105 protein-coding genes, 1 tRNA gene and 1 pseudogene (2 of these 107 cut by a window edge) are annotated in these 115,343 nt (G+C 50.0%); 41 read left to right on the plus strand and 66 right to left on the minus strand.

Translation table 11 applies throughout. From position 1 onward, the window contains the following. Positions 1-1,133, plus strand: the 3' portion of a protein-coding gene (gene ggt, locus Q1A54_RS09655) for a gamma-glutamyltransferase (protein WP_299987905.1). The gene continues 457 nt to the left of window position 1, outside the view; only the last 1,133 of its 1,590 coding nucleotides appear in the window; its start codon lies beyond the left edge, outside the window; its stop codon occupies positions 1,131-1,133. A 132-nt stretch (positions 1,134-1,265) separates the two neighbouring features. Here ggt and Q1A54_RS09660 read toward each other — a convergent pair whose 3' ends face one another. The 3 genes from Q1A54_RS09660 to Q1A54_RS09670 all read right to left on the minus strand — a co-directional run bounded on the left by Q1A54_RS09660 (position 1,266) and on the right by Q1A54_RS09670 (position 6,899). Then, positions 1,266-1,652, minus strand: coding sequence for a hypothetical protein (locus tag Q1A54_RS09660; RefSeq protein ID WP_196118215.1), 387 nt, complete (start codon positions 1,650-1,652; stop codon positions 1,266-1,268). Positions 1,653-1,807: 155 nt separating this feature from the next. Continuing rightward, positions 1,808-5,545, minus strand: coding sequence for a choice-of-anchor J domain-containing protein (locus Q1A54_RS09665; protein WP_299987097.1), 3,738 nt, complete (start codon positions 5,543-5,545; stop codon positions 1,808-1,810). 193 nt (positions 5,546-5,738) lie between these two features. Then, positions 5,739-6,899: an aminotransferase class I/II-fold pyridoxal phosphate-dependent enzyme gene (locus tag Q1A54_RS09670; RefSeq protein WP_299987099.1), complete on the minus strand. Its 1,161-nt coding sequence runs from the start codon at positions 6,897-6,899 to the stop codon at positions 5,739-5,741. Positions 6,900-7,165: 266 nt separating this feature from the next. On the opposite strand from Q1A54_RS09670, the gene Q1A54_RS09675 reads away from it, so the two are divergent. Further along, complete coding sequence (locus tag Q1A54_RS09675; protein ID WP_299987101.1) at positions 7,166-8,194, plus strand: hypothetical protein; 1,029 nt, start codon at positions 7,166-7,168, stop codon at positions 8,192-8,194. Between the two features lie 214 nt (positions 8,195-8,408). Continuing rightward, the gene (lysS, locus tag Q1A54_RS09680; protein ID WP_196118206.1) at positions 8,409-9,935 is read left to right on the plus strand and encodes a lysine--tRNA ligase; all 1,527 of its coding nucleotides are present in this window, start codon (positions 8,409-8,411) and stop codon (positions 9,933-9,935) included. Between the two features lie 75 nt (positions 9,936-10,010). On the opposite strand, the gene Q1A54_RS09685 is transcribed toward lysS, so the two are convergent. The 3 genes from Q1A54_RS09685 to Q1A54_RS09695 form a co-directional block, all read right to left on the minus strand. Then, the gene (locus Q1A54_RS09685; protein ID WP_196118204.1) at positions 10,011-10,490 is read right to left on the minus strand and encodes a YtxH domain-containing protein; all 480 of its coding nucleotides are present in this window, start codon (positions 10,488-10,490) and stop codon (positions 10,011-10,013) included. 238 nt (positions 10,491-10,728) lie between these two features. Further along, on the minus strand, positions 10,729-11,076 hold the full coding sequence (locus Q1A54_RS09690; RefSeq protein WP_299987104.1) for a YtxH domain-containing protein: 348 nt from the start codon (positions 11,074-11,076) through the stop codon (positions 10,729-10,731). Between the two features lie 180 nt (positions 11,077-11,256). Beyond that, positions 11,257-11,658 carry a CsbD family protein gene (locus Q1A54_RS09695; protein ID WP_007653235.1) on the minus strand — a complete coding sequence of 134 codons (402 nt, stop codon included), beginning with the start codon at positions 11,656-11,658 and terminating at the stop codon, positions 11,257-11,259. 201 nt (positions 11,659-11,859) lie between these two features. On the opposite strand from Q1A54_RS09695, the gene Q1A54_RS09700 reads away from it, so the two are divergent. Next, the gene (locus Q1A54_RS09700; protein ID WP_196118200.1) at positions 11,860-12,090 is read left to right on the plus strand and encodes a Kazal-type serine protease inhibitor; all 231 of its coding nucleotides are present in this window, start codon (positions 11,860-11,862) and stop codon (positions 12,088-12,090) included. A gap of 17 nt (positions 12,091-12,107) precedes the next feature. After that, positions 12,108-12,479, plus strand: a complete 372-nt coding sequence (locus tag Q1A54_RS09705; RefSeq protein WP_299987106.1) for a cupin domain-containing protein — start codon at positions 12,108-12,110, stop codon at positions 12,477-12,479. Between the two features lie 189 nt (positions 12,480-12,668). Here the strand turns inward: Q1A54_RS09705 and Q1A54_RS09710 are convergent, their stop codons facing one another. The 9 genes from Q1A54_RS09710 to Q1A54_RS09750 form a co-directional block, all read right to left on the minus strand. Then, on the minus strand, positions 12,669-13,487 hold the full coding sequence (locus Q1A54_RS09710) for an enoyl-ACP reductase (protein ID WP_196118195.1): 819 nt from the start codon (positions 13,485-13,487) through the stop codon (positions 12,669-12,671). Between the two features lie 200 nt (positions 13,488-13,687). After that, positions 13,688-15,367, minus strand: a complete 1,680-nt coding sequence (recN, locus tag Q1A54_RS09715) for a DNA repair protein RecN (RefSeq protein ID WP_299987108.1) — start codon at positions 15,365-15,367, stop codon at positions 13,688-13,690. Positions 15,368-15,442: 75 nt separating this feature from the next. After that, positions 15,443-15,673 (minus strand): hypothetical protein, encoded by a 231-nt coding sequence (locus Q1A54_RS09720; RefSeq protein ID WP_007653225.1) that lies wholly within the window; start codon positions 15,671-15,673, stop codon positions 15,443-15,445. Between the two features lie 68 nt (positions 15,674-15,741). Beyond that, complete coding sequence (locus tag Q1A54_RS09725; RefSeq protein WP_299987110.1) at positions 15,742-16,647, minus strand: DUF4835 family protein; 906 nt, start codon at positions 16,645-16,647, stop codon at positions 15,742-15,744. Beyond that, entirely contained in the window at positions 16,640-17,299 is a 660-nt protein-coding gene (coaBC, locus tag Q1A54_RS09730; protein WP_299987112.1) for a bifunctional phosphopantothenoylcysteine decarboxylase/phosphopantothenate--cysteine ligase CoaBC, read from the minus strand. The genes Q1A54_RS09725 and coaBC overlap by 8 nt, the downstream gene beginning before the upstream one ends. Further along, positions 17,283-17,780 carry a flavoprotein gene (locus tag Q1A54_RS09735; RefSeq protein WP_299987114.1) on the minus strand — a complete coding sequence of 166 codons (498 nt, stop codon included), beginning with the start codon at positions 17,778-17,780 and terminating at the stop codon, positions 17,283-17,285. Before Q1A54_RS09735 ends, coaBC begins: the two co-directional genes overlap by 17 nt. Positions 17,781-17,848: 68 nt before the next feature. After that, the gene (locus Q1A54_RS09740; RefSeq protein WP_007653213.1) at positions 17,849-18,175 is read right to left on the minus strand and encodes a DNA-directed RNA polymerase subunit omega; all 327 of its coding nucleotides are present in this window, start codon (positions 18,173-18,175) and stop codon (positions 17,849-17,851) included. Positions 18,176-18,186: 11 nt separating this feature from the next. Next, a complete protein-coding gene (bamD, locus tag Q1A54_RS09745; protein ID WP_299987117.1) occupies positions 18,187-19,011 on the minus strand; it encodes an outer membrane protein assembly factor BamD in 825 nt (274 codons plus the stop codon). Positions 19,012-19,066: 55 nt separating this feature from the next. Beyond that, entirely contained in the window at positions 19,067-20,914 is a 1,848-nt protein-coding gene (locus tag Q1A54_RS09750) for an OstA-like protein (protein ID WP_299987119.1), read from the minus strand. A gap of 121 nt (positions 20,915-21,035) precedes the next feature. On the opposite strand from Q1A54_RS09750, the gene tilS reads away from it, so the two are divergent. Together tilS and mdh are read left to right on the plus strand one after the other, a co-directional pair. Continuing rightward, on the plus strand, positions 21,036-22,367 hold the full coding sequence (gene tilS, locus Q1A54_RS09755) for a tRNA lysidine(34) synthetase TilS (protein WP_299987121.1): 1,332 nt from the start codon (positions 21,036-21,038) through the stop codon (positions 22,365-22,367). Positions 22,368-22,594: 227 nt separating this feature from the next. Beyond that, the gene (gene mdh / locus Q1A54_RS09760; RefSeq protein ID WP_196118179.1) at positions 22,595-23,536 is read left to right on the plus strand and encodes a malate dehydrogenase; all 942 of its coding nucleotides are present in this window, start codon (positions 22,595-22,597) and stop codon (positions 23,534-23,536) included. An 83-nt stretch (positions 23,537-23,619) separates the two neighbouring features. Here mdh and Q1A54_RS09765 read toward each other — a convergent pair whose 3' ends face one another. The 3 genes from Q1A54_RS09765 to mutL all read right to left on the minus strand — a co-directional run bounded on the left by Q1A54_RS09765 (position 23,620) and on the right by mutL (position 27,322). Then, on the minus strand, positions 23,620-24,537 hold the full coding sequence (locus Q1A54_RS09765) for a rhomboid family intramembrane serine protease (RefSeq protein ID WP_299987124.1): 918 nt from the start codon (positions 24,535-24,537) through the stop codon (positions 23,620-23,622). Between the two features lie 69 nt (positions 24,538-24,606). After that, complete coding sequence (locus Q1A54_RS09770; protein ID WP_230392155.1) at positions 24,607-25,368, minus strand: rhomboid family intramembrane serine protease; 762 nt, start codon at positions 25,366-25,368, stop codon at positions 24,607-24,609. Between the two features lie 130 nt (positions 25,369-25,498). Further along, a complete protein-coding gene (gene mutL, locus Q1A54_RS09775) occupies positions 25,499-27,322 on the minus strand; it encodes a DNA mismatch repair endonuclease MutL (protein ID WP_299987127.1) in 1,824 nt (607 codons plus the stop codon). Between the two features lie 422 nt (positions 27,323-27,744). Between mutL and Q1A54_RS09780 the strand changes: the two genes are divergently transcribed. The 3 genes from Q1A54_RS09780 to serA all read left to right on the plus strand — a co-directional run bounded on the left by Q1A54_RS09780 (position 27,745) and on the right by serA (position 34,223). Then, on the plus strand, positions 27,745-30,636 hold the full coding sequence (locus Q1A54_RS09780; RefSeq protein WP_299987129.1) for a glycoside hydrolase family 3 N-terminal domain-containing protein: 2,892 nt from the start codon (positions 27,745-27,747) through the stop codon (positions 30,634-30,636). 70 nt (positions 30,637-30,706) lie between these two features. After that, positions 30,707-31,855 carry an N-acetyl-alpha-D-glucosaminyl L-malate synthase BshA gene (gene bshA, locus Q1A54_RS09785; protein WP_299987131.1) on the plus strand — a complete coding sequence of 383 codons (1,149 nt, stop codon included), beginning with the start codon at positions 30,707-30,709 and terminating at the stop codon, positions 31,853-31,855. A 475-nt stretch (positions 31,856-32,330) separates the two neighbouring features. Further along, the gene (serA, locus tag Q1A54_RS09790; protein ID WP_299987133.1) at positions 32,331-34,223 is read left to right on the plus strand and encodes a phosphoglycerate dehydrogenase; all 1,893 of its coding nucleotides are present in this window, start codon (positions 32,331-32,333) and stop codon (positions 34,221-34,223) included. On the opposite strand, the gene Q1A54_RS09795 is transcribed toward serA, so the two are convergent. Beyond that, positions 34,220-34,753 carry a hypothetical protein gene (locus Q1A54_RS09795; RefSeq protein ID WP_299987135.1) on the minus strand — a complete coding sequence of 178 codons (534 nt, stop codon included), beginning with the start codon at positions 34,751-34,753 and terminating at the stop codon, positions 34,220-34,222. The two genes, serA and Q1A54_RS09795, sit on opposite strands and share 4 nt — an antisense overlap. Positions 34,754-34,909: 156 nt before the next feature. Between Q1A54_RS09795 and Q1A54_RS09800 the strand changes: the two genes are divergently transcribed. Further along, positions 34,910-35,257 carry an iron-sulfur cluster assembly accessory protein gene (locus Q1A54_RS09800; protein WP_076422951.1) on the plus strand — a complete coding sequence of 116 codons (348 nt, stop codon included), beginning with the start codon at positions 34,910-34,912 and terminating at the stop codon, positions 35,255-35,257. Between the two features lie 68 nt (positions 35,258-35,325). On the opposite strand, the gene Q1A54_RS09805 is transcribed toward Q1A54_RS09800, so the two are convergent. From Q1A54_RS09805 to Q1A54_RS09860, 12 genes are all read right to left on the minus strand, one after another. Then, positions 35,326-35,805 carry a hypothetical protein gene (locus Q1A54_RS09805; RefSeq protein WP_299987137.1) on the minus strand — a complete coding sequence of 160 codons (480 nt, stop codon included), beginning with the start codon at positions 35,803-35,805 and terminating at the stop codon, positions 35,326-35,328. Positions 35,806-35,815: 10 nt separating this feature from the next. Next, entirely contained in the window at positions 35,816-36,709 is an 894-nt protein-coding gene (locus tag Q1A54_RS09810; protein WP_299987139.1) for a ChaN family lipoprotein, read from the minus strand. Between the two features lie 90 nt (positions 36,710-36,799). Then, positions 36,800-38,137, minus strand: coding sequence for an ABC transporter permease (locus Q1A54_RS09815; protein ID WP_299987141.1), 1,338 nt, complete (start codon positions 38,135-38,137; stop codon positions 36,800-36,802). After that, positions 38,130-39,041 (minus strand): ATP-binding cassette domain-containing protein, encoded by a 912-nt coding sequence (locus tag Q1A54_RS09820; protein ID WP_299987142.1) that lies wholly within the window; start codon positions 39,039-39,041, stop codon positions 38,130-38,132. Before Q1A54_RS09820 ends, Q1A54_RS09815 begins: the two co-directional genes overlap by 8 nt. A 197-nt stretch (positions 39,042-39,238) precedes the next feature. Beyond that, on the minus strand, positions 39,239-40,387 hold the full coding sequence (dnaJ, locus tag Q1A54_RS09825; RefSeq protein ID WP_196118145.1) for a molecular chaperone DnaJ: 1,149 nt from the start codon (positions 40,385-40,387) through the stop codon (positions 39,239-39,241). 3 nt (positions 40,388-40,390) lie between these two features. Then, positions 40,391-40,957 (minus strand): nucleotide exchange factor GrpE, encoded by a 567-nt coding sequence (locus Q1A54_RS09830; RefSeq protein ID WP_007653169.1) that lies wholly within the window; start codon positions 40,955-40,957, stop codon positions 40,391-40,393. Positions 40,958-41,123: 166 nt separating this feature from the next. Beyond that, positions 41,124-42,116 carry a GTPase ObgE gene (obgE, locus tag Q1A54_RS09835; RefSeq protein WP_299987145.1) on the minus strand — a complete coding sequence of 331 codons (993 nt, stop codon included), beginning with the start codon at positions 42,114-42,116 and terminating at the stop codon, positions 41,124-41,126. 113 nt (positions 42,117-42,229) lie between these two features. Continuing rightward, on the minus strand, positions 42,230-42,820 hold the full coding sequence (locus Q1A54_RS09840; protein WP_196118123.1) for an adenylate kinase: 591 nt from the start codon (positions 42,818-42,820) through the stop codon (positions 42,230-42,232). A 115-nt stretch (positions 42,821-42,935) separates the two neighbouring features. Next, the gene (gene hpt, locus Q1A54_RS09845; protein WP_299987149.1) at positions 42,936-43,478 is read right to left on the minus strand and encodes a hypoxanthine phosphoribosyltransferase; all 543 of its coding nucleotides are present in this window, start codon (positions 43,476-43,478) and stop codon (positions 42,936-42,938) included. 98 nt (positions 43,479-43,576) lie between these two features. Next, positions 43,577-45,823, minus strand: a complete 2,247-nt coding sequence (locus tag Q1A54_RS09850) for a sodium-translocating pyrophosphatase (protein ID WP_299987152.1) — start codon at positions 45,821-45,823, stop codon at positions 43,577-43,579. A 274-nt stretch (positions 45,824-46,097) separates the two neighbouring features. Beyond that, a complete protein-coding gene (locus Q1A54_RS09855; protein ID WP_299987155.1) occupies positions 46,098-47,021 on the minus strand; it encodes a hypothetical protein in 924 nt (307 codons plus the stop codon). Between the two features lie 31 nt (positions 47,022-47,052). Beyond that, positions 47,053-47,967 (minus strand): M20/M25/M40 family metallo-hydrolase, encoded by a 915-nt coding sequence (locus Q1A54_RS09860; protein WP_196118116.1) that lies wholly within the window; start codon positions 47,965-47,967, stop codon positions 47,053-47,055. A 111-nt stretch (positions 47,968-48,078) separates the two neighbouring features. Here Q1A54_RS09860 and Q1A54_RS09865 point away from each other — a divergent pair, with 111 nt between their 5' ends. Next, positions 48,079-49,323, plus strand: coding sequence for a tetratricopeptide repeat protein (locus tag Q1A54_RS09865; RefSeq protein ID WP_196118114.1), 1,245 nt, complete (start codon positions 48,079-48,081; stop codon positions 49,321-49,323). A gap of 79 nt (positions 49,324-49,402) precedes the next feature. Here the strand turns inward: Q1A54_RS09865 and Q1A54_RS09870 are convergent, their stop codons facing one another. Together Q1A54_RS09870 and Q1A54_RS09875 are read right to left on the minus strand one after the other, a co-directional pair. After that, a complete protein-coding gene (locus Q1A54_RS09870; protein ID WP_196118112.1) occupies positions 49,403-50,368 on the minus strand; it encodes a UDP-glucuronic acid decarboxylase family protein in 966 nt (321 codons plus the stop codon). Between the two features lie 2 nt (positions 50,369-50,370). Further along, complete coding sequence (locus tag Q1A54_RS09875; RefSeq protein WP_299987162.1) at positions 50,371-51,723, minus strand: UDP-glucose/GDP-mannose dehydrogenase family protein; 1,353 nt, start codon at positions 51,721-51,723, stop codon at positions 50,371-50,373. Positions 51,724-52,316: 593 nt separating this feature from the next. Here Q1A54_RS09875 and Q1A54_RS09880 point away from each other — a divergent pair. Both Q1A54_RS09880 and Q1A54_RS09885 read left to right on the plus strand, forming a co-directional pair. Then, positions 52,317-53,216, plus strand: coding sequence for an alpha/beta fold hydrolase (locus Q1A54_RS09880; protein ID WP_299987165.1), 900 nt, complete (start codon positions 52,317-52,319; stop codon positions 53,214-53,216). 17 nt (positions 53,217-53,233) lie between these two features. After that, the gene (locus tag Q1A54_RS09885; protein WP_299987168.1) at positions 53,234-53,479 is read left to right on the plus strand and encodes a hypothetical protein; all 246 of its coding nucleotides are present in this window, start codon (positions 53,234-53,236) and stop codon (positions 53,477-53,479) included. A gap of 79 nt (positions 53,480-53,558) precedes the next feature. On the opposite strand, the gene Q1A54_RS09890 is transcribed toward Q1A54_RS09885, so the two are convergent. Further along, positions 53,559-54,962, minus strand: coding sequence for an FAD-linked oxidase C-terminal domain-containing protein (locus Q1A54_RS09890; protein WP_299987172.1), 1,404 nt, complete (start codon positions 54,960-54,962; stop codon positions 53,559-53,561). A gap of 72 nt (positions 54,963-55,034) precedes the next feature. On the opposite strand from Q1A54_RS09890, the gene Q1A54_RS09895 reads away from it, so the two are divergent. From Q1A54_RS09895 to Q1A54_RS09910, 4 genes are all read left to right on the plus strand, one after another. After that, positions 55,035-55,673, plus strand: coding sequence for a C40 family peptidase (locus Q1A54_RS09895; RefSeq protein ID WP_299987175.1), 639 nt, complete (start codon positions 55,035-55,037; stop codon positions 55,671-55,673). Between the two features lie 260 nt (positions 55,674-55,933). Next, positions 55,934-59,107: a TonB-dependent receptor gene (locus Q1A54_RS09900; protein WP_299987178.1), complete on the plus strand. Its 3,174-nt coding sequence runs from the start codon at positions 55,934-55,936 to the stop codon at positions 59,105-59,107. Between the two features lie 237 nt (positions 59,108-59,344). Continuing rightward, positions 59,345-62,614, plus strand: a complete 3,270-nt coding sequence (locus Q1A54_RS09905; protein ID WP_230392340.1) for a TonB-dependent receptor — start codon at positions 59,345-59,347, stop codon at positions 62,612-62,614. 117 nt (positions 62,615-62,731) lie between these two features. Beyond that, positions 62,732-62,805: transfer RNA gene (locus Q1A54_RS09910), tRNA-Ala, on the plus strand. A gap of 261 nt (positions 62,806-63,066) precedes the next feature. Here the strand turns inward: Q1A54_RS09910 and Q1A54_RS09915 are convergent. Then, positions 63,067-64,794 (minus strand): hypothetical protein, encoded by a 1,728-nt coding sequence (locus tag Q1A54_RS09915; RefSeq protein WP_299987185.1) that lies wholly within the window; start codon positions 64,792-64,794, stop codon positions 63,067-63,069. 192 nt (positions 64,795-64,986) lie between these two features. Here Q1A54_RS09915 and Q1A54_RS09920 point away from each other — a divergent pair, with 192 nt between their 5' ends. Beyond that, positions 64,987-65,139: a hypothetical protein gene (locus Q1A54_RS09920; RefSeq protein ID WP_299987188.1), complete on the plus strand. Its 153-nt coding sequence runs from the start codon at positions 64,987-64,989 to the stop codon at positions 65,137-65,139. A gap of 76 nt (positions 65,140-65,215) precedes the next feature. Beyond that, positions 65,216-65,656, plus strand: coding sequence for a DUF2267 domain-containing protein (locus Q1A54_RS09925; RefSeq protein WP_230392341.1), 441 nt, complete (start codon positions 65,216-65,218; stop codon positions 65,654-65,656). 67 nt (positions 65,657-65,723) lie between these two features. Here the strand turns inward: Q1A54_RS09925 and cysK are convergent, their stop codons facing one another. The 7 genes from cysK to Q1A54_RS09960 form a co-directional block, all read right to left on the minus strand. Further along, positions 65,724-66,641, minus strand: coding sequence for a cysteine synthase A (gene cysK, locus Q1A54_RS09930; RefSeq protein WP_196121104.1), 918 nt, complete (start codon positions 66,639-66,641; stop codon positions 65,724-65,726). Between the two features lie 14 nt (positions 66,642-66,655). Next, positions 66,656-67,498, minus strand: coding sequence for a serine acetyltransferase (locus Q1A54_RS09935; RefSeq protein WP_299987194.1), 843 nt, complete (start codon positions 67,496-67,498; stop codon positions 66,656-66,658). A gap of 200 nt (positions 67,499-67,698) precedes the next feature. Continuing rightward, on the minus strand, positions 67,699-68,865 hold the full coding sequence (locus tag Q1A54_RS09940; protein WP_299987197.1) for an MFS transporter: 1,167 nt from the start codon (positions 68,863-68,865) through the stop codon (positions 67,699-67,701). 182 nt (positions 68,866-69,047) lie between these two features. After that, positions 69,048-69,281, minus strand: a complete 234-nt coding sequence (locus Q1A54_RS09945; RefSeq protein WP_299987200.1) for a hypothetical protein — start codon at positions 69,279-69,281, stop codon at positions 69,048-69,050. A gap of 261 nt (positions 69,282-69,542) precedes the next feature. Further along, positions 69,543-70,043: a hypothetical protein gene (locus Q1A54_RS09950; RefSeq protein WP_299987203.1), complete on the minus strand. Its 501-nt coding sequence runs from the start codon at positions 70,041-70,043 to the stop codon at positions 69,543-69,545. A gap of 232 nt (positions 70,044-70,275) precedes the next feature. After that, on the minus strand, positions 70,276-70,770 hold the full coding sequence (locus Q1A54_RS09955) for a hypothetical protein (RefSeq protein WP_299987206.1): 495 nt from the start codon (positions 70,768-70,770) through the stop codon (positions 70,276-70,278). Between the two features lie 4 nt (positions 70,771-70,774). Next, positions 70,775-71,269, minus strand: coding sequence for a hypothetical protein (locus Q1A54_RS09960; RefSeq protein WP_299987209.1), 495 nt, complete (start codon positions 71,267-71,269; stop codon positions 70,775-70,777). A 128-nt stretch (positions 71,270-71,397) separates the two neighbouring features. Between Q1A54_RS09960 and Q1A54_RS09965 the strand changes: the two genes are divergently transcribed. Next, complete coding sequence (locus Q1A54_RS09965) at positions 71,398-73,371, plus strand: peptidylprolyl isomerase (RefSeq protein ID WP_299987211.1); 1,974 nt, start codon at positions 71,398-71,400, stop codon at positions 73,369-73,371. A 73-nt stretch (positions 73,372-73,444) separates the two neighbouring features. On the opposite strand, the gene Q1A54_RS09970 is transcribed toward Q1A54_RS09965, so the two are convergent. Further along, the gene (locus Q1A54_RS09970) at positions 73,445-74,104 is read right to left on the minus strand and encodes a thioredoxin family protein (RefSeq protein WP_299987214.1); all 660 of its coding nucleotides are present in this window, start codon (positions 74,102-74,104) and stop codon (positions 73,445-73,447) included. Positions 74,105-74,320: 216 nt separating this feature from the next. Between Q1A54_RS09970 and Q1A54_RS09975 the strand changes: the two genes are divergently transcribed. After that, positions 74,321-75,286, plus strand: coding sequence for an NAD-dependent epimerase/dehydratase family protein (locus Q1A54_RS09975; RefSeq protein ID WP_299987217.1), 966 nt, complete (start codon positions 74,321-74,323; stop codon positions 75,284-75,286). Between the two features lie 24 nt (positions 75,287-75,310). Here the strand turns inward: Q1A54_RS09975 and Q1A54_RS09980 are convergent, their stop codons facing one another. Beyond that, on the minus strand, positions 75,311-76,240 hold the full coding sequence (locus Q1A54_RS09980; RefSeq protein WP_299987220.1) for a DUF1684 domain-containing protein: 930 nt from the start codon (positions 76,238-76,240) through the stop codon (positions 75,311-75,313). 87 nt (positions 76,241-76,327) lie between these two features. After that, positions 76,328-77,353 carry an AraC family transcriptional regulator gene (locus Q1A54_RS09985; protein WP_299987223.1) on the minus strand — a complete coding sequence of 342 codons (1,026 nt, stop codon included), beginning with the start codon at positions 77,351-77,353 and terminating at the stop codon, positions 76,328-76,330. Between the two features lie 132 nt (positions 77,354-77,485). On the opposite strand from Q1A54_RS09985, the gene Q1A54_RS09990 reads away from it, so the two are divergent. The 6 genes from Q1A54_RS09990 to Q1A54_RS10015 all read left to right on the plus strand — a co-directional run bounded on the left by Q1A54_RS09990 (position 77,486) and on the right by Q1A54_RS10015 (position 82,106). Continuing rightward, positions 77,486-77,740 carry an autorepressor SdpR family transcription factor gene (locus tag Q1A54_RS09990; protein ID WP_007652068.1) on the plus strand — a complete coding sequence of 85 codons (255 nt, stop codon included), beginning with the start codon at positions 77,486-77,488 and terminating at the stop codon, positions 77,738-77,740. Positions 77,741-77,744: 4 nt separating this feature from the next. Next, positions 77,745-78,410: an SdpI family protein gene (locus Q1A54_RS09995; protein ID WP_299987228.1), complete on the plus strand. Its 666-nt coding sequence runs from the start codon at positions 77,745-77,747 to the stop codon at positions 78,408-78,410. Between the two features lie 50 nt (positions 78,411-78,460). After that, positions 78,461-79,876, plus strand: coding sequence for an alpha/beta fold hydrolase (locus tag Q1A54_RS10000; RefSeq protein ID WP_299987231.1), 1,416 nt, complete (start codon positions 78,461-78,463; stop codon positions 79,874-79,876). Between the two features lie 6 nt (positions 79,877-79,882). After that, entirely contained in the window at positions 79,883-80,323 is a 441-nt protein-coding gene (locus Q1A54_RS10005; protein WP_299987234.1) for a GNAT family N-acetyltransferase, read from the plus strand. A gap of 75 nt (positions 80,324-80,398) precedes the next feature. After that, the gene (locus Q1A54_RS10010; protein ID WP_299987237.1) at positions 80,399-81,436 is read left to right on the plus strand and encodes a serine hydrolase domain-containing protein; all 1,038 of its coding nucleotides are present in this window, start codon (positions 80,399-80,401) and stop codon (positions 81,434-81,436) included. Between the two features lie 79 nt (positions 81,437-81,515). Continuing rightward, positions 81,516-82,106 carry an NAD(P)H-dependent oxidoreductase gene (locus tag Q1A54_RS10015; protein ID WP_299987240.1) on the plus strand — a complete coding sequence of 197 codons (591 nt, stop codon included), beginning with the start codon at positions 81,516-81,518 and terminating at the stop codon, positions 82,104-82,106. A gap of 39 nt (positions 82,107-82,145) precedes the next feature. On the opposite strand, the gene Q1A54_RS10020 is transcribed toward Q1A54_RS10015, so the two are convergent. Beyond that, a complete protein-coding gene (locus tag Q1A54_RS10020; RefSeq protein WP_299987243.1) occupies positions 82,146-82,475 on the minus strand; it encodes a hypothetical protein in 330 nt (109 codons plus the stop codon). A gap of 428 nt (positions 82,476-82,903) precedes the next feature. Beyond that, positions 82,904-83,125 (minus strand): membrane protein insertion efficiency factor YidD, encoded by a 222-nt coding sequence (gene yidD, locus Q1A54_RS10025; protein ID WP_299987246.1) that lies wholly within the window; start codon positions 83,123-83,125, stop codon positions 82,904-82,906. A 96-nt stretch (positions 83,126-83,221) separates the two neighbouring features. Between yidD and Q1A54_RS10030 the strand changes: the two genes are divergently transcribed. The 3 genes from Q1A54_RS10030 (at position 83,222) to Q1A54_RS10040 (ending at position 89,181) form a co-directional block, all read left to right on the plus strand. Continuing rightward, positions 83,222-85,552 carry a S46 family peptidase gene (locus tag Q1A54_RS10030; protein WP_299987249.1) on the plus strand — a complete coding sequence of 777 codons (2,331 nt, stop codon included), beginning with the start codon at positions 83,222-83,224 and terminating at the stop codon, positions 85,550-85,552. 755 nt (positions 85,553-86,307) lie between these two features. Further along, positions 86,308-86,961, plus strand: a complete 654-nt coding sequence (locus Q1A54_RS10035; protein ID WP_299987252.1) for a hypothetical protein — start codon at positions 86,308-86,310, stop codon at positions 86,959-86,961. Positions 86,962-86,967: 6 nt separating this feature from the next. After that, positions 86,968-89,181 (plus strand): hypothetical protein, encoded by a 2,214-nt coding sequence (locus Q1A54_RS10040; RefSeq protein WP_299987256.1) that lies wholly within the window; start codon positions 86,968-86,970, stop codon positions 89,179-89,181. Here Q1A54_RS10040 and sigZ read toward each other — a convergent pair. The 5 genes from sigZ to Q1A54_RS10065 all read right to left on the minus strand — a co-directional run bounded on the left by sigZ (position 89,178) and on the right by Q1A54_RS10065 (position 93,467). Then, on the minus strand, positions 89,178-89,810 hold the full coding sequence (gene sigZ / locus Q1A54_RS10045; RefSeq protein ID WP_299987258.1) for an RNA polymerase sigma factor SigZ: 633 nt from the start codon (positions 89,808-89,810) through the stop codon (positions 89,178-89,180). The genes Q1A54_RS10040 and sigZ overlap by 4 nt on opposite strands. Positions 89,811-89,979: 169 nt before the next feature. Continuing rightward, complete coding sequence (locus tag Q1A54_RS10050; RefSeq protein WP_299987260.1) at positions 89,980-90,402, minus strand: ArsI/CadI family heavy metal resistance metalloenzyme; 423 nt, start codon at positions 90,400-90,402, stop codon at positions 89,980-89,982. A 178-nt stretch (positions 90,403-90,580) separates the two neighbouring features. Then, the gene (locus Q1A54_RS10055; RefSeq protein ID WP_040574144.1) at positions 90,581-90,949 is read right to left on the minus strand and encodes a hypothetical protein; all 369 of its coding nucleotides are present in this window, start codon (positions 90,947-90,949) and stop codon (positions 90,581-90,583) included. Positions 90,950-91,164: 215 nt separating this feature from the next. Next, positions 91,165-91,944: a TIGR03915 family putative DNA repair protein gene (locus tag Q1A54_RS10060; protein ID WP_299987265.1), complete on the minus strand. Its 780-nt coding sequence runs from the start codon at positions 91,942-91,944 to the stop codon at positions 91,165-91,167. A 257-nt stretch (positions 91,945-92,201) separates the two neighbouring features. Further along, the gene (locus tag Q1A54_RS10065; protein WP_007656299.1) at positions 92,202-93,467 is read right to left on the minus strand and encodes a putative DNA modification/repair radical SAM protein; all 1,266 of its coding nucleotides are present in this window, start codon (positions 93,465-93,467) and stop codon (positions 92,202-92,204) included. Positions 93,468-93,751: 284 nt separating this feature from the next. Between Q1A54_RS10065 and Q1A54_RS10070 the strand changes: the two genes are divergently transcribed. From Q1A54_RS10070 to Q1A54_RS10095, 6 genes are all read left to right on the plus strand, one after another. Then, complete coding sequence (locus Q1A54_RS10070) at positions 93,752-95,596, plus strand: hypothetical protein (protein WP_299987270.1); 1,845 nt, start codon at positions 93,752-93,754, stop codon at positions 95,594-95,596. A 64-nt stretch (positions 95,597-95,660) separates the two neighbouring features. Beyond that, positions 95,661-96,275, plus strand: coding sequence for a DNA starvation/stationary phase protection protein (locus tag Q1A54_RS10075; RefSeq protein ID WP_299987273.1), 615 nt, complete (start codon positions 95,661-95,663; stop codon positions 96,273-96,275). Between the two features lie 223 nt (positions 96,276-96,498). Then, positions 96,499-97,350, plus strand: a complete 852-nt coding sequence (locus tag Q1A54_RS10080) for a S1-like domain-containing RNA-binding protein (protein WP_299987278.1) — start codon at positions 96,499-96,501, stop codon at positions 97,348-97,350. 145 nt (positions 97,351-97,495) lie between these two features. Further along, a complete protein-coding gene (locus Q1A54_RS10085) occupies positions 97,496-98,161 on the plus strand; it encodes an oxidoreductase (RefSeq protein WP_299987281.1) in 666 nt (221 codons plus the stop codon). A gap of 50 nt (positions 98,162-98,211) precedes the next feature. Then, positions 98,212-98,982 (plus strand): methyltransferase domain-containing protein, encoded by a 771-nt coding sequence (locus Q1A54_RS10090; protein WP_299987284.1) that lies wholly within the window; start codon positions 98,212-98,214, stop codon positions 98,980-98,982. 124 nt (positions 98,983-99,106) lie between these two features. Then, entirely contained in the window at positions 99,107-99,607 is a 501-nt protein-coding gene (locus Q1A54_RS10095; RefSeq protein WP_196117457.1) for a hypothetical protein, read from the plus strand. A gap of 120 nt (positions 99,608-99,727) precedes the next feature. Here the strand turns inward: Q1A54_RS10095 and Q1A54_RS10100 are convergent, their stop codons facing one another. The 7 genes from Q1A54_RS10100 to cmk form a co-directional block, all read right to left on the minus strand. Continuing rightward, the gene (locus tag Q1A54_RS10100) at positions 99,728-100,669 is read right to left on the minus strand and encodes a succinylglutamate desuccinylase/aspartoacylase family protein (protein WP_196117455.1); all 942 of its coding nucleotides are present in this window, start codon (positions 100,667-100,669) and stop codon (positions 99,728-99,730) included. Position 100,670: 1 nt separating this feature from the next. Beyond that, entirely contained in the window at positions 100,671-101,573 is a 903-nt protein-coding gene (gene rimK, locus Q1A54_RS10105; RefSeq protein WP_007656282.1) for a 30S ribosomal protein S6--L-glutamate ligase, read from the minus strand. Positions 101,574-101,578: 5 nt separating this feature from the next. Next, on the minus strand, positions 101,579-102,064 hold the full coding sequence (locus tag Q1A54_RS10110) for a RimK/LysX family protein (RefSeq protein ID WP_299987290.1): 486 nt from the start codon (positions 102,062-102,064) through the stop codon (positions 101,579-101,581). A gap of 58 nt (positions 102,065-102,122) precedes the next feature. Then, positions 102,123-102,962, minus strand: coding sequence for an alpha/beta hydrolase (locus tag Q1A54_RS10115; RefSeq protein ID WP_299987293.1), 840 nt, complete (start codon positions 102,960-102,962; stop codon positions 102,123-102,125). Positions 102,963-103,076: 114 nt separating this feature from the next. Next, positions 103,077-103,619 (minus strand): DUF502 domain-containing protein, encoded by a 543-nt coding sequence (locus tag Q1A54_RS10120; protein ID WP_007656277.1) that lies wholly within the window; start codon positions 103,617-103,619, stop codon positions 103,077-103,079. An 87-nt stretch (positions 103,620-103,706) separates the two neighbouring features. After that, on the minus strand, positions 103,707-104,591 hold the full coding sequence (locus Q1A54_RS10125; RefSeq protein ID WP_299987296.1) for a 4-hydroxy-3-methylbut-2-enyl diphosphate reductase: 885 nt from the start codon (positions 104,589-104,591) through the stop codon (positions 103,707-103,709). A gap of 12 nt (positions 104,592-104,603) precedes the next feature. Beyond that, positions 104,604-105,305, minus strand: coding sequence for a (d)CMP kinase (gene cmk / locus Q1A54_RS10130; protein WP_299987299.1), 702 nt, complete (start codon positions 105,303-105,305; stop codon positions 104,604-104,606). Between the two features lie 259 nt (positions 105,306-105,564). On the opposite strand from cmk, the gene ade reads away from it, so the two are divergent. Together ade and Q1A54_RS10140 are read left to right on the plus strand one after the other, a co-directional pair. Beyond that, positions 105,565-107,199, plus strand: a complete 1,635-nt coding sequence (ade, locus tag Q1A54_RS10135; protein WP_299987302.1) for an adenine deaminase — start codon at positions 105,565-105,567, stop codon at positions 107,197-107,199. Between the two features lie 20 nt (positions 107,200-107,219). Further along, on the plus strand, positions 107,220-108,095 hold the full coding sequence (locus tag Q1A54_RS10140; RefSeq protein WP_230392118.1) for a sulfite exporter TauE/SafE family protein: 876 nt from the start codon (positions 107,220-107,222) through the stop codon (positions 108,093-108,095). A 162-nt stretch (positions 108,096-108,257) separates the two neighbouring features. Here the strand turns inward: Q1A54_RS10140 and Q1A54_RS10145 are convergent, their stop codons facing one another. Together Q1A54_RS10145 and Q1A54_RS10150 are read right to left on the minus strand one after the other, a co-directional pair. Continuing rightward, the gene (locus Q1A54_RS10145) at positions 108,258-108,695 is read right to left on the minus strand and encodes a response regulator (protein ID WP_040574137.1); all 438 of its coding nucleotides are present in this window, start codon (positions 108,693-108,695) and stop codon (positions 108,258-108,260) included. Between the two features lie 175 nt (positions 108,696-108,870). Continuing rightward, a pseudogene (locus tag Q1A54_RS10150) lies at positions 108,871-109,854 on the minus strand (pyridoxal-phosphate dependent enzyme); the annotation flags it as partial. Positions 109,855-110,078: 224 nt separating this feature from the next. Between Q1A54_RS10150 and sucD the strand changes: the two are divergent. After that, positions 110,079-110,972, plus strand: coding sequence for a succinate--CoA ligase subunit alpha (gene sucD / locus Q1A54_RS10155; protein WP_007659826.1), 894 nt, complete (start codon positions 110,079-110,081; stop codon positions 110,970-110,972). A gap of 82 nt (positions 110,973-111,054) precedes the next feature. On the opposite strand, the gene Q1A54_RS10160 is transcribed toward sucD, so the two are convergent. After that, on the minus strand, positions 111,055-112,002 hold the full coding sequence (locus Q1A54_RS10160) for a hydrogen peroxide-inducible genes activator (protein ID WP_299987307.1): 948 nt from the start codon (positions 112,000-112,002) through the stop codon (positions 111,055-111,057). 202 nt (positions 112,003-112,204) lie between these two features. Here Q1A54_RS10160 and Q1A54_RS10165 point away from each other — a divergent pair, with 202 nt between their 5' ends. Beyond that, the gene (locus Q1A54_RS10165; protein WP_196117441.1) at positions 112,205-112,678 is read left to right on the plus strand and encodes a Dps family protein; all 474 of its coding nucleotides are present in this window, start codon (positions 112,205-112,207) and stop codon (positions 112,676-112,678) included. 92 nt (positions 112,679-112,770) lie between these two features. Here the strand turns inward: Q1A54_RS10165 and rny are convergent, their stop codons facing one another. The 4 genes from rny to pheT form a co-directional block, all read right to left on the minus strand. Beyond that, the gene (gene rny / locus Q1A54_RS10170) at positions 112,771-114,336 is read right to left on the minus strand and encodes a ribonuclease Y (RefSeq protein WP_299987311.1); all 1,566 of its coding nucleotides are present in this window, start codon (positions 114,334-114,336) and stop codon (positions 112,771-112,773) included. 119 nt (positions 114,337-114,455) lie between these two features. Next, a complete protein-coding gene (locus tag Q1A54_RS10175) occupies positions 114,456-114,740 on the minus strand; it encodes a cell division protein ZapA (protein WP_007659821.1) in 285 nt (94 codons plus the stop codon). Between the two features lie 90 nt (positions 114,741-114,830). Next, a complete protein-coding gene (locus Q1A54_RS10180; protein WP_299987314.1) occupies positions 114,831-115,127 on the minus strand; it encodes a hypothetical protein in 297 nt (98 codons plus the stop codon). 2 nt (positions 115,128-115,129) lie between these two features. Continuing rightward, a protein-coding gene (pheT, locus tag Q1A54_RS10185) for a phenylalanine--tRNA ligase subunit beta (RefSeq protein WP_299987317.1) crosses the window boundary here: on the minus strand, positions 115,130-115,343 show its 3' portion. Its footprint extends 2,204 nt past the window's final position; only the last 214 of its 2,418 coding nucleotides appear in the window; its start codon lies off the right edge, out of view — the gene reads right to left on this strand; it ends in the stop codon at positions 115,130-115,132.

Consider the following 115,343-nt stretch of genomic DNA (forward strand, 5'->3'; position numbering starts at 1 on the left):
ACAAGCATACCCCCTACCTCACCCGTGCACAGGCCTGGCAGCCTGGTGACACGCTCTACCACCTCGACCTGGCCCGTACGCTGGAGCGCATCCGCGACCGTGGCCGTGAGGGCTTCTACGCCGGTGAGACAGCCGACCTGATTGTGAAAGAGATGCAGCGCGGCGGCGGACTGGTTTCACACCAGGACCTGCGCGACTATAATGCCGTTTGGCGTACGCCTATTACAGGGCAGTACAAGAACCTGAAAGTTACCTCCATGTCGCCTCCATCGAGCGGAGGTATAGCCCTGATGCAGCTGCTGACCATGGTAGAGCCTTACGACTTAAAAGGTTACGGCTGGCAGCAGCCCCAGACCATACAGGTAATGACCGAAGCCAAGCGTCGGGTATATGCAGACCGTGCCACTTACCTCGGCGATCCGGATTTTTATAAAGTGCCTAGCAGCGGCCTGTTGGATCGCAGCTACCTGCAGGAGCGCATGCAGAACGTGAGTATGGAGCGTGCCACGCCTTCGTCAGAAGTAAAAGCTGGCGAGCTGCCCATATACGAATCAGATCAGACAACCCACTTTAGCATCGTAGACCAGTTTGGCAATGCCGCTTCCATAACCACAACCATCAACGGTGGTTACGGCTCCATGGTCGTGGTAGAAGGTGCAGGCTTTCTGCTCAACAACGAAATGGACGACTTCAGCGCGAAACCAGGCGTACCTAATATGTTTGGCCTGATCGGTGGTGAAGCGAACTCCGTACAGCCCGGCAAACGCATGCTTAGCGCTATGACACCTACCATACTGGAAAAAGACGGCAAGCTATTCATGGTGGTAGGCACACCGGGCGGTTCTACCATTATTACTTCTGTTTTCCAGACGATCTTGAACGTGGTGGAGCACGGCATGACCATGCAGGAAGCCGTAGCTGCTCCTCGCTTCCACCACCAGTGGCTGCCTGACGAGATACAGCACGAGCCGGATGCCATCTCTCCTGAGGTAAGAGCTGCGCTGGAGAGCAAGGGCTATAAGCTGAAGCAAAGAGGCAAGTACGGTGCCGTGGAAGGTATATTGGTTCTACCAAACGGCAAACTGGAAGGTGGCGCCGACCCACGCGGTGATGACACAGCCGTTGGTTTTTAAACAGGTATAGCCAGCTATCTGCTTGGAAAGAAAAATTATTTGTATAACTCTCAACTTACAGAAGTCACAAAAAAAGAAGAAGCCCGCAGGTATAGCACCTGCGGGCTTCTTCTTTTTCATACAAGGTATACGCTAGCCATTCCTGCGTTTCTCGATGAAGCCCCCAATATAAGTGGCCATCGCGGCTATACCTGTGGTACTCATCAGGCCAAAGATCAGTTTGCGGCGATTTAAGGTGGCAGGGTCAAATTTTGTTTCTGTCTCCACATCCGGCACGGCAGCTTGCAGGAACGAACGCAGCGTTTGAACCAGCAAGAGACCGGTGATCCCCACTGCTACGTGCGCCATTTTTTGGTCACCTTTCTCCAGGTTTTTACTCAGCAGCAGTAGTCCGCTTCCGGCTATGGCAGGTATAAGTGCTGTCTTCGGACGTTTCTCGTTCATAAAATAGCTACTCAGGCCAGAGCCAATGAGGGTAGCAGCATGCACATTGTTTATAATTTGCGGTTTGTCTGTCATAGTCATTTCTTTTGGTTCGTCTACTTCATACCGATTGCTCCACGACTTGGTTCTACCTGTATAAACGACTTCGCCTGAAGAACTGCTATACCTGTACACAAAAAAAGCAGCCTCCCACAATGCAGGAGGCCGCTTTCAAATGCTATACCTGAGGTTTAGTTCTTCACCAGGCGCGACTGGTATACCTTGTCGCGTACCTGAATCTGCACAAAGTACATGCCGTTGCGCAGGCCAGGCAGACGCTGGTTAAGCGCTGCTGTTACGCTATCCAGACTTCCATCTAGCTTAACCACCTGAATACCTTCTGGTGAAATTACGGTCATCGTTGCTTTCTCAACTGAAGAAACATCTTCCGGCAGCACAATGGTGACAGCACCTTTTGTTGGATTCGGGTACATGCGGAACTCCTGGTTCTTGCGACGAGCCAGGCCAGTTGGCATATCGTTGTCGCGGATAGATAGTGTGAAAGAAGTATTCTCACCTTCCATCAGCTTAGCACTGTAAGCCGACAAAGCGAATGTCACTGTTTCTACTTCTTCCACTGCTGCATCATCGTTCACGGTAACCGTAAACGTAGCGCTGGTCGCACCTTCTGGGAACACCACGATGATCTTGCCATCGGATGTCACCGCTGGAGTAGTCGTGTAGTCACCAGCCGTGCCATACGTTACATTAGCACCGTTGGTCACAGTAAGTGTTACTTCCTCACCCTGCACAGTCGCCTGGTCAAGGTTAAGGGTAATGGTCTTTGTGCCGGCATCCTCGTTTACTTCCAGCGTTGTTTCAGCGAAACTCACTGCCGACTTGTCATTGTCTTCAATTGTCAGCTCGAAGCTGTGCTCCGACGTCATACCCAAACCTGTGCTGGCAGCGTCAATGGTGAAAGACACGCTTTCGGAAAGCTCTACGAGGTTATCATCCACAATTTCCACTTCAAAGGAAGCAGTGGTTGCGTTGGCAGGGATCGTTACAATGATCTTACCATTATCAACGCCTGTTACAGTATAGTCAGCTGCAGAGGCAGTTGCTTCGTCAGCGATCATCACCGTTACGGTATGCTCTGTTGTCTGTGCTTCTGACAAAGTAAGACTCACATTAAACTTACCCGCATCTTCTGTTTTAGTAACTGAAGGCTCAGTAAAAGTAACAACTGGTGTAGCGCTAAACGTGAACCGAGCCGAAACTGGCACGTGATCCGAAGTTGTTGTTCTAAAGCTTGAAATACTGTTCAGGAACTGATTCTCAATGGCGATTGACTCGTCGATGTATTCGTCCGTCAAAGACTTCGACACAATGATGTGATCGAGGAAACTCTGATACGAGCCACCTGCATAGGTGAAGGCGCCTGTAGTGCTCAGGTCGTAAGTCAGAGCCTTGAAATCTTCGTCGTTTACAAAAGTTTCCAGTGAAGATGGCAGGTTGTTTACAACTGATACGTCCACGTCATCGTTCATGTCGCCTAGCAGCACCAGGTTCATGTTTGGATACTGCGCATCAAGACTGTCTTTCAGCACCTGCACGTCATACTTGCGCATGTTGTAACGGCTCACATCCGCACCAGAGTTGGCACGTGTGTGCAGGTTTACCAGATTGATACGCTGAGAAACACCATTCACCGTAGCCTCTACTTCTACCATATAAGGCAGGCGGCCGCTGGCCCAAAAACTGTCGCTAGTGCCCGGATAGTTCTCTAGTTGTCTTCCGTCAAGGATTTCCTTATACAGTGTATTTAAGAGCACTTTCTGGCTTTTGATCTGCACTGTTTCATTCTTATACACCAGGTATAGTTTCTGCGGATCCAAGGTAGAGCCGGAGCTTTCCTTTTGAGAGTAAGAATACACATCAGACTTCACGAAGCTGTAGCCTTCCAGTTCATTGATGAGCTGCTCCATCTTCTCGTCGTTAGAGATTTCCTGAAGCGCAATGATGTCAGCGTCTAAGGTCTCAAGTACTTTTTTTGTGTTGCTGTACTGCAGGTCCAGGTTGCTTGGGCCACCACTCGTGGAACCGAACCAGGCCACGTTCCAGGACACAATATCCAGTGTGCTGGTCTTCGGCAAAGAGCTACCAGTCAGCATACCTTTCTTGACAGAGAAGTCACCACTTGTGAAAGTAATGGCGCTTGTTGTGCGCAGCTTGGTGCTGGCAGGCTTAAAGCGAACATACACCTTGTTTGAAGCGGCAGCTTCTTCAGCAGAGTAAGTGATGGAAGAAGCAAAAGTTTCGTTGTCTTTTGAAAGCTCAAAGTCTTCCTCTACACTCAGTGTCATACCTTCGTAACCTGGTGCAGAGAAACTGAAGTTTTGTGCTTCAGAAGCATTTGGCGTTGCCACCATGCCGAAATCGTAGTTGAAGTCGCTGGCTAACAGGGCGCGATTCATGTTCTCTACCGCCACATCATCCACCGTCCAGCGAGCTGCACCGTCAGCCTTAGCTTCTGCTGTGTAAACAAAAGCCACGTACACATTTTCGCCATTGTAAGCGCTCAAATCAACAAAAGACTGTTTCCAGTAATCAGAAGCAAGCTCAGGGAAGTCACCGTTCAATTCAGTCCAGGTAGCAGTGCCTGGGGCGCTAGTTCCATCGTAGTCAGTGGATACCATCAGTTTCAGGCCTGGTCCTTTGAAGGCAGTTCTGGTCCAGAAAGTAAGGGCAGCGATATTGAAGTCGCTCAGATCCAGCGAAGGCGAGATCAACCAGTCTTCGTTTTCGCGGGCACTGCCGCTAAAGCCGTTGATCTGCACACCGTTGTTACGTGGGTTTTCTGTCGTCTCTCTACCAAAAGTAGTACAGCCCCATACCTGATCACCAGTTACATTAACTGCAGTCCAGCCACCCGGCAACGTTGTAGCGCAGTTGTTGAAGTTCTGAACGTATGGGCTGAAAACTTCAGCAGAAAGTGCCACAGTACCGTAGTCAACACCGTTGCTGCTGTGTGTGATCGTACTCGTGAAGTTACCAACAGCGCTGGTAGCTACTTTTACATATACTGTACGCGGCTCTTCTAGCTGACTAGGCGAGTAAACCAAACGCTGGCTATACTCACCATCTTCCGTCTTGGAAACACTGAAAGCACCATCTACAGCTACTACAACCTCGTTGGTGAGTTCGTGGCCAGTCAAGGTATAAGTAAGAATGTCAGCAACCTGATTGATACCCACCGTACCGAAAACCAGCGAAGAAGTGCTTACTTGTACTGGCTGCGGAGCCGGGTTTGTCTCTTCAATAACTATGTTATCAATGGCAACACCATCACGTGAACCGCCTACGCCAGTTTCCACATTTTCGTAAGTCACCCAGCGCAGCTGCACAATGTCTTTATTCTCGGCTCCAGCCGGCAGCATGGCTTTAAACGAAGTGATATCGTTATCCTCTAAGTCTTTGCTGGTATAGTCTGTGCTAGCTACTTCAATCCAGTCACCTGATTCACCAACACGGTACTGCAAGGTAACACCAACAGATCGGGGATGGTTATTAATCAATTCTACATCATAGGATACTTGTATACTGGATTTTCCTACTGTATTGATAGCAGTCGCAATCTGGTCAGATCCGTTGGCTGCATTGGCTGACAGCTGTACATAAAGTCTGTTTCCGCCGCCTGCCGTGTAATTATACACGTTTGCACCGCCCGACTGCTTTGTGTCTTTAACTGAAATAGGAGCATCAGCTGATGGAGTAGACGCTAAAGCTGCCGCTTTGGAGTTGTTGTACCCATTTAACCAGGCCGCAATGCCGGCTGGCAGCTCTGTCGTACTGCCCATACTACTAAAGTCGGTACTAAATGGAAGTGTTTGAGGAGTTGGATTGCTTTGCCCCTGCACTTCATTGCCAGCCCAAAGGCCACAGCAAAGCAGCACAAAAGCAGAAGCTTTGTGTAAATGTTTAAACATAAGTATAAGATTGATTTGAGATTGATTCTGACAGGAGATGATCATGCAATGTACTGATGCACATTGGCTTTAGGCTACAGCATGTAGAGTATAAAACCATCCTACAAATGTAAGCACTTGCATTTAATGTAAGGTTATGAAATCGTTATAAATAATGGCGCATCCCTATATAGTTCTATGAAATATTGCGTCACTACAGTTGTTTTAGCGCTTGCTCTATATCCTTAATTAAATAGTCCGCATCTTCTAGCCCGATATAAAAACGCACCAGGTTAAAGTCTAGCTTGCCTTTGTAATTCGAGCTTTTATCATAATAAGCCGCTGCCGGATAAATCAGGGACTCGTGTCCGCCCCAGGAAGCAGCCATGAGGAAGTGCTGCAAGCTGTTGCAGAAGTTTTCTACCTTACCAATATCATTTGTTTTAAGCGCAATTGTAAACTGGCCTGTGTTATTGCGCAACTGCTTTTTGGCCAACTCATACTGCGGATTCGAAGGGTGGAAAGGATAATAGATCTTTTCGACCTGCTCCTGCTTTTCGATCCAGGCTATCACTTTTCGGGTAGTTTCGGCAACCCGCTCCATACGCACAGGAAGCGTCCGTAGGCCACGCAGGAGTAGCCAAGCATCGTGCGGCGAAAGTATGGCTCCCAGCGTCATAAATTCCCGCTCAAATATCTTATTGATCAGATCACGACTGCCACAGATCACACCACCCATTGTGTCGGAGTGACCTCCGATGTACTTGGTGCAGGAGTGTACGACCAGATCCACACCCATCTGCAGCGGATTTTGATTGAGCGGCGAGGCAAAGCTGTTATCAATGATGGTACTACATCCATGTGCTTTGGCAAGTGCTGCGACGGCAGCTATATCCTGCTGCTCAAAGGTGAAGGAGTTGGGACTTTCCATATACAGCAGCCTCGTGTTGGGACGCATGGCTTTTCGATAATTCTCTGTGTCTGTGCCATCCACCATGGTTACCTCTACCCCAAACCGTGGCAGGAAGCGGTTCATCAACACGTTGGTCCAGCCGTAAGGTTTCTCGATGCACACCACATGGTCACTTGCCTTGAGCTGGGAGAGCACAGCCGCTGAAACGGCCGCTATACCACTCCCAAACGCAATGGCATGCTCCGCTCCTTCCAGTGCCGCCATCTTTTTCTCGAACATAGTCACAGTGGGGTTGTTGCCACGGGTATAGAGGTAAGACTCTGCCTCGTTCAGGAGCATGCACCGCATATCATCAACCGTTTTGCTGGCAAAATTGCTTGTCTGCAGGATGGGTGGCGCCACTGCATTGTAATACAATTCCCGGTCTTCCCCCAATTCGTTCAGGATATAAGATAGCTCCATGGTACAAAGATTTGGTCCCCCTCTTGTACTCTTATTTTGAGCTCCGGGTTATTGCTGTGATCTCTCACAAATCCTTGAATTTAAAAGGCTTACTTTAAGCCATTTTGCACCTGAAAATGAGGCTTTTACAGCAACTTATTAAGCGACGGAAAACTTTTTCACATCATCTAAATAAGTATCTGATAATCAATTAATTAAATTAACATAAACCTTGAATTTATAGCTAAAAATTGCAACTGTTAGCAGGCCAAAAATGTTGTAAATACATGAAAGAGAAAGAAGAAGAAAACATCATATCCATGTATCCGGAAGAGCAGAAACAGCTCGACAAGGAATGGTATAAATCTATTCCGGCGCAGGTGTTTCTGAATTACTTTTTTGCGATCAATTACCACCTGAACCACTACGAAGGTATGGGTCTGCAGCAGTTGGCATTCTTTAGAGAAGTACCTGCCGAGCTCGCCGAAGAAGATGTGGAAGCAGTCAAAAAACTTTTGCTGAACAGCTGGAATACAGAGTATGCTTTGCGTGCTACGGCAGAGTTAGGTGACGAGAGCTATATCCGAAATGCCCTGCACTGGACTTTTCCACAGGCTTACTATACCGTGTTTGCGAGCTTGCAGGCATTCCTGCATACCCGCCAGATCAAGACCAGCAACGAGACCCTGGTAATGCGCGAAGCAGGTCGCCTGATCGTGAAGAATGCCTATCCGCAGGCGATGAGCTTCTACGCATCCGGGCACTACGATGACTTCCGCATCAACCGTTTGCCACTGGCACACTATAAGCCGGGCTTGCAGATTGCCGGTAAAGAGCTCGAAGCGCAGTCGCAGGTCGGTCAGTTTCTGCGCACAACCCGCCGCATGAAGGCCAAAGCTGTGCGACAACAGGTACAGGGCAATGCAGCAACGGCTATTCGCAGCAATCGCACGGACGAAGTGCTTCAGAAATTTGGTCCGCAGCATTGGCAGCAACTGACCTGGCGCATGGGTTATACCACGCTGTTTGACCTGCTGGCCAGACTACGCATCTCCAATTCACACCGCGAGATAGAACGCTTCGTGCAGGCCGAGATCGATTTCAGGCTGTTCCACGAGTCGCTGCTCGAGATAGTGAGCTACCTCAATGGCATACATGAGTGCTATGTGGCGCAGGCCATGAGTCTGCAGCAGTATGAGGCCTTTGTGCAGGAACTGCCAGCCTATCTGCAAAACTCCTTTGTGGCAGCCAGACTGCAGGACAAAGTAAAACCGCTTTTACAGGACGACGAGCAGCAACTCCGCACAGCTGCGTAAGTCCGATTTGTTCTACTACATATATGGGAGCCCCGGCAAGTTTTGCTTGCCAGGGCTTTTTTTATAAGAATTTTCAGCGTTCAGAAGGATACACTGGATTGAGCTGTCTTTGGTAACTAACCTTTAACAATCAGTAATTAACCTTTTAAAAGCTGCCGATTATTTAGCAATTTTGCAGTTTATATATAATAGTCACATTTAGTACTAAAATCGCATGCAACTCAGCGAACAGGAACTACGCAGACGCCACGAGCGCGAAGAGCTGGAGAAAATGGGCATCAACCCATATCCATCCGAAACATTTGAAGTGACGGCCACGGCCAAAGAGATAAAGGAGAATTTCGATAAGGAGAAGAACAACTACCAGGAAGTAACCCTGGCTGGTCGTTTGATGAGCCGCCGTGTGATGGGCAAAGCCTCGTTTGCTGAGCTGATGGACAGCACGGGCCGTATCCAGATCTATGTGTCGCGTGATGACATCGCACCAGGTGAGAACAAGGACATGTACAACACCGTGTTCAAGAAAATGCTCGACATCGGTGACTTCATCGGCATTAAAGGCTATGCTTTCGTGACGCAGGTGGGTGAGATCTCGGTGCACGTGACGGAGCTGAAGGTGCTGACAAAGTCCCTTCGTCCGCTGCCGATCGTGAAGCGTGAGATCGACGAGAACGGCAACGAGATCGTGCACGATGGCTTCACTGATCCAGAATTGCGTTACCGTCAGCGTTACGTAGACCTGATCGTAAACCCAGATGTGCGCGAGACTTTTAAGAAGCGTACGCAGCTGGTAAGCACCATGCGTAATTTCCTTGCAGAGAAAGGTTACCTCGAAGTAGAAACCCCTATTCTGCAGCCTATACATGGTGGCGCAGCAGCCCGTCCGTTCAAGACGCACCACAACACGCTGGACATGACGCTATACCTGCGCATTGCCAACGAGCTATACCTGAAGCGCCTTATCGTGGGTGGTTTCGATGGTGTGTTTGAGTTCGCCAAAGACTTCCGCAACGAAGGTATGAGCCGTTTCCACAACCCGGAGTTTACGGTGATGGAGCTGTACGTTACCTACAAGGACTACAACTGGATGATGGACTTGGTAGAGGAGATGGTAGAAAAAGTCGCCCTTGCTCTGCACGGTAAAACAGAAGTACAAGTTGGCGAGAACCTTATCAACTTTGCCCGCCCTTGGAAGCGCTACACCATGTACGAAGCCATTGAGCACTTCACCAAGATTGATATCTCGAACATGGAAGAGCCGGAGCTTCGCCAGGCGGCACAGCAACTGGGCATCCATGTAGACCCAACAATGGGCAAGGCAAAAATCATTGATGAGATATTTGGTGAAACGGCAGAGCCGAACCTGATACAGCCAACCTTCATCACAGATTACCCGGTAGAGATGAGCCCACTGGCCAAGAAGCATCGCGACAAGCCAGGTCTGGTAGAGCGTTTCGAGGCGATTTGTAACGGCAAAGAGATCTGTAACGCTTTCTCGGAACTGAACGACCCGGTTGACCAGCGTGCCCGTTTCGAAGAGCAGCTGGAACTGGCAAAACGTGGTGACGTGGAGGCCATGGCCCTGGACGAAGACTTCCTGCGTGCCCTGGAGTACGGTATGCCGCCAACCGCTGGCTTGGGTGTAGGTATAGATCGCCTGACTATGATTATGACAAACTCTAATTCTATTCAGGACGTGCTCTTCTTCCCACAGATGAAGCCGGAGAGAAGAGAAGAATAAGGTTTAATTTTCAATAAAACAGAAATGGCCCGCTAAGGTATAGCGGGCCATTTCTGTTTTATGCTTATTTTCTTCCTACAGCTTTTCCTCGCCTGAGATTCTATCCTTTATTTTGTCCGTGGCATCTTTCAGGCTTTCTTCTTTTCCGACCCAGGAGTCAATTTTGGTCTTACCAGCACCTAACTTCTCGTTGATGCCGCGGCCTACCCAGGCGGCGGAGTCTGACAGGCGGCGACGGGTAATGCGGCCACTGTCGGGTGCCATGAGTATACCTGCCAGCACTCCTACGCTGGCGCCGGCGAGCAAGCCCATGGCGACCCCCAAGGTCCCGCTGCTCTCTTCATGTGAGCTGGATGACGATGACCTGCGACTACCGCTGCTATACGCTGTACGTTGCTGCATATTCGGCTGGTGCTTCGGCTCCCGCACAGAGGAGTGCGTTACATTTCCGCTCGTTTCCCTACCCACATGACTATAGGTAGACGATGATCTTGGGTTGTTGCTGTATGTACTCTTTGCCTCTCCCAGGCTGCTGTAATCCATTTTCGTTCTCATAGTTTGCTTTGGTTTTATTGTGAATTCGATTGCGCGAAATATTATACTCTCTAAAATAATAACGGGAGTAAAGTCCTAAGGTTAGCGCTGTTCAAATCAGCAACATCCAAAAACAAAGGCCTGTTCCGATATGGAACAGGCCTTTCGCCTTCACAAAGCTTGCTTCTACCTCAGCGGGCACACGTGCCCCAGGAACAAGCTAAGTTCGAGTATACATTTTGAATGGGCTATGCCCGGGCTATACGTTTGTTACGGTAGAGCCACCAGCACTTGTGCTGCCAGATGTGCCAGTAGTAGAGCCAGTTGAACCGGTTGAGCCCGTTGATGAGGACGAATTGCCACCAGTGTTACCACCTTCTTTGTTAGCGTTGCCCATTTTGCTCATGGCTTCGTTGCTCATGTTTTTGATTTCGTCAAGGCCAGTCTGCAGGTTCTTCTCAAGATCTTTGCTCAGTTTGTTAGCCCACTTCTTGATACCGGTTCTGGTGTGCTCACCTGTGTCTGGAGCCATCAATAAGCCTGCAATTACACCAGCGCTAGCGCCTGCCAACAGTGCAAGCATGATCTTTCCGCTATTATCTTTCATAGTTCTGTTTATTATAAATTGTTGGATTTGGTTTCTTTAATATTAGCTATTGCCCTAATAACGACGAAGCTATGTATTAAGTTATAACTATACTACAGTTTTGTGTTGTAGTGCATCTAAATAACGAAAAAAAGCTCAGCAAAACATTTTGCTGAGCTTTAAATTATGCTTCGTATTCTCTTACAAGTCTCTGATCACCTTCATGATCTCATTTTTGGTTTTGCCAAGCTTCTGCTGCAAACGTCCAAATAATTCGTCTTCCTGCCCTTCCACATAGGTCAGGTCATCATCGGTCAGGTCAGCGTAGTTCTTCTTCAACTGCCCCTTCACATCATCCCAGGATCCGCGCATTATCAGGCTGCTTCCATCGTCAGTCACCTTGTTGCGTTCTAGCTTATCCATAAAGTTCTTGACAGTGCGCTCCACATCATCGCTTACTTTGGTGAGCGTTTTTTTCAGGCTATCGCGCGTGTCCAGACCATTGTTTGGGGCAAGTAGTACACCGGCTACTACACCGGCTCCAATACCAGCCAGTGTGGCCAGCAGAATTTTTCCTTTTTCGTCGTTCATGTTGTTTATCATTTTCAGGTGCTGTTTATTTGATAAGGCGTAGCTCCTTCAGAATAGAAACCATGGTCCTTATACCTGTATCTCGTTTAATTTACGTTCCAATACATACGGGTTGCTGCATACTTAGTTTGCAAGCCCTTATTTTTGCATACCGGCGTTTCTATCCTCTTTCTATTCAGTAGCACGTATAAAACAACATTAAAATAAGACCTTATGAAAAAGACAGCCCTGGCATTAGCCTTCCTGGCTATGGGAACCCTTTACTCCTGCAAAAACAGCGAAATTCCTTGCATTGACCAATCCAAGATCAACCCTGACCAGATGTGCACCATGCAGTATGACCCCGTGTGCGGCTGCGACGGAAAAACCTACGGCAATGCCTGTGAGGCTGACCGTGCCGGCGTGACTTCTTATACCAAAGGCGAGTGCCCTGACAAATCCTAAGCTATACCTGCCAGCCTATGTCTGAGAAAAAATACTTCAAACAAACCAAGCCTTTCCAGGTACCTACCACCGACGGTAAGCTGATAGAAGAGCATTTCGGCAAAGCCTCTACCCATACCAGCGCTTTCAGCGTCGCACATATGGTAGCCCCGCCACACTGGGGGGAGCCGCATCAGACGCCGGAGTTCGACGAGATCACGATCGTGCTGCGCGGCCGCAAGCTGATTGAAATTGACGGGGAGGAAGTGGTAGTGGAAGCCGGCGAATCCATCCTGATCAAAGCAGGTGCCCGCATTCGTTACTCCAATCCTTACGATGAGGAGACTGAATACTGGTCAGTGTGCGTACCTGCCTTTGATTTCACCAAAGTGAATCGGGAGGATGCATAATGCCGAGGTGTGGCGACGGGGCGCCTCAGGTGCTCCACAAGTATACCGCCGCCTGACGATATAAACTATCTCTTCAGATTCTTCAGAAATGTATATCAAAAAAGCCCCTGACGCACTTAGCACCAGGGGCTTTTTATATTTCAGAGCCTGTCAGATCTATTTTAAATCTCCAGACTTTCAAATCTGCAATTAAGACTGCTTATTGATCATCTCCACCACATCTTCAGAGATGCCCATGGTAGAGAAGCCGCCGTCGTGCATCAGGTTCTGCATGGTCACCATACGGGTCAGATCTGAGAACAGGCTGATGCAGTAGTCAGCGCAAGACTCGGCTGAGGCGTTACCTAGTGGCGACATCTTGTCAGCATAATCATAGAAGGCATCAAAGCCACCTACACCTGTACCAGCGGTGGTTTTGGTTGGCGACTGCGACACTGTATTCACACGTACCTTATTCAGTTTGCCCAAGCGGTAGCCATAGTTACGCGCAATAGACTCAAGCACGGCCTTTGCCTGCGACATGTCTGTGTAGTCAGGGAATACGCGCTGCGCCGCGATATACGATAGCGCTACAATAGAGCCCCACTCGTTCATGGCGTTCTGCTTCTCGGCCACGTGCATCACTTTATGGAAAGATAGCGCCGAAATATCCAGCGTCTTCAGGAACCAGTCGTAATTCAGATCACCGTAAGACTTGCCTTTGCGGATGTTTGGGCTCATGCCGATAGAGTGCAGCACAAAGTCAATCTTGCCGCCCAGGATTTCCTGCGCTTTGGTAAAAAGGTTTTCAAGATCCTCTACAGAAGTGGCATCAGCAGGTATAACCTGTGCGTTGCAGGCTTCTGCCAGTTTGTTGATCTCACCCATACGCATAGCCAGTGGTGCGTTGGTCAACACGAACTCAGCGCCCTCTTCTTTGGCACGCATCGCAACTTTCCAGGCGATAGACTTCTCGTCAAGCGCTCCGAAAATGATTCCTTTCTTTCCTTTAAGCAGATTGTAAGACATGTATTTGTCAGGTTAATGTTTCACATTTTTAGGATTTCTGCCAGCCAGGTATAGCCAGCGGAAATCAGGCAGCAATATAGCAATAACTAGGTATAACTCAAGTTAAGATCGGCCATCATTCACACAAGCCCGCTTCTCCATTAGCCACCTCTCCTTTTTAGGTATGCGGCCCTGAGCAAAGGAGTGACATTGAGTGTATTTTACAGCGAAAGCAACTCTTTGGCACTCTTGTATGCGCTTGCACTTGGGTTCGCACCTGCTATCATATGCGCTATTTCATCTACACGCTCTTTATCGCTCAGTTTTTTCACACGGCTGATCGTACGGTCCTCGGTATCGTGCTTGTACACGAAGTAATGGGAGTTACCCTGCGCTGCTATTTGCGGCAAGTGCGAAATGGCAATGATCTGGTGCTTTTGCGCCATCTGCTGCATCATCCTGCCAACTTTCACGGCTACCTCACCTGATATACCTGTGTCGATTTCATCGAATACAATTGTCGGAAGGGCCGTCTTGTCTGCCAGCATGTACTTAATGCTGAGCATCAGTCGGGAGAATTCACCACCTGAGGCGGCTTTTACCAATGACTGCGGCTGCGCACCTTTGTTGGCACTGAACAGGATACTGATCTCGTCGGTGCCAGTGGCGGTTGGTGCGGCGGCTTTGTGCTGAATGACGATGCGGGCGTTTGGCATACCTAGTTCGGCCAGCAAGGTATAGAGTTCTCGCTCAAACTGGCCAAACGAAGCCTTGCGGCGCTCTGAAAGCACGGCAGCTTTCTCCAGCATTTCCTTCTCAGCATCTTTCATGGCTTTCTCAGTGGTGGAAAGGGCATTGTCGAGGTTCAGTACGCTGCCTACTTTGCCTTCCAGTTCACGCTGTATCTCCAGCAGTTCCGCAATGGTCTGTACCTGGTGCTTGCGCTGCAAGGTATAGATGGTGTTGAGTCGCTCCTGCACCTCCGTTGTACGGGCCGGATCGGCTTCGGTGCGGCGCTCAGCATCTTCGAGTTCGCCTGCCACGTCATTAAGCTCGATCATACAGCTCTCGGTGCGGGTGCGTAGCTCATCATACTTTGGTGAGAAAGCCGCCAATTGCCCGATCAGCTGCACCGTGTCCTTCAGGGCAGAGGTGATATTAAACTCCGACTCCGTCAGGTACTGCACTGCCTGCGTCAGCTTTAGCTTGATGTCTTCGGCATTCTCCAACTCCTTCAGCTCTGTCTCCAACTGCTCCTGCTCGTCCTCCTGCAAGTTGATTTCCTCCAGTTCGTTGAGCAGGAAGGTGTTGTAGTCCAGCTCCTTCTGCGCCTGTGCCAGTTGGTCGGTCAGTTTCTTATAATCGCTTTCGAGCTTCTTATACTTGCGGTACGTCTCGTTATAATCTTTCAGGTATGACAGGTTACCTGCATAGATGTCGAGTGAAGTGTTACCGGCATAGATGTCGAGGATATTAAGCTGAAAGCTTGTGTCGCCCAACTGCAGTGTGTCGTGCTGCGAGTGGATGTCCATCAGGTTTTCCCCTATCTTGCGCAGCACATCCAGCGTTACCGGTGTGTCGTTCACAAAGGCACGGGATTTTCCGCTCGGGCTAATTTCGCGACGTAGGATGCAGTGCTCGTCAAAGTCCAGGTCTTCAGCTACAAACACCTCTTTGAGGTTATACTGCGAGATATCAAACACCCCCTCGATTACGCACTTCTGCTCCTGGTTGAAGAGCAATTTAGAGTCGGCGCGGTTTCCGAGCAGCAAGCCTATCGCTCCCAGCATAATGGACTTACCGGCACCGGTTTCACCTGTTATAATATTGAGCACCGGCGATGGATTCATTTCCAACTGCTCTATCAGTGCGTAGTTTTTTATTTTAAGATCAATCAGCATATATAAGGATGCAAGATGCTAGTCACAAGGTATAAGATTTAATACCCGGACTTAGTTCGATAATTCGGGTGTATTTTAATATGGTGCTTCGATGTCGTAAATCACTTCCTCTACCTCAGGCACAGGTATGGTATGCTTATGCCTGCGACCGTCCAGCAACTCCAGTTCCTGGACTGACACATGCTGCAGTACCCCCTGTACGACCACACGGTTTCTCAACACCACTTGCACCGTCTGTTGTTGCAGAAGATCGGGCAGGTGATCGGCCAATTGGTTTCGATAGATTCTGATCTGGCGTTTGCCCATAGGTGATTGCGCAGGTATAGCCCTCCGCCCCGTGAAGATACGCGCTTTCTGTGAAATTTGGAAAAGGCTTAGCGCTGGAGTAACACTTCGTACTTAGTGTTGTTGGTAGGGTCTACCTGTGTGAGCAAGGTATAGGCGGCTTGTTTATCAGCTGGAGCGGCCGTCTTGAAAATATTTACCAGTTCATCTGACTTGGCTTCAAAGAAAGAGCGAATCAGAGCCGCACCGGGCTTTTGTTGCGATATTTTCTGAATGTTTCTTAGCACTTCGAGCGTAGTCTTACGAGCCTTCTCCGGGTCCTGCACCATCAGGTCCATCCCTTGGCGGTGCATGGCGTAGATGCCTTCGCGGAAAGGTATAAACACCGGATCCTGTATGTTGTCGATCATCCAGTAACGGTTGCGGTTCCCTTCAAACGGACGCCAGCCCGGGAAAATAGAGTTCTGCGAGGCTGCCAGGTTCAGAATGCCACGAGCCCGGTCAAAAGAAGGCGAGCCGCCCAGTCTGGCGAAGCTGTCATTGTCCATCCCGATGATCATATAGGCATAGTAAGCCAGCATGGCCGACAGATTGCCGGTAAAGTTGTTTTCGGCAAAGTCGAGCGGTTGGGCCTCGTTAAACTGGAAAAGCCAGTCGCGGTCGATGAACGAGAAAAGCGTGGATTCGTAACCGGTGCCATAGGCCGGACGCACAGATACAATCTGTACATTGGCGCGGAAAGTGCCTACCTCCGGCATCTCGGTTAGGTTGATAAGCATGCGGCACTTGATGCGCTCATCTACCCTGTAAGACTGATTAGTCCAGCGGCGGTTGTTCATAAACTCGAAAATGCGGTTTTGCATTTCGGTGAACAGTTGCCGGTTGGCAAAAGCTACCTGTTCGCTGTTGACCACGACATCGCACTGCAGCTCCTGGGCACGGGCTCCCAAGGCTACTCCCATCACACACAGCAAAACAAACAGTCGCTTAAGCATAAAGTCTCTCCCAAATCAGGTTCACGATATCCTGTGCCACTTCGCTTTTGTGCTTCAACTCAAAAGCCGTGGTCGTATCTTTCTCAATAATAGTGATTTTATTTGTATCGTGCTTAAAACCAGCGCCCGGATCATTGAGGGAATTCAGCACAATCATGTTCAGGTTTTTCTTCTGCAGCTTCTCGCGGGCGTTGCTATCTTCGTTATCCGTCTCCAGGGCAAATCCCACGGCAAACTGATCTTGCCGCTTTTCTTTGCCGAGCGCCGCTGCAATATCAACGTTCTTAACGAGCTCAATCGTCAGTTCGGCACCGGCTTTTTTTATTTTGCGGTCAGCTACGACCTTGGGTTTGTAATCGGCTACGGCAGCGGCAAATACCCAGATATCAGCCGCAGGAGCCTGCTGCTTAACAGCTGCATACATTTCATCGGCAGTCGTGACAGGTATAACCGTGATGGCATCATGCTGCGCCTGCAGGTTGGTTGGCCCTGCCACCAGCTGTACCTGAGCACCGCGGCTGGCAAAACACTTGGCTAGCGCATAGCCCATTTTACCTGTTGAGTGGTTGCCTATAAAACGCACCGGATCAATTGGTTCGTATGTCGGGCCGGCAGTCAGGACGACGGTTTTGCCCTTAAACAGTTTTTCCAATGCCTGTGAAGTGATTTTCTAGTACGCGAATAATTTCCTCTGGCTCTGCCACACGCCCCTGCCCCACCAGTCCACTGGCCAGTTCGCCATACCCGGCCTCAATGATGAAGTTGCCATAGCCGCGCAGCTTCGTAAAGTTGGCCTGCACGGCTGGGTGCTGGTACATGTCTAGGTCCATGGCCGGGGCCACAAACACCGGGCAGCGTGCCGACAGGTAGGTAGCTGACAAGAGGTTATCGCAGAATCCGTTGGCAAACTTGGCTACCGTGTTGGCACTGGCAGGTGCTACCACCATGGCATCGGCCCAAAGGCCCAGTTCCACGTGGTTATTCCACACACCTTGCTCGTTGAGCACAAACTCAGTCAACACAGGCCGCTTGGAGAGGGTAGCTAATGTGAGCGGGGTTATAAAGGCAGAAGCAGAAGTGGTCAGGATGACCTGCACTTCTGCTTCTGCTTTCACGAGTAAGCGAACCAGCATGGCTGCCTTATACGCAGCTATACTTCCGCAAACCCCCAATACTATTTTCCGATTCCGGAGCATGCGCCTTACAGCGATATTTCGTCAGTCTCTTCGTCTGGTGTGCGCACGTATACTTTACCTTCCAGAAACTCCTCAATAGCAAGGCTGGTAGGCTTTGGCAGGCGCTCGTAGTATTTAGAAATTTCGATCTGCTCACGGTTTTCGAACACCTCTTCCAAGTTGTCCACTGTGGTGGCAAACTCGGCCAGCTTAGAGTTCAACTCTTCTTTCAGCTTCACAGAGATTTGGTTGGCTCTTTTAGAGATAACCGAAACAGACTTGTACACATTGCCGGTCTGCTCTGCAAAGTCGGCCATGTTACGGGTAACGATTGATGATGGAACGATTGCCATATATACTTGCTTTATGAATTGCTTGGGTTGTTTTTCTTTAATTTCTCGAGCTCCGATTGCGCGTTGGCGAATACTTGCTCAGCACTACGCAGGTAACTGCTGTCGGGATACTGGTCGATGAAGGCCTGGTAAAAATCAATGGCTTCCATGAAACGCTCCTGCTGCTTGTCCGGCACGCTTTCCAGCGCAAAGCGGTATTGTGCATCCACTCTCAGGTATGCTGCCTGCTCACTATAGGGCGAAGACGGGTTTTCGCGCAAAAAGTTAGTAAATGCCACCACTGCAGACTTGTAATAGCGCAGCTTGTAATACAGGCGGGCACTTTCAAAAGCTTTCAGATCCAGCTTGGCACTCAGATCATCAAACATCTTATTGGCCTCTGCTGAGAACTGGCTGCTTGGGTAGCGTACCAGGAATTCCTGGATCGACTCCATAGCCGTGATGGTGCTGGTCTGGTCCTGCTCGAAGTCCGGTGAGTCGTTGTAAAGTGACTTAGCCTGCAGGAACATGGCCTCCTCTGCCATCTCACTACGCGGGTAGGTTTCGTAGAAGGTGCGGAACTGGAAGGCACTCAGCATGTACTCCCGCTGCTGGTAATGTGTGTTGGCGTAGTAGAAACGGGCTCTCTCAGCCTCTTCTCTACCTGTCATCAACGGCATCACCTGCTCGAGCAGTTGGTTTGCACGGTAGTAGTCCCCTTTCTCGTAGTACTCGAGTGCGGCTTTGTATTTCAGATCAACGTCGTTGCTTTTTAACAGCTTCTGAAAGTTGCTGCAGCTGGTTGTAAAAACCAACAGGCACAACATTACGACGGTATGCAGGATTCCTCTGTTCATGAACGGGCAAAATTATACAATATCCCTGTGATTTACAAGCGTGAATATAGCGTGTTTACTTGCGGGCCGGCGACTGCTTGGCAGCTCCTGCAGCAGGCTTTTTAGCTGGCGTCTGGCCTGACTTGTTGCCAGCTGCTTTGCCTTTGGCAGGAACAGCAGCTTTAGTAGGCACATCCGGCGCTTTCACCGGTTCGCGCGGAGCCAGTACCTCTTTTTTATCTGGTCTGAGTTCTTCGAGCCAGGCAAATCCTTCAAGCCTCCGGTCACTAGCCTGCAACTCGTGCGGCGGTATGAACTTTGCGTCCGGATTTACAAGAAACGAAATAGATTTCAGTTTATTTTCCGCAAAGTTCAAAACCATGTCGCTACACACAGCCCGGTTCATACCTGTTAGCACCGAATCACCTTCCAAGGCGAAGTAAATACTCTCACCATTGCCGTTCACATTTACACGTCGCATACGCCCGTCCCGGAAGTGCGCCACCATGTTACGGCCCTTCACCTGGTTATAATTCTGGAGTGAGTCTTCAGAAGTAATAAAGGAGTTGCTGAAAATGTACATCTTATCGATGGTCTTGTTTCGCATGTGGATGCGGATGGTATCGCCCACAATCTGGCTCTGCTCGCTCCACAGTGTCGGGTTGCGGTGCATGTACATCAGCGAGTCGGTACGGTTGTAGCTCAGTGAGTCGCAGGTGCCCTGCAGGTCTGATTTGAAGATCTTGACGTTATTGAAAGCAAACAGCATACTTGGCTGTCCGTCGGCCTTAGCCTCCCGTGAAATGAGCGAATCAGCCGCCATATACAAGGTATCACCGTCCATAATGGATTCCATCACCGGACTGCCCCATACCTTGGCTACCCCCTGATCGCGCCAGTAGCGGCCCACCTGGCCACGTATGGTCACGTCGTCTTTGAGCGAGCGCATGGTCATGTTCACCTTCGCCTCCCCATAGCCGCGGGCTTCGTCATAATACAGATCATCTCCCCCCAAACGGTATTCCGGCGTTACGATGTAGGCGTTACGTCCGAAACGGGATACCTTGGTAATAGTATTATAAGTACCCTGCTCTGCGTATAAATCGCCATTCTGACCTTTGATGAAAGTTGGGCCCTGGAAGTACACCACTTTACTCTCTGTGTTGTAGCGCATGTTCTGCGCCGTGATCTCGTAGTCGGCTGAGAACACTTTTACATTTTGCTGAAAGGTAAAGACTTTGGTATTGGTGTCGTAAGTACCGCGCTGGCTCTGCAGGCGGTTTTCGGGGTCTACAATGGTTCCGCCCTCGGTATAGACTGCCGTGCGGTTTTCCAGGTTATAATCAAGCGTAGGCGTGGTCAGTGTCATACGCGGATCCTGCATGGTCACACCGCCGCTCATTCTGGCAGTGCGTTTTGCACCATCGTAGATGGCCTTGGTACCGGTCATGGTTACCGTATCTGCCTGGTTGATGCGCACGTTGCCGAATGCCTCCAGTATCTCACTGTCACGGTATTGGTAAACGGAGTCGGCATACAGAAACGTCTCTTTTTGCTTAAAGATCACATTCCCAATCAGCTTATTCACGCGTCTCCCATTGATCGTAGTACCAATCAGGTCATCAGCACTCTCCAGTTGCACACGATCCTGCTGCTGAGGACCTTGCTGGACCGGCGTCTGACCCGGACGCGCAGGCTCCTGTTGCTGGTTCATGCGGGGCTGTGGCGGGGCCTGCTGTGGCTGGTTCATGCGGGGCTGCGGTGGCTGTTGCTGCGGCACAATTTTAGGCGGCTGTGGCGGCTTTACCTGCTGCGTAGCCTGCCGCACAGTTACCGGTGGTTTCTGCTGCTGCTGCTCCTGCGCCAAAACTGTCAGCGACAATAGCGTAAACAGAATAGAATAAACTAATTTTGTGATGTTCATGCTTTATGGACAAAAGACAATGGCCTGCCAAGTGTGACGTCTCGTTTCAACGTTTCTTATACCTGCGGCATCTGCCTGTTCTTAACTTCAAAATTATAAAAAATATACCAGCCGCTGCCTTATGCTACAGAAAGTTTCCGGTTTCATACAATCACACAACCTTTGCGAGCCCGACAGCAGAATACTGGCGGCTGTCAGCAGCGGCATCGACTCCATCGTGCTTTGCGAAGTACTGCACCAGCTCAAGTATACCTTTGCCATTGCGCACTGCAATTTTGGTCTTCGTGCCGAAGATGCTGAGGCTGACCAGCTCTTTGCCAAAAAGCTGGCCAAAAAGTACGACGTGCCCTTCTTTACTGAAAATTTCGACACCCGCGCCTTCGCCGCGCAGGAGAAACTCTCGATCCAGATGGCAGCCCGCACCCTGCGCTATACCTGGTTTGAACAGGTACGGCAACAGGAAGGTTACGACTACATCGCCACGGCCCACCATAGCAACGACCTGACAGAGACCATATTGCTCCACCTGACCAAGGGCACAGGTATAGCCGGCCTGCATGGTATACCAGCCAAAAACGGCCACATCATCCGACCAATGCTTACCGTTACCAAAGACGATATCTTCGATTTCGTGACGGAGCAACGGCTGATCTGGCGCGAAGACACCTCGAACGAGACGACCAAGTACCAGCGCAACAAAATCAGGCATGAGGTAATTCCGGTGCTCAAGGAAATCAACCCGAACCTCGAGGAAACCATGCAGCACACAGCCGAGCGAGTGAGCCAGGCCGAAGCCATCGTACACGCATACATCGACAACCTGCGCCAGCAAAGTATAAAAGAAGCCGACGACGCCGTATACCTGTCGCTGGTACCGCTGCAGAACGCGACAGGCCTGCCGGTGGTGCTGCACGAATTGCTGCGCCCCTTCAACTTCAGCTATACCGTGGTGCTGGAGCTGGTAGAGGCGCTGGAAGGTCTATCGGGCAAACAGTTTGACTCGCCGAGCCATACCCTGATAAAAGACCGCGACCAGCTTGTGATCACCCCGCGTAACCTGAGCCGCTTTGGGAGTGTGACCATAGCAGAAGACCAGACCGAAGTGGACGAGGAGCACGTGCAACTAAGCCTACGCTACGTACCCGCTAGTGCGTATAAGCTCAACACCAAACCGCATGTGGCTGCCCTGGATGCTGGCTTGCTTAAATTCCCGCTGAAACTGAGACCTTGGCAGGAAGGCGACTGGTTTGTGCCGCTGGGTATGAACGGCAAGAAAAAAATCAGTGATTTTCTGATCGACAAGAAGATTCCGGCCAACCTTAAAGCAAAAACGCTGGTATTGGTATCTGACCAGTCTATCGTCTGGATAGCCGGCCAACGACTTGACAACCGCTTTAAAGTGACGGAGAAGACAGAACAAGTGCTGGAAATTTCTTTAAAACGTACATCGTAGTACGTATCAAGTAGCAGAATTTTGGTGTAGACGTTTAGAGTGAGGCGCCTCTTAGCAGGTCTCTGTTTCAGGAAGACAGTCACTTTATTTTTGTCTGAAGCCTTGAATATGAAAAATCGTGCAATGTGTGTCGTGATACTTGCTACTAAACACGCTTTTAATAATAGATTTTTCTAATTTTACGGAAGTAAACCGAATCTCAAACCATAATTAAAGTATATCCTACAATGAAAGTAACCGTAGTTGGAGCTGGTAACGTGGGTGCAACGTGCGCCGATGTATTGGCTTACCGCGAAATCGCGAACGAAGTAGTTTTAGTGGATATTAAAGAAGGTTTTGCTGAGGGCAAAGCGCTTGATATCTGGCAGAAAGCCCCCATCAACCTGTACGACACGCGCACTGTTGGCGTAACCAACGATTACAGCAAGACTGCTGGTTCTGACGTGGTAGTGATCACATCTGGTCTGCCACGCAAGCCGGGTATGACGCGTGACGACCTTATCTCTACCAACGCTGGCATTGTTCAGTCAGTAACAGAGAATATCGTAAAGCACTCGCCTGACGCGATCATCATCGTGGTTTCTAACCCACTTGACGTGATGACTTACGCAGCGCACATTACTTCTAAACTGCCACGCACCCGCGTAATGGGTATGGCTGGTATCCTGGATACAGCGCGTTACCGTGCATTCCTGGCTGAGGCTCTGAACGTATCTCCAAAAGACATCCAGGCTGTACTGATGGGTGGTCACGGCGACACGATGGTTCCACTTCCACGCTACACAACGGTTGGCGGTATCCCGGTAACTGAGTTGATCGACGAAGAAACTTTGAATGCTATTGTTGACCGCACTAAGAATGGTGGTGGTGAACTGGTTAAGCTGATGGGTACTTCTGCCTGGTATGCACCGGGTTCAGCTGCTGCTCAGATGGTGGAGGCAATCGTGCGCGACCAGCGCCGTGTGTTCCCTGTTTGCGTGAAGCTGGAAGGTGAGTACGGCATCGATGGCGTATACCTGGGCGTTCCGGTAATCCTGGGCAAAAACGGTATCGAGAAGATTATCGAACTGCAACTGAACGACGACGAGAAGCAACTGCTGGAGACGTCACGCGGTCACGTGAAAGAAGTAATGGACGCGCTGGATAATATCAACGCTGCCAAAGCTTAATCGCTATACCTACTTATTGATACAAAAAGCGCCGCTTCTGCAAAGGAGCGGCGCTTTTGTTTATTATATCTTTTGTGCGATAATCAATCTTTCTGACTCGCCTGAAACAGCTTCTGCTTCTCTTCTTTCGAAAGGCTCTCGTAACCCGAAACCGAAATTTTATCCAGAATCAGGTCGATCTCCATCTGGCTTGGCTTGCCGGCATAACCAGTGTGGTAACCGGAGTTGTTACGGGCTCCATTATTCCCCACAGTCGCTTTCTGCCGATGCGTTACTTTCAGTTTCGGCCGGCGCTTAAACAGACCGGTAAAGAAATCCATGGTGCCGTGCAAGGGACGCCCCATGTCGCGACCGCGCTGCAGTTGTTTGATGAACAGCCAGCCAAACAGCGCACCACCTAAGTGGGCAATGTTACCACCGGCATTGTCGCCAATAGCTCCGGAAATAGAAAGAATCACCAGAAAAGCAGCGATATACTTGATTCTAACCGGACCGATGATGATCAGGTTAAAGGTATAGTTCGGTATGAGTGTTGCGGCCGCTACAACCACCGCCAGCACACTGGCTGAGGCACCGATCATCACGGCATAAGCAGCACGGTCGGCAAAGTATGGAATCAGGTTATAGCTCAGCATATACAGGATACCGCCGGCTATACCTCCTAATATGTAGAGGCTCAACAATTTCTTCTCGCCGAGGTATTCCCTTATCAATTGCCCGAACCAGTAGAGGTTGAGCATATTAAAGATGATGTGTAGGAAACCTTCGTGCGTAAAGAAATATGAAATGATCGTCCAGGGGCGGGTGATGAAAACGAGCGGGTCAGAGGGCAGTGCGATAAAACGCATCAAGCCACTGTAAGCCCAGCTGCTACTGGTCAGGAACAACACCGTCCGGAGCGTGATCAGCACCACAAAAACAATGACGTTGATGAGGATAAGCTGCTTCAGGGTGTTGTTCGGCTGCCGGAAAGAGTCTTTTATGTCTTGGATAATACTCATTATACCTGTTAGCTGAAAAGAGCGGGAAGGCTTTTGTGCCTTACTATCTTATACTTATTGTTTTTACTATTACGTATCCTGATAATCGTTGCGTTGCCACATTTTTATAAGAATATACGCAAATAACATACCACCGAGGTGAGCAAAGTGCGCCACATTGTCGCCGGGTATACGGTTAAAGCCCGCATACAGCTCGTAGCCCCCATACAGGAGCACAAAATATTTGGCTTTTATAGGTATGGGCAGAAAGAGCAGGAAAAGCTCCAGATTTGGGAATAGCATCCCAAACGCCATCAATATTCCAAACACTGCACCTGATGCTCCCAGCATAGGCATGTTAAAAGTTTGATTGAAGACGGCACGTACAGCTTTCTTACTTTCTGCGATATACCCTTCATTATCTGGATTGCGCTGGTACTCAATAGCAAAGCGCTTCTCATAACCACCTGAGTAGTGAGACTCCATAAAGTTGTAAAAGCCTGTTGGTGTCGGGTTTTCAATGTACTGCACCGCCTCGGTTTCAATCGTATTCAATTCGTACGCCCGAACACCGGAGTAGAGCATGCTGGCTCCCAGACCTGTGATCAGGTAAAAGGCCAGGAAGCGCTGTGAGCCCCAGAAACGCTCCAACAAGGGCCCGAATATGAACAAGCTGAACATGTTGCTGAACAAGTGTGCCCAGCCGCCATGCAGGAACATGTGAGTGAAAATCTGAACCGGCTGAAAGTAATCAGAGGCAAAATGGTGCAGCGCAAACTGTCGGTAGTCGAACACACCATTTGCCTGCAGTATAAATACGACCACATTGATGATCAGGAGATTTCTGACCATGGGGGTTATATTGAACATCTTATCTTCTCGTTTATCGTGCTGGCTGCTATACTGTTGGCTGTACCTGAGCTTTCCAAAACCTCAAGACGAAAACAACAATTTAACAATCAACCATTTAACAATTTAAAACCTACCCCTTCAGGAAAAGCTCATGCAGCTGACCGAGCTCCATAATGACCAGCGTCTTCTGTCCGCCGGGGGTGTAGTTGGGTACTTCGCAGCCAAACAGCTTGTCTACGAGTGAGTTCATCTCAAGGTCTGACATGCGCGGCTGCAGTTTGGAGGCCAGTCGTTTGGCCATGGCCCGGGCCAGGTTCTCCCGCTTATCCAACTTGAGCGTAGCCAGATTGTTTTTGTACTGCTCAATCAGCTCCTCAAGTAGCTCTTTTTCGTTGGCTGCCTGCACATCGGCAGGTATGGCGTTCAGGATAATGGTGTTGCCACCGAAGTCCTCAAACTGGAAGCCCAGCTCCTGAAACTCGGCCCGTAGCTCCTTTACCAGTGCTGAATCAGCCGGTGACAGCTCGATTGTCTGCGGAAAAAGAAGCGCCTGCGAGGTCACCATCTTCTTCTGCAGCGAGGCCATGTACTTTTCGTATAGAATCCGCTCCTGTGCCGCCTGTTGGTCAATGATCATCACACCAGACTTTACCTGCACCAACAAGTACTTGTGATGTACCTGCAATGTTTTGCTAGAGGTGGTTATGGGCGCGGCAAAAGTATCATCTAGCAAACCCATACCGGATGGCGACGTGATTCGCTCCTCCTCTTGTGCAATTTTTGTATCGCGCAGTGGTTCATAGAGCTGCTCCCAGCCATTAACGCTTGCCTTTTTAGGTGAGGCCGGCACTTTGAAGCCTGGGAACGTGCCTTCTTTCTCAAAACCCTCTCCCCCATGCGGCATCCGGATCGGCTGCAGCGGCGCAAAGTTCACGTCACTCTGGAAATCGAGCGAAGGGGCAATATTGTGCGTCCCCAGCGATTTCTTCACAGCGGCATGCACTATGGCATATACCGTTTTCTCGTCCTCGAACTTGATCTCAGTCTTAGTCGGGTGCACATTGATGTCGATGCGCTCGGGTTCAATGTCGATGAAGAGCACATAGAACGGATGGCTGTCTTTCGGCAATAGCCCTTCGTAGGCCGTCATCACAGCATGGTTGAGGTAACCACTCTTGATGAAACGGTTGTTCACGAAGAAGAATTGCTCACCACGGGTTTTCTTGGCAAACTCCGGCTTGCCGATGTAGCCACGCACGCTCATAAAGGGCGTTTCTTCTTCGCAGCTGGCCATTTGCTCTTTGTAGTTGTTACCAAACACGCCTACAATGCGCTGACTCAGCTTTCCGGCCGCCAGGCTGAAAATCTCCACCTCGTTGTGGTGCAGTGTAAAGGCTACTTCCGGATAAGCCAGGGCCACTCGTTGAAACTCATCGAGTATATGCCGCATTTCCACCGCATTCGTTTTCAAAAAATTGCGGCGGGCGGGCACGTTATAGAAAAGATTTTTGACGGCAATGGATGTTCCGGCTGATACCGCGGCTGGCTCCTGTGAGGCCACCGTCGAGCCTTCCACCAACAAGCGGGTACCTGTTTCGGCGCCGTGCGGCTTGGTTTTGAGCTCTACCTGCGCTACCGCCCCGATCGAGGCCATGGCCTCACCCCGGAAGCCCATCGTTCGGATTCGGAAAAGGTCTTCAGTGGATTTAATCTTGGAAGTGGCGTGTCGCTCGAAGCACATGCGGGCGTCGGTTTCCGACATACCGATACCGTTGTCCACTACCTGCACCAACTGCTTGCCGGCCTCCTTCACGATCAGTTGCACGCTTGTGGCACGGGCGTCAATGGCATTCTCCAGCAGTTCTTTAACCACCGATGAAGGCCGCTGCACCACTTCACCAGCGGCTATCTGGTTAGCTAGGTAATCGGGCAATAAGTGTATAATATCGGACATCCGCTATTTCTAATTCAATTTAGGGTATCTTCCAGGCAAAATCTTGCGTTTTTAATAAAAACGGTCGGATTTTTGAATATACTATTTTGTCAAAACAGAACTTATTCAGAACAAATTTTATTACTAATTTACAGACCAGTTGCGAAATGGGTCGAAAATTAGAAAAGAGTCTGGATTCTGATTTTAACAAGAGACCGACGTATGGCTTGTGGCTCTCGAAGCGTTAGCACCTACAGAGACCATCCGCTATACCGCCTGTCAGGGGCAGAAAGACTGGAAATAATTTTTCTCGTTTTTTGAACCGCCTTCTGCAAAAATAGGCTTAATTTCGACTTGTTCCAATATAATAATACCAGTACAGGATGTTGAAGAGTTTTAGCTTAGGATTACTTATACTTATCTTTCTCGGAATGGGACCGCTTATGTCACTGACACCGTCAGACAACATTATTGTGGCTTCAAAGGAGCAAAGTTGGGTAGACAGTGTCTTCACATCCATGAGTCCGAATCAGCGTATCGGCCAGCTGTTTATGGTGGCCGCCTACTCTAACAAAGACGAAAAACACTTCCGCCAGATCGACACCCTGGTAGCCCGCTATAATGTGGGTGGCATTATGTTCATGCAGGGTGGTCCGGTACGGCAGGCACAATTGACCAACCGCTTCCAAAGCAAGGCAAAAGTACCCGCCTTGATCGCCCTGGACGCCGAGTGGGGCCTGAACATGCGCCTTGACAGCAGCATGCACTTTGCCAAGCAAATGACGCTGGGCGCACTCAACGACGACAAGTACATATACCTGATGGGCCGCGAGATTGCGCTCAAGATGAAGCGTATGGGTGTACACGTGAGCTTCTCACCTGTACTGGACGTGAACGTAAACCCTGCCAACCCGGTGATCGGTAACCGTTCTTTCGGCGAGACCAAAGAGGAAGTGGCCCGTCGCGGTGTAGCTTACATCAAAGGTCTGCAGGACCACGGTGTGATTGCTGTTGCCAAGCACTTCCCCGGCCACGGCGACACCGACACTGACTCCCACCTGACTCTTCCGGTAGTAAACCACGATATGAAACGCCTTTCGGAGGTGGAGCTATACCCTTTCCATAAGTCGTTTGAGGCTGGCGTGATGGGCGTGATGGTGGCGCACTTGCACATGCCAAAGATCGACTCCACTAAAAATCAGGCAGCTACGCTTTCCAAGCCGATCGTAACAGGCATTCTGAAAGAGAAAATGAAATACAAGGGTCTGGTATTTACCGATGCCCTGAACATGAAAGGCGTGAGCAGCTTCTACAAGCCTGGTGAAGTCGATTTGAAGGCTTTGATGGCTGGTAACGACGTACTGTTATTCCCGGAGGATGTGCCAACCGCTGTCCGAAAGATCAATGAAGCCATCACAGCCAAGCAAATAAAGCAGGAAGACATTGACCAGCGTGTACGCAAGATCCTGCACGCTAAATACTGGGCTGGTCTGAACAACTACAAGCCGGTATCGCTGACGAACCTGCAGCAGGATGTGGATCGTCCGCTGAGCAATGTGGTGCAGGAGCAGCTGTATGAGCATGCTGTAACGGTAGCCCGCAACAAGGCCAACCTGATTCCTTTCCGTAACCTGGATACGCTGAGCATTGCATCGGTGGCCATCGGTACGGGTCCGAACAGTGTGTTCCAGCAGACACTAGGCAATTACGCTCCCGTGACCAAGTTTAACATCAAAGACCGCTTTGCGCCGGACTCCGCCTTCACTAAGCTTATACCTAAGCTGCAGGACCATGATGTGGTGGTAGTAAGTGTGCATGGCATGAACAATACGCCTTTCAAGGATTTTGGAATTGGCTTAGGCACGCGTGCTTTTGTGCAGTACCTGCAGAAGAGCACTAATAAGAAAGTCGTGGTAGCTGTGTTCGGCAATGCCTACAGCCTGAAGTTCTTTGACCAGAGTGAGTGGCTGGTAGCCGGTTACGAAGACAACCCGACCTCGCAGTCGCTGGTGCCGCAGGTGCTGTTTGGTGCCCGCGCCGCCAAAGGCAAATTACCTGTAACGGCTTCTGCTACGCTGAAAGCGGGTACTGGTGTAGCAACTCCTGCCATCGGTCGCCTGAAGTACGGCACTCCTGAGAGTGTAGGGATGGACTCCAAGACCCTGGCACAGATCGACAACATTGCCACCGAAGCTATTGCCTATGCCGCAACGCCGGGTGCGCAGGTGCTGGTGGTGAAGAACGGTACAGTCATCTTCAACAAATCATACGGCCACTATACCTACGACAAGAAAAAGCCGGTGACTAACACCACGGTATACGACATCGCCTCCATCACCAAAGTGGCGGCGACGCTGCAGGCCGTAATGTTTCTCAAAGATCAGGGCAAGATCAACCTGGACGAGAAAGTATCGACTTACCTGCCGGAGCTGAAAGGCACCAACAAGTCTAACCTGGTGATTCGCGATGTGCTGGCCCACCAGTCAGGATTACGGGCAGGTATACCGCACTGGCAGAAAACACTCGACAAGCTGCAACTGAACCAGACCTTCTACGCCAGCGCTCAGAATGATGTGTTCCCGAACGAAGTGGTGCCAGGTATCTACTCCATCAAATCGATGGAAGATTCGCTGTGGGCTTGGACAGTGCGTTCACCGCTGCTGGTGAAGCCAAAGGCTGCCAAGACATACGACTACCAGTACAGCGACCTTGGGTTCTACATCCTCAAGCGGATGTCGGAGCGCATGCTGAACCAGCCGCTGAACGAGTTCATGGATCAGAACTTTTACGGTCCGCTTGGTTTGAGTACCATGACCTATAACCCGCTCCTGAAGCACTCACGCGATGTGATTGTACCGACGGAGGATGACAATTACTTCCGAAAAAACCTGATCTGGGGAACGGTGCATGACCAGGGAGCTGCCATGATGGGCGGTGTGGGTGGCCACGCAGGTCTTTTCTCCAACGCCAACGATTTAGCCGTGCTGATGCAAATGAACCTGCAGAACGGTAACTACGGCGGGCACAAGTTCTATAGCACTCCGGTGGTAACAGAGTTCTCTAAGCGCCAGTTCAGCAACAGCCGCCGCGGTTTGGGCTGGGACAAACCTGACCCGGATGGCAATGGACCTACTTCGAACCTGGCTTCTAAAGCTACTTTTGGCCATACAGGCTTCACTGGTACAGGCGCTTGGGTAGACCCGGAAAACCAACTGATCTACATCTTCCTGTCTAACAGGGTATACCCGGACGCGGGCAATTCTAAACTCGTGAAATACAACATCCGCACCCGTATACACGATGTGATCTATAAAGCGATAGTACCTAAAACTTAAATAAAAAAGGATAATTTTACGAGTGCAGCTCCGCATAGGGCTGCACTTGTTGTTTCCTCAGCATAAAACCATGAAAATCGGAATAGTTTGTTATCCTACCTTTGGGGGAAGTGGCGTGGTTGCCACAGAGCTCGGCAAGGAACTGGCGCTAAAAGGCCACCAGGTGCACTTCATCACCTATAGCCAGCCAGCCCGACTGGATTTTTTTAACGAGAATGTTTCCTACCACGAGGTATACATCCCGAACTACCCACTTTTTCAGTACCCGCCATACGAACTGGCGCTGGCCAGCAAAATGGTAGACATCGCCCGTTTTGAGAAGCTTGACGTGCTGCATGTGCATTATGCCATACCTCATGCGTCGGCAGCTTACATGGCCAAGCAGATCCTGCGCACCAAAGGCATTTACATACCTGTTATCACCACCCTGCACGGCACGGATATCACGCTGGTAGGCAAGGATGCTTCGTTTGAGCCGGTGGTCACGTTCAGCATCAACCAGTCAGATGGCGTGACGGCTGTCTCGGAGAGTCTCCGCACTGAAACGTATGAGTTCTTCCAGATTGAGAAAGACATTGAGGTGATTCCAAACTTCATTGATTTGAAAAAATTCAAGCGCCAGAAGAAAGAGCACTTCCGGGCAGCGATCAGTCCAAACAACGAGAAGTTGTTGGTGCATACCTCCAACTTCCGGGGCGTGAAGCGTGTGGAAGACGTTATCCGGATTTTTGCCAAGGTACGCGAGCAGATGCCATCAAAGCTCCTGTTGGTCGGTGATGGACCTGAACGCCCTAAAATGGAGAAGCTCTGCCGCGACTTGAAAATCTGCAATGACGTGCGTTTCCTTGGTAAACTGGAGGCAGTAGAAGAAGTACTGTCCATTGCTGACTTGTTCCTGATGCCATCAGAGAAAGAGAGCTTTGGTTTGGCCGCACTCGAGGCGATGGCCTGCGAAGTGCCCGTTATCTCAACCAATGCCGGCGGTATACCTGAACTCAATGTGCACGGCGTAACCGGTTTCGTAAGCGAAGTAGGCGATGTAGATGATATGGTGAAAAACGCCCTGCACATCCTTGACGACGCCAACCTGCCTACCTTCAAGGCAAATGCATTGGCCCGTGCTCATCATTTTGATATCGATAAGATTGTGCCGCTCTACGAGCAATTCTACCAGCGCATCATCGACGCGCAACTGGCTGAAGCAGGCAATCCGCTGTAGTTCAGAAATAAACATAAAAAAATCCGGCCGCTATACCTGTTGCCGGATTTTTTTTAGCCTTATATTTACTTTGAGATGTTTTCTGCAATACTATACTGTCATCTCGACGTAAGGAGAGATCTGGATTGTGAGATAAAAAACACTCGCCCGCCCTCTCCTCTTAGAGGCCTCTACCCCGGAGAGGAGTTTTCGGGTAAAAGCTCCCTTTGAATACAGGGCTCTTTAGTTCTAGATTTTATAGCGCGAGTCGAAGATCCCGGACACGATTCGGGGCGTCCTCGTTCATGCTGATTATAGAAGGGGCCTCCCCGAGATAGGCTGGCCGCTACTGATTAAAAAGGGCCAGAGGCCCCACCATAGCAAGTCACGAGCGAGGACGCTCGCGCCATATACATTACATTGCCCCCGCTCGGCTCTGGCAAGCTAAGGCAAATAGTGCTTCTTAACCGAACTCAACCCATTACCCGACCAAACTATGGCAAAAGACAAGTACTACATCATCGACTTCGACAGCACTTTTACACAGGTAGAGGCACTGGATGAACTGGGCGAAATAAGTCTGGCGGGTGAGGAGAACAAGGACGAAATCCTGCAGCAAATCAAGGACCTGACCAATGGCGCCATGGAGGGTAGGAGTTCGTTTACCGAAGGCTTGTCCAAACGGCTGGCTTTACTCAAAGCGAACCGCCGGCATCTGAAGCCACTGATCCAACTTTTGCAAACCAAGGTTTCGGATTCCATCAAGCGCAACAAAGAGTTCTTCCAGGCCTACGCCGATAATATCCTGATCGTATCAAGTGGCTTCAAAGAGTTTATCACCCCGATCGTGACAGAGTATGGCATCAAGGAAGAAAACATTTACGCTAATACTTTCAGGTTTGATGAACAAGGCAATATCGTCGGTTTCGATGAAGAGAACCTGCTGTGTCTGGACCGGGGCAAGATAAAGCTACTCGAAGAGCTGGCGCTGGAGGGTGATGTTTATGTGCTGGGCGATGGGTATACCGACTATGAAATAAAAGAAGCCGGACTGGCCAATAAGTTCTATGCCTTCACCGAAAACGTAGTGCGCGACAGTGTAGTAGCGAAAGCTGACGACGTGGCCCCGAGCTTGGACGAGTTCCTGTACCAACACAAACTGCCGATGGCTATCTCCTATCCCAAAAACCGCATCCGGGTGCTTTTGCTGGAGAACGTACACCCTAAAGCGGTAGAACTTTTCAAACGCGAAGGCTATCAGATCGAGACTGTATCGGGAGCTTTAAGCGAGGACGAGCTGTGTGAGCGGATCAGGAATGTTTCGGTGCTGGGTATACGCTCTAAAACGCAGGTGACGAAGCGTGTGCTCGAGCATGCCAACAAACTGATGTGCATCGGTGCATTCTGCATCGGCACCAACCAGATCGACCTGAGCGCTTGCCTGGATGCCGGTGTGGCCGTGTTTAATGCGCCTTACAGCAACACCCGTAGCGTAGTGGAACTGGCCATCGGTGAAATTATCATGCTTTGTCGCAATGCCGTTGACAAAAGCACTAAAATGCACCAGGGCATTTGGGATAAGTCTGCTACCGGCAGCGTAGAGGTACGTGACAAAAGGCTGGGCATAATCGGCTACGGCAGCATTGGGGCGCAACTGTCGGTACTGGCCGAGGCATTGGGCATGGTGGTATACTACTACGATGTGGTGGAGAGACTACAGCTTGGCAATGCCCGTAAATGTGAGACGCTGAAACAACTGCTTCAAACAGCTGACATTGTGAGCCTGCACGTAGACGGCCGCACCAGCAATCAGGGCATGTTCGGTGCAGAAGAGTTTGCCGCCATGAAGGACGGTGCCATCTTTTTGAACCTGAGCCGTGGCCATATAGTGGATTTGCCTGCTCTGGTGGAAGCCCTAAAATCAGGTAAGGTTCGTGGCGCGGCGGTGGATGTGTACCCTTACGAGCCGGCCACTAATGACGAGGAGTTTGTAAGCGAACTGCGTGGTCTGCCCAATGTCATTCTGACTCCGCACATCGGTGGCAGCACACAGGAAGCGCAGGAGAACATCGGCACTTTTGTACCAAGCCGCATTATGGAGTATATCAACACAGGCAACAGCTACCAGAGTGTGAACTTCCCGAACATCCAGCTGCCAGAGCTCAAGAATGCGCACCGCCTGATTCACATCCACCAAAACGTGCCGGGTGTACTCGCCAACATAAACAGTGTGCTGGCCGGCAACCAGGTGAACATCTTAGGTCAGTACCTAAAAACCAACGAGCAGATCGGCTACGTGATCACCGACATCGACAAGCTGTATGACAAGAAAGTAATTGAGGAGATGAAGCGGGTTCCGGCCACTATCAAGTTCAGAATTCTATATTAAAACACCTGCCCGATCTCCTGCTTCAGATAGCTGATCGCTCTGGCAGTTGGGTCGATTTCGTTGTTGAGCACGTTTTCCAGAATGCGCTTGGCCAGTTCCGTGCCTTTTGCCTTTTCGTCGAGGCTTTGGAAAGATTTGTTGATCAGGTTCACAACTTCTTCGCGGGCATGCCTTACTTGCTGCCAGGCCTGCTCGGTCATGTATACCTGCTGCGACATGTTGTGATTAAACTCGTTGCGGATTTCAGTGAGTAGGATGCGGTGGTATTCGGCGGCTGTGTGGCCTCCCCCACTCACCCGTAACAGGAGGTTGCTTGGAGTAATGCGCTCCAACAACAGCACAATGCGCTCATAGGCCTGTAGCCGGATAGGCGTCACGACCTCTGCATTTTTATGGCGTAGCTCCAGCAAGCGCAGCTTATAGTCCCGCTCCAAAAACTTTTTCAGCATAGAGTAAGCTACTGCGGCCACCAGAATGGCAGGTATAGAGATTTTGAGTATATCGAGTATAATGTTGGTAGCTTCTTCCATTTGCGATTGTTTTGAACCTTAAATATCGGAAAAAATTAATTTAGGTTGGCATGAATCATTTTCCAGGTATAGCTGTTTAGCTAATACACCGGAGAGCTGCAGCAAAATTGCGAGTAATTGCGTAAATTGCAGCTCCATTTCAAATTTGAACAGACTATGGCAACTGAAACAAAAACTGCACCGATAGCGCTTACTGAAAAAGCACTGGCTGAAGTTAAAAATATAATGCAAGAGAAAAACGTACCTGCTGAATACGGCCTGCGCATTGGCGTGCAAGGCGGTGGTTGCTCTGGTATGTCCTACCTGCTGGGCTTTGACAAGGCAAAAGACTCTGACGAGATTTACACGCTCGAAGGTTTGAACCTGATCATGGACAAGAAACATGCAATGTATGTACTGGGTATGGAAGTTGATTTTCAGGACGGCCTGAATGCCCGTGGTTTCGTTTTCAACAACCCACAGGCTAAGAGCACCTGCGGTTGCGGCAGCTCATTCTCTGCATAAGCTAAAAAGTACCTTCTTTCTCTTTAGAAAGACAAAGCCCGGCCAATTGGCCGGGCTTTGTTGCTTTATCAGTGGCGATCATCATACTGCGTAACCCTAACTACGGTGCCTCCTTTAAACTCAATGTCAATAACATGGGGTAATAAAGAAAAAGGACCTGGCAAACGCCCAGTATAATATTTCCACCGTTCATTCTTTTGATTCTCTCTTCCTGCAGTACCCAGCCACTTTTCAACTTCCGTTCTGTTCTTCCCAATTAGCAGCTCACGAGCAATTAAATCCTCTGTCATCTTATACCTTGTATCTGGCTCTTCCCACCACTTTGCCTGATCAAATTTTGTATCGGGATAATATCGCCAGATAGCAAGGCTTGTGGAGTAGATGAACAGGAAGCTCAAAAGAATGAAAGATAATGCACCAGCCCACACTGTGAATTTTCTGAGCCCATGCCCTTGCAGTACAGGCTTAACCTTGAAATAACTCACGACACAGATTCCTACAAAGGCTACTATAAGGAAAATTACCCAGGAGAATGTAGCTACCAGCATTAGCACACTCTTAGTAGGTTCTCGTCATAGTCGCCGGCACTACCAGAATAAAATCCGCCTTCTGTTTATGTTCTTCTGTCAGCTTGTCCAGGTCATCCTGCAGCACGGTAGTGATGGTCATGGTCTTGAGTTGCGGATTGCCCTGCTTCAGATACCAGCCTATACCTTCAAAATTGTCAGAGTGGTAAGCGCCATTCAGATGCAGCATCTTTTTGCCGTTGTTTACCTGCTGCAGGATGAAATGAGCCATGGTGGCATCTTTCAAGGCCTGCGCCTGCACAATGTTTTCGCTTTTGGTATTGCCATGTGTGCTGTTGCCAAACATCGCCAGCATATTCTTATACCCAGGCAGGTCCATATCAACCTGCACCGGCAGTGGTGCAATGTAGCGTTTGGCATCTGCCGACACATGCTCCAACGCCTTCAGGCTACCTCCTGATACCATGGCAGCGTAACGGCGCGGCACATTGGTCGCGATAAAAGGTATGGACATTTCCTTCGCAAAGCGCACCACGGGACGGTAGTCGGTTTTGTAGTTGTTCCATGGCCGCGACTCCTGCTCAAAGTTGTTCTCCGCCACCTGCCCTGACAGATACTCGTTCAGCACCAGTTGCACATCGGCTTCAAACATCTCGGCTCCTATGGCAAAGTGCTGCTGGTGAGCCTTGTGCAGGTCTTTGGCCACTTCTAATTGCAGCCAGTGCGCGATCGGGTCATTGTGCTGCTCACCAAATAGCACCACATCGGCCTTCTGCAGTTCTTCCAGCATTTTGCCATACTTTACCTGCTTGCCCTTTGCCGTGAAGAGTTGGTAGGCAGGCTTGTCTTTATCGGCTTCGGTGGCAGCAGCTATACCTGTGTTGAACATGAGGATCAAGAGTGTAAAGAGTGAGATTTTTATCATATTTCTTGAGTGCTTCGCTCTATCAAGTTACAAAAAAATAGCTGGCTCCGAAGAACCAGCTATGCTAATTTTAAATCTATACCTGAGTGGCTACACCCTATAGAACAACCACTTAGATAGTTCTTTGTAGTTGATCTTCTTGCCGTACATCAATATACCTACGCGGTAAATCCTGGAGGCAATCCAGGTCGTAAAGATGAAGCCCAGAATAAGAAGTCCCATGGAAAGCAGAAGCTCGCTGGCAGGCACCCCGAAAGGTATGCGCACCATCATTACAATCGGGGAAGTAAACGGAATGATCGACATCCAGAAAGCTACTGGGCCATCCGGATTCTGTATCACCACGGTGTAGGACATGATGAAGGAAATAATCAGCGGGATTGTGATCGGAAACATAAACTGCTGCGTATCTGTCTCATTATCCACAGCCGCACCAATGGCCCCGAACAGGGAGCCGTACAGCAAGTAACCACCCAGGAAGTAGAACAGGAAACTGCCTAACAAAAGCGGGAAGTTGAGGTTCGATATGGCGCTGCTCACTTCGGATAAGGTATTTTGTTGGCTTGATTCTTCTGTCTCAGCAGACTCCTCTTCACCTGTTGCCATGGCACGCCCCGACTGCATCTGCTCGATTGGGGTAGGCGCCGGTTTAATGTCAAAGGCTGCCTGCACTCCACTCACGACAATGGCCGACAGTACCACCCAAAGTAAAAACTGCGTCAATCCCACACCGGCTATACCTACAATCTTGCCCATCATGAGCTGAAAAGGTTTCACCGATGAGATCATCACCTCCACAATGCGGTTAGTCTTCTCCTCTATTACGCCGCGCATAATCTGTACGCCATATAGGAAGATGAAGAAATAAATGATCACCGCCCCGATGATGCCAGCCCCGGATGTAACCCACACATTACTGTCACGCTCACCTCTTTCACTTAGGTTCACAGTGGTCATAGTAATGTTAGCCTTCATTTTGTTGAGCATGTCGCGATCTATACCTGAGGCCATAAAGCGCTGGCTCTCAATCTCCTTCTCAAGCATATTCTCCAGCCTGAACTTCACCTGCAGACTGGTATTCTTCTTTGAATAGAGCCGTATACCTTCAGGTTTGTCCAGATCAAGTTGGGGGATGTGCAGCAGGGCTGTGTAGTCCGTTTCCTGATAAGCAACTTTAGCCTGCTCCAGCGAGCCGGCAGCTATTGGGATAATCTTCAGGTCCTCGCGGCTTTCCAGCTTATCTGCAAAGAGCCCGCTTTCGTCCAGCACCATCACCACATCCTCACTGTCTGAAATAGTGGCGAGCCAGGCAGGTATAACCATGAAGGCGGCCAGCAGCAGCGGAGTCAGGAAGGTCATGATGATGAAGCTTTTCTTCCGCACGCGTGTCAAGTATTCGCGCTGTATAATGAGCCAGATCTTATGCATGGTAAGTTTCTTTTACTTTTCGGATGAATATGTCATTGATACTCGGCACCAGCTCCACAAAGGAGTGTACCTCTACACGCTGGATCAAGTAACGCAGCAGGTCGTTTGGCGAAGCGCCATCGAGCAGGCGGATGGAAGCCCGGAACACACCGTGGTTGTCATGCTGCTCCAGCACTTCAAAGTCAGGTGACGTAATCAGCAATTGTCCGTTGCCGATCACCTGGTAGGTATCTGTCTTGTAAGTGTCTTTAATTTCGCGTACCGGACCATCAAGCACCTTGCGGGAGCGGTTGATCAGGGCAATATTATCGCAAAGTTCCTCCACTGACTCCATGCGGTGCGTCGAGAAGATGATGGTTGCCCCGTTGTCGCGCAGGCGCAGTATCTCGTCTTTGATCAGGTTAGCATTGATTGGGTCGAAACCAGAAAAAGGCTCATCAAGAATGATCAGGGATGGCTGGTGCATGACGGTGGCCATGAACTGTACTTTTTGCTGCATCCCCTTGGAAAGGTCTTCGATGTTCTTATTCATCCACTCCTTTATCTCAAAGCGGGCCACCCATTCCTTAATGCGGGCAATGGCTTCGTCTTTCGTCAGGCCTTTGAGCTGGGCAAGGTATAGCAGCTGCTCCCCTACCTTCATTTTTTTATACAGACCGCGCTCTTCAGGCAAATAGCCCATGTCCTTGATGTGGGATGGTCGCAGTTTTTCGCCTTTGAAGTATATCTCACCTGAGTCGGCACCTGTAATTTGAGTGATGATGCGGATCAGGGATGTTTTGCCTGCTCCGTTTGGGCCCAGCAAGCCGAAAATGCAGCCTGCAGGTATATCAAAGCTGACGTTGTCAAGGGCAGTGTGGTTAGCGTATCGCTTGGTTACGCCATCTATTTTAAGAATGCTCAATGCTGTTAACCTTTTGGTATGTTCAAAAATAGCCTTTTTAGGGCTGAGTGACAAGCAATATCAATAAAGCACTATACTTAATCGACTAACGCAGGTATAGGCTATACCAAATACGAGCGCCGCATTATAGTAGCAATAAAAAAGCCTGCCTTCTCTACTGAAAAGGCAGGCTTTTATTTATCTAGTCACGTTGAGGCTTACTGAAAATAGTCTTTTACTTTCTCAAAGAAGCCCTTATCGCTCTTACCCGGGTGTGGTGCGAAGTTGTTGGAGTCACGCAGGCGCTCCAAAGTGGCGCGCTCCTCGCTGCTCAGCGTCTTTGGCGTCCACACGTTGATGTGGATCAACTGATCGCCTTTGCCATACCCGTTGATATCTTTCACGCCTTTGCCGCGCAACCTGAAAATCTCGCCACTCTGTGTACCCGGCTTGATCGTGATCTTCACACGGCCACCGATCGTCGGCACTTCGATATCAGCGCCCAGCGCAGCGTCGATAAAGCTGATGTACTGGTCGAATATCACGTTATTGCCGTCACGCTTCAGGCTTGGATGTTCTTCTTCTTCAATCTGAATAAGCAAGTCACCTGGTACACCGCCACGCTCCGGCACGTTGCCTTTACCGCTCATAGAGAGCTGCATGCCGTCCATTACGCCAGCCGGCACGTTGATCGTGATCACCTCTTCCTGCAGTTCGCGTCCACTACCGTGACAGGCTTCGCAGTTCTTGGTAACGATACGGCCTTCGCCATTACAGGTAGGGCAAGTCGCCGTGCTCACCATCTGGCCGAGCATCGTATTCACTACCTTACGTACCTGACCCGAGCCCTGACAAGAGCCGCAGGTCTGCATTTCGGTTCCGTTCTTGGCTCCGTTGCCGCCGCAGGTGCCGCAGGCTACATAGCGTTTTACTTTTATCTTTTTCTCAACGCCGTTGGCAATTTCCTCGAGGTTGAGTTTTAGCTTAATGCGCAGGTTGCTGCCCTTGCGGGTACGTCGGCCACCCTGACGGCCAGCGCCGCCAAAGAAGCTCTCGAAGCCGCCACCGCCGCCACCGAAGATGTCGCCGAACTGGGAGAAGATATCTTCCATGTTCATACCGCCACCTCCGCCGAAGCCGCCGTTCATGCCCTGATGACCGAACTGGTCATAGCGCTGGCGCTTCTGCTGGTCGCTTAGTACTTCGTAAGCCTCAGCCGCCTCCTTAAACTTCTCCTCCGCCGTGTGGTCGTCGGGGTTCTTGTCGGGGTGAAACTTGATGGCGAGCTTACGGTAAGCCTTCTTTATCTCCTCCTGACTTGCTCCTTTGCTTACTCCTAAAATCTCGTAATAATCTCTCTTAGCCATTGCTTAAGCTCCTATTATAACTTTCGCGAAGCGGATCACCTTCTCATTCAAGGTATAGCCCTTCTCGATTACGTCTACTATTTTGCCTTTCAGTTCCTCTGATGGCGCCGGAATTTGTGTTACCGCCTCGTGCAGATCGCTGTCAAAATCATCGCCAGCGTTGATAACGATTGGCTTCAAACCTTTGAGCTGCGTTACATGCTTCAGCTTGTGGAACACCAGCTCCAGGCCCTGCAACATTGCATCCACATCTTTAGTTGCCTCCATCGATTGGCGGGCACGCTCCATATCATCCAGTACAGGCAACAGTTCGCTCATCAAGTCTTCGTTGGCTGTTTTGAGCAAGTCCATACGCTCCTTGGCAGTTCTGCGTCTGAAGTTCTCAAACTCTGCCATCAAACGGATGTACTTGTCTTTCATTTCTGCCAATTCGGCTTCTGCTTTGGTTTCAGAGCCAGTTTCTTCTACTGTCTCCTCCGCCTGCTCCTGTCCGTTGTTTTCTTCTGTATTGGCAGTGTTATCCTCTAGTTCTGTGTTTTCCTGCTCTTTCTTGATATCTTTCTCTGACATAATGCCTTAAGAATTATAGGTTGATAGGTCTACTTTGTCTTTTCAATTGTCTTGCCAATTCTGTTTTTGTGTCAGATTGACATTTATTTAATTGTTGCACCTCAAAAAAAATCGGTAGCAAGCTCTGCAGCCTCTACCGATCTGTGTATTTGAGAAGACTGGTGGACTACGAGTTAAGCGCCGACCAGATCATATCTTTCAATTGGGTGATATTCTTCTGCGTCATGCTCGAGATGAACACTGTCGGAATATCTTTTGGTAAAGTTTCGCGCATTTCAGCTTCCAGCTCATCATCAATCATATCTGTCTTGGTAATGGCCAGAATGCGCTTCTTGTCGAGTAGCTCCGGGTTGTAGGTTTGCAGCTCGTTCACTAGCACCTTGTACTCCTCTGCGATATCCGGACTGTCACACGAAATCATGAACAGTAGCATAGAGTTACGCTCGATGTGGCGCAGGAAGCGCAGGCCAAGACCTTTGCCTTCAGAAGCACCCTCGATAATACCCGGAATATCGGCCATTACAAAGGATCTGTAATCGCGGTAGGCCACTACACCCAGGTTTGGCTCTAGCGTGGTAAATGCATAGTTAGCGATCTTTGGCTTAGCCGCTGATACGACCGAAAGCAAGGTAGACTTGCCTGCGTTCGGGAAACCCACCAGACCAACATCAGCCAGAAGCTTCAGTTCCAGAATCACCCATTCCTCTATACCTGGCTCTCCAGGCTGTGCATAGCGCGGTGTCTGGTTAGTAGGCGACTTAAAGTGGGCATTGCCCAGTCCGCCACGGCCGCCCGGCGTCAGGATGATCTCCTGCCCGTCTTCGGTGATCTCACACATGAACTCACCGGTCTCGGCGTTGCGGGCGATTGTTCCAAGTGGAACCTCCAGCACATCGTCTTTACCCTGTGCACCGGTAGAGTGGCTTGGGCCTCCGTTCTGGCCATTTTCGGCAATCACGTGTTTGCGGTACTGCAGGTGCAGCAAAGTCCAAAGCTGGGCGTTGCCACGCAGAATGATATGGCCTCCTCTGCCTCCATCGCCGCCGTCAGGGCCACCCATGGCAGTGCGTTTGTCGCGGTGCAGGTGCGCAGATCCAGCGCCACCGTGACCGGAGCGGGAACAGATTTTTACGTAATCAATAAAGTTGGATTGGGCCAATGTAGGTAATGCTAATAGGTATAAATTATAAGGTATAAGCAAGTCCGGAGCATCAAAGTTCCGGTTTGCTTATACCTTTCTGTATGAAGTCTAAAGAAAGCCGCTTTGGGCTGTTACTTCTGCTGCTTCTCTTTCAGCGAGTCGATCTGCTCGCAAAGATCTGCGAAGATTTCCTCAATTTCACCAATCCCGTCTACTGCGCAGTACTTGTTCTGACCTGCATAGTAGTCTGCCACCGGCGTGGTTTTGGTGTTGTACTCTTGTATGCGCTTGCGGATCAGCTCTTCGTTCTGATCGTCCGGACGACCAGAAGTTTCACCGCGCAGCAACAGACGCTTGGTCAACTCTTCATCGTCTACTTTCAGCGCGATCATGCACGAAATTTCGGTGCCATGATCCATCAGAAGCTTATCCAGCCCCTGCGCCTGAGGCACAGTACGCGGGAAACCGTCAAAGATAAAACCGCCTGCCTGGCTGTGCTCTTTCACTTTGTTCTCGATCATGCCGATCACCACTTCGTCTGGAACCAGTATACCGTTGTCCATCAACGACTTGGCCTTCATACCCAGTTCAGTGCCAGCGGCTATTTCAGAACGGAGCAAATCACCAGTAGAAAGGTGGATCAGGTTATATTTATCTATCAGCTTTTGGCTTTGCGTACCTTTACCAGCACCAGGAGGGCCAAACAAAACGATGTTGAGCATATCTTTGATTTATGATAAAAAACAAATTTAAGTATAAAATCGATGTATTGTTCAATAATTTTTGAGTTGCGCCTAATCTGAGCCGGCCCTTTTTGCTTCGGGCACGTCAGACTCCTTAAGATACGATTTTGTAAATATCGCGCAGGTTGCGACCCAATCCATTATAATCGAGCCCATAGCCAACTACAAAGTCATTCGGGATAGACTTGGCCACGTACTTCACATCCAGCTGGTGCTGCAGGCATTCAGGCTTCATCAGTAGTGTTATGATCTCGAGCGAAGCAGGATTCTTCTCATGAAGTTGTTGCAGCAGCGCATTCACGGTGTGTCCTGTGTCCACGATATCCTCGATGATCAGTACATCACGGCCTTCTATTTGCTCAGTCAACCCCAGAACTTCCTTCACCTGGCCAGTGCTATGCATATCCTGATAAGATGACATGCGGATGAAAGATATTTCGCAGGGTATGTTGATGCGCTTCATCAGATCGGCTGTAAACATGAACGACCCGTTCAGTACTGCCAGAAAAAGTGGGTTTTTACCAGCATAGTCCTGCTCAATTTGCTCTGCCAGCATCACTATGCGTGCAATGATTTCTTCTTCGTACATGTAGGTACTGAAGTCACAATCGTGAATCGTGATTGTACGGGGATCCATATAGCGTATCGGTCTTGTTGGTAAACAAAGGTAAGGATAATAAAAAATAAGCCCAACCGAATAGTTGGGCTTATTTATACTTAACAGAGCTGTGTTGGTTATATGACTGTCAGACCAGCAACTATAACTGTATTTTCAGGGTTGATGATTTGTCCGGTAGACGGTGCCTCCTGCTGTATCTGCATGTTCAGATTTGGCTCTTCCGGTATAGCCGGGGTACGTTCCGTAGCAATGTGAGGAGCAATTACCAGTGACACGATCGACATCAACTTGATCAGGATGTTCATAGACGGGCCGGATGTATCCTTGAAAGGGTCACCTACGGTATCGCCGGTCACAGAGGCTTTATGGGCATCGGAGCCCTTGTACTCCATCTTGCCATTGATCTCCACGCCTTTCTCAAACGATTTCTTGGCATTGTCCCAGGCGCCGCCTGCGTTAGACTGGAACATCGCCATCAGTACGCCAGACACGGTTACACCCGCCAACAGGCCACCCAGAATTTCAGCTGAAGGAGTATCTGAGAATACGTCTCTGAAGCCAAAACCCACCACAACCGGCACGATCAGGGCAATGGCACCTGGCAGCATCATTTCACGTATAGCGGCTTTGGTAGAGATCGCCACGCACTTCTCGTACTCCGGCTGACCAGTACCTTCCATGATGCCCGGGATCTCGCGGAACTGACGACGCACTTCATGCACCATGGCCATAGCCGCACGGCCTACGGCCGCAATCGCCAATGCCGAGAAAATGAATGGGATCATGGCACCAATAAAGAGGCCCGCCAGTACAGGGGCTTTGTAAAGGTCAATGGATTCGATACCGGCTATACCTACGAATGCCGCGAAAAGGGCCAGTGAGGTGAGAGCTGCCGAAGCGATCGCAAAGCCTTTGCCTGTCGCAGCTGTGGTGTTACCCACTGCATCCAGGATATCGGTACGGCCACGCACTTCTTTCGGCAACTCGCTCATTTCGGCTATACCTCCGGCGTTGTCGGCAATAGGGCCGAAGGCGTCAATGGCCAGCTGCATAGCTGTTGTCGCCATCATACCCGCCGCAGCGATAGCTACACCATAAAGACCAGCTGAGGCGTAAGACAGTACGATACCTGCGGCCAGCACAATGATAGGCAGTACCGTGGAATGCATACCTACCGCCAAACCAGCAATGATGTTGGTAGCGTGCCCGGTAGAAGACTGCTGTACGATAGAATTAACAGGCTTTTTGCCCATGGCCGTGTAGTACTCTGTAATGATACTCATAAGCGTACCAACTACAAGACCCACGATCACGGCGATAAATACACCGTTTGAAGTAAACTCGAAGTTACGCAGGTTCATGTTCTCAGGCAGCATCCAGTGGATGGCGAAATAAGCACCCACTGCCGTCAGCGCTACCGAGATCCAGTTGCCGAGGTTAAGAGCAGCCTGCACATTACCACCTTCTTTTACACGAATAAATAGCATACCGATCAGGGAGAACACGATACCCAGACCAGCAATGAACATCGGAAGTATGATCGGGGCCATGCCACCAAAGTTGTCCTGTGAAACCACTTCACGACCTAGTACCATGGTTGCCAGGATAGTAGCCACGTAGGAACCGAAAAGGTCGGCTCCCATACCTGCTACGTCACCCACGTTATCGCCTACGTTATCGGCAATAGTAGCCGGGTTGCGCGGATCGTCCTCCGGTATACCTGCTTCTACTTTGCCTACCAGGTCAGCACCTACGTCAGCTGCTTTGGTATAAATACCACCGCCTACACGGGCAAAAAGGGCGATACTTTCAGCCCCCAGCGAGAAGCCAGTAAGTACTTCCAGTGCCACTTCCATCTCGTGGCCATTCACGTTACCGTTTACGCTATATACAAAGAAGTAGTAGAGTACGATGAAAAGTGAGCCAAGCCCCAGCACCGCCAGACCAGCCACGCCCATACCCATTACCGAGCCACCTGCAAAAGACACGCTCAGCGCGCGCGACAAACTGGTACGGGCTGCTTCTGCCGTACGCACGTTGGCCTTCGTGGCAATGCGCATACCAATAAAGCCTGCAACGGCCGAAAAAAGAGCACCCATGATAAAGGCTAGGACGATCGTCCAGTGGGAATTTTCACCGGTATAGCCCAGGTAAAAGAGAAATATACTGGCGATGACCACAAAGTAGAAGAGTACTTTGTACTCTGCTTTCAAAAAAGCCATGGCACCGTCGGCAATGTGACGGGCTATTTCCGTCATACGTTCGTTACCCGCTGCTTGCTTCGTTACCCAAGCCGACCTGATAAAGGTATACAGGAGGGCCGCCAGACCAAATCCAGGAATTGCGTAGAGAATAGTTTCCATTCAATAAGAGTTAGTTTTGTTAATAAGGGTTGAGATTCTGAAATTGCTATATAGAGCTATTAAAGAAAGGCTATTCGTTTGACTTTTCCAAATATTTGCATTCAAAGCTTTATGCACTACCTAGCCAGTATAGCCCTATAGCTTAATCATTTGCACTGATTTCAGTTATCCCTCTTTATTTGCACCTCCCTTCTATGCTTTATTAAATTTTACAGCATAAAAAAGCCTCCTTTAGCAGGAGGCTTTCTCAATTTTGTAATCACCAAGTATACTTTCAAAAACTGACCCTTATTCTAATTTCATCTAGCCAAAACCTTACCTTTCGTTTTAGCCTCTGCATAAACCCAGCTTTCTCTAATAAAGTGTAGGATAGCTTTGGATTAAATAGCAATGCTGCATAAGAGATATTTGATTGAATAAGGATTGAATGTTTACAAAGTGATAGGCAATAACAGTCAATAAGTGCCTCCTGCCCTAGCTCATACCTGTTTGTAATTTTAAGATTAGAATGCACAGCTTCATCACTACTCGATCTTACAGCTTTATTGTAAATCAATTTGCTTCCATAACGCTGCGATAAAAGATCGATCACTTTATTATCGTCAGTAGCTACAAACAAATAGTCGAATTTACTCAGCTTGCGATCAATTAGCTTTAGAAATACGTTTAGTCCCACTTGCTCAACTTCTTGCCCATGATCAGTACGCCTTATCTGTACTCCAAGGATTTTGTGCGATTCGTAGAAAAGCCTTTTCTCATCAAAATGTTTCTCTAAGGTCTCGCTAAATTTTAATTGGCTGACTACAGAGTGGTACATTTTCAGGAAGTGACGTCTGCTCCATCTTCTGAATGGGTACACTTCATATAAAGAATTCCTAACAAACTTTGCATTGTTTAAATTATAAGACCCAACTCCGGTGTTCTCAAAATAATAGTTCCAGAAGTTCTGCTCAGCTTTATTAGGATCAGTATAGAGGTATTTATGATTTCCAAAATCCACATAGTATGGTACATTGTGACGCTTTGCAAGTTCAATACCATTAACTGCCTGAATAAACAAAGAGAAAAAGCCACGAGGGCAAGGGGATGTTTTCCTCTCACATGGACAGTCACTCACAAAGCAGCAAATTGTATAGATTCCGCCCTGACTGATATCTGTTAACTTGTCTTCCTGAAGTTCGCCTCTTTGTAGGGTCATATCATATTTAATCTTCTGTTTAACACTTCCTCTACAACTTCTCCATCAGCTCCTTATACAGCGCAACCATGCTCTCTATATCTTTCTTATGAACAATTTCATTAGGCGTATGCACATTGTCTTCGGGAGCGCCGACAAAGCACCAGTCCCAGGGGTATGGTCCGTGCTGAAGCTCCTTCGCATCACTGCCGCCTGAACCTTCTACTTCCAGCTGATAAGGTATACCAGATGCTTTGGCTATACCTATGATTTTCTCAACATAGGATCGACGAGGTATTAGGCTGTCACGCATAGAGATCACCACGCCCTCGCCTGGCTTTACGCCTTCCGTTACCCAGGTAATATCCGAAATCAGCGCCTGATGCACACCGTAGCGCTCCGCAGTATACTTGGCAAGGTAGGCTACCGAACCGCCGCCGTGCTCCTCCCAACTGCTGAACGCAATGATGCCATTCTCCAAAGTCTCAGCAACTTTTAAAGCGCTCCATACACCAAGTCTGTTATCAAGATAGCACGATTGTACTGTTTCATCTGTTTCCCGGAAATCGCATTTGAACACAAGCTCTGTCCCACGTTCTATCTCCCGCTCATAGCTGTAGCTGATCTCGTGCTCTTCCTCGTCAAACTCCAGCGTACACTCAATTTTACCCTGCGAGTCCTCCCCCACCAGCGTATAACCGGTTTCCAGGTCAGGCCCGCCTATTTTTACGAGCTGCTTTCCGTAGCGCACTGTAAAGCCAATGGAGTCTATATGGGCAAAAATGGCAGCCCGGGGCTTCCCAAATATTAACAAAATACAATCCTGAAAGCCCTCCCCATAAAGTATTACAGGTTGCTGTTTCCACTGAACTTTATGTCCTTCAATGTAGTTAAGCAAAAAATTGGTTAGTTTTTTCTCGTTGCCGGACGGTGCGTGTATGCTGCAGAGTTGTTTCAGAAGTTTCATGCAATATTTCTTTTGTATCAATTCAAAATTAATATAATTGTTGTACTTTTATTACCTGTTTACCAGATAAGGAGGCTACAAACACGATACGCCGGATTTTCCTTTTTACTTATGAAGAAGATTGTACTTGCATCTCTCAGTATCATCCTGTCACACTTTGCTTTGGGTCAAGGCTCTAAGGCGCAGTCTGACACAGCTATACGAGAAGTTACAATACAATCGGTAGAGGTTATACCTGCGGCTGGAAACATCAAAGGCATGCTGCTCATGGACAAAGAGATCCAGTACGAACTGGAGGGCGCCGTGGACAACATGTATAACTTCAAGTACGAACTGGCCGAAAAGCAATTCAAGTCTTTGCGTCGCCGCTACCCGCATCATCCCCTTCCTTACTTCCTGATGGGCCTCAGCCAATGGTGGAAGATCGTGCCTACCAACATACAGACTACGCAATACGACGACCTGTTCTTTGCTTACATGGATTCTACCATCCAGAAAGCGGAGACACTTTATGACCAGAATAACAAAGACTATGAAGCAGCCTTTTTTCTATCGGCTGCCAATGGATTTGCCGGTCGCCTGCACTCTGAGCGCAGCAACTGGCGCAAAGCCACTATTGCCAGCAAACGATCACTGGAATATTTAGAGAAAGCCAAGGCCGGCAACGGCTTGAGTCCTGAGTTTTTGTTTGGAGAGGCACTCTTCAACTACTACTCCATCTGGATTCATGAAAACTACAAGATGCTTCGTCCTGTGCTGGCTTTTTTCCCGAGTGGCGACAAGCGACTAGGTATAAAACAGCTGCGCTATGTGGCAAATAACGGTTTCTATACCGGCACAGAGGCTAAATTCTTCCTCATGAAGATATATGCCAATGAGGAAGGAAACATGGAGGCTGCATTGGATTTGGTAAAAGGGCTGGTTGAAAAATACCCGAACAATGCTTACTTCCAGCGTTTTTATGCACGGGCGCTCTTCGTTCAGGGCCATTTTACAATGGCAGAGCGGGTATGCCTTGACATTCTAAGTAAGCTCGACAGACGCATGCCGGGCTACGAAGCTGTAAGTGGACGTTACGCCTCTTATATCCTGGCTTATATCAATCAGAATAAGTATCGTGATTTCCAAAAGGCGAAGGCTTACTACCAGAACTCAATCACTTACGCTGAAATGAGTAATGAGCGTGATTCCGGTTATTTTGTCAATTCATACTTGAACCTTGCCCGCATTGCCAAACAGGAGCGCGAGCTAAAAACAGCGAAGCACTATTATGGGATTGTGCTGGAAACAACCGACAAAAAACATGCGGCTAATAAGGAAGCGAAAGACTTTATGAAGGCGCACAAAAAGATTTAAGCTCACCAAAGGATATAAACACAGAAGGGCCCTGACATCACAAAGTGTCAGGGCCCTTCTGTGTTTATTTGCAAAGCGCCTAATCTACTACACGTTCGACAGGCAATTTCACTTTCTCCTTAAAGTACTCTAGTGTTTTTTGCAGCCCCTCGGCACGGTCTACCTTCGGCTCCCAGCCCAGCACCTCTTTGGCTTTTGAGATGTCCGGCTGGCGCTTCTGCGGGTCGTCGGTCGGCAGCGGCTGGTACTCGATGTTGAGCTCCGCGCCCGTCAGCTTGCAGATTTCCTCGGCAAACTGCCTGATGGTGATCTCGGACGGGTTGCCCACGTTCACCGGGTACGGGTAGTCGCTCAGCAGCAAGCGATAGATGCCTTCCACCAAATCGTCTACGTAGCAGAAGGAGCGCGTCTGGCTGCCGTCGCCGAAGATGCTCAGCGGCTCGCCGCGAAGTGCCTGGCTCAGGAAGGCAGGCAGCACGCGGCCATCGTCCAGTCGCATGCGCGGACCATAGGTGTTGAAAATGCGCACAATGCGCGTCTCCAGTCCGTGGTGCATGTGATAGGCCATGGTCATGGCCTCCTGGAAGCGCTTGGCCTCGTCGTAGCAGCCACGTGGCCCCACCGGGTTCACGTTGCCCCAGTAGTCCTCACTCTGCGGGTGCACCAGCGGATCGCCGTATACCTCCGAGGTGGAGGCGATGAGCATGCGCGCGCCTTTGGCCTTGGCCAGGCCCAGCAGGTTGTGCGTGCCCAGCGAACCCACCTTCAGCGTCTGGATAGGAATTTTGAGGTAGTCGATCGGACTGGCCGGCGAGGCGAAGTGCAGAATGTAGTCGAGCTCGCCCGGCACGTGCACGAACTTGGACACGTCATGGTGGTAGAACTCAAACTGCTCGAGCTTGAAAAGATGCTCTATGTTCTCGAGGTTACCCGTGATCAGGTTGTCCATTGCGATCACGTGGTAGCCCTCGGCTATGAATCTGTCGCACAGGTGGGAGCCCAGAAAACCGGCTCCACCTGTTACTAATACTCTTTTTCTGGCCATACTTATACAGTTGCTTTAGTTTCCTGCTGCACCTTGGCCTGCTTGACGCCAATGCCGAAGTAGGTGAAGCCCTTCTCCTCCATCTCCTTGCAGTCGTAGATGTTGCGGCCGTCGAAGACCACCTTCTCCTTCATCAGCTTGCTCACCACGGCGAAGTTCGGCGAGCGGAACTCGGGCCACTCGGTCACCAGCAGGAGCGCGTCGGCGTCGATCAGGGTCTCGTACTCGTCCTTGCCGTACTCGATGCGCTCGCCGAGCGAGTGCTTGGCCTCCTTCATGGCCACCGGGTCGTAGGCTTTCACCCTGGCACCGCGCTCGAGCAGCTTCTCGATGATGACCAGCGAGGGCGCCTCGCGCATGTCGTCGGTCTTGGGCTTGAAGGAGAGGCCCCACACGGCGAAGGTCTTGCCCGTCAGGTCCCCGTTGAAGTAGTTGTCCACTTTGTTGAAGAGCACCGACTTCTGACGCTCGTTGACCGTCTCCACCGACTTGAGCACCTCCATGGAGTAGCCGTTCTCGGAGGCCGTCTTGATCAGCGCCTTCACGTCCTTGGGGAAGCAGCTTCCGCCGTAGCCGATGCCCGGGTAGATGAACTTGTTGCCGATGCGGGCGTCCGAGCCGATGCCGCGGCGCACCATGTTCACGTCGGCGCCCATGATCTCGCACAGGTTGGCGATGTCGTTCATGAACGAGATCTTGGTGGCCAGCATGGCGTTGGCCGCGTACTTGGTCATCTCCGCCGAGGGGATGTCCATGAAGATCAAGGGGTGGCCGTTCATCAAAAACGGCTTGTAGAGCTTTGACATCACCTGCTCGGCGCGCTCTGAGTCCACACCCACCACGATGCGGTCGGGCTTGAGGAAGTCGTCGATGGCGGCCCCCTCCTTCAAAAACTCGGGGTTGGAGGCCACGTCGAAGGCGATGTCGGCGCCTCTAGCCTCGAGCTCCTCGCGGATGGCCTGGCGCACCTTGGCCGCCGTGCCCACCGGCACGGTGCTCTTGGTCACCACCACCAGGTAGTCACTCATGGAGCGGCCGATCTCGCGGGCCACGGCCAGCACGTACTTCAGGTCGGCCGAGCCGTCCTCGCCCGGGGGCGTGCCCACGGCGATGAAGGCCACCTGGCAGCCCTGCACACTGTCGGCAAGGCTGGTGGAGAAGGAGAGGCGCTCTTTCTGGGCGTTGCGCGTCACCATCTCCTCCAGGCCGGGCTCGTATATGGGCAGGATGCCCTGCTTGAGGTTGTCTATCTTCTTGGAGTCGATGTCGATGCAGGTCACGTCGATGCCCACCTCGGCAAAGCAGGTGCCCGTCACAAGGCCCACGTAACCGGTGCCAACTACAGCTATTCTCATAGGTAAATGTTATTAATGAAGTACAAACTTAGAGTTCTTTAAAATAATCAATATGCAATCTCAACGAGCTTGCCTGCATCCCATTGCTGCCATTTCTCAAAAACCACTCCCTGAATAGAGCAATTTATTTTGCGAGCGAAAGCATCAACTTATGCAGCCAGCACCTGTCTCCTGATAAAATGTAAACAGTTGCACAGGGATGTTCCCCATGAAACCCACACAATTTAAAAAGTCAAAATTAAACATTTTTTTAGAAGGAGTTGAATTTGGCTACTAATGTCGGCCTTAGGAATACCCGGCAATCTGATCACCTGGCAGAGCCTTTCCTTCAAAATACCGCGAACCGGCGACTTGTCTTACTTTGTTCAGGACAAAAGTGTTACGGTATATCCTCAAAAATTAAAATAAATCAATACTACTTCTTTTCTATCCGACAGCCTGTGTTGCTAGGATACATTCATATACGTCAGTATTATCTGCCAGTAGCGCCGTACTCTCGCTAAATTAAAGCAACTGACATATTTTTACTTTTCTCAACAACCTGAGTTCCTGTCTCAAGTATAGATAAGGGTAGAACACACCCTGAGTCACCTATGAAACCAGACTGGCTGGACACCAAAGAATATCCCTTCAAATCCAAATTCCTGGAATTAGAAGCAGGCAAGATGCATTATATCGATGAAGGGCAAGGCCACCCGATCGTTATGATCCATGGTACGCCCTCGTGGTCGTTTGCCTACCGCAACCTGATTAAGATCCTGAGCAAAAAATACCGCTGTGTGGCTCTGGATCTGATCGGCTTTGGCTTGTCCGATAAACCCAAGGACTGGAGTTACAAGCCCAGGGCACATGCCGCTAATTTTGAGCAGTTAATGGCGCACTTGGGACTTGACAATATCACCTTGCTGGTACATGACTTTGGCGCGCCGATTGGGCTGGCCTACGCGATCAAACATCCTGAAAAGGTGCAGAATATTGTTATGCTCAATACCTGGACCTGGTCCCTGTCCAACCATCAGGTGTTTTCAAAGGCCAGTAAATATCTGGTAGGCCCGCTGGGCAAGTTTTTGCATTCCAAGCTCAACCTCACCACAGACCAACTGGTACACGAACTGTTTGGGCAGGAGAGCAAGATGCCGGAAAAGCTTAAAGAACAGTACACCCGCGCACTTGGCGACCCAGACGACACTGTAAGCTCACTGGCCTGCGCCCGGGAGCTGGTAGGTGTAAGCAAGTGGTATGATGAACTTTGGAAAGATCGCAAAAAGATTCAGGATACTCCGACCCTCATCTTATGGGGAGAGCGTGACAAGCTTGTTAAAATTGAGGCATTACAGCGCTGGAAAAAATTCTTCCATGAGTGCTATGTGCTGCACTTTGAGGATAGCGGCCACTTTCTGATGGAAGAGCACGCCGATGAGGTTTCCCGGTATGTGAGCAACTTCATAAAAGAAGAAGACAAAAAGAAAGAAAAGACATTACACAATTCATAAACATAAAACGAGCGATTATGACGGAACCCGATAAAACCTTAAAAGAGGCCTTGTTTCGCAGTCACCAGGCGACAGAAAAGGCTAACCAAGCCCAGGACAAGCTGTATAACATGAGTACAGGTCAGCAGGCGGGAGAGACGAAAGGCAATTCTATACCTGAACTGCACGAATCACCCCGCAACCTGCTACAATCATGGGACACCTTGCGACAGCTGGATGAGGCCCTAGAAGACAAAAAGCCAAACCATGAACGTAAATCCTGATATATACCGAGAATCAGAACTTATACCGGTTCTCCATCAATAAAAAGCGGCAGCCATTTTATGACTGCCGCTTTCTTTTTCAGAATATTTTTCCGGGATTCAGGATACCCTTTGGGTCAAAGAGCTGCTTTATACCTTGCATAAGCCGGAGTTGAACCTCGCTAAGTGCTATACCTATGTAAGGCCGCTGCACCAGACCGATACCATGCTCACCCGATATGGTACCTCCCAGTGACACACACAGCCTGAAGATCTCCTTTATACCTTCGGGTAGCTTGTTGTTCCAGTCATCGTCTGACATGTCAGCCTTCACGATATTGATATGCAGGTTGCCATCACCGGCGTGGCCGTAGCACACAGACTTGAAGTTATACCTTGCCCCGATCTCCTTTACGCCACGTAATAGAGTAGGCAGTTCGGCACGGGGCACCACCGTGTCTTCTTCTTTGTAAATGGAGTTGCTCTTCACAGCATGGCCCACATTACGGCGCAGGCGCCAAAGGTCTTCTTTTTGCTTCTCAGTATCGGCCACGAGTATGTCGCCTACATCAAATGTTTCCAGCACTTCATATACCCGCTCCGCATCCTTGTAGAGCAGGTCCATGTCATTACCATCGAGCTCTATGAGCAGGTGTGCCCGTTCATCAGCTGCCATAGGCACATCCAGGTTCATATAACGGCAAGTCCACTCAATGGCTTCTCGCTCCATGAATTCGAGGGCAGAGGGCAATATACCTGCGGTAAATATGCTGGATACAGCTGCTGCCGCCTCTTCTTCTTTTCGGAAAGGTACCAGCAACACTAAGTTTTGAGTGGGGTAAGGTATAAGCTTAAAGACAATTTTGGTGATGATGCCCAGGGTGCCTTCGCTCCCAACCATCAATTGTGTCAGATTATACCCGGTGGCGTTTTTGAGCACATTGGCCCCCGTCCAGGTGATTTCCCCGCTTGGCAGCACCACTTCCACGTTCAGCACATAATCCTTTGTAACGCCGTACTTCACCGCCCTGGGCCCACCGGAAGACTCGCTCAGGTTGCCGCCCAGTTGGCTACTGCCCCGGCTCGACGGGTCAGGCGGGTAGAAAAGCCCACGGGCGATCACCGCCTCCTGAAACACCTGCGTGATCACACCAGGCTCCACAGTGGCCTGCAGGTTGCGCTCATCAATCTGGATGATTGCATTGAGCCGCTCCATCGACAGCACCACCCCCCCATGCACGGCCAGCGCACCACCGCTCAGCCCGGTACCGGCGCCACGAGGTGTCACAGGTATGCTGTTTTCGTGGCACAACCGCATAATATGACTGATTTCTTCTGCGTTCTTTGGTTTGAGCACCACTTCAGGCAGGTAGCGTAGATCCTCTGTTTCGTCGTGGGTATAGCGCACGAATCCCTCCTGGTCAGCAGGCAGCACAAGGTGCTCCTGCCCGACAATGGCGGTGAAAGCTTCAACCAGATCCGAGGTTATCTTATTAAAATTCATTTTATATTAAATAGCTTATGCTTAATTTAGCAAGCCCAACATCTTTTTAGCCACATTTTACCAAGTTACGCTTTGAGAACATCAATTACCAGTTACCTTATATTTATCTTTTTTATTGGATTGATGGCGTCCTGTCAATCAGCAAAGCCTACCTTCAGCAAGCGTGGCGACACTTATAAGTCGGCCAGGGAGATCGCTGAGGAAAAGCGACAGGAGCGCAAAAGAGCCAGAATGGCCGCCCGAAGCGGTGGGAAAGGCAATGTAGCGTCGAAAGACCGTACCAGCCGCACCAACGTACCTAATCCGCGCCGCCTCGACGAGCATGTGGCCACTGTCATCCATACAGCCCGCTCCTACACGGGCACTCCTTACAAGTGGGGTGGCACGACACGCGTAGGTATGGACTGCTCCGGCTTGCTCTGCACCTCTTTCCAAAGTATCAATGTGAACCTGCCGCGCACATCGGAGGAGCAGAGCCGCTTCGGTAAAACCGTAAAAGTGAGGGAGCTCAAAGAAGGGGACCTCGTATTTTTTGGGGCTAACAAAAACAGCCGGGAGATCACGCATGTGGGCATGGTGACTGAAGTTGTAAACGACAGCGAAGTTAAATTCATCCATGCCTCCACTAGTCTTGGCGTGATTGAAAACAATCTTAACTCTGACTACTGGCAAAAAATCTTTATCAAAGCAGTGCGGCCTTTTGAGGAATAAGCTGCGTCCTGTATATCTTCAAAATTTTGCTGCAAGTCCTGCATAGTAACTGATTGGTTCCTGGTGTAATTCTATGTGTTGCCGATACTGCCAGAATCTATAGGTAATTAGGCATAGTCAATTCCTATAGCAGAATACATTATAAGGGACCTACATCATAGCCTGTAAGGCAACAAAATTTCAAGACAAAAAAGAGATAAAATACTCATACATACGTACTTATAAGAAGTTATATTTTTTCAATTTAGCTTATAAGTATTATGAGGACTATTTACACAAAGCTGCTTGTGACCATATTGCTGCTAATGAGTGGCCACTTAGCCTGGGCACAGGGTACGACAACGGCGGCTATGAACGGTGTGGTACAGGACCAGAGCGGCTCCCCTCTACCAGGCGCAACAGTTATTGCGGTCCATACGCCTACCAACACGCAGTATGTAGCCGCCACGAATGCAGAAGGTCGCTACAATATCCAAAACATGCGTGTAGGCGGGCCCTACACGGTAAGAACCTCCTATGTGGGCTACCAGGAGCAGCGATTCGAAAACATCAACCTAGCGCTCGGTCAGAACTTCAGACTGGATCTAACCATTTCAGAAAGCACAACCACCCTCGGCGAAGTGCAGATCACCGCGACACAGGACAAAGTGATCAACTCCGACAGAACAGGTGCTTCCACCAACGTGTCTACAGAGCAGCTTGAGTCACTTCCCACGATCTCCCGAAGCCTGAATGACTTCACCCGAATCACGCCACAGGCCTCCACCTCTGGGTCAGGTATATCGTTTGCAGGTCAAAACAACCGCTTCAACAATTTCTCGATAGATGGCACCGTAAACAATGACGTATTTGGTCTATCGGCCAGTGGTACCAACGGCGGACAGACCGGCGTGCAGCCGATCTCGCTGGATGCCATTGAGGCGATACAGGTTGTGATCGCTCCTTTTGATGTCAGACAAAGCGGCTTTACAGGCGGTGGTATCAACGCGATTACCCGTAGCGGGTCCAACCGGTTTACGGGATCTGCCTACTATTTTGGCAACAATGAAGCATTAGTGGGCAAAAGCCCGGATGACGCCAGAACCAGGCTGCCGGACTTCACAGACTACCAGATGGGCCTGCGACTTGGCGGCCCGATCATCCGGGACAAGCTGTTCTTCTTTGTGAATGGAGAAAAGACCAAAAGAGTAGCTCCGCTGCTGTTCGAACCCGGAAGCCCCGGCTCCAATATCACAGTGGACGAGGCAAACAGAGTGCTGAGCGTTGCCAATCGCTTGGGTTACGACCCGGGCAGCTTTAGGGGGATAGATGACGAAACCCTGAGTGACAAGATTTTCGCCCGACTCGACTGGAACATCACCGACAACCACCAACTTACCCTCCGGCACAGCTACGTATATGGCGAAAACCGTGACAATGCCCGCACTCCGAATGCCCTCCGATTTGCCAACAACGCCGAATTTTTCCCGAGTACCACTAACTCGACCGTTATGCAGCTGCGCAGTCAGTTTGGGGGGCAGTTTGCAAATGAAGCTCTGATCGGCTTCACTGCAGTGCGTGACGACCGTGATATTATCGGCGATCCGTTCCCGAACGTACTGATCCGATTGTCTGGTGGCCGTACTATTTCGCTGGGTAGTGAGCCGTTTTCGGTGCAAAACCAGCTTGATCAGGATGTGCTCACTATTACGAACAACTTCAACGCATTTCTGGGTAAGCACACCATCACGCTGGGTACGCACAATGAGTTTTACAAAACTTACAATTTGTTCATCCGGCAGGAGTTTGGAGCCTATGAATACAACTCCCTCGAAGCTTTCGAAGCGATTGGCACACCCGACGAAGCTGCGCCCGGGGCATTCTTCCGAAACTACTCCCGCACCGATAATCGTCAGCAGGGTGCAGAGTTCTCTGCTTTTCAGCTCGGATTTTATGCACAGGACGAGTACGCCGTACGCAATAACCTGAAGGTAACGGCAGGTATACGCCTCGACATCCCGACATTTAGTGATGATCCGGCTGCTAATGCAGAGTTCAATGAGGCGTTTGCCAGCAGAGGCCTGGCCACTGACAAGACCCCAGGCGCTCAGTTTATGCTCTCCCCCCGTGTAGGCGTCAATTGGGATGTGTTTGATGATGGCAATACGCAGGTACGCGGCGGAGCCGGGGTCTTCACTGGTAGAGCCCCCTTTGTGTGGATAGCGAATCAATATACCAATACAGGACAAATGTTGGGTAGCCTGGCACTCACTTCCGGTCCGCTGCTGGAGCAGATTCGCTTCAACCCAGACCCAAACACCCAGCCAACAGCCACCACAGTAGGCTTGTCAGACAGAACAGCCGAGATCAATATCACAGATCCTGACTTTAAGTTTCCGCAGTTGTTCAGGGTAAACGCTGCCGTTGACCATCGCCTCCCTTTTGATCTGATCGCAACGCTGGAAGGTATATATTCCAAAAACCTGAATAACATCTATTATCAGAACCTGAACCTGGAGCAAACCGGCACTTTGACCGGAGCAGACAACCGCCCTGTGTTTGGCCGTATACAGGGCAATAATTTTCAGGATATCATCTACCTGACTAATACCAGCCGTGGTTTTGGCTACAGTCTGACAGGTCAATTACAAAAGACCTTCGTGGAAAACGGTATCTCAGGTTCATTGGCCTATACCTATTCCCGAGCTAAGGATGTGAACCCCGGCAACTCCAGCCAGGCCCGCTCTAACTGGATTAACGTGAACCAGGTGGAGGGCCTCAATAATGTGAGGGAAGCCTTTGCTGACAATGATGTGCGATCCAGGGTGGTGGCCGGCCTTACGTATAACTTAAACTACCTGGGCTTTGCAGGTACTACTATTTCTGCCTTCTATAACGGACAGACAGGGGTGCCGCTTTCCTACATCTACAATGGAGACGTGAACAATGATGCCGGCAGAACCAATGACCTGATCTATGTGCCAGGCAATGCGGCAGAGATAAACCTGGTACCTTTTACCGACCGGGATGGAACGGTCGTATCACCTGAGCAGCAGTGGCAGGCGCTGGATGCCTTTATCAGCAGCAATGACTATCTAAGCGACAGACGTGGCCAGTATGCCGAGCGGAACGGAGACAGACTTCCGTGGACCAACCAGATTGACCTGCGCATTATGCAGGAATTCAGGGTAGGGCAAAATGATAACGCCCACCGGCTGCAACTGACCTTTGACATCTTCAATTTCACGAACCTGCTCAACAAAGACTGGGGGCGACAGTACACTGCCACTTTCAACGCCTTCCAGGCCATTGATTTTGTAGGCTACGAGCCGGGCACTACAACACCCCGCTTCAACTATACCGGTCGCGGTCTGACAGACGGAAATCCTTATTTTGTGAATGACTTTTCCTCACGATGGAGAGCCCAATTCGGTATTCGCTACATTTTCAATTAAAAGTAAACTCTGTCCAAAAATTAACTGAGTGCCAAAAAGAAAGGCGGAGCTGTATGGCTCCGCCTTTCTTTTTGGCACTCAGTGTTTAGACAAGTAGTATGTTCGCAATTTACATTAATTTTTTGTTGCTAAAAAGCAAATAACATAAGACAGATTATTAATAATAATTTAATCATTAAGTAGTTGCATTTCGAATTATACCCTCTAATTTTGCGGGCAAAAATCAATCAATCTTTTATGAAAAAGTTATTACTATCAACACTGCTTATGTTGCTGTGCGTGGTTACTATGCACGCCCAGGTAACAACAAGTAGTATTACCGGATCCGTTAAGGATTCAAAAGGTGAAGCTTTGATCGGTGCAACCGTAAGAGCAACACACGGTCCTTCTGGCACTACGTACGGTGGTGTGACGAATGTAGAGGGTCGTTTTAACGTTCCTAACGTTCGCGTTGGTGGTCCTTACACCATCGAAGTAAGCTACATTGGCTACGAGCCAAAAGTTTACAGCAACATTTCATTGAGCCTGGGTGTTCCTTACCAGCTTGATGCAACAATGGCTGACGGTGGTCAGCAGCTTCAGGAAGTAATTGTTAGCACTGACCGCTCTTCTGTGTTCAACGCTAATAAAACAGGTGCCGCTACTAACGTAGGCATACAGCAGCTGGAGAAACTTCCTACTATCAACAGAAGTGTTACAGACTTCACACGTCTGACTCCACAGGCAAACGGTAACGGTTTTGCTGGCCGTGACGGTCGTTTCAACAACCTTCAGGTAGACGGTGCTAACTTCAACAACGGCTTCGGTCTTAGCTCTAACCCACTTCCTGGTGGCAACTCTCAGCCAATCTCTCTTGACGCGATCGAAGAGGTTCAGGTAAACATCGCTCCTTACGACGTACGTCAGTCAGGCTTTACTGGTGCTGGCATCAACGCTGTAACACGTAGCGGTACAAACCAATTCTCTGGTTCTGCTTATACCTTCTACAGAAACCAGGATTTCAATGGTAGAAAAGTTGGTGACAACGAATTGCCAGAGCAGACTGAAAGAAAGAACCAGATCTTCGGTGCCCGCCTTGGTGGTCCGATCATCAAAAACAAATTGTTCTTCTTCGCTAACTTCGAGCACGAAAATGAAACTTACCCTGGTGTAAACTGGGTAGCTTCCCGTCCAGGCCTTAGTGGTCCAAACGTTTCCAGAACTACTGCAGAAGACCTGGAGCGCGTTCGTCAGCACCTGATCACCAAGTATGGTTATGACCCAGGTGCTTATGAGAACTACGCAAACGAGTTTAACAACAAAAACACGAAGTTCTTGACGCGTATCGACTGGAACATCAGCGACATGCACAAGTTCACACTTCGTTACAACCAGGTAGTAGGTACAAGCGACCAGACTGTAAACGCCAGCTCTGCTCCTAACCCACGTGCCAGCTCTGCCCGTATCGGCCAGAACGCACTTTCTTTCGCTGGTTCTAACTACGGTTTCGAAAACTCTGTACGTTCCGTAACAGCTGAATTGAACAGCACATTCTCTTCTGTACTTTCTAACCAGTTCCTGGCTACTTACAGCCGTATTCAGGACACGCGTACTTCTCCAAGCAGCATCTTCCCATTTGTTGACATCTGGAAAGACGGTGATCAGTACATGAACTTCGGTTACGAACTGTTTACTTACAACAACGACGTAATCAACAACAACTACTCGTTCATCAACAACCTTTCTTACATGCTGGGCAAGCACAACCTGACAGGTGGTGCCAGCTTTGAGGTACAGAACTTCGGTAACAGCTACCAGCGTTACGGTACTTCTTACTACCGTTATGCTTCTGTGGATGATTTCATCAATGATGCCCGTCCGCTTCAGTTTGGTCTGACTTACCCTTACGAAGGTCAGGATCCATATTCACGCATCAACTTCGGTATGGCTGGTCTGTACGTACAGGATAAATTCGCTGCAACTGACCGCCTGAACCTGACTATGGGTGTGCGTGCTGAGCTGCCAGTTTACATGAACGACCTGACTCCAAACTCATCAATCGACAACCTGACACTGCTTGACACTGACGGAAACCCAACAACTTACTCTAGCGGTGAGTGGCCTAAGTCAAGAGTTCTGCTGTCGCCACGTATCGGTTTCAACCTTGATCTGCTGGAAGACCGTTCACTGTCACTTCGTGGTGGTACAGGTATCTTCTCTGGCCGTATTCCTTTCGTATGGTTGACAAACATGCCAACTAACGCTGGTGTAATCCAGAACGTATTGGAAGGTGTTCCTTCAAGTGCACTTGACGTGATCCGTTTCCAGCCTGAGCGTCTGTACTGGTTAGAGAATGGCCCGTCTAACGTGTTCATCCGTCAGCCAAACGCTGGTGCTCCTGGTAGCTTTGCCCTTGTTGACCGTAACTTCAAAATGCCACAGGTATGGAGAAGCAGCTTAGGTGCTGACTACACAATCCCTGGTACTCCATTGGTAGCTACTGCGGACATCCTTTACACAAAAGACCTAGTAGGTGTTTACCAGTTCAACGCTAACAGAAAGCCAGCTGAGCTGCAATTGAACAACAACGGTGATAACCGTGACTTCTGGAATGGTTCTTCTAACGCTCAGTACACTACTGCCACTCGTGAGGCTATCGTTCTGTCAAACACAGACAAGGGCCACTCGCTGTCAGCAACTGCTGGTCTGTCACTTAACTCTAGAACAGGCTTCTTCGGTTCTGCTTTCTATACTTACACGCAGGCGAAAGACATCACTGGCAACCCAGGTTCTAACGCTGGTTCTGCCTGGTCTAACAACTACTCTATCAACGATCCAAACGAATTGCTGATGGGTATTTCTCAGTTCGCGACTCCTCACCGTGTAGTAGCTAACGCTTCTTACCGTCTGGAGTATGCTAACCGTCTTGCTACTACAGTATCCCTGTTCTACCAGGGTTCTGCTCAGGGCCGCTTCTCTTACATCTACAACGGTGACGTAAACAGAGACGGTATCAGCAACGACCTGCTTTGGATCCCAACCAGCTCTGCTGAAATGAACTTCGCTCCTATCATGAGCAATGGTCAGGTACAGTTCACTGCTGAGCAGCAGCGTCAGGCTTTCGATACATTCGTAGCTAACCAAGGCTTAGAAAGAGGTGCTTATGCTGAGCGTAACAATGGTTTGATGCCATGGTTCAACCAGTTTGACTTCAGATTGCTACAGGACGTTTTCGGTAACATCGGTGGCAAGCGCAACACACTTCAGGTGAGCGTTGACGTGAACAACATCGGTAACATGCTGAACTCTGCATGGGGTGTAAGACAGCAACTGAACGGTGGTTCTAACTTCCACTACCAGCTGTTGAGAGTTGCTGCAGTTTCAGCTGAAGGCGTTCCTACTTACAACATGATCACGGTACGTGACAACGATGGCAACACATTCCTGCCAGACTCTCCATTCCGTGAGAACTTCAGCTTATCTAGCACATGGAGCATGCAGCTTGGTCTGCGCTACATTTTCAACTAAGCAGAATAGCTTATATAGCAAAAAGGCGGGACAAATGTCCCGCCTTTTTTATTTTCAAAATATAGCGCTCCAGTTTTTGCATATTCAAAATTTGTCCTAATTTTGTGACACTCAAGCGGGGGATTAGCTCAGCTGGCTAGAGCGCTTGCATGGCATGCAAGAGGTCATCGGTTCGACTCCGATATTCTCCACAAAGGCAACCTAAACAGGGTTGCCTTTTGCTTTTATATGGCTTTTACCTATATACTTTACTCTGAAAAGACAGATCGTTACTACGTGGGCAGCTGTATGACAACTTGAAAAACTCAGCGTAATGACTGCAGAAGCATATTTGGTAAGTCCGTCCAGAGCTTCATTAGCAATCAGGTATAGCGGGACTTATCTAACTGGCCAATTCAACAAAAAGGCAACCCTGTTCAGGTTGCCTCACTTATTTCAGAGCCTTCTACCCTCTAAAAATAATAACCAGACAGCTTGTCAAAGTATTCTTTGAATTTCTTCTCTGTGTGCTTCAGGTCTGCTATATCGACAAAGAGAGAAGAAGAAAACAGGTTCTCAGCCTCTTTGTGAGTACCTAGTTCATTGGCGATTTGCTCAAACGGATGTTTGATGCCACTCTGCTTTACTCTATACCCAAACCTGCCAACAGGAACCCGCCCTTTGCCCATTTTCTTGGTATGAGCCAAAGCTAACAGGTACTCGAACATATCAAAAATATTTTCATAGTCCTTGCTGTGCGGCAGGAAAGAATTGAAAAGTGGTTTCAGTTCAGAGAACAATAATTCAGACATTGGCACAAGCTGCCTGTTACCAAGAGCCTCCCGCAGCGTATCATAGTCCAATACTTTAGCCACATTGACATGGTCTAGAATCGGAGCCTCGCCATACCTTAAATGAGATGTCATGGAGAACATCTTGGACAGCAACCTGTAGTCTTTCTTCATGATGCTGGCAAGCCCTATGCTGTACAGGAAGATAAGTCCTGGTAGCGTTTCGAGATCCAGCCATACGCCTCCGTCTTCGTCTCTCTCTTTTGCAGACGTGAAACAGGCGAGACTGTTAAGCCAGATTGAATGGTGTTGTTCTTTGCCCCAGTAAACCCCATTTACAAATAAGCTGCTCAGGGAACTGCATTGTTTGAAATAATAGTTTACCCTCCCCTTAATTCCTTCTTTGGTTGGGGTGCCTGCGACCGGCAAAGCATTGAAATTAAAGTTTATCCGATCGACTTCACTTCTTATAAGATCATGAAGCGATATGATCTGCTCATCATGCACGATAAACTTCTTCAACTTGGTTAGTGCAATCTGCGATGTTGAAAGATCTGCAGATTTAGTGCTTTCGAGCACCTCTATCTTTTCGTGCAATTCTTTAAAGAACATGTCGGCATTGGTAATGCTCACAGCCTTCCCTCTTCTGATATAGGCTAACTCCTCTAGTTCATTGCCTACCTTGTCTGAATACGTGAAGTAGTTAGAGAACCTGAACTTATTTGAAGTTTCCAAGGCCTCCTTTAACACACGATCACTAGTGCCCGTCCATCCGCAGGTTATCAACCCAAAATTGTCAGACACATAGCGCAACAGCTCCGATAACCTTTCCTCGTACTTGTCTGCTTCACTCTTTACATTCAGGAAACTGGAGTCCATGTAGTCCCCGTTTACTTTAATGACGGTAACCCTGGAGTGAACAATGGGAAGGGAATTTACGATATGGCCGGGGCAGCTTATCACAACAGGCTCTATACCGATGCATCTCAAGGCATTTTCTACCAGCCTGTCGAGGGTAGTTGTGATGATCACCCGCACATAGCCTTTGCTAACCAGACGGGCAATTGTTTGGTGGGCAAGTGTTGGCTTCTTCAGCCCCTCCTCAAGTTCGGTTTCGTTGGGCTCAAAATATCTTCGCAAGAGATTTTGCCGCTCCGTCTCTGTGTTCGTAAGCGGCTCCAGCAGACTTGCATAGCCTGGCCATTCTCCAAACCGCTTAAAAAACCATTCCTCCGGTTCCGGCTCACAATTCGCATTTTCCAGCACAGCTATCTGCCTAATCAGGTCCAGTGCTATGTCACTACCCGTAGGTATGCCGGCACCGCTGGAAACACCAGAGCCTAATAAGAGCGCAAACGCACCTTTGTTGTTATATATCGAATGAGATACCGAGGAGACTTGGGCATTCATAATTCACGTTGCTTCAATACCGGTACAATATATAGATAATTTTATACTAAAACCACGGAAATTATTTTCATTCTACCAGCTCTACAATTTTGACTGATTAGAGCGCCCCTAATCGGGTATTTTGGCCTTTTTGCGTTCTTTTATCGATGTAAAATCTTTATAACCACTATACTTATACCTGCCGCTACTTTCATGAGAGGACCAGATTTACTCCTCAAAATCAGCCGTGATCAGAAGGTGTCTAATATCCGACATCCCTTAACTCCAATCATACTGCACGGTTATAAGCTGTGGCGCAAACGCGACTTTATTTTATACCAATACGCCTCGGCTGGTTATACCTGAGAGGTTAAATATTCCGGAACATGCCCCCACACTGCCCGTACCATATAGGACGCAACGCTTAAAGAAGGGAGGATCTATGTCAATGCCATTTAATTTTGAAGACAACATCAAGAACGCGACAGTAATGCTGCAGGATGTAGCGGCGGAGCTGCAAACAGATGACCTCAACAAAGCCGGCCGCATTTTCAGAGCCGTGCTGCAATCCATACGGGACAGATTGCCTGTAAATGATGCCGTACAATTTGCCGCACAGCTGCCTATCTTCTGGAAGGGCATCTACTTCGACCAGTATGACACATCCAAAGTGCCGGTCAGGATACGGGATGCGAACGATTGGATCAATTACATCCGCAACAAGAATGCTTTTGCGGCTAATAACGACTTTCAGCAGGACGAAGAAATCACAGCGGCTTTCCGGGCTGTCTTCCGGGCTCTGCAGCGCACCATGACTGACGGACAGCTGGAAAAAGTGAAGCAATCGCTAAACGAGGACATTCAGGAACTGCTGGCTGCCTGATAAAAAGCTGCGCCGCCTGTTACATAGGGCAACAGGCGGCGCAGCTTTTTTTAAATATGCTTTTGCGCTATACAAACAATCCCTCTACAGACAGGTAGCGCTCGCCTGTGTCGTAGCAAAAGGTTAGTACCCTGGCACCATCCGGAATTTCTTCGTCCAGTTTCTGCTGCACGGCTGCCAAAGAGGCACCTGAAGATACTCCCACAAATATTCCTTCTTCCATGGCTACTCTCCTGGCATAATCGTAGGCATCGTCGGCTGCCACCGTTATTACACCATCCAGCAGACTGGTATCCATTATACTGGGCACAAACCCGGCCCCTACACCTTGTATCGGGTGCGGACCCGGCTGGCCACCGCTCAACACCGGCGAGGCGGCAGGCTCTACAGCATATACCTTCAGATTGGGGAAGTGCCGCTTCAGCACCCTGGCTACACCAGTGATATGCCCACCTGTGCCCACTCCGGTAATCAGATAGTCAAAGCCTTCCGGAAAATCAGCCATAATCTCCTGCGCTGTGGTCTCAATGTGGACCTGTGTGTTGGCTTCGTTGTCAAACTGCATGGGCATCCAGGAGTTTTCGTGTTCTTCGAGCATTTCACGGGCACGGTCTATCGCTCCCTTCATGCCTTTTTCACGAGGTGTCAGCTCCAGCTTAGCCCCATAAGCCGCCATCAGCCTGCGTCGCTCAATGGACATGGACTCGGGCATGACCAGGATCAGGTGATACCCTTTCACAGCAGCGACCATAGCCAGCCCGACACCGGTATTTCCTGAAGTGGGCTCAATGATCACACTATCCTTTTTCAGGACACCTCTTGTTTCGGCATCCTCTATCATAGCCAAAGCGATGCGGTCTTTGATGCTGCCGCCCGGATTGGCACGTTCCAACTTCATCCATACTTCCGCTTTGTCTTTAAACATGCGGTTGATCTTCACATGGGGCGTTTTGCCTATGGTTTCGAGTATGCTATGCGCTTTCATATTTGTGTCTTTTTTTAAATTGAAAAATTCAGAACATCGGCTCTGTCTTGGTAGTAACTCACTTTTATTTGTGGACGGTGGTACACTCTTGCAAAAGGAGGCACACTTTCAGTCAGCCATACATTTCCCCCTATGATGCTGCTGTGGCCCACCACTGTATTCCCGCCCAGTATGGTTGCCCCGGCATAAATGATCACATTATCTTCTATGGTTGGATGGCGTTTCAGGTTCGCCATTGATTTTTCAACACTCAGTGCACCCAGCGTCACGCCCTGGTATACCTTCACATTGTTGCCAATATCGGCTGTCTCTCCAATCACAACGCCAGTGCCATGGTCGATGCAGAAACGGGCTCCTATGCTGGCTTTGGGATGGATGTCTATACCTGTCTTGGTATGTGCGTAGGTAGCGAGCACACGTGGCAGCAGTGGTACCTCCATGCGGCAAAACTGATGGGCAAGCCTGTACACGGCCACAGCAAAAAAGCCAGGATAAGTGCGGATCACCTCGTCTACGTTTACTGCGGCCGGGTCACCTGCCTCTATGGCAGCGGCATCGGCATTGAGCTGGCGCTGGAGGTCCGGCAGGGCTTCAAAATAAGCATCGGCTATTTCATAAGGTTTGCCGGGCAGGCGTTCTTCTATTCTGTACAGAATCTTCTCCAGATCAGCACGCAGCAGCATAGCGTAGGCTTCAACTTCAGACCGGGAACTAAAGGAGCGCTCCGAAAGGGATGGGAAGAGCAGTTGCAGCAGGCCATCCAGAAAGGCGCAACTCATCGAGTGCGGCACTACGTGGCGGGACTGCTTGTGCACAGCTGTCAAGTGTTCAATAAAAGCCTGGCTGATTGCTGTCATAATGCAGAAGAAACTAAGTAACCTGATTAAAGTTTAACTGAAGTATATACAGTAAATAGCTATACGGGCAGCTGTGGCCTGTGTCTATGATTAACGTGAAATACCGACTGGAGTAGTGTCCCGAGGCCCCTACCTGAGAGGGCCTCTCTGCAAATGCTAACGAAGGCAAGGGCTATACCTGTGATTATATTACTGCCTCCCTACTTTCGGTCCTTCACCACAAAGTTGAGGTACAAAAACCCAAGTAGGGCAAAAGCCCCTCCTGTCCAGAATACCATGCTGAACCTGGAAGTGTCGTTGGCATAGATCCAACCGGAAGCCAAAGCACCAAATCCTATACCTGCCTCGAGGGCTATGTACATGGTGGCCATTGCCCTTCCCCGGTGCTCCGGATGACTCATGTCAATGGTCCAGGCAAAGACCGTCGGGGAGTTCATGCCCACGGCTACACCAAACACGGCCGCCGCCAGCAGGAGTTCTGTAGCCGTACTGGCCCAACCGATCAGCCCCATGGCCACCACCAGCAAGGCAGAGCTGATCTTCAGTACACGGATACGACCATACTTGTCGGAGGCCCGACCAGCCAGGAAACGGATAGCTAATGAGGAAAGTGTAAAGCTGGTAAAGAAGAGTCCTTTGTTTTGAATACCGAGATGCTCGCTGAAGTCAGGAATGATCGTCAGGATGATACCAAACGAAACCACCGTGAGCATCATCACAATGGAGGGATGCAGGACACGGGGCTCAAATATCTCTTTGCGGGATATTTTGAGTAGTCCCATCCGGAAGCGGTTTGGATTATCCAGCGTTTCGTGCATGCGAGCTACTACGGCCACTGACAGGAAGGCAGCCGCTGAAGAGGAATAGAACATGGCGTCAAGCGAAAAGCTATTGGCGATTGAGGCTCCCATGACAGGTCCCGCAGCCATACCTAAACTGCCTGCTAGCCCCAACAGTCCCGTTGCCTCTCCCCTTCGCTCCATCGGGATGATGTCGGCCACGTAGGCGGCAGTACCAGTAGGTGTAAAGCCTGTTGAAAAGCCGTGCACAAGGCGCAGCAGCAGGAACGCCGCTACCGTGCCGGTGATCGGGTACAGGAAGCCACACATAATACAGACAGCGCCCCCGATCAGCATGACAGGTATACGCCCCATCTTGTCGGCCAACTGTCCGCTAAATGGCCTTGACAGACCAGCTGTTAGTGTGAAGAGAGAAATGATAAGCCCCTTATACTCAGCACCGCCCAGTTGTGTAATATAGTTGGGCAGCTCCGGAATGATCATGTTGAAGCTTGCGAAGAAAAGAAAGGAGCTCAGGCACAGCAATCCAAATTGAAGTCCATACACACGTGTTTTCAGCTCGGCCATAGTCAGATTAAAGCCGCAAGTTCCGAAAACAATCGCTCCAAAACTATAGTCAGGTTGACATGCTGTGGTTTGCACCGCCAACCGGCAAGTTTATTACCCTGTGTCTAAGACAGATTAAGCATAAAAAAAATAAGCAGCCCTCTGGGCTGCTCTAATGATTTCTATAGCGGACAATCCGAAGGTTAGTCAAAACCAGGGCATCCCTTCTTGTTACGTTTCTTTTTTACCAGGCCATCCTTATTATACACTGATGACTTGAATGAAAAATACCCAGCTGTTTTCTTGCTGGATACTGCCTGTCTTTTGCTCTTAGTTGTTTTCTCGCTCTTATCTGATTTTACATTAGCATCAGCAAAACTGGCGAATGATAAAAACATCAAGACACTAATTAAGGCTGTATAGAATTTTAGTTTCATTTGTCGGTTGTTTTAGGTGAGAGAAGACTATCTATTGCAATATTAAAATTAAAATATATAATAAAAAAATAATTGATTATATTTTTTACTAACATATTACCAAAACAATCTGAATGTTTTCCATGACACTCAAATATTGGCGCAGGAATGCGAGTGGTGAAGCAGGGTTTGGTTGCTAGGAATTCGATCGGGAAACGCTAAAAAAAGAACCATCCCTACAGAGAGGTGGCTGACATTGGGGAGCAGCAAGAGATAAGGAGCTTATATACCTGCAACTGGTTTTGGGACATTGAACCGGACACCGTTAACAGCCACATTGCGCTCCAGCGCTGCTAGCTGCAAACTAAGCGCCACCTGACTGGCCACGTTTTGACTTTCGATATCAGACAAGAGCAGTGATTTCTGTTGACCGCCATACAGGTCAAAAAGCACACAGTGGTCGCTCAACTGCACCGCAGCTATCGTGTTCCAGTTCAATCTGTTTTCCTTGTTGTAAAAATTAAGTCTGTAACTGATTGTAGCCGGCGATATGGCTACAAAGGCATTTTTGAGGGGCACCTTATCAGCACCAAGCGCCACCAGGTATAGCCCGACTAAAACAATTACGATAGCCGCAATACCCCACAACCAGCGTGCTTCATCTAACAGTATGAGATTGTAAAGAGATGCCGACCCGCCTCCACTTACCATGAACAGCCCTAACCAAAGCAGCCGGTCTTTGATCGTACGCAGTTGTCGGGCTGTATAAAGACTGATGTACATGGAAACGGTATTGGGCTGATGAACTAAAGGCAATGCCGACTCAAAATGTCAGACAAGACAATGCTGCAAGAAGAGGCATTAAAATTGAATTAAAGTAAAATACGATTAGCACAAATACAGGTTTAATTTTAACTAAAATAAATTAAACACAATTTGTATTGAGTATTTGAGAGCTATTTTAGAGGTGTTGAGACTGCTCATAGGTGTTGCAAATGCTATAGTTCAGCGGGTACTATAAACTCACGTGTTGCGCACTTACTGGCACCTGGTTCACCTCCACGTGCTGTTGAATGGCTGCTAGTTGTATGCTGACACTTACATGATTGGCAATTTCGGGGCTCTGAATGTGCCCCAGCCGCATAATTAGTTGTTCGCTATCTTTCAAGTCAAATACCAGCGCATGCTCCGATGCCTGAATACTGTCAATGGCATCCCAATAAATAGTATGCTCAGCTCCGTACAGGGTGAGTCTGTAGGCGATGCGCTCTGGCGTCATGGAGAAGTAAGCGTCTTTCAGGCGGATGTAGCTGGCACCGACGGCAAATCCCAGCATCCCGATGATGCTGACAGCCAGTGCGCCTCCTGCCCAGCTCCAACGGACCTCTTCACGGGCGACAAACTCTACAAACAAGGCTGAGAGGCCTCCGCAGAGCATCAGTATACCTATCCAAAGCAACACTCGCTTTGTTTTTTTAAGCTCTTTGTTTGGGTATAGGTTTACATACATAGTATTAGTTTTGCGTCATCTCAATGGTTATTTCCTTATCAGCTGCGATCTGAATCAGTTCGGCACGTATGCGCTGGAGCGTTTGCTCATGGTTCACTGCATCCAGAGAAATGGCATGTTGCTCTCCGTTTTTCAGCTCAAATGTCAGTGTATGGCTGCCCAGTGTCATGCGCTCTACTTCCTCCCAATCAAAATCATGCTCCCGCTGCATGAACCCTAGCCGGTACCGCAACCCCAAAGCCGATATGGTAAGGTGACGCTGATAGCCCGGGTTGTGGTCGAGCCACACAGAGATCATAAAAAGAGCAAAGGGCAACAGACTGAACAGGTAGAGGAAGGTCATGGCTGAGTGGAAGTCCTGCACAGCGATGAGCTGGTACAGCAACCAGCCATGCAAAGCCACTGACAGCAAAGCAAGTACAAGCAGCAGACGCTCCATTTGCGACCGAACGCCATAGGGTCTGGAAAACAAACGTACGCTAATGCCAGTGTGCTGCATCGTAGGGTATAACTTGAAGAGATCAATATACTAATTATTACATAGTTACCAAAGAAATTCATACCAAAACATTAAAACCGGGCTATATTAAAGGCATTTAGTATATTGAAAGCGCATAAGCCTAACCAATGAAAAAAAGCTATACCTTCTTACTTGCCCTTAGCCTTTTTGCGTCCTGCCAACAGCAGCCGCAGCAAAGCGCTCCCTTGGCTGCCGATACACAACAGCAGGGCATAAACAAATTTGCTGACCCTAACCTGCGGAAGATCTATACCTTGCAGGACGAGCGCAAAACAGCTGAACTGCTCAACTTCCTGAACCATCCTACCTTGCAGTACCGTCAGGAGGCAGCGCTTACCTTTGCCTCGGTGCAGGATACACTAGCCATACCACAACTTTTAACGTCCCTTTCTGACACCAGCGCAGCAATGCGTGTTGCCTCAGCCTATGCTTTGGGTCAGATCGGGCATAAAAAAGCCCAACAGGCGATGATCCGGCACCTGCAGCAAGAGCAGCGCCCTGCGGTGCAGGCAGAGGTTTTGGAAGCACTCGGCAAACTGGCTGACAGCGGAGGTCTCAATTTCCTGGTAAATTATCAGGCAGCAAACGAAACAGCTGAGGCCGGGCAGGCATGGGGATTATACCGGGCAGGCCTCCGGCAGATTAGCAGTGCACAGGCTGTGGAACGCGCCGTGCAGTGGCTAACTGAAAGCAAGACGTATGAAGTGCGCCTGGCTGCCGCTCATCTGCTGGCCCGCACACCCAAGCTCGACCTGACACCCTACCGCCAGCAGCTCACCACTGTAGTTACCTCAGATGAATCGGCGGATGTGCGCATGGCCGTAGCGCAGGCTTTCTCAAAAGTGAATGCCCGTGACAAAGCTGCGCTGCTTTCGGGCATTGTGCAGAGTGACCCTGATTACCGCGTGCGCCTGAGTGCGATCCGCTCCATGACAGGGCTTGAGTTTGAAGAGATAGACGAAGCGATACTGGCTGGCCTGACCGATCAAAACATCAACACGGCAGTGGCCACGGCTGAGTTTCTGCAGGCTAATCATGCCGGTGTGAACACCAGTACGCTCCGCAAGGCGCTCAGTCAGGTAGAGGATGGCCGTGTGCGGGCGGGTCTGATCTGGGTGATCCTGCGTAACAGCCCCGATAAGGCTAAACTGAGTCAGGAGTACCAGCAGCTATACCTGCGCACCGAAAACCCTTACGACAAGGCGCATCTGCTCAAGGCACTCTCCGCAGATTACAGCAACTACCAGTTCATCGCCAAAGAAACCTTTGCCACTACGCAACCGGTGATCGGCACCTATGGCATGGAGGCACTTACTGCCATGCGCCAGCAGGCCGACTTCCCCAAAACCCTGGAGCAGGACTTTGCCGCCATTTTTAAACAAGGTATAGCCTCCGGCGACGTATCACTGGTAGGCCTGGCGGCTGGCGTGATCCGCAACCCCAAACTCAACTTCCGGGAGGTATACCGCGACTATACCTTCCTGACCCAGGCGCAGCAGAAACTGGTGCTCCCGCGCGATATGGAAACCAATATCGAGCTGCAGAAGACAATCGACTACCTGAGCGGGAAAGAGCAATCTGAAACTCCACAGAATCCTTTCACGCATCCGATCGACTGGCAATTGGTACAAACCATTCATCCTGACCAGCAGGTAGTGATTGAAACTGAGAAAGGCGTGATTACACTGGAGCTGTTCGTGGAGGACGCCCCGGGTTCGGTGGCCAATTTTGTAGAGCTGGCAAACAAGCAGTTCTTTGATGGGCTGTACTTCCACCGCGTCGTGCCAAACTTTGTGGCGCAGGGCGGCGACAAGCGCGGCGATGGCTGGGGCAGTTCCGACTACTCTATCCGATCTGAATTTGCTCCGCTACACTACCGCGAAGGTTATGTAGGCATGGCCTCCGCCGGAAAAGACACTGAAAGCAACCAATGGTTTATCACGCACTCTCCCACCCCGCACCTGGACGGTCGCTATACCATTTTCGCGAAGGTAGTAGAAGGTATGGATGTGGTGCACCAACTGGAGGTGGGCGATAAGATAAGACAGGTAAATCTGATCCTGCGGGCTAAGACCCGTTAAGTTTGTAAAAAGCAGGCACAAAAAAAGCGGCGACCTTATGTTAAGGTCGCCGCTTTTTATATGAAACGAGCTATTAGAATCGTTCCACTGGCTGTTCTTCAATTTTCTGCAAGTGGCCCCACTGTGGGATCAGCTGCTTCAACTCCTGTAGCAAGGTTTTGCTGCGGTCTTTGCCATACCAACCATGTAGCTTCTCTACAAATTCTTTGTATGGCACTTCCTGGGCTTTCATATCCATGAACAGCTGCTGGGCAGGTTCAGGTCGTGGTCCCCAAGTACCTAGTTCTTCCATGGTTTCGGCGTCAAGCACGATCAGCTTTGGTATAGAGCGCCCTCCGTTGGTGAGATAGGCATCCATTACTTCCGGATGCTCGTCGCGTAGCATCAGCTTCACATCAATCAGCGGCGATGCATCCGCTATTTTTACCAGAGCCGGCACTGTCTGGGCAGCATCACCACACCAGGCTTCCGTCAGGACCACCCAGATCATTTTATTCTGCACGCTCAGCATCAGGTCCACCATTTCGTTGTCGAGCACGGTGGTTTTCTCGACGCGGCGCATGCGCTGGGCGTTCATGCGGGTATACTCTACCATAGCCTCGGAGTGGTTCGTTCCTGTGGTTTTATTCTCTGCAAGCAATGTGTCAATTAACTCGCGGTATTGGGTATAAGTTATGGCTTTCGCCAGATGTTCACTCGTAATTACTGTTTTAGACATAGTCTCTGAGATCATAATTTTTTGTTTAAATTTTCGCGGAACTATATATTAACAGATAGATGTTCACATAAGTTCCTTCACCTTAGGAGTATCCCTGCCCTCCCTCTTATTTTACCCCGTTTGCACTGAATTGTTTGCATTTTCTGTCAAGCGCTTTGCAGAATCGGTCAAGCACAACGGCAGGTTTATGCCCCATCTTTGCAGTATCATGAAACTTATAACACGAACACAATGAACAAATTGGACAGAAACTTCCTCATACTTGGCGCAACAGGCAGCATCGGCTATGCTTTCACGCAGGTGCTCCTGGCGCAGCAGGAACAGGTCACCATCCTGGTACGGGACCGTGACAGGGCAGCCCACCTGTTTGGCACACAAGCCGGACTTACCATCGTGCAGGGCGATGCGCAAGACAAAGAGCTGCTGCATGACTTAGGCCGTAAGGCCACGCATATTTTCCATGGCATCAACTACCCTTATGACAAGTGGCAAGGCAACATGGAGCGTGTGACGGAATACATCATAGCCGCTGCAGCCACCAACAAAGCCACCATCCTGTTTCCGGGCAATGTGTACAACTACGGCAACCTGCAGCCCGAAATAAAGGAAGACTCCCCGATGCAGCCGCACACCCGAAAGGGAGCGCTACGTGTGCAGCTGGAGCAGATGCTGGCAGCGGCGGCACAGCAGGGAACTTGCCGCGTGCTGATCCTGCGCCTGCCCGACTTCTGGGGTCCCAACGTCATGAACGAAGGTATAGCTCCGATCTTCAGGGCAGCCCTGAAAGGGGATGCCATGCCCTGGCTCTACCGCAACGACATACCGCACCAACTGGTCTATACTCCTGATGCAGCCCGTGCCTTTTACCAACTGCTTCAACTGCAGCCAGACGCTCCCTATCAGGTATACAACTACGGGGGCGAGGTGGTGCCCAGTATAAAAGCCTGGCAAGCGCAGATAGCAGAGATAGCCGGCACTAAACCAAAGCACAAACTACACAGCAAGTGGCTGTTCCGTTTGCTCGGCCTGTTCATGCCCATGATGCGCGAGATTGCCGAAATGGGCTACCTGTGGGAAAACACCATCCTACTGAACGATGAAAAGCTCAGCCAGACTCTGCCTGACTTTAAGCCGACCCCGATGCGGCAGGCCATTGCCGATACCCTGGACTGGTTCAGGAAAGAATCAGCTGCCTGACCATAAACCAAGCCAGAAGACAGCCTAATACTCTCCGTAAGACTTCTCTCCGGCCTCAATCATAATAGGCAGAAAGTTCTGCCGCGGGGGCAGCGGACAGGTAGCATAGGATACAAAGTCGCAGGGCGGGTTCGAGGCTTTGTTAAAGTCAAGCACCGTAGTGCCATCTGGCCCTGGCTTGGCTGCATAAAGGTAGCGTCCAGCGCCGTAGGTTTCAATGCCGTTTGTTTTGTCGGCAAAGATGATGAAGAGCTCTTCCCCTTCCCATAGTGCGTCCAACTGATACTGCTGCCCATTCAGCGTGAAGATCAGCGTACCTGGCGAGTCCTGCATAGACGTTTGCCCCACTATGTTGGTAATGGCAATCTGCTTCGGGGTGGGGTGTGCCACAAAACTGGCCTTCACTCGCCAATCGGCCTTCACAGGGAAGCGCTTTATCCCTTTGAAGTGCACCAGGGCGTCGTTCTGCAGGTCACGGAGGCGGATGCCATACCTGTCTCCTCGTTTGATCACAAACCAGGTCAACGTGCCGTGTTTCAGTTTAGGCACTGAGTCCATGCGGGAGGTATAAAGTAGTGCCTCACGCACCGGTTGCCCTTTCAACAATACCTCCACTCCCGGGTTGATGCTGGTGGTTACTGTGTCGCCTTTCAGCGTAATCACGCCAGCCTTGCCCGATATCTTGCCTTCGGGAAAAGTCAGCGCGTTGTCAGGCCCGCTGCCGAAGGTGTTGTCGCCTTCCTGCAACCAGAACAAACCCGCCAGTGTAAGCCACCCGTCAGGTGCCTTCAGCTTTGCCTCCCGCTCCTGGTGCCACTCATCTACACTAGCCACATAATCGGGAGTAGTTTCTGTTTTGTTCTTGGCGGACTCGTCAAATTCAGCGCATCCGCCTGCCAGTATTAGTGTGGTGAACAGAAAAACAGAAAGAAAGAAAGGTTTTGATCGGAGCACGAGTATTAGCTGGGTAAAATATGCGATTCCGCTAATTTAATAAAAAATAATGGCTGAACATAGTTTTTAAGCAATTCAAAGCCTGAATCAGGCCTCGGCTATGCTTTGCCGGTAGAGTTGCGGCGGGAGTCCGGTCCACTTCTTAAAGGAGCGGCTAAAAGCACTTGGTTCCGAGAAACCGAGCAGGTAGGCTACGTCTGCCACGGTATGGTGTCCGCTCCTGAGGTGTTGCTGGGCAAGCTCCTGCCGCACGCTGTCCAGTACTCGCTGGTAGGTCGTTCCCTCATCACTCAGCTTGGCCTGGAGCGAGCGCACACTCAGAGCCAGACTGCGGGCTACGCTGGTTACATTGGGCTCCTCCCCTTTCAGTTGCCGGGCCAGTTCGCGCTGCACCCGCTCTGTCAGCGAGCGCGGTTCACGCAAGCGCTGCAGGTACTCGTTTGCGTACTGTTCAAAAAGCAGGTTCAGCTCAGGGTTGGCACTTACCACCGGTTTCTGCAGCCAGTCTGCCTCGAACACGAAGCCGCTGTAGGCAGCATCGAACTCCAGCATTGTAGATTCCCCGAACAGGCGGCGATGCTCCCGAATGCTGGCAGGCTGTGGGTAGGCAAACATCACCTTGCGGTGTGGCAGCTCCTGCCCGATCAGGGCCTCAAAGGCATTTTTATAGATTACCATTTCACTATCGATTGCATAGCGGGGCTCGTGCAACGCCGGGCTTACGACTTCCAGCAGCACATGCGCCTCGTTATCCTGCACCTGCAGACTGGTCCGTATACCTTCGCACACGATGTCCTGGTACTTGCAAAGCTTTCGCAGCGATTCGTGCAGCGTTGGCGCATTCATCATGACATAGGCGATGATACCTGCTGAGGTCGGGTTCAGAGCCTCCCCTACATGCAGGGCTAAATCCGGGTTGGCAGTAGCACTTACCGCTGCCTGCCAGAGCGCCACCATCTGGGCAATGGTAACGCGGCCATGCACATCCTGCAATTGGCTGGCATCTATACCTGCCGCCGCGCACAAGGCCGCTGCATCCTGCCCCTGCAGCGTGAGTACGTGCAGTACCAGGTTGACGGAATTTGCGCTTAAGGTATGGTCAGGTGCCTGCATGGTTTAAGTTCTGAAAACCGAAGTTACACAATCTCACAAACAGGTGCTGCATCTCAGGCACATTAATTATTTGGTTAAAATTTTGCATTTTCGTATAATATTTAGATATTTATCTAAATACCTAAAAGCAACGTGAACAAAGTTTTCAAAGCACTGAATGATCAAACCCGCAGAGAGATCCTTAACCTGCTTAAAGAGAAGGATTTGACTGCTGGCGACATTGCAGAGGCTTTTCATATCACTAAGCCCAGCATTTCGCATCACCTCGACATCCTGAGCCAGGCCGAGCTGGTCACTTCCCAAAAGCAAGGGCAGTTTGTGATTTACTCGCTTAACACCACGGTGCTCGACGACATTATGAAATGGATCATCACGCTTAAAGATTAGACCCATGAAAACCAAGAACCTGACCCGAGAGATCATACTTTGGATGATCATTTGCATTCCGCTGGTATACCTAGCAGTGGTTTGGAACAGCATGCCTGAGCAAGTGCCGGTGCACTTCAACCTGAAAGGTGAGGCCGATGGATGGGCAGGCAAGTCTACCATGATTTTTATAGTGGTGGGCACGACTGTTTTGCTCAATCTTATCCTGCTGGCTGTGCCGTATATCGACCCGAAGGGGAAACTGAAATCCATGGGCAGTAAGTACCACCAGTTGCGCTTTATCCTGATCGCCTTCATGGCAGCACTATGCGTATTTCTTATCCATACGTCGCTGCATCCGGGTACCTTCAAGCCCAATGGCCTGTTCATCCTGATCGGGGCACTGTTGGTAGCGCTCGGCAATTACTTCCAGGCTGTTAAGCCCAACTACTTCATTGGCATCCGCACCCCCTGGACGCTCGAGAGTGAGCAGGTATGGCGCAAAACGCACCGGCTGGGCGGCATCCTATGGATCATTGGAGGGATTCTGCTGATCCTGCTTGCCGTTGTGCCCATCGCCGGACTAGAGCACATCTTCTTTATCGTCATTATAGCACTTGTTGTCCTGATCCCCACCATCTACTCATTTACTATCTACCGAAAAGAGCAAAGGCTACGGCAGCAGACTTAAACCGGCAACTTATCCTCGCAAAGTAGTTATCCAACCAAAACAGGTATAGCATGAACAGATTAACCCTTACCCTTTGCATGACGCTATTACTCATCAGTACTGCCATGGCCCAACATACAGCACCCGGCCAGCTTGACGGCAGCTGGAACGGAACCCTGCAGGCAGGCGGCAGTAAGATCACGATTGTTTTCAATTTCAGCAGCACAGAAAGCGGACAGCTCACCGCCACTATGGACATTCCGATGCAGGGCGTGAAGGGGATGGCTATACCTGAGGCTACGCTCACCCAGGACAGCCTATACCTGCGCATACCTTCCGGCGGCATTGAATACGCCGGCAAGCGTACTGGCCCGGAGTCGATAGAGGGGCACTGGAAGCAAAGCGGCATGGCCTTCCCGCTAGCCCTGACCAAAGGAGAAGCAGCCGAAGTGCGCCGCCCGCAAACGCCTGCAAAGCCATACCCTTACCAAGAGCAGGAAGTCACGGTGGAGAACAAGGCGGCAGGCATCATACTGGCAGGCACCCTCACGATACCTGAAGGAAAGGGCAAGCATCCGGCAGTGATCCTTTTTACCGGCTCCGGCACACAGGACCGCGACATGACCCTGTTGGGGCACAAGCCTTTTCTGGTGCTGGCTGACCACCTCACCCGCCAGGGCTTTGCCGTGCTGCGCCTCGACGACCGTGGTGCAGGCAAGTCGGGAGGAAATGCTACTATGGCCACTACCCAGGACTTTGCCTCCGATGCACAGGCAGCCTATACCTTCCTGAAATCACAACAACTGGTGAACCCGAAAAAAATAGGTCTGCTAGGTATAAGCGAGGGCGCCCTGATTGCGAGCAGTGTTGCTTCGACTAACAAGGACGTTGCCTTTGTGGTGCTGATGGCCGGAAACGCAGTACCGGGTACTGAGCTGATCCTGCAACAGAACGAAGCAATTTATAAAGCAAGCGGTATACCTGACACGACGCTTCAAAAACTACTGAAACTTAGGGACGCTCAGTTTAAAATTGTCGCAAGCGAAGCTGACCTTTTTGAAGCATCTCAACAGACCCGGGCACTGGAGCGGGAAGCGAAAGCTACGATGACAGAAGCCGAGAAGCAGTTAATCGGCTTGACGCAGCAAGGGGAAGACCTGATGGTTGCCCAGCTCAGCAGCCCTTGGTTCCGCTACTACCTGGCCTATGACCCTGCTCCTGCCCTGCGTCAGCTGAAAATGCCCGTGCTCGCCCTCAACGGTAGTAAAGACCTGCAGGTACCCGCCACAGCCAACCTCGCCGCCACCGAAAAAGCCCTGAAAGCCGCCGGCAACAAGCGTTACACCATCAAAGAACTGCCCGGCCTCAATCACATCTTCCAGACGGCTGATACCGGTTTGCCCGGTGAGTATGCCACTATTGAAGAGACGATGGCACCTGTGGCGCTGGAGACAATCAGTACTTGGATGAAAGGGGTGGTGAAATAAAACACAATGAGCATCACGACCAGAGAAATCACACTAGCAGATGCAGCCACCCTGGCCAGCCTTTCCCTGCAGTTTGGCTATAGCGTGTCAGAAGAGGAGATGGCACAGAGGATAGGCCAGGTATTGGCTCGGAAAGAGCATTGCGGATTTGTAGCAGTCAAAGCTGATCAGATAGTCGGCTGGATACATGGCTTCCATACCTTTCGCCTGGAGTCAGAGCCCTTTGTGGAGATCGGTGGCCTGGTGGTGGATCAGATTTTTCGTCGGCAAGGTATAGGGCAACAGCTGGTGCTTCAGGTAAGGGAATGGGCTGCTGAGCAGTCAGTTGCGAAATTACGGGTACGCTGCCATACCGCACGAACCGATACCCATGTTTTCTATCAGAGAGTTGGCTTCACGGAAAGCAAAGAGCAAAAAGTATTCGATCTGGCAGTTGCGCCACAATAGTCTTTGTTCATTTAGAGCTGGTATAAAAATAACCCCGAAATTCTGTTCTTTTGCAGTTACATTCTACTCTGCACTATGAAGAACCTGACCCAGGAAGTACTCGACCGAATCGTAACCTCTGTTGCTGCCAAAAAGATTATCCACGGCGCCGCTTTTCGTGTAGAGGCTGCCGATGGCTCGTTTTCGCTAGCCAGTGCTGCTGGCAATATGCAGCCGGACACACCCTTCTATATCGCGAGCATCAACAAAATGATACTGGCTGCTGTGACGCTTCGGCTTGTGAGAGATGGCAGACTTAGCCTGGATGATAAAATCAGGACATACTTGCCTGCTGATTTAATGCAGGGGCTGCATATGTTCAAGGGCAGGGAGTATGCAGAAGAACTAACGATCAGACACCTTATCTCCCAGACGTCTGGCTTGCCTTGCTACCTTATAGATAAGCGCCCGGGGCAGCCAAAGCTGATGGAGGAACTGCTCAGCAGCCATGACGCCGCCTGGCCACTTGAAAAAACTATAGACCAGGTAAAGCAAATGCAGCCTAAGTTCGCGCCCGGTCAGCCAGGCAAGGCCAGTTACGGAAACACCAACTTCAAATTGCTGGGCCGGGTGCTGGAGTCGGTAATGGCGCAACCACTGGATGAAATCCTGACTGCTGTTTTCGAAGAGTTAGGTATGACCGCTACCTTTGTCATCAACCCTGATGAGAACAGGCCGTTCAGCCCTTTCTATCATAAAAATCACCAGGTCAGCCTGCCGCTATACCTGTCCTCCTCCAGGTATGACATTGTTTCCACGACGCAGGACCTGATGACTTTTCTGAAAGCCTTTTTCAACGGCCACTTCTATCCAAAAACCAGATTGCAGGAACTCGAACAGTGGAACAGCATTTTCTTCCCGTTCAAGTACGGCATCGGCATACAGAAATTCTACACGCCCCGTCTCCTTTCACCCTTCAAAGCCATACCTGATCTGATTGGCCACTGCGGCTCTACGGGCACGGCAGCGTTTTACATACCTGCCAAAAGTGCGTTTGTAACAGGGGCCATCAATCAGGCTAGCAGTCCGAGCACCTTGTTTCAAACCCTGATCAAGATTGTGAATAAGCTTTAACTCCTGGCTTATATCTCGGATTCCAGTTACAAAACCTTGCTAAGCCGAACATACGGAAGTTGTTCTGAGTAAGCAGACTATGAAAGCAATTATCTTACTCGGCACACTTAAGAAAGAAGGCTTGTCCAACACGGAGGTTCTTTCAGAATTTCTGGCAGGCTATTTTAAGAAGCAGGACATCGACTGCACCATCATCAAACTGGTCGACCATAACATCCTGGCAGGCACCTACAGCGACATGGGCAAAGGTGACGACTGGCCCAGTATACTGCAGCAAATACTTGCGGCAGATATCATCGTGTTCGCCACGCCTATCTGGTGGAACAACCAGTCGTCGGAGATACAACGGGTGATCGAGCGCCTCGACGAACTCCATGACGAAATTCTGGAAGGAAAAAAATCGAAGCTGGAAGGGAAAGTGGGTGGTATCGTGATCACAGGAGACTCTGACGGAGCGCAGCATATTATCGCAAACGTCAGCAATTTCTACAATGCAGTGGGCATGGTGCTGCCTCCTTATGCTTCGTTATCGGTGCTTTGGGAAAAACAGGCTAAAGGTGAAAAACCTACCCGCGAAGAGCTCTTAAAAAAATATGAAGAGGATTATGCCAGCACAGCGGAAAGTATGGTCAAGCAGATGCTCCGTTATCTCCAGAAGGCTTCTTCGTAAGTCTTTTCACATCCTCCTATACTAAGTAAGACTGTTGCCTCATGTGAGCGAATGGGGTATACCTGTGGCCAAGTCTAAGACAGGCGTTGCATCCGGATGAAGTTCAAAAACCGCTTCTTCAACAGATGCATTGGTGAGCGACTTCTGCTGAATCAGATCCTGCAGCTTGTCTGCGGCCCTCTTCATATTAATGGGGCACAAATAGTTCAGGAGCATAAAGTACTCGCCTTTTACTTCCCCTATATACAGGTACAGGTTATGCGTTTTTTCTCCAAAGTATTCTAGCGTACGGGTTTCAACATGCTTTATATCAGCAAGTGGAAAGGAAGCTTTCACTGAGCCGTTTAGCTCGATTAGTTTTATGATCATGGGCCTATGCTGACAAATGTATTATGAACCTAGGCAGTGGCTGAGTTGCCGAACAGACTGCAGTTTAACAAAATTAAAGCAGAGCTAATAGTGATCTCTGGTTTATTCCATGTTATATACTGCAGATCATTTTTGTGTATACCAAAAAGCGGACTACTATGTTTAATAACTCAACCGTCACCTCTGGCCGCAGAGCGCAACCGATCTGGGCGCTGCCTAAAACAGTGAGAGTTTCCGTGAGCAAGCCACCGAGGCTTCTAAGCTGTGACACCTACGTGGAAGCTACCAGGGAGAAACTGAGAAGAAGGTATGGCTATTGAAGCAGGTATAGAGAATACGCTTGATGTGCATTACCGGGAGCACCTCTGGGCCGTATTGCCCATCCGGGTCGCAATGTGTTTGTACAGGTAAGTATGGGATTTCAGAATCTACGGCACCGGATCATAGCCACTCCCACCCCATGGGTGGCACCGGCCAATCCGCTTAAGCGCCATCCAGCCGCCTTTAAATGGCCCATACTTATTCACCGCTCCGAGGGCATAGGCTGAACAGGTGGGTGTGTAACGGCAGGTAGCTGGCTTTAAGGGGGAGATCATGTTGCGGTATACCCAGATAAGCGCGAGAAGCAATTTTTTGAAAAGCCAGGTCATGGTACGGTTTTGGTGCGTTTTATTTGCCGAACAACTGTTAGGTAACGCAATTTTTAGATAAATTTGTCACAGTTTAACTAATCTAAACAAAATTTCATGTTAAAAAGAATCCTTTCACTCCTTCTTTTAGTTTCGCTTTGCGTGCCCTTCGCCAAAGCAGACGAAGGTATGTGGCTGCCGATGCTGATCAAGCGCCTGAACCACGCTGACATGCAGAAAAAAGGCCTGCAGCTGACTGCCGAAGAAATCTACAACGTGAACAACTCCAGCCTAAAGGACGCCATCGTGCAGTTTGGCGGCTTCTGTACGGGTGAGTTCATCTCTGCTGAAGGTCTGTTGCTGACAAACCACCACTGTGGTTACGGCCAGATTCAGTCGCACTCTACTCCTGAGAAAGATTACCTGACCAACGGCTTCTGGGCCATGGACCGCAAGCAGGAACTTCCAAACGAAGGCCTGTTCGTGGACATCCTGGTACGTATGGACGACGTGACCGGCAAAGTGCTGGAAGGCATCGATAACAATATGCCTGAGAAAGAGCGCCTGCAGCTTGCTTCGCAGCGTGCGCAGGCAATCGCTAAAGAAGCCAGCGAGAATGGCCGCTACGTGTCTTACGTGCGCGACTTCTTCAACGGAAATGAGTACTACCTGTTCATCTACGAGCGCTTCAACGACGTGCGTCTGGTTGGTACACCTCCGTCTGCCGTTGGTAAGTTTGGTGGCGACACCGACAACTGGATGTGGCCACGCCACACAGGTGACTTCGCGATGTTCCGCGTATACATGGCGCCAGATGGCAAGCCGGCTGAGTACTCAGCTCAGAACGTGCCTTACAAGCCAAAGCACCACCTGCCGATCAACATTGGCGGTGTAGAGCAGGACGACTTTGCGATGGTATTCGGTTTCCCGGGCCGTACGAAGCGTTTCATGACTTCAGAAGGTCTGGTGCTGGACGTAGAGCAGCTGAACAAGTCACGTATTAAACTGCGTGACAAGAAGCTGGCCCTGTGGAAAGAGGACATGGACAAGAGCGATGCAACCCGCATCCAGTATGCCTCTAAGTACGCTTCTACTGCTAACTACTACAAGTATTCTATCGGTCAGAATGAAGGCATCAAGCGCATGAAGACGGTAGAAGGCAAGCGTGCTGACGAGAAGAAATTCCAGGCCTGGGCTGACGCCAACGCTGATCGCAAAGCCATGTATGGCAGCGCCCTGAACGACATGAACGAGGCTTACAAAGAGATCGAAAAGTATAACCTGGGCAGCGTATACCTGAACGAAGCGGTACTGGGCACAGAAGCCCTACTGTTCGCTTACCGCATGACGCCAGTTTTCAATGCTTTGAAATCAGGTAACGCTGATGCTGCCAAGAAAGCAGCTGAAGACCTGAAGCCAAGAGCTGACGCTTTCTTCAAAGACTACAACATGACCACTGACAAGAAAGTGTTTGCTGCCATGATGAAGTTTTACCACGAAGACATCGCCAAAGACCAGCAGCCGGAAGCTTTCAAGCAGATGGTAGCCAAGTACAAAGGTGACTTCAACAAAATGGCTGACCATGTGTATAGCAACTCGTTTGTGGTGAACAAGCAGAAAACAGAGCAGTTCCTGAACAACCCGACGCAGAAGCAACTGGCAAACGACCCGGCTTTCTCTTTGGTAAACTCCATCATGGAGAACTACCAGCAGAACATCGCGCCTAAACTAGCTGAGAGCAACGCCAAACTGGCTCGTGCAAACCGTCTGTACGTAGCGGGCCTTCGTCAGATGAATCCGGACAAGGTATACTACCCGGATGCTAACTCAACTATCCGTTTGAGCTATGGCTCTGTAAAGAACTACCAGCCATACGATGGCGTGACGTATCAGACCTTCACCACATTGGAAGGTGTGATGCAGAAGGAAGATCCAAGCAATGAGGAGTTCATCGTACCGGCAAAACTGAAGCAGCTGTACGAAGCGAAAGACTACGGTCGCTATGCCAACAAGGACGGCGAACTGATCGTGAACTTCATCACCGACAACGACATCACAGGTGGTAACTCAGGTTCTCCGGTGATCAACGGCAACGGTGAACTGATCGGTCTGGCCTTCGACGGTAACTGGGAAGCCATGACTGGTGACCTGGTGTACGACCCGGATTATAAGCGTTGCATCAACGTGAGCGCCAACTACGTGCTGTTCATGGTGGACAAGTACGCAGGTGCCTCTAACCTGATCAACGAGATGACCATCGTAGACACGAACAGCCCGGGGCCAGCTGACGCTGGCGTAGCTGCTGGTGCTCCTAGCGACAATGGCTCTACTCAGCTTCTTAACGCTGCCATCGAAGAAGCGAAAGCTGATCTGGCCGCTGGTAAGAAGTCAGTAAAAGTGAAGAAGAAAGATGGCAAAAAGTCTGCGACAGTAGAAGTAAAAAACTAAGCTGAGTCAGTCTTAAATTAATCATAGCAAAGGCGCTGGGGATATCCTCAGCGCCTTTTTGTTTGAATCAGGATTTACAGGATTTTATAGGATTTTCAGGATTGATAAAGCTGTAGTTTTGTGATGACCTCACAGCGTCTTCCAGACCTGTGAGTGTCTTGTCCGCTACAGAGCAAAGATATAAGCTATGAAGTTATAGCTTATCCGGATCGAGCAAATTGAAAACCTCTACTCGGGTCAGGTATAGCACAGCTTGATCCCACAGACACTCACAGGTTTGAAAAACACTGTGAGGTCTTTTGAGCTGCTTCATCCTCAAAGTCACCTATCTCATCACTTCAACCTCTCTTCTTTATAGGATAGCAGATGTGCAAGCAAGTTGACCGCACAGATCTTAAAAATTATAATCCTGAGAATCCGTGGAGATAGGGGCTCTATGTGAAGATTCAGACAATTATGAATCAATCCCAAGGTATATCAATCCTGAAAATCCTAAAAAATTCTTAAAATCCTGATTCTGACAAACCCTGCTCCTACCCCCTCGTACATAGCACTTTAGCTATAAAACACGACCGGATGGGATAACGCAACTTCTACAAAACAAACTTAATTTCCTGCTTCTCCTTTTACTGCCATGCCTTGCACAGGCGCAGGCCGATGTACCTGCGGGCGCACGTGCCGCTGCACTTGGCAATGCCTCCGTCACCCTGCCTGACCTCTGGGCGCTCAACAACAATGTAGCAGGTATAGCTAGTTTGGAGCAGGCACAGGTCGGAGCTTATGTGGAGAACCGCTTTGGTGTCAGGGCATTTTCGACGGTGGCGCTGCAGGCGGTATACCCTACCCAAAAGTACGGCAATTACGGCCTGAGCATGAGCCGCTTTGGTGATGAGCTTTTTAGTAAACAGCATGTAGGTTTAGGGATAGGCCACAAGTTGGGCCAGTTCAGCTTAGGTGGGAAAATAGACCTGTGGCAAGTAGCCGCCGAGGGCTATGGCAGTCGAAAGGCAGTAACGCTGTCGGTAGGCGGACAGGCTGAGATTGTACCGGGCTTCTTCTTCGGCGCCTACGCCTACAACATCAACCAGGCCAGGTTAGCCGAATTCGACGACGAGCGACTTCCTACCATAATGAAAGCGGGCCTCGGTTATCGCCCTTACCAAAAACTGCTATTACTCGCCGAAACCGAAAAACACATTGATTTTCCCGCCAACTTCAAAGCAGGTATAGAATACCAGTTGCTGCAGGAGAAACTGGCCTTGCGCTCTGGTTTCAGTACACTTACCAATCGCGCTACTTTCGGACTTGGCTTTCGGGCAAGACAACTTTATGTTGACTATGCCTTTGGCTCCACGACTTTGCTCGGTCAGAGCCATCACCTATCACTTTGCTATACCTTCCAAAAGTAGAATCACATGAAGCAAGGTATAGCGACACGCTTCAGGTATATTCTCCATAGTTTGCAACTATGGCAATACAGTACAAGGCAGGATTTAACGGCACTCTTCAGGTATAGCGTTTTGCCGTTGCAGGCTGGTCTAAAGCAGGGCACCGCTACTCTCCTCCTGTTGCTTTGCACCTGGCTGCCGCTGCAGGCACAGGACTATCCGCGCCAGACATTCGACTTTGACTTGTTTGTGCAGGAGCTATTTGCGCAGCAGGAAGACGAGAATGTGCCATATGAAGACTTCTATGAAACACTCTTCCAGTACTTCCAGCGCCCCATCGACCTCAACCGCACCACACCCGAAGAACTGGCCTCGCTCTACATCCTGTCCCGCCCGCAGATAGCTTCTTTCTTCCGTCACATTCAAGAAAACGGTCCTCTGCTGAGCATCTATGAACTACAAGCTATACCTGATTTCGACCTCATAACCATTTACAAGCTCGTGTACTTTGTGCGGGTCGATGATGCAGGCCTCAATGCCGACCAAAGGCCCTTACTGCAGCGTATTGTCGGCGAAGACAACAATGCCTTGATTGTCCGCTACGAGCGCACCTTGCAGGAACGCCGTGGCTATACCTCGATCGACACCACCAGCCGCTCCAGAACCCGCTACCTTGGCTCACCCGACAAAATGCTGATGCGCTACCGCGTGAGCCACGCCCGTGACTACAGTCTGGGCTTTACCGCTGAGAAAGACGCCGGGGAGCAATTGACGTGGGACCCCGACACCCGCCGCTACGGTTTTGATTTCTACTCGGCACATCTGCAGCTCTACAACAAGGGCAAGTTCAAGTCGATTGCGCTTGGTGATTATCAACTACAGTTCGGGCAGGGACTTTTGCTTTCGTCAGGCTATACCGTGGGCAAAGGCAGCGAGACCATCACAACGGTTAGCCGTCCAAACGTAGGTATACGCCCTTACAGTTCGGTGCTGGAGCATGCTTTTTACCGGGGAGCAGCTGCCACTTATACCTTAGGCAAACTAGATGTAACGGGATTTGTGTCGAGCAAACGGGTAGACGCTAACCTGCAGGCACAACTTGACACACTTGATAACTTCGGGGATTTTTTTACAGGTATACAAACCTCCGGCTTTCACCGTACGCCTACCGAACTGGCGAACAGAGGACGGGTACGGGAGCAAATAATCGGGGGAAATGCTACCTACCAAAGCCGTAACCGCACCTTGCTGACAGGCATCACAGCGATGGCTACTACCTACAGCTCCCCTATCCAGAAAGCGGGCCTGCCCTACCAGCGCTTCGAGTTTAGCGGCACGAGCAATTATAACATTGGCACCCACTACGCCTATACCTGGCAGAACGTATACCTGTTCGGTGAAACGGCTATCTCCAAAAGCGGCGGTCTGGGCACTGTGAATGGCTTGACCGCCAACCTCTCAAACAAAGTGGAACTGGCCATGCTCTACCGCTACTATGCCCGTGACTTCCATACTTTTTACGGTAATGCATTCGGGGAGAGCACCCGTAACATCAACGAGCAGGGCTTTTATACAGGCATCAAGATTAAGCCTTTTCCGAAGTGGGAGCTCACAGCCTTTTATGATCGCTTCCGGTTCCCGTGGCTTCGCTACCGCGTCGATGCTCCATCACATGGGGACGAGTACATGCTTCGGCTCTTGTTCCGGCCCAACCGACAAAGTTCGCTATACGCACAGTTCAGGGCTGAGAGCAAAGGCCGCAACGTAGCCGACAACAGCACCAGCATAGACTATGTGGGACAGGCAAACCGTAAGAATTACCTGTTGTACTATGAATTCACGCCGACGCCAGTCGTAAACCTCCGCTCGCGGGTACAGTTCAGCAGTTTTGAGCTGGAGTCACCGCAAGCCACGGGCTATTTGATTGCGCAGGACATCAACTTCAACTTTAACAAAGTGCGTTTGAGTACCCGCTACGCTATTTTCGACACGGACAATTATGATACGCGGCAATATGCCTTTGAACGGGATGTGCTTTATGCTTTCTCTATACCTGCCTTCAGTGGCAGAGGCACCCGCCTGTATGCCCTGTTACAATTCAGGCCGATGCGCCGTATGGATGTGTGGGTAAAGTATGGCCTGACGCATTACCGTAACCAACGCACAGTTGGTTCAGGACTAGAGACGATTGAAGGACCGCGCAGGTCTGATGTAAGAGTGCAGACAAGGTATAGGTTTTAACTTTCTTCCCCCTTTAACTGCACTTGCAATGGCTTGCAACTCTCCTTTGCGGTGGCGCTTACCAAAGCCCCTTTTCTGTCAAGCTCCAGATGGCAGCATTCCACAAAAAGCTCTTTCAGTTTCTCACGCCCACGCTGCACCCGCGACTTGGCTCCTGAGTAGGACATACCCAGCCGTTCTGCAATCTCTTTCTGACTGATACCTTCAATTTCGCTCAGACGCAAAGGCTCGGCATACTCGGCAGGCAACATGTTGATAAGCGGCAGCACAAGGCTTTCTGAATCCTGGTGTTCAGTGTCTTGTTGTAACTTCTCCTCTAGCTTACTTTCATCTTCTACAGGCACACTGCGTCCCTGCTCACGATAGTAGTCGTACACGGCGTTGCGGGCAATCTGGTAAAGCCAGGCGTTCATGTTTCGCACATCTGACAGCTGCTCGCAATGTTTGTAGAGCTTCACATAGAGCTGTTGCAGAATATCATTGGCCTCGTCTTTGTCACGAACACGATTCAGCACAAAGCTGCGCAGTTTGGCTTCGTACTCCAGGTACACAGGCGCTACCGCAGCACAGGTGTCTATTGAAGTAACAACCTGATCGCCCGAACAGGTATGGCAGCTTTTATTTTCCATGACGCAACGATTTTAATTGTGATAGCAGGCAGAGATATACATCAATTTACGAAGAAAAATATGGAAAAGGCAAATTCAAAATAACTTCTGAAAGTACATAAAAAATAACCGGACCACGGCAGGTATGGGCTATACCTGCCGTGGTCCGGCTTCCTAGTTTTATCTTGTACTAAATGGCAGTTGTTTCGATGGCAGGGATGGTGCGGGCATTTGCTCCTTCGCCGTATACAGTGGCTTCACCGAAGGTATAGAAAGCTTCCCAGTCTACACCCTGCGGGTCTGTGATCCACGATTTCTCGGACTTGGCGTAGCAGCAGGTGCATTTTCCTTCTTCCCGAATGGCCCCTTTAGCCTCCTTCAATCGGCCGTATACCTCGGCCAGTTCTTCCTCGCTTTCGGCCTGTATGCCCAAGTGTTCTATACCTGCGTTTTCGGGGTGCAGTGATATGGCGAAGTTAATGCGCGGGTCTTCCAGCATCCATTTGGCATAGTCTTCTTTCAACACGGTAGGCTCCGTACCGAACAATGCTGTATAAAATGCAGTAGACTCCTGCAGGTTCTTAACGCGCACATTCACGTGAAATCTTTTCATGGCTTTGTCTTTTTAAGGTGATATTTTCTAGTTACACCTTGATGACGGGGAGAGGTCTGAAAAGACGCAGCCCCTCGAAAATATTTTTCGCGGGGCTGCTACCAGTTAGTGTACAAGGGTGAAATCCGCAAAGAAACAGACCCAGGGAGTGAAGGCGGGCCTGCCTCTTTGCTTTGTATTACAGGTAGGATGAAAAATTAGTGCTGTTTTGCCAGAATTCGCGGCAGGTTTCACGCTGCTTTTCCAGGAATTCCTGGTCGCGCTTCAGACTTTTCCAGTCGCCGTAGCCGAGACGTTCGCATAGCTTGAAAAAGCTATCGCCTTGGTTTTGGCGGCCTTTGATGCGAACCAGTGAGCTTAGCAGGGGCCGACCTGCGGCATGTTCTGCTTCTGAAATTTCGTCGATTACTTCGTTAAGTTGTGACTTTTCGTAAGAGTTTTCAAGGTTCAGGCCAAGTTCGGCTTCTAATATCAGGTTCTGGAACGACATCAGGTGAGCGCGACCGCGGGCTACTTGAATGAGTTTTTTTCGTACGCGTGTATTCATCTTTCTTTATTAGATAATGAAGGACAGCGGACAACACCCGCTACTTTGTGCAGAGGGCTCCAACTGAATAGGTTTCATAAAATATCTATATACACTTATACTCCAAAAACGGCTTTCGGGTTGTCCTGTGTTGTGAAAAAAATCAGTCAAACACCTCGATGTCCAGCCCATGTTATGAAACATAACTGAAACACAACACGTTACAGGCCATTTTTTTACTGTAGTCTTGGCTGTTTTTCGGACAGGTATTTCCAGTAGCGCTTTGGGATATGCCGCAAGTGCAATTTGGGGTTCTTGCGCTCCGGAATGTTTACATGGTCGAAGTATACCTGCCAGAGCATCTGGTAGCGGGTTTCGTTCTCGTCGAACTGGTCTGGGCTGAGCTTGCCCTGCTGTTTTGGCGTTAAAGCCGGATTCTCCAGCTGTACAAAGCTTGTATGCCGCAGATCATAGTAGGCACCGTAACGGCGCGATGCATCATAAATAGCCCAGCGTTGATCTGCATAGCGCTTTTCGAAATGCCGCACAATCAGGGGCAGCACATTAAAGTCGGGTGAGATGCTGGCGTAGTAAAGTCCATCGGCAGTTTTTTGAAAGCGCACGAAGGCCTCCATCCGGTGTTTTTCACGATGTACCTGCTTTTGAATCTGCTGTACCTGCAGGATAAAGGGAGCCGTGTAATTTCCTTCCACACTTTCAGGCGAGTCGAATACGAGGCGGGCATAGTCAAAGATCAACCGCTCAAAGCCACTCTGCTCCCACAGATAGGTATAGTAGAGCGAGTCCAGTGCCGTTGCTGACAAGCGCTTCTTCAGGCCCTGCCATACCCGGCTGGCCTTCTCTTCGTCGGTCACCACTGCTACTGTTTCTCCAAACATGGAGGGTTGGGCCAACTGCTCAGGCTCAATGGCGGTAGGCCAGGCTTTGCGCTCGTACGCCTCAAACACCACCGTCAGCAGTCCCTCGAAAGAGCCATCGTAGGTATAGAAGTACATCGGCAAGACGCTCTCGCTACTGCTTGGCGCTTGAATTTACACGACCCTTCTCGCGCTTGCTATCGTGTTGCAATCTGGAAGAAAGGCTCTGCAGGTGAGGTACCAGCATATTGAGTTTGCAGCAGCAGGATACACGGGCAACTTTAGTAGAATTTCTCATCGTCTTATGAATGGTTTGAAATGATGTATGATCTGTTTTGTTACACAATTCTGTCTTATGATCTTCTCTCCCCTCTTCCATGTCACACTTTTTATTTTTAGCCTACCTGCCGAAACAAGTCCAGCTGCTGCGTAAGTAATGCACTTCGCACAGAGCCCTCGCCAAACAGGATGCGGCGGCGTAGCTGCTCTGAGTCAAAGTCCTGCCGCTGCAGGCTCTTGGTCTGGCAGGTGATAAAATATTTGGCCCGCTTCAGCACCACGCCCATTTGGCGCAAGTGGTCAAAGTGCAGCGGTGCAAACCGCCGGGCTGATATTATTTTCTTAGCCGACTTCACTCCAATGCCCGGCACACGCAGGATCATTTCGTAGTCGGCAGTGTTGATCTCCACCGGAAAGAAATGGCGGTTGCGCAGCGCCCAGCCCAGCTTTGGGTCTATGTCCAGGTCCAGATTCGGATTCGCCTCATCCAGTATCTCCTTCACATCAAAACCATAAAAGCGCATCAGCCAATCAGCCTGGTAAATGCGGTTCTCCCGGATGATCGGCGGTTCCGTGATAATCGACAGCCTGCTATCTGTGCTCACCGGCACGTAGCCCGAGTAGTAAACCCGCTTCAGGCTATACCCTTTGTAAAGCTGGTCCGACAGCTGCAGAATCTGGCGGTCGCTCTCGGCAGTGGCCCCCACGATCAGCTGCGTGCTCTGCCCGGCCGGCGCAAACTTCGGCGTCGCCTTGAACAGTTTGCTTTCTTCTTTCGCTTGCACTAGTTGGTTCTTGATCGAGTCCATCGGCAAAAGAATCTCAGCGTAGTTCTTCTCCGGCGCCAGACTTTGCAGGCTTTGCTCTGAAGGCAGCTCAATGTTCACACTCAGGCGGTCGGCATACAGGCCAGCTTCTTTGATCAACTCGTCACTCGCACCAGGTATGGTTTTGAGGTGGATATAACCGTTGAACTTCTCTTCCTGCCGCAGCTTTTTAGCCACTCGTACAAGTCGCTCCATAGTATAGTCAGCATCTTTGAAGATGCCTGAGCTCAGAAACAGACCCTCGATGTAGTTGCGACGATAGAAGTTGATAGTCAAATCCACTACTTCCTGCACCGTAAAAGCGGCTCGCTGCACATCGTTGCTTTTGCGTGTCACACAGTAGGCGCAATCGTAAATGCAGAAATTAGTCAGCAGGATCTTCAGCAAGGAAACGCAGCGACCGTCTTCGGTATAGCTGTGGCAAATACCCATGCCTTCTGCGTTACCCAGCCCCTTGTTCTCGTTCTTGCGTTTTCCGCCGCTCGACGAACAGGAAACATCGTACTTGGCAGCATCTGCTAATATTTTTAGCTTACCTATTACTTTATCATTCATTTTCGCCTCTTCTATCTGCTTGACGGTTATAAAATTACAAAAACCTTAGCACAAACCCCAATTTTATTAGCAATAATATTTATCAACACGCTATCCACATCCAAACAATGCTAACATGATTAGCAGAGGCAGTTTTCCTGATTTCAGCCTGAAATTTTCCACATAGAGCTGAAAAGACTATATTAGGAGGTTGTACCGTACAAACACATACAACAAACAGTAAGCGCCCCTATACTTCCATGGCTTTTCCACGTTCGCCCTTTTTATGCTGTATGTTAGCCTGCATGCTGGGAGCATGGCTGCTGGCTGGCGATGTGCGGGCGCAGGAAATACCGACCCGTAAGGATACCGTCGCGGCACCAGCCGATACCACAAAGCAGAAGTTCGACGAGCGCGTGATGAGTAACCTGCGGGAAATCTCACAACGCAAGACCATTATGGGTAAGCTGCTAAAAGCCATATTGGTTTTCGACCGGCGTGATGAGGAGGTATTGGGACTGGATGCTGAGCTGATCCAGCGCGAGTACGAACGGCACAACTATAAGGTAGTGCGCCACATCAACATCATGACACTCGACGCACTGGGCTATTCCATACACGACACAACACGGGTGCCGCGCAGCTTTCTGGAAAAGGCTGGCAACTCACTGCACGTCAAAACTCGCCGGCACCTGGTCCGCAACAAACTACTCTTCCAGCGGATGGAGCCGCTGGAGCCGCTGGCACTGGTCGAGTCGGAGCGTCTACTGCGCCAGACCGACTATCTGCTCGATGCCCGTATCATCGTGGACGAGCGCACCACCACCGAAGACAGTGTGGATGTACTGGTCATCTCCAAAGACATTTTCAGCCTGGGCGGATCTGGCTCCTATACCCCATCATCGGGCTCGGGCAGGGTCGCCTTGCGTGAGCTCAACTTCCTGGGGCTCGGCCATCAGATTCGCGGATCTTACCGTTTCAACATGAACGCGCCCCGGTCCTGGGAGACTACCGCAGGGTACACGGTGGAGAACATCGGCAACACTTACATCACAGCCGACATCAATTATTTCGATCAGAATTTCTACAAAGAGCGCAGTGCCTACCTGCGTCGTGACTTCTTTGCCACCAACACCCGCTACGCCGGGGCCGTCGGAGCCAGCAAGATAGACGAGCAACTGCTGCTGCCGCCGGTGCCGGAGGACACGATACAGCGCTTCGCCGAGGTGGGCTACCACCGGCAGGACTTATGGCTGGGCCGCTCATTCAAGTTCAAGAGCTACAACCTGGGCTTTGAACCACGCGGACGATTGATTACGGCACTGCGGGTCATCAACACAAATTTTTATACCAAGCCTACCGAGAATTTTCAGGACAATGTGCTAGGAATCGCCAGTCTGGGTTACAGTGTGCGCCGCTATTACAAAGACCGCTACCTGTATGGCTTTGGCCGAACAGAGGACGTGCCCGCCGGCACGCTGGCATCTGTATCGTACGGCTACGAGCGGGGCGACTTGTTCAACCGGCGCTATTTCGGCCTGGACCTTTCTTTTGCCCGCTATAACAAAGAAGCCGGCTACCTGTACAGCCGCGCCGGCTATGGCTCCTTTATAAGAGACGGCAAATGGGAACAGGGCATGCTGGAGCTGGAATCGCTGTACTTTACGCGACTTTATGAAAACGGCAACTGGAAGCTGCGCCACTTTATACTTGGCCGAAGCACCATTGGCATCAATCGTAACCCCGAGGAGCTGCTCTCTATTAACAACGAAGAGGGTCTGCGCGGCTTTCGTTCGGGTTTGCTGCGGGGCAACCGCCGCGTCGTAATTAATTACGAAGCCAATCTCTATACCCCTTTCAAACTATTTGGCTTCCGATTGGCCACACTGGTTTTTGCGGATGTGGCCTGGCTCTCTTATGGCAACAGCAGCTCCCCTTTCAAGAGCACGCCTTACCCCGGTTTCGGAGCAGGCATACGCTTCCGCAACGAGTACCTGTCTTTCAGCACGATCCAGATTTTAGTAGGCTACTATCCGAAAATCCCGCCTAACGAGAACTTCAACAACCTGCGCATATACGAGTCGTCCCGCTCCTACTACGACTTCGAAGACTTCCGCTTCACACAGCCTGGCATAGCCGAGTTCAGGTAAATCTTTCTGTATCTTTTTGAGCTGATCGGGGTACAAAGGCAGAGTAATTTAATAAACCCTGAACATGGAAAAGCTAAGAGAAAAATCAGAATATGAAGGCAACCCGGTTGGGCTGTCCAAAACTACGGCGACTGCAATGGCCAACGAACTGGACCGCCACCTGTCGTCGTTTATCACCCTGTACAACCAGTATCACAAGCACCACTGGATGGTGGAAGGCCCGCAATTCCGCGACCTACACCTATTCTTTGAGGAGCACTATACCCAGATTCACGAACAGTACGATGCCATTGCCGAGCGCCTCACTGTGATGGGCTACTGCCCTACCTGCCACCCGGCGAAACAGCTGGAACTCTCCTATATCGCGCACGAGGAAGAAGGTGTGTTCCGAATCCGGGAGATGCTCAAAAAAGACATGGAGGACGAAAAGACGATTGCCGTGGAGTTGCGCAAATCCATCAAGAAAGCCTTTGAACAAGAAGACTTCGCGACCAAGTCTCTATTAGAGGGCATACTTCTCAAAACTGAAGACCGCTGCCACCACATCGAGCACTTCCTGGGCGAAGACGGCTTGTCTATCGGACTGATCGCGAAGCCAGATGATATCATGGAGGAAGACGGTGAGCCAGCCAAAGGACAGAATGGCAAAGCCAAAACTACGAAGAAGGCAAACGCTTAATTTATAACCCGACTATACCTTATAGAACAGGCAGTCCATGTAGGCTGCCTGTTTTTTTATCTAAGTCAGGTCTGAACACATTTATTCCCCTGTCTTCAGCCAAGCATCTTTTGTATCCTTTTGCCCCTCCCTTCAAGTATAAGGGGAACAGCCGAAACCGGAAGGCTATACCTGCAATGGTTTCACTATATTTGCAACATTCTATACTTACTACAACAGCACCATGGTAGATCTTGGCAATTACAACGAACTGGAGATAGCGCGTGAAGTGGACTTCGGCGTATACCTGACCTCTGAAGACGGCGACATTCTGTTGCCACGCAAATACATTCCGGAGGGGGCCAAGGTAGGCGACAAGGTACGCGTGTTTGTGTACCGCGACTCCGAAGACCGTGTGATTGCCACCAATCTGACACCTTACGCCACCGTACGCGAGTTTGCCTGCCTGATGTGCAAAGACAGCACTGACTTTGGTGCTTTTCTGGACTGGGGCTTGGAGAAAGACCTGCTTGTGCCGCTGCACAACCAGAAAGAAAAGATGCGAACCGGACGCAAATACTGCGTGTATGTATACCTGGACGATACCTCTGACCGCATCGTGGGCACGACCAAACTTGGCAAGTACCTGCATAACGACGAGGCCCCTAACGAGCTGACCGAGAACGAAGAAGTGGAGCTGCTGGTAGCCGGCTTCACTGAGATCGGCATCAAGGTAATCATCAATAACCGCTACATGGGTATGCTCTACAAGAATGAAGTGTTCAAGGAGCTATACATGGGCGACAAGCTGAAAGGTTATATCAAGACCATCCGACCAGACAGTAAAATAGACGTGACCCTGCGCAAGCCCGGCACCACCGGATTGAGCGAATCGAATGAGGCGGCGGATAAAGTAATGGAAGTGCTAGAGGCGGCTAAAGGCTATTTACCTTTGTCTGACAAAAGCAGCCCAGACGAGGTATACCGCATGCTGGGTATGAGCAAGAAGGTGTTCAAAAAGGCTATTGGCGGCTTGTACAAAGAAGGCAAGATCGAGATCGACACAGACCATATCCGGTTGAAAGGCGAGGAATAAGTCGCGCTGTAACTTACAGGACAACTACGCGATTCGAGCTGAATTCACAACAAAAACGGCCCTAAAAGGATTATTTACAGGAAAGCACCGCATTTTTTAACCAATGTGGCGGGCATTCACGTAATTCAGCGAAACGTAAACCTACATGCACCGAACCCGAACCGCACTGATTGCCGGCGCCAGCGGCCTGGTAGGCAGTCACTTGCTGCTTATGCTGCTGCAAAGCGACCGCTACAGTCAGGTAATTTCCGTTGGCCGTCGCGAACTCGCCATCATTCACCCCAAGCTCGACCAACAGATAGTCGACTTCGATAACCTCAAGAAAAGCGCATCTGAACTGGCCGCCGACGACGTGTTCTGCTGCCTAGGCACCACCATCAAAAAAGCCGGCACCAAAAAGGCCTTCTACAAAGTAGACCATACCTATGTCACGCAGCTGGCCGAGATCACGCTGCGCCGTAACGCCACACAGTTCCTGGTTGTGTCGGCCATGGGCGCCGATGCCAGCTCCCGCATTTTCTACAACCGTGTGAAAGGCGAAATGGAACGGGATATTCAGGCTTTGGGCTTTACTTCGCTACATATTTTCAGACCGGCACTCCTGCTGGGAGAGCGTGAAGAGCACCGCACTGGCGAAGAGATCAGCGCCAGGATTATGAAGCCGCTCTCTATGCTGATGATCGGCCCAATGCGCAAATACCGCCCCATTAAAGCTGAAACAGTGGCCAGCGCCATGCTGCGTGCCGCTGCGCAAGACCAGAAAGGCGACAAGGTATACCTGTCCGACGAAATAGAGCGACTGGGCCGCTAACCCTCCCTATACCTGCCCCGTAAGCTGCAAGGCAACTTATACCTATACCTATGCCTAACAGAAGCTTGCGCCGTGCATTCCCAAAAGCCTCACAGTATGACCCGAAGTGGGTGCGCAAGCACTCTATGGGCGAGAACGTGCTCTTCAACCTCGAGAGCCTGACCAAGTCTCTCCACCTCAAGCCCGGTATGCGGGTGCTCGACCTCGGCTGCGGCAAGGCCATCAGCTCTATCTTTCTGGCCATGGAGTTCGGGGTTACCGTTTGGGCCGTAGACGAAGCCGTGTCTGCCAGCGACAACTACGAGCGCATCTGTGCCGAAGGTTGTGAAGACAAAGTGTTTCCGCTTGAAATGGAAGCTCGTTCGCTCCCCTTTCCTGAGGAATATTTCGATGCCGTAATCGTCGTGGATTCCTATACCTATTTTGGCACTGACGAGAAGTACCTGCCCTATATTGCCCGCTTTATAAAGCCTGAAGGCCATATCGCCATTGTGGATGTTTGCTTCACCACCGAGATCGAGAGCCGCGATCAGGTACCCGAATTCCTACAAGAAGATTATCAGAACTATTGGTACTTTATTCATACCATTGACTGGTGGCGCAGACTCTGGGAGAAGACCGGACTTGTAGAAATAGAAGCTGCTGCCGAACTGTCAGAGGCAGGCCTGGTACGGGAACAATACATTAAGGACTATCAAAACTCCGAGGAAGCAGATGCCTTTGCTAAAGCCCTAGAGCACGACAAAGATAAGTTTATCACGTTTTTTAAGCTTATTGGCAGACGAACATCCAAAACAGCTTACCTGCAGTCTTACAAATGACAGCGGTAATTTTTTTGTTCAAATTGCAATTATTAATTTTTTCAAACGCAAGAAGTTATATTTTTGCACCCGCCAGCTGGACATACCTGTCTGGCAAGCCAGATATAACTTTTTCAATAGAACAATGAAAACATTTCTTCGCGTAGGATTCGCCATGGCTTTGGTGATGACGCTTGCTTTCGGTGCACAGGCACAGGAGTACAGTACAGGTATAGGCTTCAGAGGTGGTGTAGCTTCTGGTCTTACTATAAAGCATTTTATTAAAAGCGACGCCGCAATTGAAGGCATTCTGAGTACAGGTTTCCGCCACAGAGGCGCTGTTGTTACAGTACTTTATGAAAAACATGCACCTGCCTTCAATGCAAAAGGCCTGCAGTGGTACTATGGCCTGGGTGGCCACATTGGCTTTTACGAAGGCCGTTATTACTACTACTATGACAAGCACAGACGCGACAGATACTATGATGACAACATTGTAGGTTTTGGTATTGATGGCGTATTAGGCCTGGAATATTACATCCGCGACATTCCGTTTACGATCGGTGCTGATATCAAGCCGTATATCAACATCCCGCATGGCCGTGGCTTCTGGGATTCTGCCCTGCACGTTCGTTACGTATTCTAAGAACTGAAAAGCCTCTTAACATAAAGCGCCCGCTACTGCTTAGTAGCGGGCGCTTTTGTTCTTATACGGTTCTGAAACGATCAGCTGCTTATCACACAGGTCACATCTGAGTAGCTATACCTAAAAGGCGATGTGCATCAAAGCATCGCCCTGGTTCACCACAGGCATATTGTTGAGCCCTACCACATAGCCGGCTGCCGGCGCATTCAGGCGTACTTCCATTTCACCATAAGGGTCGGTAATGGTACCTACTATCTGGCCTTTTTTCACATAGCCACCCTCCGCTACATTGCTACGGAACAGGCCCGCATTTTTGGCGCGCACCCAAATGTCTTTCATGCAAATTGTGGTCGGCTCTGTAGGTGAAGGAGCAGCATTGCCCATACCCAAGTGGTGCATCAGGCGCAGAGTACCTTCTATCCCCGTAGCTATACCTCTTTCGTCGAAACGAAGTGACTCACCAGTTTCATATACCAGAATGTGCTTGCCTAGTTTAGCAGCTTCCTTGCGGAGTGAGCCCTGCCGGTAAGAGGCGTTAAGCGTAAAGGGCGCGGCAAAGGCCTCTGCCAGCTGCTGATTCTTCGGCTCGGCCAGCACGCAGCGAATCTGCGGATAGTTGCCTCTGCTAGAGCCACCTGTATGGAAATCCACACCATAGTCAATATAAGGCATAACCTCTTTCATAAAGCGATGCGCCACACGACTGGCCAGCGAGCCTTCTTTGTTACCCGGAAAACTTCGATTTACATCTTTTCCATCAGGCACATCGCGTGAGAAGTTCAGGAAACCGTAGATGTTCAGGATCGGTACTGCAATGATGGTACCCTTGAGCGGGTACAGCATCTTTTTGGTGATCATGCGGCGGATGATCTCTGTGCCGTTCACTTCGTCTCCGTGCATACCTGCCATCAGCAGGAGCACCGGCCCGTCGTGTACGGAGCGGAACACATAAACAGGAATATCGATGACGGTACCACTGGGAAGTTTGGAGATGACAAGTCGGGTCAATACTTTCTCTCCACGGTCTATACTTACACCGTTGATCTTAATCGTTTCGGGCATGCTATTCTTTCACTCTTTTGGAGACTTTCTTCTGAACTAGTCCCTCCACATACTCAATTATTTTAGCTGCTATGTCTTTATTTGTGGCTTTTTCTATACCCTGAAGCCCTGGCGAGGAGTTCACTTCCAGAATCAGCGGTCCGCGCTTGGACTGCAGCATGTCTACGCCCGCTATACCTAAGCCCAGCGACTTGGCAGCGAGCAAAGCCGCGGCTTTCTCCTGGCGGGTCAGTTTGACCAGGGTAGCATTGCCGCCACGGTGCAGGTTAGAGCGGAACTCGCCCTCCTTACCCTGGCGCTTCATGGCACCTACCACTTCGCCGTTTACCACAAAAGCGCGGATGTCAGCACCTGCCGCCTCAGAAATAAACTCCTGCACGATAATACGGGCCTTTAGATTGTGAAATGCCTCGATTACAGACTCTGCTGCCTTTTTAGTCTCGGCCAGCACCACGCCCAGGCCCTGCGTACCTTCCAGCAATTTGATCACCAAAGGGGCACCGCCTACTTCTTTCACCAGCATCGATGTTTCTTTGGAGTAGTTCGTGAAAGCTGTTTTCGGCATACCCAGCCCAGCCCGAGACAGGATTTGGCTGCTGCGCAGTTTGTCGCGGGAGCGCACGATGCTCTGAGAGTCTACAGCGCTCTTCACTTTCATCATCTCAAACTGACGCACCACGGCCGTGCCGTAAAAAGTAACTGAGGCACCGATTCGCGGAATGATGGCGTCGATATCAGTTAAGCGTTCTCCCTTGTAGAGGATGTGCGGGTCGCCCTGCTCAATCACAAGGTCGCAGCGCAGGTGGTCCAGCACCACCACTTCGTGGCCACGCTGCTGGGCAGCTTCCACCAGGCGGCGGGTAGAGTACAACTTAGAGTTGCGAGAGAGAATCGCTATCTTCATAAAAACTATTTATTCTTCTTTTGTTTGTTGTTGAATTTGAGTGAGACGTTTTTACGGGAAACGTCCACAATAAACCGGCCTTTGAGCAGTTTCCGACCAATCAGCACCGGGTACTTCATATCGCTTCGATCCGAAAGTGAGAACTCCGCCTCGATCAGTTCATCGAAAAACTTGATTTTGGTCTTGATGACGTACCGCTCCTGCACATCCCCAAACGAGTTACGGATATCACGCAGGCTGTAGTCAGAAAACGTCAGTTTTTTGTGATTGTACTGCGGGTGCGACGGGTCTAATAAGTCCAGACAGATCACTTTAGTTCCGTCAGCGCGGGTCTCCTCATGAATATCCGAGCAGTGGATCGCGGAGGTGTAAGCACCGGAGTCGATCTTGGCCTCTATCTCGTCAATATCCAGTTCAGGAAAGGCCACCATCTCGCGCCTGCCGATGATCTTTTTCTCTGGTTTGGGCTTTTTTAGGTTCTCCTCTTTCATCAAGGGCCAATTTAAGCATTATGCTTTACGTACGACAATTTGGAGAAAGGAATGGGCATTAAATTTTTGGAGGTGGTACAACGCCGGTCTTTTTTGCGTGCAGCAACTCGGCAACCTCCTGCAACAGGTGCGAATGCCCGGCTTTGAGCACAACAAGCTCGCCTTTGCGCAAAGCTTTAATAAACACACTCACCCGCTTCGGCGAGATAATCTGATCGAACTCACCAAGAAACATGGTAACCGGCACCTGCTTGTGGTTGAGCAGCCGCACGATCTCGCGGATGTCGAAGTTGAGCTCGCGGAAGCCAATCCAGCTGCGGTATACCCGCAGGCGTTTTTCGGTGCTGTCCATCTGGAAGCGGGCGAAGCGCACGAGGCTTTTGTGGATCATGTTATACCGGTTGAGCACATTAAGCAACCGGAAGAATGGCTCCGGCTTAAGTACGGTGCGTTTAAACAGCTGCTGCAGCCAGCCCGGATAGGTAGCAATATTGTACCAGAAGCTAGTCTTAATGCCGTCCGGTGCGATCAGGAAAAGCTCGTCGATGCGCTCCGGGAAGCGCTCCACTAGCGTAAGTGCAAATTTGCCTCCCATGCTGAAGCCCATCAGAGAGAAATGATCTATCTTTTCCTTTTTGAGAAATAAGCTGATCAACTCCTGCAAGAAATCCTTGTCGAGCGGCATGTTCTCCTTGTGCAAGGTACTCTGCCCATGAAAGAAAAGGTCGAAGGCGTAGATGGTATAGTCGCTGCCCAGCGCATGACCCATGGGCAGGTAGTAGCTGCTGCTCTGGCCGTAGCCATGAAAAGCCAGCAAGGGCTGTGTTCCCTCCCCCAGCACCCTGTAGTGAAGCTTCGTACCGTTATGTATGATGTAAGGCATTCTGAATTTTGTCATCCCCTTTAACTTATTCGGCATGCATACAAATAAGATACACAAAAGGGCCTTTAAATTTCGAGATATTTCGTGAGCGCTCTACTGCTAGCTATGAAAGGTATAGCGATTAGCTTGTCACAGCCGTGACACGCCACCTGACACAATGAACTTCATCACGTCGCTGCTGGGTAGGTCAAGGTATACAACGTTACGCTTGGGTACCACAAAGAGCTCACCCGAGAAGTTATAAGAGTGCGGAAAATACACGGCTACGCGGTCTTCAACATTCACTGAACTCAAAGCATCCTGCGTTACAAAGCCGAACTTCAGGTTATCAGACTCTTCTGACATCTTCACCATAACAGGCTTGTTGAATTTCTGATTGTCGCCCACAAAGGCGTCGAACAGGTCCTTGATGCTGGAGTAGACGATGCCCACCAGCGGCACTTTGTTAAACCAACGCCCCGTGATGACAATGAATGGCTTTACAAAGAAAGAGGAGCTGATAAAACCGATCAGAGTAAGGAGCACAAACATCAGGAATATACCTAATCCGGGTATCCCTAAGTCGAACATGCTATTCAGCCAGTCGATAATGGCCACGATGATCCATACCGTAATGGTGAAAGGTGCTACAATAAGTAGACCGTTCAAAAAATAGCGTAAAATGCGTCTCATGTCTGCTGGTGCTTAAAAAAATAGGCCTTGCCGAAGCAAAGCCTAAATGTAGCTAAAAAGCCACTATTTTGTAGTATAGGGCTATACCTATACTGTTTCAAAGTCAAATTTTTTGATACTGTCAGCTACTTGCTGCATCAGCCACATGGGCGTGGAAGTAGCACCGCATATACCTACGCTCTCCGCATTGGCAAACCAATCTTTCTCAAGCTCCTCCTCGTTCTCCACAAAGTAGCTGTTCGGGTTGTGCTGCTTGCACACGCTGTAGAGCGCCTTTCCATTGGAGCTTTTTTTGCCACTCACAAAGATGATCACGTCGTGCTCCACAGAGAACTTAGTGAGTTGCGGCTCGCGGTTCGACACCTGACGACAGATGCTGTCGTTGGCGTTTAAAGCGGTGCTGTCCTGATTGGCCTGCTGCAAGCGTTCCTCGATTAGTGACTTGATATGGTAAAAGCCTTTGGTGCTTTTGGTTGTCTGGCTAAAGAGGGTCACGGGACGGGTAAAGTCGATCTTGTCGAGGTCCTCTTCTGTCGTCACGATAATGGCCGCATCGCCTGTCTGGCCCGCCAGTCCGATCACCTCGGCATGGCCCACCTGACCGTAAATCACGATCTGTCCGCCTTTCGACTTATCGGCATCAAAAGCGTGCTTCACGCGGTTCTGCAGTTTGAGTACTACCGGGCAGGAAGCATCGATCAGTTCAATGTTGTTTTCTAAGGCTGTTTTGTAAGTCTCCGGCGGTTCGCCATGGGCTCTGATCAGCACTTTGGTGTCGCGCAGTTCTTTGAGCTGTTCGCGGTCGATGATGCGAAGCCCTTTTTCATAAAGCCGCTTCACTTCCATGCTGTTGTGCACGATATCACCAAGACAATAGAGCTCTTCGCAGTTCTCCATTTCATCCTCCGCCATCTGAATGGCGAATTCCACACCAAAGCAATAACCGGAATTCTTGTCTATCGTTACGTTCATCTCTTCTTTCCTCTATTCCTGCAAAGCATAATCACTGTTGAAGATACGGGAAGTTACTTTATTAAGCACAAACTCTACCTGCTCATCAATGGTCATGTGCGACGTGTCCAGTAAAAAGGCATCGTCGGCACGGCGCAGCGGACTCTCGGCTCGGGTCGAGTCGATCAGGTCGCGCTTGAGCAGATTTTCCTTTATCTCACCGAGGTTGATCAGCTGTTTTTTAGCCAACAGTTCATCCTGACGGCGCTTGGCGCGGGTGTCCACGTCGGCTGTCATAAAGATCTTTACTTCTGCATCAGGGAACACAGCTGTACCAATATCACGACCATCCATCACCACACCGCGTTTCTTTCCCATTTTCTGCTGTTGGGCCACCATGGCGCGACGCACTTCCTTTACGACACTTACCTCACTCACCTGATTGGAGATGTACATCTTGCGAATCTCGTCTTCCACATTCAGCCCATTGAGGAATACTTCGTTTCTTTTGGCCTTTGGGTTATAATGAAACGCGATATCTATTTTATCCAGTGCGTCCTTCACCTCCTTGGGGTTGGTGAGGCTCACGTGGTGCTCCAGAAAATAAAGCGTAACCGCACGGTACATAGCCCCGGTATCGATATAAGCGTAGCCCAGTTCGGCAGCCACCAGTTTGGCCGTTGTACTTTTACCGCACGAGGAGTAGCCATCTATGGCGATTACAATTTTTTTCATGGTAAGCTCTCAGAAATTAATTCGAATCACAAGGGCAGGGCACATTGCCGCGCTTGCTCTTTTTCATGTAGGAAGCCGTCTTTTTCTGCTGTGGTGTTTTAGCTGTGCAACCCGCCAGAGTGCCGGAGGACAAAACACATGCAACGATCAGGTATGAAATTATCTTTCTCAAAACGACTTAATTTAACGCAAATATAAAGTAATTTACGGGTTCAATCCCCATCAGCGGGCATTTTATATCAACAAGACAGTCCTACCCATGCATAGCTCCTACACCATCAGCGGACGCATCATCGACCTGCACCAGCAAGAGATTTTTGAGGGAACGGTCCATGTGTCAAACGGCCGCATTTCTAAAATAGTTCGTGAGGCCACCGCCTCTTCCAGTTATATTTTACCGGGCTTTGTGGACGCCCACGTGCACGTGGAAAGTTCCATGCTCGTACCTTCCGAATTTGCCCGGCTGGCTGTGCCGCACGGCACTGTGGCCACCGTATCGGACCCGCACGAGATCGGCAACGTGCTGGGTATAGCCGGTGTGGAGTATATGGTGGAAAACGGGAAGAAGGTGCCATTTAAGTTTTACTTCGGAGCTCCCTCCTGCGTACCTGCCACCCCTTTCGAAACAGCCGGAGCTGAGATAACGGCCGCCGACATCGAAACCTTGTTTCAGCGCGACGAGATCAAGTACCTGGCCGAGATGATGAACTGGCCCGGTGTGCTACACCGCGACCCGGTAGTGATGGAGAAAATCGAGTTGGCTAAGAAATATGGCAAAGCTGTGGATGGACACGCACCCGGTTTGCGCGGTGAGCAGGCGGCGCTTTACGCATCGGCTGGCATCACCACCGACCACGAGTGTTTTACAGCTGAAGAGGCACTCGACAAGCTCGCTGTAGGTATGAAGATATTGATCCGCGAAGGCAGTGCCGCCAAAAACTTCGAGGCGCTTATACCTCTACTCGCCACCCACCCGGACAGCATTATGTTCTGCTCCGACGACAAGCACCCCGACAACCTCGTGGAAGGGCATCTGAACCTGCTCGTGAAGCGGGCCCTCGCCAAAGGCCACGACCTGTTCCATGTGCTGCGTGCCGCTTGCCTCAACCCGGTGAAGCACTACAAGCTGGAGGTCGGACTGCTCCGTGAAGGAGATCCTGCTGACTTCATCTTGGTAAACAACCTGGACGATTTTATAATCGAAGCCACCTACATCAATGGTGAAAAAGTAGCAGAGAACGGCAAATCGAACATCGCTTTTACACCGAGCGAAGAGATCAACAACTTCAACACTGAGCCCAAAACATCGGAGCAATTCCGACTGCCAGCCAACAGCACCAGCAAAATCCGGGTAATCGAGGCTTTTGACGGCCAGCTGATTACGCATCAGGTATGGGCTGATCCGAAAATCGAGAATGGTTTTATACAGTCAGATGTGGCGCAGGATGTGCTGAAGATTACCGTTGTGAACCGCTACGAGAACGCCGAACCGGCCGTGGCTTTCATCAAGAATGTAGGTATACAACGGGGTGCCATTGCTTCCTCCGTAGGTCACGACTCGCACAATATCATTGCGGTGGGGGTCGATGACGAAAGCATTGCCCGCGCCGTGAACCTGATCATCAGCGCCAAAGGCGGTGTGGCGGCTGTAGACGGTGACAACGAGCAGCTGCTGCCGCTGCCGGTAGCGGGCATTATGTCAGCGGCCGATGGCTACGAAGTAGCTAATGCGTACTCGGCCATCGACCGCATGAGCAAAGAGATGGGCAGCAAACTGGCTTCTCCTTTCATGACGCTCTCGTTTATGGCATTGCTCGTTATACCTTCGCTCAAACTCAGTGACAAAGGATTGTTTAACGGTGATGACTTTAAATTCGTACCTGTAGCTGAATAGTATACCTTGCCACAAAAGGTATGATACCACGGCCCTACGGGGCTTCGCAAATGGAGGAATTTATCATCTTTCTGGTCGGTGCGCTCGTGAGCGGGTTTGGCACCATTATCGGTTTCGGGGGAGGCGTGTTCATGGTGCCGATCCTGATCATCTTTTTCGGATACAACATCGAGATCGCCATCGGGGCCACTATGTCGGCACTTGTGCCGGCTTCCATCATTGCCTCTGTCTTCAACCTCCGCGACCGGAGCATCGACTACCTGGTAGGTTCGCTCATTCAGTTTCCAGCGGTAGTGGGCACGGTGCTGGGTGCCTTTATGGTAGCCTTTTTACCCGTAACAGAGCTCCAGGTGATTTTTGCGCTCTTTGTAGTGACCGTGGGAATCTTTATGGTGAAGCCCCAGCAAAAAGAAAAGCATATTCGCCACTCCGGCATGATGTACCGAATCCGCCGCGTGCCGACTTCCTTTATCCGGAAGAACAGAGCCAAGCACCTGGCTTACCGGCTCAATGGCGGTGTTGTAGGGGTTTTTGGGTTTGCTTCAGGTATAATAGCCGGCCTCTTCGGTATAGGAGGCGGTTTCCTGCAAACTCCCATGATGATCAAACTGTTCCGGATACCACCTCAGATCGCCACTTCCACCTCTCTATTCATTCTGGTTATCACAAGCTTCACCGGCTTTATCAGCCACTACCTGCTAGGCAACGTGATCTGGAGCCGCAGCCTGCCGCTTATGGCAGCCTTTGCCCTTGGGGCCATCGGCGGAAACATGCTCAAGAAGCGACAGGGCAAAATGCAGGATATCGAAAAGCTGATCGGCATCGGTCTGCTGCTGGCAGGTTTAGGTGTTATTCTGAACCTGCTGATCAAGTCCAATTTCGGCTTTTCGTTTTAGGTATAGCACAGAGCCCTATTTCAGCAGTTATTCATACTTAGAAACAGGCATTCACTACCACACCAATTGTGATACTTTCCTATCCTCCTAAAGCAGAAAGAGCCGATGCGTTTGCCTGTTCACAGGCAAACGCATCGGCTCTTCTTTGTAACATTGCTTTTTCTATGCCTCCTGTTTCGCGGAGCTAAAGTGCTTATCGATCAGATTCTTTACTTTATCCGCCGTAAGGGGCTTTGTCAGATATTCTGCTGAATACTTCTGAGCTGCATCCGTATCCTGTGGATGGGTAGAGGTAGTCAGTACGGCCAGTATAATGTTCTTTCTGAACTCCGGGTTCAACCGCTCATACAGGTCCAGCATTTCAAATCCATCCATCACCGGCATGCTGATGTCCAGGAATATCAATTCCGGCTGAAAATAATTCCCATCCGTCTGCTCGTAGTTGTTGTTACTCACATTGTACAGATAGTCAAATGCCTGCTTGCCGTTCACAAACGTGCGTATATTATCGGTCACCTGCATTCGCTCCAGCAAACGTTGGTTCAGGAAATTTGTGGTGTCGTCGTCGTCAATAAGAAGAACGCCTGATAATTTTTTCATAAATACACTATACCCAGCTTGTAATAATACGCAAGCTGTCTATTCCAAGCTGACGTTTCTGAGAAGATGAAATAATACGGTACCCGAGGCTATGTATTTACCGCAGCACAAGGTACACAATTGAAAGCCTGAAACAAATTCTAAACTTCCAATTTCGTTATAACCAGATTGTTTAGTCGATATAGCCCTGCGAGCGCATCCACTCGTCGTTGTAGATCTTGCCCAGGTAGCGGGTACCATGGTCAGGCAGCAATACAACGATGACATCGTCCTCTGTCAGGTTGTTTTCGCGGGCGTATTCTAATGCTCCGTACACGGCTGTACCGCTCGACCAGCCTACAAAAAGGCCTTCTTCATTGGCCAGGCGGCGGGTCATCACTGCACCATCTTTGTCAGTCACCTTCACAAAAGTATCGATCACGTCAAAGTCCACATTCTTAGGAAGGATGTCTTCGCCTATACCTTCGGTGGCATAAGAGTAGATCTCGTTCTCATCAAATATGCCGGTTTCTTTGTACTTCTTGAAAACCGAACCATACGTATCTATACCTACAGTGGCCAACTCCGGCTTACGCTCCTTCAGGTAACGCGAAATACCAGTTACGGTACCGCCTGTGCCTACACCTGTGATGAAGTGCGTCACTTTGCCCTCAGTCTGTTCCCAAATCTCAGGACCAGTGCTCTCATAGTGCGCTTTCCAGTTTGAGAGGTTGTCGTACTGGTTTGGGTAGAACGAGTTTGGAATCTCTTCATTGAGGCGCTTTGCCACTGAATAGTATGAATCCGGATGGTCAGGAGACACATTGGTAGGGCACACTCTTACCTCAGCGCCAACAGCACGCAGAATGTCCATCTTCTCCTTACTCTGCTTGTCAGCCAGCGTAAAGATGCACTTGTAGCCTTTGGCGATCGCCGCTAGTGCCAGGCCCATGCCTGTATTACCGGAAGTACCTTCTATGATGGTGCCGCCCGGCTTCAGGATGCCTGCTTTCTCGGCGTCTTCGATCATTCTGATCGCCATGCGGTCTTTCACAGAGTTGCCAGGGTTCATGTACTCTACTTTGGCCAGCACTGTAGCCTTAATGCCATCAGTTACGTTGTTAAGCTTTACTAAGGGAGTGTTACCGATTGCCTCGGTTATATGATTCAGGTATTTCATTTAGATGCTTTTTTGAGATACGGGTGCAAAGGTACGTAATTATAATCATAGTTGACAGGTATAGCTGTCTGCCTTTCGTACAACAGTGGGCATACCTATTCCCGTTCCGCCGGGCTGATTTTGAGCCTATATTAGGTTTAACTATTTTTTGGAAGGGCCACAAAAAAGGCTATTTTTGCACTACCTTATTTTAGACCATCATTCATCAACTTAATAAGATACACATGAGTGTTTTAGTAAATAAAGATTCGAAAGTGATCGTGCAGGGCTTCACTGGCTCAGAAGGCTCGTTCCACGCCTCTCAGATGATCGAGTACGGCACCAACGTAGTGGGTGGTGTTACACCGGGCAAAGGTGGCAACAATCACCTCGACCTGCCTGTTTTCAACACAGTGGAAGAAGCTGTAAAGAGAACCGGTGCTGATGTTTCTATCATCTTCGTGCCACCGGCTTTCGCTGCTGACGCGATCATGGAAGCTGCTGACGCGGGCATCAAAGTAATCGTTGCGATCACAGAAGGCATTCCTGTAAAAGACATGGTGATGGCCAAAAACTACCTGAAAGGCAAAGATGTGACACTGATCGGTCCTAACTGCCCGGGTGTGATCACGCCAGGTGAGGCGAAAGTTGGTATCATGCCAGGTTTCGTGTTCAAGCCAGGCCGTATCGGTATCGTGTCAAAGTCAGGCACTTTGACGTACGAGGCTGCAGACCAGATCGTGAAGGCTGGCCTTGGTGTATCTACTGCCATCGGTATCGGAGGTGACCCGATCATCGGAACACCAACCAAAGACGCTGTACAGCTGCTGATGGAAGACCCTGAGACAGACGCGATCGTAATGATTGGTGAGATCGGTGGTAACTACGAGGCTATGGCTGCGAAGTATATCAGCGAAACTGGTAACAAGAAGCCGGTAGTTGGTTTCATCGCGGGTCAGACTGCTCCTGCTGGTCGTCGTATGGGCCACGCTGGTGCAATCGTAGGTGGTGCTGATGATACAGCTGCCGCTAAAATGAAGATCATGCGTGAGAACGGTATCCACGTAGTAGATTCTCCTGCTGAGATCGGTGCTACGATGGTAGAGGTGCTGAAAAGCGCTGGCATGATCAACGCTTAATTTGATTTGCTATACCTGTCTGCAGGTATAAACATAGAAACGGGCTGCTTCGAAAGAGGCAGCCCGTTTTTTTTCTACTCTTCTAACTCCCCTTCACTCCCACCACCTGCTCTTTCTTGCGGTTGCGGATGTGTTCAGGTATAGCCGCTACGATTTCCTGCTGCAGGGCTTCGATCAGTTTCTTTTTCAGGAAGCTGCGGTGCACGACCAGACTCACCTCCCGCTGTGGCTGTGGTTCCTGGAATGTATGAACCAGCGCCTGTTTCTCTTCAGGTATATCCAGCACCGAAAGCTCCGGCAACAAGGTGAGGCCACGTTGTGTCTCCACAATCCGCTTAAGCGTTTCCAGCGATCCGCTCTTGTAATCCAGATGCCCTGCGCCGCTTAGGCCGCTCCCAGACCGGTTGCAGATATTGAGCACCTGACTCCTGAAACAGTGTCCTTCGTTCAGGACCCACAGCTCGTCCAGATCAAGTTGCTCCGGGCTAATGGCTTTGATTTGGGCCAGCGGATGGGCTGGGTTAATGTACGCTACAAAAGCCTCGTAGAACAGGGGAAGCTCTCTGATAGACTTATCCTCCAGTGGCGTCACCAGCAGTCCTACGTCCAACAATTCATAGTTTAGCTTCTGCACGATCTCCTCCGTTAGCAGTTCCTGCACCACCAGCCGCACATCGGGGTACTTCTCCATAAAGCTGGTCACGAAAAGCGGGATCAGGTAGGGAGCAAGGGTCGGTATCACGCCCACCCGCAACTCGCCGCTCAGTTCCTGCTTCTGGTTTTGCACAATCTCTTTGATCTTCTTTGCCTCAGCCACCACAATGCGTGCCTGGGCTATAACTTCTTTACCCAGCTCGGTCGGGCGCACGGGTACTCTGCTTCTATCAAAGAGCTGTACTCCTAACTCCTCTTCCAGCTTCTGCAGCTGCATGCTTAGGGTGGGCTGCGTGACAAAGCAATGCTCCGCTGCCGTGGCAAAATGGCGGTGTGTATCTACTGCCAAAAGGTATTCCAATTGTACCAGTGTCATGTCAATAACCGTATAGGGGTAATATAAATGTACGTTGTAGTATACGCCTTCTGCTCCCGGCTGTCCTTATATCCAAATGTCGCAACACCCCGCTAAGTTATAGAACATAACTATATATCCATAGATATAATTGATTTGATTGATAACCTAACAGGCAATATATTTGTATATACAAACAATGAAAGATAAAACGCAAAAGACTATGAATAAGCTAACGAATATCGGATTGGAAAAACAAGACTCAGTAGAGATTGCTGACAAGCTGAACGAGCTCTTGGCCAACTACCACATTTACTATCAGAACCTGCGCGGTTTCCACTGGAACATCAAAGGTATACACTTCTTCCAGTTGCACGCCAAGTATGAAGAGCTGTACAACAGCGCTTTGGCTCGGATTGATGCCTTGGCAGAGCGTATCCTGACCATCGGACAGAAACCGCTGCATACCTTCTCGGACTACCTTCGTGTGTCCAGCATTCAGGAGACATCAAACCTGAGCGGTGACAAGGAGACTGTGGAGGCCACGCATCAGAACCTGTCCGTGATCGTGAACCTGGAGCGCGAGATACTGGCGATGGCTGCAGAGCGCGACGACGAGGGTACGGTGGCACTCGTGAGTGAAGATATCAACGAAAACGAAAAGACGCTTTGGATGCTAAGAGCCTTCCTGAGTTAAGATAATAAGTGATGATTGGTTTTAGTTTAATGCAAAAGCCGCCTGCTACAGTTGTAACAGGCGGCTTTTTGTTTTATACCTAAGGCTATACCTTACTTGGCGTAGCTGATGGCTCTCATTTCGCGGATCACCGTAATCTTGATCTGGCCTGGGTACTGCATTTCCTTCTCAATCTTCTGGGAGATGTCGAAAGAAAGCTGTGCGGCTTTTTCATCGCTCACATTGTCGGCATCTACCATGATGCGGAGCTCACGGCCGGCCTGAATGGCGTAGCACTGGTTCACCCCGTCAAACGATACGGCAGCTGCCTCCAGATCTTTCAGACGCTTGATGTACGACTCCATGATCTCGCGGCGAGCACCTGGTCTTGAACCAGAGATAGCATCGCAAGCCTGAATCAATGGAGAGATCATCGCGGTCATCTCGATCTCGTCGTGGTGAGCGCCGATGGCGTTGCAGATATCCGGATGCTCCTTATATTTCTTGGCCAACTCCATACCGATGATCGCGTGTGGCAATTCCGGCTCGTCTGGCGTTACTTTACCGATGTCATGCAACAGACCGGCACGCTTAGCATGCTTCACGTTCAGACCAAGCTCTGCCGCCATCGTGGCGCACAGGTTGGCTACTTCGCGTGAGTGCTGCAACAGGTTCTGACCGTAAGACGAACGGAAGCGCATACGTCCCACCATCTTGATCAGTTCCGGGTGCAGACCGTGTATACCTAAGTCGATAGCAGTACGCTCACCGATCTCCACAATCTCTTCCTCAATGTTTTTGCGGGTCTTGGAAACCACCTCCTCGATACGGGCCGGGTGGATACGACCGTCAGCCACTAAGCGGTGTAGCGACAGACGCGCAATCTCACGGCGAACCGGGTCAAAACCAGAGATGATGATCGCCTCTGGCGTATCGTCTACGATAATCTCTACACCTGTGGCAGCTTCGAGGGCGCGGATGTTACGGCCTTCACGACCGATGATCTTGCCTTTGATGTCGTCGCTTTCGATGTTGAAAACAGAAACGCAGTTCTCGATGGCATGCTCCGCGGCGGTACGCTGGATGGTCTCCACCACGATCTTCTTGGCTTCTTTGGTGGCAGTGAGTTTAGCCTGGGCCACAATGTCCTTCACATATGAAGAGGCATGTGACGTGGCTTCGCTCTTGAGGGCTTCCACCATCTGCTCACGGGCTTCAGCAGCAGTCAGACCGGCTATTTTCTCAAGCTGGGCAACTACTTCGTTGTGCTGCTGCTCTACGTCTTCTTTGCGTTTTTTGAGCACTTCCAGTTGATGATCGAGGGCTTCTTTCTCTTTGTCGAGTTCGGCTTCGCGGCGCTTGGTCTGCTCCATTTGCTTGGCTACGTGCTGCTCGCGCTGCTTTACCTTGTTCTCGTTCTGGATGATGATGTTTTTCTTCTTGTTCGACTCTTCCTCGAACTCAGACTTCAGCTTCAGGAATTTCTCCTTCGCCTCCAACATACGGTCTTTCTTGATGCTCTCGGCGTTGATCTCAGCCTCGCGGATGATGGATTTTGCCTTTTGGCGGGCGGCTTCTTCCTGCTGCTTGTATACCTTCTGCAGCATGACACGCCCTATGTACACGCCCACTCCGAGCGCTACAATGGCAGTGATTAAAATGAATAAAATATCGGGCATAACTATAAGCTTTTATGGTTTATAAAAACTATAGCAGTACCTGCAGCAGGACAGTGAAGTGGTTTTGCGAACCACACTGTAGTTAAAGAGGCTGCTTGGGAAGCCGCCTCGGAATATGTTTACTTACTTGATGATAAGAGATCGTCCAGTACGCTCAGTTGCTCTCCCACTTTAGCCAGATGGTTGTTTTTGTCATCCTCCAGTTTCAGCTTGTCCACCATGGTCTCAAAAGCCACCATGGCCAGCAAATCCTGCTTATCCTGTATGCCAAACTGGTCTTTGAAAAAGCGCAGACGCTCGTTCAAAAGTTTACCTACAACCCGAAGCCTTTCTTCTTCTTCTTCCTTCACCCGCATCGGATACTCGCGTTCTGCGATGCGAATCTTAATTGCTAATTCACCCATCCGTTGCGTTCTTTTGGTATAGGGCTACCTCGTTTCTTTGCTTTCCTGCAATGGCCAGCCGTATATCCGGTTCCGGCTCACTGCCTCCCGCTAGTCACGCAAGTAGGCGATACACTTATCAATTTCCCTTATATATTCGTTTAACTTCAGCTTTAACTCTGTCGAATTTGCAGTGTTTCCTGCTATCGCATCTACAATCTTAACAATATTCTCTTGATTTTGAAAATTTTTTATTTGCTGTTCTCTCTCTTCTAACAGCGCCTCCAGCGATTTAATTTCTTCCTGAGCGGCGACAAGCTTGTGTAGCACGTCGTCGTGCTTGTTAAGAAGCTTGCGTACTTTGTCCTCAATGGACTGAAGCTGTTGCAGTTGTTTTTCTTTTGCCATAACTATTTGCGGATAATAGCTCCCAGCTGTTTTTCAAATTGCTGCATCAGGCGGTTCATTACGCCATCGATCACTTTGTCGGTCAAAGTTTGCTGGCGATCCAGCAACGTAAAGCTCAAGGCGTAGGCTTTCTTGCCTGCGGCAATTTTGTCGCCCTCGTACACATCAAACACGTTCACACCTTGCAAAAGCTTGCGTTCGGTGCGCAGGGCCACT

The organism is uncultured Pontibacter sp. (assembly GCF_947502515.1).
In the GTDB taxonomy this organism is placed as follows: Bacteria; Bacteroidota; Bacteroidia; order Cytophagales; family Hymenobacteraceae; genus Pontibacter.

Excerpts from the sequence above, each read along its gene's own strand:
- Q1A54_RS09660 (WP_196118215.1), bottom strand. The coding sequence starts at position 1,652 with ATGACAGACAAACCGCAAATTATAAACAATGTGCATGCTGCTACCCTC.
- Q1A54_RS09665 (WP_299987097.1), bottom strand. The coding sequence starts at position 5,545 with ATGTTTAAACATTTACACAAAGCTTCTGCTTTTGTGCTGCTTTGCTGT.
- Q1A54_RS09670 (WP_299987099.1), bottom strand. The coding sequence starts at position 6,899 with ATGGAGCTATCTTATATCCTGAACGAATTGGGGGAAGACCGGGAATTG.
- Q1A54_RS09675 (WP_299987101.1), top strand. The coding sequence starts at position 7,166 with ATGAAAGAGAAAGAAGAAGAAAACATCATATCCATGTATCCGGAAGAG.
- lysS (WP_196118206.1), top strand. The coding sequence starts at position 8,409 with ATGCAACTCAGCGAACAGGAACTACGCAGACGCCACGAGCGCGAAGAG.
- Q1A54_RS09685 (WP_196118204.1), bottom strand. The coding sequence starts at position 10,490 with ATGAGAACGAAAATGGATTACAGCAGCCTGGGAGAGGCAAAGAGTACA.
- Q1A54_RS09690 (WP_299987104.1), bottom strand. The coding sequence starts at position 11,076 with ATGAAAGATAATAGCGGAAAGATCATGCTTGCACTGTTGGCAGGCGCT.
- Q1A54_RS09695 (WP_007653235.1), bottom strand. The coding sequence starts at position 11,658 with ATGATAAACAACATGAACGACGAAAAAGGAAAAATTCTGCTGGCCACA.
- Q1A54_RS09700 (WP_196118200.1), top strand. The coding sequence starts at position 11,860 with ATGAAAAAGACAGCCCTGGCATTAGCCTTCCTGGCTATGGGAACCCTT.
- Q1A54_RS09705 (WP_299987106.1), top strand. The coding sequence starts at position 12,108 with ATGTCTGAGAAAAAATACTTCAAACAAACCAAGCCTTTCCAGGTACCT.
- Q1A54_RS09710 (WP_196118195.1), bottom strand. The coding sequence starts at position 13,487 with ATGTCTTACAATCTGCTTAAAGGAAAGAAAGGAATCATTTTCGGAGCG.
- recN (WP_299987108.1), bottom strand. The coding sequence starts at position 15,367 with ATGCTGATTGATCTTAAAATAAAAAACTACGCACTGATAGAGCAGTTG.
- Q1A54_RS09720 (WP_007653225.1), bottom strand. The coding sequence starts at position 15,673 with ATGGGCAAACGCCAGATCAGAATCTATCGAAACCAATTGGCCGATCAC.
- Q1A54_RS09725 (WP_299987110.1), bottom strand. The coding sequence starts at position 16,647 with ATGCTTAAGCGACTGTTTGTTTTGCTGTGTGTGATGGGAGTAGCCTTG.
- Q1A54_RS09735 (WP_299987114.1), bottom strand. The coding sequence starts at position 17,780 with ATGCTGGTTCGCTTACTCGTGAAAGCAGAAGCAGAAGTGCAGGTCATC.
- Q1A54_RS09740 (WP_007653213.1), bottom strand. The coding sequence starts at position 18,175 with ATGGCAATCGTTCCATCATCAATCGTTACCCGTAACATGGCCGACTTT.
- bamD (WP_299987117.1), bottom strand. The coding sequence starts at position 19,011 with ATGAACAGAGGAATCCTGCATACCGTCGTAATGTTGTGCCTGTTGGTT.
- Q1A54_RS09750 (WP_299987119.1), bottom strand. The coding sequence starts at position 20,914 with ATGAACATCACAAAATTAGTTTATTCTATTCTGTTTACGCTATTGTCG.
- tilS (WP_299987121.1), top strand. The coding sequence starts at position 21,036 with ATGCTACAGAAAGTTTCCGGTTTCATACAATCACACAACCTTTGCGAG.
- mdh (WP_196118179.1), top strand. The coding sequence starts at position 22,595 with ATGAAAGTAACCGTAGTTGGAGCTGGTAACGTGGGTGCAACGTGCGCC.
- Q1A54_RS09765 (WP_299987124.1), bottom strand. The coding sequence starts at position 24,537 with ATGAGTATTATCCAAGACATAAAAGACTCTTTCCGGCAGCCGAACAAC.
- Q1A54_RS09770 (WP_230392155.1), bottom strand. The coding sequence starts at position 25,368 with ATGGTCAGAAATCTCCTGATCATCAATGTGGTCGTATTTATACTGCAG.
- mutL (WP_299987127.1), bottom strand. The coding sequence starts at position 27,322 with ATGTCCGATATTATACACTTATTGCCCGATTACCTAGCTAACCAGATA.
- Q1A54_RS09780 (WP_299987129.1), top strand. The coding sequence starts at position 27,745 with ATGTCACTGACACCGTCAGACAACATTATTGTGGCTTCAAAGGAGCAA.
- bshA (WP_299987131.1), top strand. The coding sequence starts at position 30,707 with ATGAAAATCGGAATAGTTTGTTATCCTACCTTTGGGGGAAGTGGCGTG.
- serA (WP_299987133.1), top strand. The coding sequence starts at position 32,331 with ATGGCAAAAGACAAGTACTACATCATCGACTTCGACAGCACTTTTACA.
- Q1A54_RS09795 (WP_299987135.1), bottom strand. The coding sequence starts at position 34,753 with ATGGAAGAAGCTACCAACATTATACTCGATATACTCAAAATCTCTATA.
- Q1A54_RS09800 (WP_076422951.1), top strand. The coding sequence starts at position 34,910 with ATGGCAACTGAAACAAAAACTGCACCGATAGCGCTTACTGAAAAAGCA.
- Q1A54_RS09805 (WP_299987137.1), bottom strand. The coding sequence starts at position 35,805 with ATGCTGGTAGCTACATTCTCCTGGGTAATTTTCCTTATAGTAGCCTTT.
- Q1A54_RS09810 (WP_299987139.1), bottom strand. The coding sequence starts at position 36,709 with ATGATAAAAATCTCACTCTTTACACTCTTGATCCTCATGTTCAACACA.
- Q1A54_RS09815 (WP_299987141.1), bottom strand. The coding sequence starts at position 38,137 with ATGCATAAGATCTGGCTCATTATACAGCGCGAATACTTGACACGCGTG.
- dnaJ (WP_196118145.1), bottom strand. The coding sequence starts at position 40,387 with ATGGCTAAGAGAGATTATTACGAGATTTTAGGAGTAAGCAAAGGAGCA.
- Q1A54_RS09830 (WP_007653169.1), bottom strand. The coding sequence starts at position 40,957 with ATGTCAGAGAAAGATATCAAGAAAGAGCAGGAAAACACAGAACTAGAG.
- Q1A54_RS09840 (WP_196118123.1), bottom strand. The coding sequence starts at position 42,820 with ATGCTCAACATCGTTTTGTTTGGCCCTCCTGGTGCTGGTAAAGGTACG.
- hpt (WP_299987149.1), bottom strand. The coding sequence starts at position 43,478 with ATGGATCCCCGTACAATCACGATTCACGATTGTGACTTCAGTACCTAC.
- Q1A54_RS09850 (WP_299987152.1), bottom strand. The coding sequence starts at position 45,823 with ATGGAAACTATTCTCTACGCAATTCCTGGATTTGGTCTGGCGGCCCTC.
- Q1A54_RS09855 (WP_299987155.1), bottom strand. The coding sequence starts at position 47,021 with ATGACCCTACAAAGAGGCGAACTTCAGGAAGACAAGTTAACAGATATC.
- Q1A54_RS09860 (WP_196118116.1), bottom strand. The coding sequence starts at position 47,967 with ATGAAACTTCTGAAACAACTCTGCAGCATACACGCACCGTCCGGCAAC.
- Q1A54_RS09865 (WP_196118114.1), top strand. The coding sequence starts at position 48,079 with ATGAAGAAGATTGTACTTGCATCTCTCAGTATCATCCTGTCACACTTT.
- Q1A54_RS09870 (WP_196118112.1), bottom strand. The coding sequence starts at position 50,368 with ATGGCCAGAAAAAGAGTATTAGTAACAGGTGGAGCCGGTTTTCTGGGC.
- Q1A54_RS09875 (WP_299987162.1), bottom strand. The coding sequence starts at position 51,723 with ATGAGAATAGCTGTAGTTGGCACCGGTTACGTGGGCCTTGTGACGGGC.
- Q1A54_RS09880 (WP_299987165.1), top strand. The coding sequence starts at position 52,317 with ATGAAACCAGACTGGCTGGACACCAAAGAATATCCCTTCAAATCCAAA.
- Q1A54_RS09885 (WP_299987168.1), top strand. The coding sequence starts at position 53,234 with ATGACGGAACCCGATAAAACCTTAAAAGAGGCCTTGTTTCGCAGTCAC.
- Q1A54_RS09890 (WP_299987172.1), bottom strand. The coding sequence starts at position 54,962 with ATGAATTTTAATAAGATAACCTCGGATCTGGTTGAAGCTTTCACCGCC.
- Q1A54_RS09900 (WP_299987178.1), top strand. The coding sequence starts at position 55,934 with ATGAGGACTATTTACACAAAGCTGCTTGTGACCATATTGCTGCTAATG.
- Q1A54_RS09905 (WP_230392340.1), top strand. The coding sequence starts at position 59,345 with ATGAAAAAGTTATTACTATCAACACTGCTTATGTTGCTGTGCGTGGTT.
- Q1A54_RS09915 (WP_299987185.1), bottom strand. The coding sequence starts at position 64,794 with ATGAATGCCCAAGTCTCCTCGGTATCTCATTCGATATATAACAACAAA.
- Q1A54_RS09920 (WP_299987188.1), top strand. The coding sequence starts at position 64,987 with ATGAGAGGACCAGATTTACTCCTCAAAATCAGCCGTGATCAGAAGGTG.
- Q1A54_RS09925 (WP_230392341.1), top strand. The coding sequence starts at position 65,216 with ATGTCAATGCCATTTAATTTTGAAGACAACATCAAGAACGCGACAGTA.
- cysK (WP_196121104.1), bottom strand. The coding sequence starts at position 66,641 with ATGAAAGCGCATAGCATACTCGAAACCATAGGCAAAACGCCCCATGTG.
- Q1A54_RS09935 (WP_299987194.1), bottom strand. The coding sequence starts at position 67,498 with ATGACAGCAATCAGCCAGGCTTTTATTGAACACTTGACAGCTGTGCAC.
- Q1A54_RS09940 (WP_299987197.1), bottom strand. The coding sequence starts at position 68,865 with ATGGCCGAGCTGAAAACACGTGTGTATGGACTTCAATTTGGATTGCTG.
- Q1A54_RS09945 (WP_299987200.1), bottom strand. The coding sequence starts at position 69,281 with ATGAAACTAAAATTCTATACAGCCTTAATTAGTGTCTTGATGTTTTTA.
- Q1A54_RS09950 (WP_299987203.1), bottom strand. The coding sequence starts at position 70,043 with ATGTACATCAGTCTTTATACAGCCCGACAACTGCGTACGATCAAAGAC.
- Q1A54_RS09955 (WP_299987206.1), bottom strand. The coding sequence starts at position 70,770 with ATGTATGTAAACCTATACCCAAACAAAGAGCTTAAAAAAACAAAGCGA.
- Q1A54_RS09960 (WP_299987209.1), bottom strand. The coding sequence starts at position 71,269 with ATGCAGCACACTGGCATTAGCGTACGTTTGTTTTCCAGACCCTATGGC.
- Q1A54_RS09965 (WP_299987211.1), top strand. The coding sequence starts at position 71,398 with ATGAAAAAAAGCTATACCTTCTTACTTGCCCTTAGCCTTTTTGCGTCC.
- Q1A54_RS09970 (WP_299987214.1), bottom strand. The coding sequence starts at position 74,104 with ATGATCTCAGAGACTATGTCTAAAACAGTAATTACGAGTGAACATCTG.
- Q1A54_RS09975 (WP_299987217.1), top strand. The coding sequence starts at position 74,321 with ATGAACAAATTGGACAGAAACTTCCTCATACTTGGCGCAACAGGCAGC.
- Q1A54_RS09985 (WP_299987223.1), bottom strand. The coding sequence starts at position 77,353 with ATGCAGGCACCTGACCATACCTTAAGCGCAAATTCCGTCAACCTGGTA.
- Q1A54_RS09995 (WP_299987228.1), top strand. The coding sequence starts at position 77,745 with ATGAAAACCAAGAACCTGACCCGAGAGATCATACTTTGGATGATCATT.
- Q1A54_RS10000 (WP_299987231.1), top strand. The coding sequence starts at position 78,461 with ATGAACAGATTAACCCTTACCCTTTGCATGACGCTATTACTCATCAGT.
- Q1A54_RS10005 (WP_299987234.1), top strand. The coding sequence starts at position 79,883 with ATGAGCATCACGACCAGAGAAATCACACTAGCAGATGCAGCCACCCTG.
- Q1A54_RS10010 (WP_299987237.1), top strand. The coding sequence starts at position 80,399 with ATGAAGAACCTGACCCAGGAAGTACTCGACCGAATCGTAACCTCTGTT.
- Q1A54_RS10015 (WP_299987240.1), top strand. The coding sequence starts at position 81,516 with ATGAAAGCAATTATCTTACTCGGCACACTTAAGAAAGAAGGCTTGTCC.
- Q1A54_RS10020 (WP_299987243.1), bottom strand. The coding sequence starts at position 82,475 with ATGATCATAAAACTAATCGAGCTAAACGGCTCAGTGAAAGCTTCCTTT.
- yidD (WP_299987246.1), bottom strand. The coding sequence starts at position 83,125 with ATGACCTGGCTTTTCAAAAAATTGCTTCTCGCGCTTATCTGGGTATAC.
- Q1A54_RS10030 (WP_299987249.1), top strand. The coding sequence starts at position 83,222 with ATGTTAAAAAGAATCCTTTCACTCCTTCTTTTAGTTTCGCTTTGCGTG.
- Q1A54_RS10040 (WP_299987256.1), top strand. The coding sequence starts at position 86,968 with ATGAAGCAAGGTATAGCGACACGCTTCAGGTATATTCTCCATAGTTTG.
- sigZ (WP_299987258.1), bottom strand. The coding sequence starts at position 89,810 with ATGGAAAATAAAAGCTGCCATACCTGTTCGGGCGATCAGGTTGTTACT.
- Q1A54_RS10050 (WP_299987260.1), bottom strand. The coding sequence starts at position 90,402 with ATGAAAAGATTTCACGTGAATGTGCGCGTTAAGAACCTGCAGGAGTCT.
- Q1A54_RS10055 (WP_040574144.1), bottom strand. The coding sequence starts at position 90,949 with ATGAATACACGCGTACGAAAAAAACTCATTCAAGTAGCCCGCGGTCGC.
- Q1A54_RS10060 (WP_299987265.1), bottom strand. The coding sequence starts at position 91,944 with ATGTACTTCTATACCTACGATGGCTCTTTCGAGGGACTGCTGACGGTG.
- Q1A54_RS10065 (WP_007656299.1), bottom strand. The coding sequence starts at position 93,467 with ATGAATGATAAAGTAATAGGTAAGCTAAAAATATTAGCAGATGCTGCC.
- Q1A54_RS10070 (WP_299987270.1), top strand. The coding sequence starts at position 93,752 with ATGCTGGGAGCATGGCTGCTGGCTGGCGATGTGCGGGCGCAGGAAATA.
- Q1A54_RS10075 (WP_299987273.1), top strand. The coding sequence starts at position 95,661 with ATGGAAAAGCTAAGAGAAAAATCAGAATATGAAGGCAACCCGGTTGGG.
- Q1A54_RS10080 (WP_299987278.1), top strand. The coding sequence starts at position 96,499 with ATGGTAGATCTTGGCAATTACAACGAACTGGAGATAGCGCGTGAAGTG.
- Q1A54_RS10085 (WP_299987281.1), top strand. The coding sequence starts at position 97,496 with ATGCACCGAACCCGAACCGCACTGATTGCCGGCGCCAGCGGCCTGGTA.
- Q1A54_RS10090 (WP_299987284.1), top strand. The coding sequence starts at position 98,212 with ATGCCTAACAGAAGCTTGCGCCGTGCATTCCCAAAAGCCTCACAGTAT.
- Q1A54_RS10095 (WP_196117457.1), top strand. The coding sequence starts at position 99,107 with ATGAAAACATTTCTTCGCGTAGGATTCGCCATGGCTTTGGTGATGACG.
- Q1A54_RS10100 (WP_196117455.1), bottom strand. The coding sequence starts at position 100,669 with ATGCCCGAAACGATTAAGATCAACGGTGTAAGTATAGACCGTGGAGAG.
- rimK (WP_007656282.1), bottom strand. The coding sequence starts at position 101,573 with ATGAAGATAGCGATTCTCTCTCGCAACTCTAAGTTGTACTCTACCCGC.
- Q1A54_RS10110 (WP_299987290.1), bottom strand. The coding sequence starts at position 102,064 with ATGAAAGAGGAGAACCTAAAAAAGCCCAAACCAGAGAAAAAGATCATC.
- Q1A54_RS10115 (WP_299987293.1), bottom strand. The coding sequence starts at position 102,962 with ATGACAAAATTCAGAATGCCTTACATCATACATAACGGTACGAAGCTT.
- Q1A54_RS10120 (WP_007656277.1), bottom strand. The coding sequence starts at position 103,619 with ATGAGACGCATTTTACGCTATTTTTTGAACGGTCTACTTATTGTAGCA.
- Q1A54_RS10125 (WP_299987296.1), bottom strand. The coding sequence starts at position 104,591 with ATGAACGTAACGATAGACAAGAATTCCGGTTATTGCTTTGGTGTGGAA.
- cmk (WP_299987299.1), bottom strand. The coding sequence starts at position 105,305 with ATGAAAAAAATTGTAATCGCCATAGATGGCTACTCCTCGTGCGGTAAA.
- ade (WP_299987302.1), top strand. The coding sequence starts at position 105,565 with ATGCATAGCTCCTACACCATCAGCGGACGCATCATCGACCTGCACCAG.
- Q1A54_RS10140 (WP_230392118.1), top strand. The coding sequence starts at position 107,220 with ATGATACCACGGCCCTACGGGGCTTCGCAAATGGAGGAATTTATCATC.
- Q1A54_RS10145 (WP_040574137.1), bottom strand. The coding sequence starts at position 108,695 with ATGAAAAAATTATCAGGCGTTCTTCTTATTGACGACGACGACACCACA.
- sucD (WP_007659826.1), top strand. The coding sequence starts at position 110,079 with ATGAGTGTTTTAGTAAATAAAGATTCGAAAGTGATCGTGCAGGGCTTC.
- Q1A54_RS10160 (WP_299987307.1), bottom strand. The coding sequence starts at position 112,002 with ATGACACTGGTACAATTGGAATACCTTTTGGCAGTAGATACACACCGC.
- Q1A54_RS10165 (WP_196117441.1), top strand. The coding sequence starts at position 112,205 with ATGAATAAGCTAACGAATATCGGATTGGAAAAACAAGACTCAGTAGAG.
- rny (WP_299987311.1), bottom strand. The coding sequence starts at position 114,336 with ATGCCCGATATTTTATTCATTTTAATCACTGCCATTGTAGCGCTCGGA.
- Q1A54_RS10175 (WP_007659821.1), bottom strand. The coding sequence starts at position 114,740 with ATGGGTGAATTAGCAATTAAGATTCGCATCGCAGAACGCGAGTATCCG.
- Q1A54_RS10180 (WP_299987314.1), bottom strand. The coding sequence starts at position 115,127 with ATGGCAAAAGAAAAACAACTGCAACAGCTTCAGTCCATTGAGGACAAA.